General features: G+C 69.6%; 108 protein-coding genes, 1 tRNA gene and 1 pseudogene (2 of these 110 running past the window's edge). 27 read left to right on the top strand and 83 right to left on the bottom strand.

All coding sequences use genetic code 11. The features are described from left to right. A protein-coding gene (locus tag ACIA8E_RS07890) for an HpcH/HpaI aldolase/citrate lyase family protein (protein ID WP_399295650.1) crosses the window boundary here: on the bottom strand, positions 1-976 show its 5' portion. Its footprint begins 188 nt before the window's first position; 976 of the gene's 1,164 nt are visible here — the first part of the coding sequence; its start codon is at positions 974-976; the stop codon falls past the left edge of the window. Between the two features lie 220 nt (positions 977-1,196). Between ACIA8E_RS07890 and ACIA8E_RS07885 the strand changes: the two genes are divergently transcribed. Beyond that, positions 1,197-2,060, top strand: coding sequence for a TerD family protein (locus ACIA8E_RS07885; RefSeq protein WP_399295648.1), 864 nt, complete (start codon positions 1,197-1,199; stop codon positions 2,058-2,060). A gap of 109 nt (positions 2,061-2,169) precedes the next feature. On the opposite strand, the gene ACIA8E_RS07880 is transcribed toward ACIA8E_RS07885, so the two are convergent. The 6 genes from ACIA8E_RS07880 to ACIA8E_RS07855 form a co-directional block, all read right to left on the bottom strand. Continuing rightward, on the bottom strand, positions 2,170-2,904 hold the full coding sequence (locus ACIA8E_RS07880; RefSeq protein ID WP_030925925.1) for a Tellurium resistance: 735 nt from the start codon (positions 2,902-2,904) through the stop codon (positions 2,170-2,172). 140 nt (positions 2,905-3,044) lie between these two features. Beyond that, positions 3,045-4,190 carry a DUF475 domain-containing protein gene (locus ACIA8E_RS07875; RefSeq protein ID WP_399295646.1) on the bottom strand — a complete coding sequence of 382 codons (1,146 nt, stop codon included), beginning with the start codon at positions 4,188-4,190 and terminating at the stop codon, positions 3,045-3,047. A gap of 70 nt (positions 4,191-4,260) precedes the next feature. Beyond that, positions 4,261-4,836, bottom strand: coding sequence for a TerD family protein (locus ACIA8E_RS07870; RefSeq protein WP_399295644.1), 576 nt, complete (start codon positions 4,834-4,836; stop codon positions 4,261-4,263). 186 nt (positions 4,837-5,022) lie between these two features. Then, positions 5,023-5,598 carry a TerD family protein gene (locus tag ACIA8E_RS07865; RefSeq protein WP_030925919.1) on the bottom strand — a complete coding sequence of 192 codons (576 nt, stop codon included), beginning with the start codon at positions 5,596-5,598 and terminating at the stop codon, positions 5,023-5,025. A 170-nt stretch (positions 5,599-5,768) separates the two neighbouring features. Further along, complete coding sequence (locus tag ACIA8E_RS07860) at positions 5,769-6,227, bottom strand: peroxiredoxin (protein WP_277326039.1); 459 nt, start codon at positions 6,225-6,227, stop codon at positions 5,769-5,771. 189 nt (positions 6,228-6,416) lie between these two features. Next, a complete protein-coding gene (locus tag ACIA8E_RS07855; RefSeq protein ID WP_030925917.1) occupies positions 6,417-6,854 on the bottom strand; it encodes a DUF3052 domain-containing protein in 438 nt (145 codons plus the stop codon). Between the two features lie 499 nt (positions 6,855-7,353). On the opposite strand from ACIA8E_RS07855, the gene aceE reads away from it, so the two are divergent. Further along, the gene (aceE, locus tag ACIA8E_RS07850) at positions 7,354-10,086 is read left to right on the top strand and encodes a pyruvate dehydrogenase (acetyl-transferring), homodimeric type (RefSeq protein ID WP_399295641.1); all 2,733 of its coding nucleotides are present in this window, start codon (positions 7,354-7,356) and stop codon (positions 10,084-10,086) included. Between the two features lie 82 nt (positions 10,087-10,168). On the opposite strand, the gene ACIA8E_RS07845 is transcribed toward aceE, so the two are convergent. Then, positions 10,169-10,582, bottom strand: a complete 414-nt coding sequence (locus tag ACIA8E_RS07845) for a peptidase inhibitor family I36 protein (RefSeq protein WP_399295639.1) — start codon at positions 10,580-10,582, stop codon at positions 10,169-10,171. Positions 10,583-10,779: 197 nt separating this feature from the next. Beyond that, positions 10,780-12,390: an MFS transporter gene (locus ACIA8E_RS07840; protein WP_399295637.1), complete on the bottom strand. Its 1,611-nt coding sequence runs from the start codon at positions 12,388-12,390 to the stop codon at positions 10,780-10,782. A 118-nt stretch (positions 12,391-12,508) separates the two neighbouring features. Here ACIA8E_RS07840 and ACIA8E_RS07835 point away from each other — a divergent pair, with 118 nt between their 5' ends. The 3 genes from ACIA8E_RS07835 to ACIA8E_RS07825 all read left to right on the top strand — a co-directional run bounded on the left by ACIA8E_RS07835 (position 12,509) and on the right by ACIA8E_RS07825 (position 15,685). Next, complete coding sequence (locus ACIA8E_RS07835) at positions 12,509-13,204, top strand: TetR/AcrR family transcriptional regulator (RefSeq protein WP_399295635.1); 696 nt, start codon at positions 12,509-12,511, stop codon at positions 13,202-13,204. A gap of 224 nt (positions 13,205-13,428) precedes the next feature. Beyond that, a complete protein-coding gene (locus ACIA8E_RS07830; protein ID WP_399295633.1) occupies positions 13,429-14,649 on the top strand; it encodes an alpha/beta hydrolase in 1,221 nt (406 codons plus the stop codon). Positions 14,650-14,725: 76 nt separating this feature from the next. Continuing rightward, complete coding sequence (locus ACIA8E_RS07825) at positions 14,726-15,685, top strand: DUF4429 domain-containing protein (RefSeq protein WP_399295631.1); 960 nt, start codon at positions 14,726-14,728, stop codon at positions 15,683-15,685. Positions 15,686-15,765: 80 nt separating this feature from the next. Here ACIA8E_RS07825 and ACIA8E_RS07820 read toward each other — a convergent pair whose 3' ends face one another. Both ACIA8E_RS07820 and ACIA8E_RS07815 read right to left on the bottom strand, forming a co-directional pair. Further along, positions 15,766-16,782: an aldo/keto reductase gene (locus ACIA8E_RS07820; protein ID WP_399295629.1), complete on the bottom strand. Its 1,017-nt coding sequence runs from the start codon at positions 16,780-16,782 to the stop codon at positions 15,766-15,768. Between the two features lie 5 nt (positions 16,783-16,787). Continuing rightward, positions 16,788-17,243 carry a MerR family transcriptional regulator gene (locus tag ACIA8E_RS07815; RefSeq protein WP_376509094.1) on the bottom strand — a complete coding sequence of 152 codons (456 nt, stop codon included), beginning with the start codon at positions 17,241-17,243 and terminating at the stop codon, positions 16,788-16,790. 112 nt (positions 17,244-17,355) lie between these two features. Here ACIA8E_RS07815 and ACIA8E_RS07810 point away from each other — a divergent pair, with 112 nt between their 5' ends. Then, complete coding sequence (locus ACIA8E_RS07810) at positions 17,356-18,180, top strand: serine hydrolase domain-containing protein (protein WP_399295627.1); 825 nt, start codon at positions 17,356-17,358, stop codon at positions 18,178-18,180. Positions 18,181-18,215: 35 nt separating this feature from the next. On the opposite strand, the gene ACIA8E_RS07805 is transcribed toward ACIA8E_RS07810, so the two are convergent. Beyond that, positions 18,216-18,872 (bottom strand): pirin family protein, encoded by a 657-nt coding sequence (locus ACIA8E_RS07805; protein ID WP_399295625.1) that lies wholly within the window; start codon positions 18,870-18,872, stop codon positions 18,216-18,218. 171 nt (positions 18,873-19,043) lie between these two features. On the opposite strand from ACIA8E_RS07805, the gene ACIA8E_RS07800 reads away from it, so the two are divergent. The 5 genes from ACIA8E_RS07800 to fabF all read left to right on the top strand — a co-directional run bounded on the left by ACIA8E_RS07800 (position 19,044) and on the right by fabF (position 23,914). Then, positions 19,044-20,243: a CdaR family transcriptional regulator gene (locus ACIA8E_RS07800; RefSeq protein ID WP_267005324.1), complete on the top strand. Its 1,200-nt coding sequence runs from the start codon at positions 19,044-19,046 to the stop codon at positions 20,241-20,243. An 89-nt stretch (positions 20,244-20,332) separates the two neighbouring features. Continuing rightward, positions 20,333-21,247: an ACP S-malonyltransferase gene (locus ACIA8E_RS07795; protein ID WP_399295623.1), complete on the top strand. Its 915-nt coding sequence runs from the start codon at positions 20,333-20,335 to the stop codon at positions 21,245-21,247. A gap of 13 nt (positions 21,248-21,260) precedes the next feature. Continuing rightward, positions 21,261-22,262 carry a ketoacyl-ACP synthase III gene (locus ACIA8E_RS07790; protein WP_399295621.1) on the top strand — a complete coding sequence of 334 codons (1,002 nt, stop codon included), beginning with the start codon at positions 21,261-21,263 and terminating at the stop codon, positions 22,260-22,262. Between the two features lie 63 nt (positions 22,263-22,325). Beyond that, positions 22,326-22,574, top strand: coding sequence for an acyl carrier protein (locus ACIA8E_RS07785; RefSeq protein ID WP_030925892.1), 249 nt, complete (start codon positions 22,326-22,328; stop codon positions 22,572-22,574). A gap of 77 nt (positions 22,575-22,651) precedes the next feature. Further along, positions 22,652-23,914 (top strand): beta-ketoacyl-ACP synthase II, encoded by a 1,263-nt coding sequence (gene fabF / locus ACIA8E_RS07780; RefSeq protein ID WP_030925891.1) that lies wholly within the window; start codon positions 22,652-22,654, stop codon positions 23,912-23,914. 156 nt (positions 23,915-24,070) lie between these two features. Here the strand turns inward: fabF and ACIA8E_RS07775 are convergent, their stop codons facing one another. Beyond that, positions 24,071-24,565 carry a DUF3145 domain-containing protein gene (locus ACIA8E_RS07775; RefSeq protein WP_030970308.1) on the bottom strand — a complete coding sequence of 165 codons (495 nt, stop codon included), beginning with the start codon at positions 24,563-24,565 and terminating at the stop codon, positions 24,071-24,073. Between the two features lie 351 nt (positions 24,566-24,916). Here ACIA8E_RS07775 and ACIA8E_RS07770 point away from each other — a divergent pair, with 351 nt between their 5' ends. Continuing rightward, the gene (locus tag ACIA8E_RS07770) at positions 24,917-25,834 is read left to right on the top strand and encodes an SGNH/GDSL hydrolase family protein (protein WP_399295618.1); all 918 of its coding nucleotides are present in this window, start codon (positions 24,917-24,919) and stop codon (positions 25,832-25,834) included. A gap of 29 nt (positions 25,835-25,863) precedes the next feature. Further along, positions 25,864-26,862 (top strand): aldose epimerase family protein, encoded by a 999-nt coding sequence (locus tag ACIA8E_RS07765; RefSeq protein ID WP_399295616.1) that lies wholly within the window; start codon positions 25,864-25,866, stop codon positions 26,860-26,862. A 154-nt stretch (positions 26,863-27,016) separates the two neighbouring features. Here ACIA8E_RS07765 and ACIA8E_RS07760 read toward each other — a convergent pair whose 3' ends face one another. The 5 genes from ACIA8E_RS07760 to ACIA8E_RS07740 form a co-directional block, all read right to left on the bottom strand. Continuing rightward, positions 27,017-27,625 (bottom strand): LysE family translocator, encoded by a 609-nt coding sequence (locus tag ACIA8E_RS07760; protein ID WP_399295614.1) that lies wholly within the window; start codon positions 27,623-27,625, stop codon positions 27,017-27,019. Positions 27,626-27,646: 21 nt separating this feature from the next. Continuing rightward, positions 27,647-28,435 carry an EI24 domain-containing protein gene (locus ACIA8E_RS07755; protein WP_399295612.1) on the bottom strand — a complete coding sequence of 263 codons (789 nt, stop codon included), beginning with the start codon at positions 28,433-28,435 and terminating at the stop codon, positions 27,647-27,649. A 162-nt stretch (positions 28,436-28,597) separates the two neighbouring features. Then, complete coding sequence (locus ACIA8E_RS07750; RefSeq protein WP_399295610.1) at positions 28,598-30,115, bottom strand: alpha-N-arabinofuranosidase; 1,518 nt, start codon at positions 30,113-30,115, stop codon at positions 28,598-28,600. Between the two features lie 235 nt (positions 30,116-30,350). Continuing rightward, complete coding sequence (locus ACIA8E_RS07745; RefSeq protein ID WP_399295608.1) at positions 30,351-30,779, bottom strand: organic hydroperoxide resistance protein; 429 nt, start codon at positions 30,777-30,779, stop codon at positions 30,351-30,353. An 88-nt stretch (positions 30,780-30,867) separates the two neighbouring features. After that, entirely contained in the window at positions 30,868-31,887 is a 1,020-nt protein-coding gene (locus ACIA8E_RS07740; protein WP_399295606.1) for an NADP-dependent oxidoreductase, read from the bottom strand. Between the two features lie 160 nt (positions 31,888-32,047). On the opposite strand from ACIA8E_RS07740, the gene ACIA8E_RS07735 reads away from it, so the two are divergent. Further along, positions 32,048-32,485 carry a MarR family winged helix-turn-helix transcriptional regulator gene (locus tag ACIA8E_RS07735; RefSeq protein ID WP_399295604.1) on the top strand — a complete coding sequence of 146 codons (438 nt, stop codon included), beginning with the start codon at positions 32,048-32,050 and terminating at the stop codon, positions 32,483-32,485. Positions 32,486-32,680: 195 nt separating this feature from the next. On the opposite strand, the gene ACIA8E_RS07730 is transcribed toward ACIA8E_RS07735, so the two are convergent. Continuing rightward, a complete protein-coding gene (locus ACIA8E_RS07730; RefSeq protein ID WP_399295602.1) occupies positions 32,681-33,328 on the bottom strand; it encodes a hypothetical protein in 648 nt (215 codons plus the stop codon). Positions 33,329-33,706: 378 nt separating this feature from the next. On the opposite strand from ACIA8E_RS07730, the gene ACIA8E_RS07725 reads away from it, so the two are divergent. From ACIA8E_RS07725 to ACIA8E_RS07715, 3 genes are all read left to right on the top strand, one after another. Then, positions 33,707-34,282, top strand: a complete 576-nt coding sequence (locus tag ACIA8E_RS07725) for a hypothetical protein (RefSeq protein WP_399295600.1) — start codon at positions 33,707-33,709, stop codon at positions 34,280-34,282. A 130-nt stretch (positions 34,283-34,412) separates the two neighbouring features. Then, positions 34,413-35,450, top strand: a complete 1,038-nt coding sequence (locus tag ACIA8E_RS07720) for a rod shape-determining protein (protein ID WP_399295598.1) — start codon at positions 34,413-34,415, stop codon at positions 35,448-35,450. A gap of 18 nt (positions 35,451-35,468) precedes the next feature. Further along, on the top strand, positions 35,469-37,058 hold the full coding sequence (locus ACIA8E_RS07715; RefSeq protein WP_399295596.1) for a GAF domain-containing protein: 1,590 nt from the start codon (positions 35,469-35,471) through the stop codon (positions 37,056-37,058). Here the strand turns inward: ACIA8E_RS07715 and ACIA8E_RS07710 are convergent. Continuing rightward, complete coding sequence (locus ACIA8E_RS07710; RefSeq protein ID WP_030925866.1) at positions 37,036-37,467, bottom strand: Lrp/AsnC family transcriptional regulator; 432 nt, start codon at positions 37,465-37,467, stop codon at positions 37,036-37,038. The two genes, ACIA8E_RS07715 and ACIA8E_RS07710, sit on opposite strands and share 23 nt — an antisense overlap. A gap of 125 nt (positions 37,468-37,592) precedes the next feature. Between ACIA8E_RS07710 and ACIA8E_RS07705 the strand changes: the two are divergent. The 4 genes and pseudogenes from ACIA8E_RS07705 to ACIA8E_RS07690 form a co-directional block, all read left to right on the top strand. Beyond that, positions 37,593-37,746: pseudogene (locus tag ACIA8E_RS07705) on the top strand (MFS transporter); the annotation flags it as partial. 231 nt (positions 37,747-37,977) lie between these two features. Continuing rightward, positions 37,978-39,450, top strand: a complete 1,473-nt coding sequence (locus ACIA8E_RS07700) for an acyl-CoA synthetase (protein WP_399295593.1) — start codon at positions 37,978-37,980, stop codon at positions 39,448-39,450. Next, positions 39,443-40,801 carry a carboxyl transferase domain-containing protein gene (locus ACIA8E_RS07695; RefSeq protein ID WP_399295591.1) on the top strand — a complete coding sequence of 453 codons (1,359 nt, stop codon included), beginning with the start codon at positions 39,443-39,445 and terminating at the stop codon, positions 40,799-40,801. The genes ACIA8E_RS07700 and ACIA8E_RS07695 overlap by 8 nt, the downstream gene beginning before the upstream one ends. 242 nt (positions 40,802-41,043) lie before the next feature. Continuing rightward, positions 41,044-41,844 carry a VOC family protein gene (locus ACIA8E_RS07690; RefSeq protein ID WP_399295589.1) on the top strand — a complete coding sequence of 267 codons (801 nt, stop codon included), beginning with the start codon at positions 41,044-41,046 and terminating at the stop codon, positions 41,842-41,844. 91 nt (positions 41,845-41,935) lie between these two features. Here ACIA8E_RS07690 and ACIA8E_RS07685 read toward each other — a convergent pair whose 3' ends face one another. The 5 genes from ACIA8E_RS07685 to ACIA8E_RS07665 form a co-directional block, all read right to left on the bottom strand. Continuing rightward, positions 41,936-43,204 (bottom strand): MFS transporter, encoded by a 1,269-nt coding sequence (locus tag ACIA8E_RS07685; protein ID WP_399295587.1) that lies wholly within the window; start codon positions 43,202-43,204, stop codon positions 41,936-41,938. A gap of 44 nt (positions 43,205-43,248) precedes the next feature. Continuing rightward, a complete protein-coding gene (locus tag ACIA8E_RS07680) occupies positions 43,249-45,132 on the bottom strand; it encodes an ABC transporter ATP-binding protein (protein ID WP_399295585.1) in 1,884 nt (627 codons plus the stop codon). A gap of 243 nt (positions 45,133-45,375) precedes the next feature. Beyond that, on the bottom strand, positions 45,376-45,564 hold the full coding sequence (locus ACIA8E_RS07675; RefSeq protein WP_399295583.1) for a hypothetical protein: 189 nt from the start codon (positions 45,562-45,564) through the stop codon (positions 45,376-45,378). A 982-nt stretch (positions 45,565-46,546) separates the two neighbouring features. Continuing rightward, positions 46,547-48,124: a tyrosine recombinase XerC gene (xerC, locus tag ACIA8E_RS07670; RefSeq protein ID WP_399295581.1), complete on the bottom strand. Its 1,578-nt coding sequence runs from the start codon at positions 48,122-48,124 to the stop codon at positions 46,547-46,549. Between the two features lie 68 nt (positions 48,125-48,192). Next, positions 48,193-48,774, bottom strand: coding sequence for a helix-turn-helix domain-containing protein (locus ACIA8E_RS07665; RefSeq protein WP_399295579.1), 582 nt, complete (start codon positions 48,772-48,774; stop codon positions 48,193-48,195). Positions 48,775-48,876: 102 nt separating this feature from the next. Here ACIA8E_RS07665 and ACIA8E_RS07660 point away from each other — a divergent pair, with 102 nt between their 5' ends. Continuing rightward, positions 48,877-49,131: a DNA-binding protein gene (locus ACIA8E_RS07660; protein ID WP_399295577.1), complete on the top strand. Its 255-nt coding sequence runs from the start codon at positions 48,877-48,879 to the stop codon at positions 49,129-49,131. A gap of 290 nt (positions 49,132-49,421) precedes the next feature. On the opposite strand, the gene ACIA8E_RS07655 is transcribed toward ACIA8E_RS07660, so the two are convergent. Both ACIA8E_RS07655 and ACIA8E_RS07650 read right to left on the bottom strand, forming a co-directional pair. Continuing rightward, complete coding sequence (locus tag ACIA8E_RS07655) at positions 49,422-49,622, bottom strand: hypothetical protein (RefSeq protein WP_399295575.1); 201 nt, start codon at positions 49,620-49,622, stop codon at positions 49,422-49,424. Positions 49,623-49,769: 147 nt separating this feature from the next. Beyond that, positions 49,770-50,336, bottom strand: coding sequence for a hypothetical protein (locus tag ACIA8E_RS07650; protein WP_399295573.1), 567 nt, complete (start codon positions 50,334-50,336; stop codon positions 49,770-49,772). 257 nt (positions 50,337-50,593) lie between these two features. Here ACIA8E_RS07650 and ACIA8E_RS07645 point away from each other — a divergent pair, with 257 nt between their 5' ends. After that, entirely contained in the window at positions 50,594-51,904 is a 1,311-nt protein-coding gene (locus ACIA8E_RS07645) for a helix-turn-helix domain-containing protein (protein WP_399295571.1), read from the top strand. Here ACIA8E_RS07645 and cutA read toward each other — a convergent pair. Continuing rightward, positions 51,901-52,221 carry a divalent-cation tolerance protein CutA gene (cutA, locus tag ACIA8E_RS07640; RefSeq protein ID WP_399295569.1) on the bottom strand — a complete coding sequence of 107 codons (321 nt, stop codon included), beginning with the start codon at positions 52,219-52,221 and terminating at the stop codon, positions 51,901-51,903. The two genes, ACIA8E_RS07645 and cutA, sit on opposite strands and share 4 nt — an antisense overlap. 69 nt (positions 52,222-52,290) lie before the next feature. Here cutA and ACIA8E_RS07635 point away from each other — a divergent pair, with 69 nt between their 5' ends. Next, complete coding sequence (locus ACIA8E_RS07635; protein WP_399295567.1) at positions 52,291-52,494, top strand: hypothetical protein; 204 nt, start codon at positions 52,291-52,293, stop codon at positions 52,492-52,494. A 204-nt stretch (positions 52,495-52,698) separates the two neighbouring features. Here ACIA8E_RS07635 and ACIA8E_RS07630 read toward each other — a convergent pair whose 3' ends face one another. The 33 genes from ACIA8E_RS07630 to ACIA8E_RS07470 form a co-directional block, all read right to left on the bottom strand. After that, complete coding sequence (locus tag ACIA8E_RS07630) at positions 52,699-52,950, bottom strand: hypothetical protein (RefSeq protein WP_399295565.1); 252 nt, start codon at positions 52,948-52,950, stop codon at positions 52,699-52,701. Next, on the bottom strand, positions 52,947-53,177 hold the full coding sequence (locus ACIA8E_RS07625; protein WP_319327347.1) for a holin: 231 nt from the start codon (positions 53,175-53,177) through the stop codon (positions 52,947-52,949). Before ACIA8E_RS07625 ends, ACIA8E_RS07630 begins: the two co-directional genes overlap by 4 nt. Positions 53,178-53,189: 12 nt before the next feature. Continuing rightward, positions 53,190-54,047, bottom strand: a complete 858-nt coding sequence (locus ACIA8E_RS07620; RefSeq protein ID WP_399295563.1) for a peptidoglycan-binding protein — start codon at positions 54,045-54,047, stop codon at positions 53,190-53,192. After that, positions 54,047-54,394, bottom strand: coding sequence for a hypothetical protein (locus ACIA8E_RS07615; RefSeq protein ID WP_399295561.1), 348 nt, complete (start codon positions 54,392-54,394; stop codon positions 54,047-54,049). The genes ACIA8E_RS07620 and ACIA8E_RS07615 overlap by 1 nt, the downstream gene beginning before the upstream one ends. Before the next feature lie 11 nt (positions 54,395-54,405). After that, positions 54,406-55,287 (bottom strand): hypothetical protein, encoded by an 882-nt coding sequence (locus ACIA8E_RS07610; RefSeq protein ID WP_399295559.1) that lies wholly within the window; start codon positions 55,285-55,287, stop codon positions 54,406-54,408. Positions 55,288-55,590: 303 nt separating this feature from the next. After that, positions 55,591-56,277 (bottom strand): hypothetical protein, encoded by a 687-nt coding sequence (locus ACIA8E_RS07605; RefSeq protein WP_399295557.1) that lies wholly within the window; start codon positions 56,275-56,277, stop codon positions 55,591-55,593. Positions 56,278-56,846: 569 nt separating this feature from the next. Then, positions 56,847-57,854, bottom strand: a complete 1,008-nt coding sequence (locus tag ACIA8E_RS07600) for a hypothetical protein (protein WP_399295555.1) — start codon at positions 57,852-57,854, stop codon at positions 56,847-56,849. Between the two features lie 87 nt (positions 57,855-57,941). Then, complete coding sequence (locus ACIA8E_RS07595; protein ID WP_399295553.1) at positions 57,942-59,402, bottom strand: hypothetical protein; 1,461 nt, start codon at positions 59,400-59,402, stop codon at positions 57,942-57,944. Then, a complete protein-coding gene (locus ACIA8E_RS07590) occupies positions 59,402-62,650 on the bottom strand; it encodes a hypothetical protein (RefSeq protein WP_399295552.1) in 3,249 nt (1,082 codons plus the stop codon). Before ACIA8E_RS07590 ends, ACIA8E_RS07595 begins: the two co-directional genes overlap by 1 nt. Positions 62,651-62,736: 86 nt before the next feature. Continuing rightward, positions 62,737-62,961, bottom strand: coding sequence for a hypothetical protein (locus ACIA8E_RS07585; protein WP_399295550.1), 225 nt, complete (start codon positions 62,959-62,961; stop codon positions 62,737-62,739). A gap of 5 nt (positions 62,962-62,966) precedes the next feature. Further along, complete coding sequence (locus ACIA8E_RS07580; protein ID WP_399295548.1) at positions 62,967-63,509, bottom strand: hypothetical protein; 543 nt, start codon at positions 63,507-63,509, stop codon at positions 62,967-62,969. A gap of 237 nt (positions 63,510-63,746) precedes the next feature. Continuing rightward, on the bottom strand, positions 63,747-64,124 hold the full coding sequence (locus ACIA8E_RS07575) for a hypothetical protein (RefSeq protein WP_399295546.1): 378 nt from the start codon (positions 64,122-64,124) through the stop codon (positions 63,747-63,749). Further along, entirely contained in the window at positions 64,121-64,720 is a 600-nt protein-coding gene (locus ACIA8E_RS07570) for a hypothetical protein (RefSeq protein WP_399295544.1), read from the bottom strand. The genes ACIA8E_RS07575 and ACIA8E_RS07570 overlap by 4 nt, the downstream gene beginning before the upstream one ends. After that, positions 64,711-65,517, bottom strand: a complete 807-nt coding sequence (locus ACIA8E_RS07565; protein WP_399295542.1) for a hypothetical protein — start codon at positions 65,515-65,517, stop codon at positions 64,711-64,713. Before ACIA8E_RS07565 ends, ACIA8E_RS07570 begins: the two co-directional genes overlap by 10 nt. After that, positions 65,517-66,224, bottom strand: coding sequence for a hypothetical protein (locus ACIA8E_RS07560; protein WP_399295540.1), 708 nt, complete (start codon positions 66,222-66,224; stop codon positions 65,517-65,519). The genes ACIA8E_RS07565 and ACIA8E_RS07560 overlap by 1 nt, the downstream gene beginning before the upstream one ends. 2 nt (positions 66,225-66,226) lie before the next feature. After that, positions 66,227-66,811 carry a hypothetical protein gene (locus tag ACIA8E_RS07555; RefSeq protein WP_399295538.1) on the bottom strand — a complete coding sequence of 195 codons (585 nt, stop codon included), beginning with the start codon at positions 66,809-66,811 and terminating at the stop codon, positions 66,227-66,229. Positions 66,812-67,077: 266 nt separating this feature from the next. Continuing rightward, entirely contained in the window at positions 67,078-67,287 is a 210-nt protein-coding gene (locus ACIA8E_RS07550; protein WP_399295536.1) for a hypothetical protein, read from the bottom strand. A gap of 305 nt (positions 67,288-67,592) precedes the next feature. Continuing rightward, entirely contained in the window at positions 67,593-68,624 is a 1,032-nt protein-coding gene (locus ACIA8E_RS07545) for a hypothetical protein (protein WP_399295534.1), read from the bottom strand. Between the two features lie 34 nt (positions 68,625-68,658). Beyond that, the gene (locus ACIA8E_RS07540) at positions 68,659-69,192 is read right to left on the bottom strand and encodes a hypothetical protein (protein WP_399295532.1); all 534 of its coding nucleotides are present in this window, start codon (positions 69,190-69,192) and stop codon (positions 68,659-68,661) included. Between the two features lie 185 nt (positions 69,193-69,377). Beyond that, on the bottom strand, positions 69,378-69,551 hold the full coding sequence (locus ACIA8E_RS07535) for a hypothetical protein (RefSeq protein ID WP_399295530.1): 174 nt from the start codon (positions 69,549-69,551) through the stop codon (positions 69,378-69,380). 263 nt (positions 69,552-69,814) lie between these two features. After that, positions 69,815-77,776 (bottom strand): hypothetical protein, encoded by a 7,962-nt coding sequence (locus tag ACIA8E_RS07530; RefSeq protein WP_399295528.1) that lies wholly within the window; start codon positions 77,774-77,776, stop codon positions 69,815-69,817. A gap of 262 nt (positions 77,777-78,038) precedes the next feature. Then, entirely contained in the window at positions 78,039-78,494 is a 456-nt protein-coding gene (locus ACIA8E_RS07525) for a hypothetical protein (RefSeq protein ID WP_399295526.1), read from the bottom strand. Continuing rightward, positions 78,491-78,940, bottom strand: a complete 450-nt coding sequence (locus ACIA8E_RS07520; RefSeq protein ID WP_399295524.1) for a hypothetical protein — start codon at positions 78,938-78,940, stop codon at positions 78,491-78,493. The genes ACIA8E_RS07525 and ACIA8E_RS07520 overlap by 4 nt, the downstream gene beginning before the upstream one ends. A gap of 83 nt (positions 78,941-79,023) precedes the next feature. After that, positions 79,024-79,758 carry a hypothetical protein gene (locus tag ACIA8E_RS07515; RefSeq protein ID WP_399295522.1) on the bottom strand — a complete coding sequence of 245 codons (735 nt, stop codon included), beginning with the start codon at positions 79,756-79,758 and terminating at the stop codon, positions 79,024-79,026. Between the two features lie 74 nt (positions 79,759-79,832). Then, complete coding sequence (locus ACIA8E_RS07510) at positions 79,833-80,564, bottom strand: hypothetical protein (protein WP_399295520.1); 732 nt, start codon at positions 80,562-80,564, stop codon at positions 79,833-79,835. 2 nt (positions 80,565-80,566) lie between these two features. Beyond that, positions 80,567-80,977: a hypothetical protein gene (locus ACIA8E_RS07505; protein ID WP_399295518.1), complete on the bottom strand. Its 411-nt coding sequence runs from the start codon at positions 80,975-80,977 to the stop codon at positions 80,567-80,569. Beyond that, complete coding sequence (locus ACIA8E_RS07500; protein WP_399295516.1) at positions 80,974-81,819, bottom strand: cupin; 846 nt, start codon at positions 81,817-81,819, stop codon at positions 80,974-80,976. The genes ACIA8E_RS07505 and ACIA8E_RS07500 overlap by 4 nt, the downstream gene beginning before the upstream one ends. Before the next feature lie 79 nt (positions 81,820-81,898). Continuing rightward, positions 81,899-83,536: a major capsid protein gene (locus tag ACIA8E_RS07495; RefSeq protein WP_399295514.1), complete on the bottom strand. Its 1,638-nt coding sequence runs from the start codon at positions 83,534-83,536 to the stop codon at positions 81,899-81,901. A gap of 136 nt (positions 83,537-83,672) precedes the next feature. Continuing rightward, a complete protein-coding gene (locus ACIA8E_RS07490) occupies positions 83,673-83,843 on the bottom strand; it encodes a hypothetical protein (protein ID WP_399295512.1) in 171 nt (56 codons plus the stop codon). Then, positions 83,843-87,232: a phage minor head protein gene (locus tag ACIA8E_RS07485; RefSeq protein ID WP_399295510.1), complete on the bottom strand. Its 3,390-nt coding sequence runs from the start codon at positions 87,230-87,232 to the stop codon at positions 83,843-83,845. Before ACIA8E_RS07485 ends, ACIA8E_RS07490 begins: the two co-directional genes overlap by 1 nt. Positions 87,233-87,466: 234 nt before the next feature. Then, on the bottom strand, positions 87,467-89,206 hold the full coding sequence (locus ACIA8E_RS07480; protein ID WP_399295509.1) for a hypothetical protein: 1,740 nt from the start codon (positions 89,204-89,206) through the stop codon (positions 87,467-87,469). Continuing rightward, the gene (locus tag ACIA8E_RS07475; protein ID WP_399295507.1) at positions 89,206-89,544 is read right to left on the bottom strand and encodes a DUF1360 domain-containing protein; all 339 of its coding nucleotides are present in this window, start codon (positions 89,542-89,544) and stop codon (positions 89,206-89,208) included. Before ACIA8E_RS07475 ends, ACIA8E_RS07480 begins: the two co-directional genes overlap by 1 nt. Before the next feature lie 105 nt (positions 89,545-89,649). Beyond that, positions 89,650-89,892 (bottom strand): hypothetical protein, encoded by a 243-nt coding sequence (locus ACIA8E_RS07470; RefSeq protein WP_399295505.1) that lies wholly within the window; start codon positions 89,890-89,892, stop codon positions 89,650-89,652. A 383-nt stretch (positions 89,893-90,275) separates the two neighbouring features. Here ACIA8E_RS07470 and ACIA8E_RS07465 point away from each other — a divergent pair, with 383 nt between their 5' ends. Beyond that, on the top strand, positions 90,276-91,361 hold the full coding sequence (locus ACIA8E_RS07465; RefSeq protein ID WP_399295503.1) for a hypothetical protein: 1,086 nt from the start codon (positions 90,276-90,278) through the stop codon (positions 91,359-91,361). Between the two features lie 83 nt (positions 91,362-91,444). Here ACIA8E_RS07465 and ACIA8E_RS07460 read toward each other — a convergent pair whose 3' ends face one another. Genes ACIA8E_RS07460 through ACIA8E_RS07445 form a run of 4 tightly spaced genes read right to left on the bottom strand, consistent with a single transcriptional unit; the run spans position 91,445 to position 95,167 of the window. Further along, positions 91,445-93,028: a terminase large subunit domain-containing protein gene (locus ACIA8E_RS07460; RefSeq protein ID WP_399295501.1), complete on the bottom strand. Its 1,584-nt coding sequence runs from the start codon at positions 93,026-93,028 to the stop codon at positions 91,445-91,447. After that, positions 93,025-93,660 (bottom strand): hypothetical protein, encoded by a 636-nt coding sequence (locus ACIA8E_RS07455; protein ID WP_399295499.1) that lies wholly within the window; start codon positions 93,658-93,660, stop codon positions 93,025-93,027. Before ACIA8E_RS07455 ends, ACIA8E_RS07460 begins: the two co-directional genes overlap by 4 nt. After that, positions 93,657-94,598 (bottom strand): hypothetical protein, encoded by a 942-nt coding sequence (locus tag ACIA8E_RS07450; RefSeq protein WP_399295497.1) that lies wholly within the window; start codon positions 94,596-94,598, stop codon positions 93,657-93,659. The genes ACIA8E_RS07455 and ACIA8E_RS07450 overlap by 4 nt, the downstream gene beginning before the upstream one ends. Beyond that, the gene (locus ACIA8E_RS07445; protein ID WP_399296029.1) at positions 94,589-95,167 is read right to left on the bottom strand and encodes an HNH endonuclease; all 579 of its coding nucleotides are present in this window, start codon (positions 95,165-95,167) and stop codon (positions 94,589-94,591) included. The genes ACIA8E_RS07450 and ACIA8E_RS07445 overlap by 10 nt, the downstream gene beginning before the upstream one ends. Positions 95,168-95,233: 66 nt before the next feature. Between ACIA8E_RS07445 and ACIA8E_RS07440 the strand changes: the two genes are divergently transcribed. Beyond that, entirely contained in the window at positions 95,234-95,404 is a 171-nt protein-coding gene (locus ACIA8E_RS07440; RefSeq protein WP_399295495.1) for a type II toxin-antitoxin system Phd/YefM family antitoxin, read from the top strand. An 8-nt stretch (positions 95,405-95,412) separates the two neighbouring features. Here the strand turns inward: ACIA8E_RS07440 and ACIA8E_RS07435 are convergent, their stop codons facing one another. The 16 genes from ACIA8E_RS07435 to ACIA8E_RS07360 form a co-directional block, all read right to left on the bottom strand. Then, complete coding sequence (locus ACIA8E_RS07435) at positions 95,413-97,518, bottom strand: Hint domain-containing protein (RefSeq protein ID WP_399295493.1); 2,106 nt, start codon at positions 97,516-97,518, stop codon at positions 95,413-95,415. 137 nt (positions 97,519-97,655) lie between these two features. Further along, positions 97,656-97,729: transfer RNA gene (locus ACIA8E_RS07430), tRNA-Gly, on the bottom strand. Between the two features lie 242 nt (positions 97,730-97,971). After that, positions 97,972-98,748, bottom strand: a complete 777-nt coding sequence (locus tag ACIA8E_RS07425; protein ID WP_399295491.1) for a hypothetical protein — start codon at positions 98,746-98,748, stop codon at positions 97,972-97,974. A gap of 83 nt (positions 98,749-98,831) precedes the next feature. Beyond that, the gene (locus ACIA8E_RS07420) at positions 98,832-99,791 is read right to left on the bottom strand and encodes a magnesium chelatase domain-containing protein (protein ID WP_399295489.1); all 960 of its coding nucleotides are present in this window, start codon (positions 99,789-99,791) and stop codon (positions 98,832-98,834) included. A gap of 137 nt (positions 99,792-99,928) precedes the next feature. After that, entirely contained in the window at positions 99,929-100,243 is a 315-nt protein-coding gene (locus ACIA8E_RS07415; protein ID WP_399295487.1) for a hypothetical protein, read from the bottom strand. 109 nt (positions 100,244-100,352) lie between these two features. Further along, entirely contained in the window at positions 100,353-102,101 is a 1,749-nt protein-coding gene (locus tag ACIA8E_RS07410) for a DNA cytosine methyltransferase (RefSeq protein WP_399295485.1), read from the bottom strand. Positions 102,102-102,189: 88 nt separating this feature from the next. Beyond that, on the bottom strand, positions 102,190-102,753 hold the full coding sequence (locus tag ACIA8E_RS07405; protein WP_399295483.1) for an HNH endonuclease signature motif containing protein: 564 nt from the start codon (positions 102,751-102,753) through the stop codon (positions 102,190-102,192). A gap of 104 nt (positions 102,754-102,857) precedes the next feature. Next, on the bottom strand, positions 102,858-103,280 hold the full coding sequence (locus ACIA8E_RS07400) for a hypothetical protein (RefSeq protein ID WP_399295481.1): 423 nt from the start codon (positions 103,278-103,280) through the stop codon (positions 102,858-102,860). A gap of 102 nt (positions 103,281-103,382) precedes the next feature. After that, on the bottom strand, positions 103,383-103,844 hold the full coding sequence (locus ACIA8E_RS07395; protein ID WP_399295479.1) for a hypothetical protein: 462 nt from the start codon (positions 103,842-103,844) through the stop codon (positions 103,383-103,385). Positions 103,845-103,929: 85 nt separating this feature from the next. Continuing rightward, positions 103,930-104,883 (bottom strand): hypothetical protein, encoded by a 954-nt coding sequence (locus ACIA8E_RS07390; protein ID WP_399295477.1) that lies wholly within the window; start codon positions 104,881-104,883, stop codon positions 103,930-103,932. An 86-nt stretch (positions 104,884-104,969) separates the two neighbouring features. Further along, entirely contained in the window at positions 104,970-105,410 is a 441-nt protein-coding gene (locus ACIA8E_RS07385; protein ID WP_399295475.1) for a hypothetical protein, read from the bottom strand. A gap of 104 nt (positions 105,411-105,514) precedes the next feature. Next, positions 105,515-106,339, bottom strand: coding sequence for a class I SAM-dependent methyltransferase (locus tag ACIA8E_RS07380; protein ID WP_399295473.1), 825 nt, complete (start codon positions 106,337-106,339; stop codon positions 105,515-105,517). Positions 106,340-106,429: 90 nt separating this feature from the next. After that, entirely contained in the window at positions 106,430-109,261 is a 2,832-nt protein-coding gene (locus ACIA8E_RS07375) for a ParB/RepB/Spo0J family partition protein (RefSeq protein ID WP_399295471.1), read from the bottom strand. A 26-nt stretch (positions 109,262-109,287) separates the two neighbouring features. Continuing rightward, a complete protein-coding gene (locus tag ACIA8E_RS07370; protein ID WP_399295469.1) occupies positions 109,288-109,674 on the bottom strand; it encodes a hypothetical protein in 387 nt (128 codons plus the stop codon). 33 nt (positions 109,675-109,707) lie between these two features. Further along, entirely contained in the window at positions 109,708-110,028 is a 321-nt protein-coding gene (locus ACIA8E_RS07365; RefSeq protein WP_399295468.1) for a hypothetical protein, read from the bottom strand. A gap of 182 nt (positions 110,029-110,210) precedes the next feature. After that, the gene (locus ACIA8E_RS07360) at positions 110,211-110,861 is read right to left on the bottom strand and encodes a hypothetical protein (RefSeq protein WP_399295466.1); all 651 of its coding nucleotides are present in this window, start codon (positions 110,859-110,861) and stop codon (positions 110,211-110,213) included. A 180-nt stretch (positions 110,862-111,041) separates the two neighbouring features. On the opposite strand from ACIA8E_RS07360, the gene ACIA8E_RS07355 reads away from it, so the two are divergent. Then, on the top strand, positions 111,042-111,323 hold the full coding sequence (locus ACIA8E_RS07355; protein ID WP_326814026.1) for a sigma-70 family RNA polymerase sigma factor: 282 nt from the start codon (positions 111,042-111,044) through the stop codon (positions 111,321-111,323). A 16-nt stretch (positions 111,324-111,339) separates the two neighbouring features. On the opposite strand, the gene ACIA8E_RS07350 is transcribed toward ACIA8E_RS07355, so the two are convergent. Both ACIA8E_RS07350 and ACIA8E_RS07345 read right to left on the bottom strand, forming a co-directional pair. Beyond that, entirely contained in the window at positions 111,340-111,819 is a 480-nt protein-coding gene (locus ACIA8E_RS07350; RefSeq protein ID WP_399295464.1) for a hypothetical protein, read from the bottom strand. Between the two features lie 116 nt (positions 111,820-111,935). After that, positions 111,936-112,022, bottom strand: partial view of a hypothetical protein gene (locus ACIA8E_RS07345; RefSeq protein WP_399295462.1) — the end only. Its footprint extends 612 nt past the window's final position; the window shows 87 of its 699 coding nt (coding positions 613-699); the start codon falls outside the window, past its right edge; the stop codon is at positions 111,936-111,938.

The following is a 112,022-nucleotide window of genomic DNA, read 5'->3' as shown; positions in this document are numbered from 1 at the left end:
CATCGCTGAACTCCTCATGGCTGACCACGGACAGTGCGTGGACGGGCGCGACGTGTGACGGGTGGATGCAGGTCTTGCCGAGCAGCCCGTTGGCCCGGTCGAGCTCGATCTCCCGCAGCAGCCCGTCCAGGTCATGCTCGATCAGCTCCGTGCGCAGCTCCTCGGCCCGGCCCTCCAGGAAGGGGCTGCGACGCAGCTGCGGCTTGAACATGCGCTCCTGAAGTCGGAAGTACTCCCACACCGGGCCGGTGATGGTGAAGCCGGTGCCGTCCGCCCGGCCCAGCACATTGACCACGTCGGCGATGACCGCGGCGACGAGCTGCACGTCGTACGCCGTCATGTCCGGCGCCCTGCGCAGTCCGTACGCCGAGCAGAAGTCGGTGACCCCGAGCCGCAGCGCGAGCACCCGGTCCCGGTACCTGTCCACGGTACGGGCGATTCCCTGCAGCGTCTCGCCGCGGGACTCCAGATGCAGCAGTTCCGGGGATTCGAGGACGGGCATCGCGAAGAGCCGCCGGCTCGTAGCCGTCTCGGCCTTGGTGAGTGCCTCCATGAACGGCACACCACGCTCTTCCGTGAACTTCGGAAGTACAAAACCGGACAACAATCGGGCGGAGCTGCCGAGCCGGTTCACCAGGTCCGTTATCTGCTCCGGCTCGCGGACCCGGATGAAGAGCAGCGGCACCTCGGTGCCGCGCGCCGCGAGGGCGGTGAACTGCCTGACCAGGTTCTCCTCGGCCTCCGCCACCTCGGAGTCGTCGATCGAGTCCTCCAGGCACAGCACCATCGAGACGACACCGCGCCCGGCCTGTTTGATGATGTCGTCCGCGAGCCGCGGCCGGGTGGCCGGGGAGTAGAGGGTGGCGCCCAGGGCGGCCGAAAGCATGCGGGCGGGTGAGCCCGCACCGAATTCGCCCGGCTCCCGATGGAACAGGCCCTTCCGCGCAGCGGGCGAGATGTGCCCGAAATGCCGCATATATTTCCCCCGTACTGCCTGGCCGGCCGGACAACGCATGGCCGGTAATAGTACGTAAAGACTGGTGTCGACAGTTCCCTGCGTGCATGAATTTCGGGTAACTCGTCCATTTCCCGACGGTTCCGCAAGGCGCGGGGGGCGTGGTTCCGACGCGATGCCGAGACATGGGTTGCGACCCCCGCGTTGTCTGCGCGGGCAGGCAGCAGGCAGGATGACCGCCATGACGCACGCGATGCTGAAGGGCTCGAACGTCCCCCTCGATGCCACGGCCGTACGGGCCGTGCTGCGCTGGACCCCGGGCGCCGGGGTCCCCGACGTGGACGCTTCGGCCCTGCTTCTCGGCACCGGTGGCCATGTGCGCTCAGACGAGGACTTCGTCTTCTACAACCAGCCCAGGCACCCTTCCGGCCTGGTACGACGGCTGCCGAAACGCAGTGTCGCCGAGGGGCTGACCGACACCATCGAGGCCGACCTGGGCGCACTCGACCCCTCGGTCGAGCAGGTGGTCATCGCCGCGTCCTCGGACGGCGCCGCCTTCCAGCAGGTCCGCGATCTGCGCATCCTGCTGTACGACGCGGGCTCGGCGGGCGGGGATCCGCTCGCCGTGTTCGATGTGCGGCCGGAGACCGGCGAGGAGACCGCGATCATCTGCGGTGAGCTCTACCGGCGCGGCGATGGCTGGAAATTCAGGGCGGTCGGCCAGGGCTACCCGACGGGTCTGGTGGGCCTCGCGACCGCGTTCGGCATCTCGGTCGACGAGGCGGAGGCCGCGGCCGAGCCCGATGCGGTCGGTTCGCCCAGCCCTTCGCCAGCCTCGGCTGCCGCACCGCCCGCCCCCGCGTTTCCCCCCGCGCCCGGCCCCGACCCGCAGGCCACGGTCCAGCACCAGCAGCCCGCGTACGGCTACCCGCAGCGGACAGCGGTTCCAGCGCCCGCCCCGGCTCCCCAGCCGGCCTATGGCTACCCGCAGCCGGCCGCCGCACAGCCCGCGTACGGGTATCCACAGCCCGCGGCGGCTGCGCAGCCCGCCCCGGACCCGAATTTCGTCCTGCCGCCGCAGGGCCCGCAGTTCGTCCGGGCCTGACCGGCCCGGCGCCGAGGCCGGATCCCCGTCCGAGGACCGGCAATCGGTCTCGGCCGGGACCCAGGACCGGCACTCAGGTCTCAGACCCGGCTGTCAAGGACAGGCGGCCTCAGGCGCGTGACTTGTAGCCTCGGCCCCACTGCATCCCCCAGCCGTACAGCCGGTCCAGCTCCGACTGGAAGCCGTAGACGAATTTCACCTCGCGCCGCACGATCAGCTCGTCCTTGACGTTCTCGACGGTGAACACGGCGCACGAGCGGGCCTGCGGGGCTCTCTCGTCGAGCTCGATCTCGATCCTCGGCCCGTTGCCCGGGTAGAGCGTCACCTTGGCGTGCGTACGGTCGAAGGCCGGCGTCTGGTCGTAGATGTAGACGAAGAACAGCAGCCGCTTGATCTGGTCCCGCTGGTCGAGGTTGACGTACACGGTCTCCCCCGACGGCGCCCCGAAGCGGTCGTCCCCGCTGAGCCTGATGTACGGCGGCCCGTTCAGGTCGCCGATCAGGTTGCCCAGCGGCTGCACGACGCCCTTCGTGCCGTCCTTCAGCTCGTACATGCAGCCCAGGTCCAGGTCGACGTTGACCACGCCCTGGGTGTGGGCCTGGACCACATCGGGCTGGAAGAGCTTGAACGGCCGCAGCAGCCGGCCGCTCTGCCGCGATCGGCCCTCGATGTCGGACGTACGCATCCGCCAGGAGAGATTGACCCGGAGGTTGCCGGTCAGCGCGCCCTGCTTGGTCAGCGAGACCGTGGCGTGCCGCTTGGAGAGCACGATGGAGTTGGTCGCCGCGTTGCCCGACTCGAACTGCGCTTCGCGCCTCGGCCACAGGCCGTCCCAGAACGCCATCCCCAACCCCCACACGTCTCGGTACTGCCCGGCCCCGCGCGCATCACTGCGGGGCGGCCCCCGGGCCGGCTCCGGGTGTCCCCGGAGAACCGTCGCCGTACGGACCGCCCCGCTGAGAGCGTTCCTCAATCCCTACCGGGTCACACCCCTGACGGGACTTCCGCCTTGGAGCCCGAGTTGTCGTCGCCGCCTCCGGCCTCCAGCGCCTTGTTGCGCCGGACCGAGGACCAGAAGGACCAGGCGATCAGCACGACGCCGACGAGGCCGGTGATGATCTCGTTGATCTGGTACTGGATGGTGACGAGCAGGATGACGGACAGCGCGCCGATCGCGTAGTGCGCGCCGTGCTCCAGGTAGACGTAGTCGTCGAGGGTGCCCTGACGGACCAGGTAGACCGTGAGCGACCGGACGTACATGGCGCCGATACCGAGGCCGAGGGCCATCAGCACGATGTTGTTGGTGATGGCGAAAGCGCCGATGACGCCGTCGAACGAGAAGGACGCGTCGAGCACCTCGAGGTAGAGGAACATGAAGAACGCGGCCTTGCCGGAGAGGACGACCGCGGAGAGCTTCTTGCCGCTCTTCCTGGCCTCTTCCTCGGCCTCGTGCTCGCGCTCCTCCTCTTCCTCGAGCTTGTTCTCGAAGTAGCTGGAGAGACCGCCGACGATGAGGTACGTGATCAGACCCGCGACACCCGCGAGCAGAACGGTCTCCGCCTTGTCCGCATGACCGCCGCCGTGCTGGTGCGCCTGGGTCGCGAAGGTCATGGCCGAGATCAGCAGCACGATGAGCGCGATGCAGACCGACAGCATGTCGACCTTGCCGAGCTTGGCGAGCGGACGCTCGATCCAGCGCAGCCACTGGATGTCACGCTCCTCGAAGATGAAGTCGAGGAAGATCATCAGCAGGAACATGCCACCGAAGGAGGCAATCGCCGGGTGGGCGTCCGTGACCAGTTCCTGATAGCGGTCGGGCTGGTTGAACGAGAGATCGACCGCCTCGATGGGACCCAACTTGGCGGTGATGGCCACGATCACGACGGGGAAGACCAGCCGCATACCGAAGACCGCGATGAGGACACCGATCGTGAGGAAGATCTTCTGCCAGAAGGCATTCATCTTCTTCAGGATTCCGGCGTTGACCACCGCGTTGTCGAAGGACAGCGAAATCTCGAGGACGGAGAGGATCGCGACCACCCCGAGGGCCTCCCACCCCCCGTAGAACACCGCTGCGACCAGGCCGAGCGCGGTAATCGCGAACGACCAGCCGAAGGTTTTCAGAAGCACTGGCTACCCCATCGTGTAAGTACGGGTCTCCCCCGGGTGTGTGCGGGGCTCCCCCGCGCCGTGCGCGGCTTTACGAAACGTTGACCCCGAAGTCTAGAGCGATGCCGCGCAGCCCCGACGCGTACCCCTGTCCCACCGCACGGAACTTCCATTCGCCGCTGTACCGGTAAAGCTCACCGAAGATCATCGCGGTCTCTGTCGAGGCGTCCTCGCTGAGGTCGTAGCGCGCGAGTTCCTGGCCGTCCGCCTGGTTCACCACACGGATGAACGCATTGCTGACCTGGCCGAACGTCTGCCCGCGGTTGTCGGCCTCATGGATCGAGACCGGAAAAACGATCTTGTCGCAGTGGGCGGGCACCTGCGTGAGGTTCACGATGACCGACTCGTCGTCGCCCTCGCCCTCACCGGTGAGGTTGTCGCCAGTGTGCTCCACGGAGCCGTCGGGGCTCGTGAGGTTGTTGTAGAAGACGAACCACTCGTCGCCCAGCACCCGGCCCGACTGGCACAGCAGCGCGCTGGCGTCGAGGTCGAAGTCGGCTCCGGTGGTGGATCGCGCGTCCCAGCCGAGGCCGACGAGCACCTGGGTGAGGTTGGGTGCGGCCTTGGAGAGGGAGACATTGCCTCCCTTGGCGAGCGTGACGCCCATGGTGTGTGTCCTCCCCGAGTCGATGAACCGTCTGTCAGTGACCGTCTATCGATGAACCGTCCGTCGACGGACCGTCTGTTGTGCGCGTCCGGCGCCGCACTGGGTGCGGCGCCGGACGGGGACGTGCCGGGCGTGGCCCGGCAGTGCCTTCGCAGGCGCCGCCCGGTCACGCCTTCTGGGCCGTGCTCAGACGTTGACGCCGAAGTCCTGCGCGATGCCGCGCAGGCCCGATGCGTAACCCTGACCGATGGCACGGAACTTCCACTCCGCACCGTTGCGGTACAGCTCGCCGAAGACCATGGCGGTCTCCGTCGACGCGTCCTCGCTCAGGTCGTACCGCGCGAGCTCGCTGTTGTCGGCCTGGTTGACCACGCGGATGTACGCGTTGCGCACCTGGCCGAAGCTCTGCTGGCGGGACTCGGCCTCATAGATCGAGACCGGGAAGACGATCTTGTCGACATCGGCCGGAACGCCGGCCAGGTTCACCTTGATGACCTCGTCGTCGCCCTCGCCCTCACCGGTGAGGTTGTCACCGGTGTGCTCGACGGAGCCGTCGGGGCTCTTGAGGTTGTTGAAGAAGACGAAATTCCCGTCGTTGCCGACCTTGCCCGCCGCGTTCGTCAGCAGGGCGCTGGCGTCGAGGTCGAAGTCTCCGCCGGTGGTGGTACGGGCATCCCAGCCGAGACCGACGATGACCGCGGTCAGGTTGGGCGCGGCCTTGGTCAGCGAGACGTTGCCGCCTTTGCTGAGGCTGACTCCCACGAGTCCTCCCATTGGTTTCATTAGAGGCCGACAGGCGCCGGCGCCTCCATCGTGCGTTGGCATCGGATCAACGAGTGGATCCTAGTGACCGGTTCCCGGCCAAAACAGGCTTTTGGCCGGGAGGCCGGGAGATCGCCCGGATCGTCGACGGAAGATCCGCCGAACCCGGCTCAGATCGCGTCGAGGGCCTTGATGTAGTCGTTGAGGTCGCGCGCGTCGGGCAGGCCGTTGACGACGGTCCAGCGCACCACGCCCTCCTTGTCGATGATGAAGGTGCCGCGCACCGCACAGCCCTTCTCCTCGTCGAAGACGCCGTAGGCCCGCGAGGTCTCGCCGTGCGGCCAGAAGTCCGAGACCAGCGGGTACTCGAGGCCCTCCTGCTCGGCGAAGACACGAAGGGTGTGGATGGAGTCGTTGGAGACGGCGAGGAGCTGTGTGTCGTCGTTCTCGAACTTCGGCAGTTCGTCGCGGAGGGCGCAGAGCTCACCCGTGCACACGCCGGTGAAGGCGAACGGGTAGAACAGCAGGACCACGTTCTTCTCGCCGCGGAAGTCGGAGAGCTTCACGGTCCGGCCGTGGTTGTCCTTGAGCTCGAAATCCGGGGCCTTGGTGCCGACCTCGATCGCCATGGATACGCGTCCCTTCACTGCTTCACCGGGCTGGGCTGTCCGGGTGGACTCCCACCCTACGCAGAGCCCTCCCGCAGGGCCCTCGGCGGGCCACGCGCCGCCCGCGTACCGACGCCGGCGGGCCTGCTCCCGGGCATACGAAGACCCCCGCCGGTGCACGACCGGCGGGGGCCTCGTGGTGAGTGCGGTTCAGCGCTTGGCTTTGGCCGACTTCGGGGTGACAAGACGGCTGCCCGTCCAGTCCTTGCCCGCATTGATGCTCTTGGTCTGGGAAAGACCGGCTGTCTGTGCAGCCTCGTTGATGTCGCTCGGTTCGACGTATCCCTCGCGGCCGGTCTTCGGCGTCATCAGCCAGACCGCACCGCCGTCCTCGATCAGACCAATGGCATCCACCAGCGCGTCCGTAAGGTCGCCGTCCTCGTCGCGGAACCAGAGCAGAACGACGTCAGCGACGTCGTCGTAGTCCTCATCGACGAGTTCCTGGCCGGTAGTGGCCTCAATGCCCTCACGGAGCTCCTGCTCGACGTCGTCGTCGTAGCCGATCTCCTGGACCACCTGTCCGGGCTCGAACCCCAGCCGTGCAGCCGAGTTGGTCCGTTCCTCCGCGTGGTCCGCGGTCGCGCTCACGGGTTGCCTCCTGATCATGTTTCGGAAAATGCTTCAGCCACGCGCGTGCGCGGGGCGTTGGCCGTAGTCCACACGGGCGCGGCGGATCGCGCAAGTACCCAGCGTGCGAGACCGCCTAAACGGTGACGTTCCCTGCCACGTCGCCGCACGATCGGCATGTCCCTTGCGGGGCCCGACGCTGCCGTCCACACCCTTTACGTGCTTGAACAGCATTACGTCCTTGAACAGCTTATGCCGTTTCGGTCCGCCAATCGGAGCTGAACAGCGTTTGGGAACGCTTGGACGGGTTGGGCGTATGGTTGCGGTTTGGTCCCACCCGTCCGCCGGACCGTCCTCGCGCACCGGACGTGATGTCCCACAACCTGACGGTTACCCCTGGGTAGAGATGACGTTTGCGTCCTCGCGGTACACGATGGTGATGACGTACATGCATACATCCCGGGGGGCATGCCCCCGTTGTCAGGCCCCGTAGAGCACCACCGAACAGCGAAGGAACAGCGTGGCTTCCGGATCCGATCGCAACCCGATCATCATTGGCGGCCTTCCGAGCCAGGTCCCGGATTTCGATCCCGAAGAAACCCAGGAATGGCTCGACTCCCTCGACGCCGCCGTCGACGAGCGCGGGCGCGAGCGGGCCCGCTACCTGATGCTCCGGCTCATCGAGCGCGCGCGCGAGAAGCGTGTCGCCGTGCCGGAGATGCGCAGCACGGACTACGTGAACACGATCGCCACGAAGGACGAGCCGTTCTTCCCCGGCGACGAGGAGATCGAGCGCAAGGTCCTCAACGCGACGCGCTGGAACGCGGCCGTGATGGTGTCGCGCGCCCAGCGTCCGGGGATCGGCGTCGGCGGCCACATCGCCACGTTCGCCTCCTCCGCCTCGCTGTACGACGTGGGCTTCAACCACTTCTTCCGGGGCAAGGACGACGGCCTCGGCGGCGACCAGATCTTCTTCCAGGGGCATGCCTCCCCCGGTATCTACGCCCGCGCGTTCCTCCTCGACCGGCTGAGCGAGGCGCAGCTCGACGCCTTCCGCCAAGAGAAGTCGAAGGCGCCGAACGGCCTGTCCAGCTACCCGCACCCGCGGCTGATGCCGGACTTCTGGGAGTTCCCGACCGTCTCGATGGGCCTCGGTCCGCTGGGCGCGATCTACCAGGCCCGGATGAACCGGTACATGGAGGCGCGCGGCATCGCCGACACCTCCCAGTCGCACGTCTGGGCGTACCTCGGTGACGGCGAGATGGACGAGCCCGAGTCACTCGGCCAGCTCTCCATCGCCGCCCGTGAGGGCCTGGACAACCTGACCTTCGTGGTCAACTGCAACCTGCAGCGCCTCGACGGCCCGGTGCGCGGCAACGGCAAGATCATCCAGGAGCTGGAGTCGCAGTTCCGCGGTGCCGGCTGGAATGTCATCAAGCTGGTCTGGGACCGGTCCTGGGACCCGCTGCTGGCGCAGGACCGCACGGGCATCCTGGTCAACAAGCTGAACACCACGCCGGACGGCCAGTTCCAGACGTACGCCACCGAGTCCGGCGCGTACATCCGTGAGCACTTCTTCGGGGACGACCCGCGGCTGCGCGACATGGTCAAGGACATGACCGACGACCAGGTCCTGCACCTGGGCCGCGGCGGTCACGACCACAAGAAGGTCTACGCGGCGTACGCGGCTGCCAAGGCCCACAAGGGCCAGCCGACGGTGATCCTCGCGCAGACGGTCAAGGGCTGGACGCTCGGACCGAACTTCGAGGGCCGCAACGCGACCCACCAGATGAAGAAGCTCACGGTCGAGGACCTCAAGCGGTTCCGCGACCGGCTGCACATCCCGATCACGGACAAGCAGCTGGACGAGGGCTACCCGCCGTACTACCACCCGGGTCGCGACTCGGAAGAGATCCAGTACATGCACGACCGCCGCAAGGGTCTGGGCGGCTACGTCCCGACCCGCGTGGTGCGCGCGAAGCCACTGGTCCTCCCCGAGGACAAGACGTACGCGACCGCGAAGAAGGGTTCGGGCCAGCAGTCGATCGCCACGACCATGGCGTTCGTCCGCATCCTGAAGGACCTCATGCGGGACAAGGAGATCGGCAAGCGTTTCGTGCTGATCGCGCCCGACGAGTACCGCACCTTCGGAATGGACGCGTTCTTCCCGAGCGCGAAGATCTACAACCCGCTGGGCCAGCAGTACGAGGCGGTGGACCGTGATCTGCTGCTCGCCTACAAGGAGTCGCCGACCGGTCAGATGCTGCACGACGGCATCTCCGAGGCCGGCTGCACGGCGTCGCTGATCGCCGCGGGTTCGGCGTACGCCACGCACGGCGAGCCGCTGATCCCGGTGTACGTCTTCTACTCGATGTTCGGTTTCCAGCGCACCGGTGACCAGTTCTGGCAGATGGCCGACCAGCTCGCACGCGGCTTCGTACTGGGTGCGACCGCCGGCCGCACGACGCTGACCGGTGAGGGACTGCAGCACGCGGACGGCCACTCGCAGCTGCTCGCCTCGACGAACCCGGGCTGTGTCGCCTACGACCCGGCCTTCGGGTACGAGATCGCGCACATCGTCAAGGACGGTCTGCGCCGGATGTACGGCGAGAACAGCGAGGACGTCTTCTACTACCTCACCGTCTACAACGAGCCGATCCAGCACCCGGCCGAGCCGGAGAACGTGGACGTCGAGGGCATCCTCAAGGGTGTGTACCGCTTCAAGAGCGGCGAGCGGGGCATGATCCCGGCCCAGATCATGGCGTCCGGTGTGGCGGTCCCGTGGGCGGTCGAGGCGCAGCAGATCCTCGCCGACGAGTGGAACGTCAAGGCGGACGTCTGGTCGGCGACCTCCTGGAACGAGCTGCGCCGCGAGGCCGTGGAGGTGGAGCAGTACAACCTGCTGCACCCGGAGGAGGAGCTGCGCGTCCCGTACGTCACGCAGAAGCTCTCCGGCTCCGAGGGCCCGTTCGTGGCGGTCTCGGACTGGATGCGTTCCGTGCCGGACCAGATCGCACGCTGGGTCCCCGGCGCGTACCAGTCGCTGGGTGCGGACGGCTTCGGCTTCGCCGACACACGTGGCGCGGCCCGCCGGTTCTTCCACATCGACGCGCAGTCGATCGTCCTCGCGGTGCTCACCGAGCTCGCGAAGGAGGGCCGGATCGACCGTTCGGTGCTGAAGACGGCGATCGACCGGTACGAGCTCCTGGATGTGGCAGCGGCCGAACCCGGCGCGGCCGGCGGCGACGCGTAGGCACGACCGGCGGACAAGCCAGTCGAAGGGCGGCGGACCTCCTGGTCCGCCGCCCTTCGGCGTTCCCCGTTCGGCCCTGCGGTCAGTTCTCCCAGATCTTGAATGCCCTGACCTGGTACGGGGACTGCGGCACCCAGGTCCCGCAGCCCGGATACGTCTCGAACTCGCCGGTCTCGGCGCACTCCGCGGACTGATAGGTGGTGACGGGACGGCCGGTGCGGTTGGCGAGTGCCTGGACCTTGCTGCCCGTCGGCAGCGGGACACAGCTCTCGATGGCAGTGCCGGACAGTTCATGGATCTGCCGGGCGCCGGTGAAGTCCGGCTTCGCCCAGAAGCAGAGCTGACCGCTCCCGCATGCCCCGAGGCGGAGCGGTGTCGCGTGCGCGGCCGGAGCTGGCTGTGGCGTCGAAGCGGCCCGTGCGGTCTGCGACGCCGAAGCGGCCGCCGGGATCAGTGCGCTGGCGGCCAGTACGGCGGCAAGGACGGTCGTACGCATATCAATCAACCCCCGTGGTGGTGTGGATCAGTTGCACGCACCCTGACCTGCGGGACAGCGCCACCGGAAGGGGCTCCGGGCCACACCACCCGGATAGGCGACAGCCCCGCCGGAGAGGTCCGGCGGGGCTGTCGTATGCGCTGTGTTGACGCACGGGCGTCATCGGCGCGAGAGGCCGGCGAGGACCGGCGTCGGGGTCAGATGTGGCCTGCGCCCGCGCCTGCCTCGGCGTTCTCACCGCGCTTGGTGAGCGTGGCGACCAGCGCCGCGACCACTGCGACGATGCCGGCGACCATGAACGCGGTGCTCATGCCGGACACGAACGTGTCATGCGCGACGCTCGTGATCTTCTCCACGACCGGCGCGGGCAGGTCGGATCCCACCGGCGGAATGCCGACCTCGACGGCCGAGGACGCCTGGTCCAGCTGCTGGGGCGAGAGCGGCGGAAGCTTCGCGTCCGCCCAGTTGCCGGCCAGGTGGGAGTCGACCTGGGAGGCCATGACCGCGCCCAGCACCGCCGTACCGAGGCTGCCGCCGACCTGCATGGAGGCCTGCTGCAGACCGCCCGCGACACCGGAGAGCTCCATCGGGGCGTTGCCCACGATGACCTCGGTGGCGCCGACCATCACCGGGGCCAGGCCGAGCCCGAGCAGACCGAACCAGACGGACATCGTCGCCGTGCCGGTGCCGGTGTCCAGCTGCGACATCCCGAACATGGCGACCGCGGTGCACACCATGCCGCCGACGAGCGGGACGCGCGGCCCGAGCTTGGTGATCAGCACGCCCGCGAGCGGGGAACCGACGATCATCATGCCGGTCAGCGGCAGCAGGTGCAGACCCGCGTCGACGGCCTTCATGCCGTGCACGTTCTGCAGGTAGAAGGTGACGAAGAACAGTCCGCCCATGAAGGCGAATGCCATCAGCACCATCAGGACCACGCCCGCGGACAGCGGCACCGAGCGGAACATCGCCAGCGGGATCAGCGGTTCCCTGACGTTCTTCTGCGAGAAGGCGAACACCGCGAACAGGCCCACGGCGGCCACCAGGAAGGCGACCGTCTTGAAGTCGCCCCAGCCCCACTCGGCACCCTTGATGAGCGCCCAGATCAGGCAGAACATCGCCTGCGACAGCAGCACGATGCCGCCGATGTCGAAGGAGCGCGGGGCGTTCTGGGCCCGGTGGTCCTTGAGGATCACCACGCCGAGCAGGAGTGCGATCACACCGACCGGCACGTTGACGAAGAAGACGGACTGCCAGCTGACGTGCTCGACGAGCACACCGCCGAGGATCGGGCCGCCCGCGGTCGAGGCGCCGATGACCATGCCCCAGATACCGATCGCCATGTTCAGCTTCTCGGCCGGGAAGGTGGCGCGCAGCAGGCCGAGCGCGGCCGGCATCAGCAAGGCGCCGAAGAGACCCTGCAGTACCCGGAACGTGATCACCAGGGCCACGCTGCTGGAGAGGCCGATGGCTCCGGAGGCCGCGGCGAAGCCCACGACCCCGATCAGGAAGGTCTGGCGGTGGCCGAACCGGTCACCGAGCTTGCCCGCGGTGATCAGGGAGACCGCGAGTGCGAGCATGTAGCCATTGGTGATCCACTGGACCTGGGCGAGCGAGGCGCCCAGGTCCTGCTGGATGGCGGGGTTGGCGATCGCGACGATCGTGCCGTCGAGCGCGACCATCATCACGCCGATGGCCACGGAGAAGAGCGTCAGCCAGGGGTGGCCGCGCAACCCCTTGGCCGGGGCGGGAGCGAGGGTGTCCTGCGGCTCCCGCGACGCCTTTTCTACGGTGGTCTGACTAGTCATGCCCGGGAGATTAGTGTCAGTGACTGACAGTTGACAAACCATTTCACAAGCCGGTAACTGTCTCGTAGCTCACAGGTTCGCCAAGTCGGACAAAATATCAGAAAGAGGGCCAGTTCTAGTGACCGACGGGCAGCGAGCCGTGGAGCACCTGACCGGGCTGCGCGAGCGCAAGAAGCGACGCACCCGGGACGCCTTGCTGCACGCCGCTCTCGAGCTCTTCACCACCCAGGGGTACGAGGAGACCACCGTCGACGAGATCGTCGACGCCGTCGACGTCTCCCAGCGCACCTTCTTCCGCCACTTCGCCAGCAAGGAGGAGACCACCTTCGCCATCCAGGAGATGGTGGAGTCGCGCTTCCTCTCGGAGCTGCGCCAACGACCCGCCGCGGAAAGCCCGTTCGAAGCCATGCGCAGCGCGGTGCTGTGCGCCTGGAACAGCATCGGCGAAGCGATCGAGGAACTCGTCACGGTCGAACTCCACATGCGTACATACCGGATGATCGAGTCGACCCCCTCCCTGCTCGCGGCCCATCTGCGGCGCAGCATCGATCTGGAGAACCAGATCGCCGAGGTGATCGCCGCGCGCGAGGGTCTCGACATCGAGACCGACCCGCGGCCGCGGGTCGCCGTCGCCGCATTCTCCGGGGTGATGCGGGTCACCGGGCAGCTGTGGGGGCAGGGGCGGGACACCAGCGTCGACTCGCTGCGGACGCTGACCGAGATCTACCTGGACCACCTCGGAGCCGCGCTCGTGGGGAACTGGCACACACCGGTCGAACGGACTGCCGAGACACCCCGCACCTCCGCCGGGTAGATCCGCACCTCGATGTGCCGAACACCTCAAAGAGGAACATGACGGACTTCACAACAGCCGTGCCACGACCGCCACATGCGGCGTCCGCGAGGCATGGGAGTTCGCCGGAGCGTGCGCGGTGCGCGCACGCAGCGTAAGGAAGCACCCCTTCAATTCCCCATGGGCAGGTGATGTGTGTCACCCGCTTCACAGCTGCCGTCGCGCGTCTCCTAATGTGGGCGGCAGTGACTTCCTTCGACTCCTCCCCCACGCTGACCGCATGGCGCGCACTTCTCGCCGTCGCGGTCGTGTTCGTGATGCTGGCGACCACAGGCTGGACCGCCGTACGTCACCAACGCTCCGACGAGCCACGCGACATCGCACTCAGCTCCTGGGCGCGGGGCCGGATAGCGGGTCACCCCCTGCCGGACGCCGATGCATCCCCGTACCGGCTGGCCCAGTTCTTCGCCTCGCTCACCGCCGCGCAGCGCACCGCTCTCGCCGACAAGTACCCCTTGGTCGTCGGCAATCTGAACGGCGCCCCGGTCACCCTGCGCTACCACGCCAACCGGCGGGCCCTGGTGCAGGCGCGGGCGGTCGAGCAGCAGCGGATGCACGACGTCCGGCTCTCCCCCGACGGCCGCAGCGATGCGCTCCGCCGGATGGATCGCTTCCGGTCGATGCTCGCCCACGGCCGGCACTTCCTGGCCTTCGACCCGTCCGGGAAGGGCCACGCCGCCGAGGTGTTCGGCGATCTCGACAAGGCCGAGCGGGTCTCGCTGGTCGTGCCCGGTGTCGACACCAGCCTGCTGACGCTGGAGCGGACCGGGCTCAAGGTCAACGCCGCGCCCGTCGGCATGGCGAAGTCGCTGTACGCGGCGGAGCGCGCCGCGAGCCCCGGCACCCGGACCGCGGTCATCGCCTGGGCCGACTACACCGCGCCCGTCGGCATCGGGATGGACGCGGCCCTGGGGAACCTCGCCGAGCGCGGGGCCGTCCGGCTCACCGCGCTGGTCGACGCCCTGCCCGGCACGTCGAAGATCTCGCTGTTCTGCCACAGCTACGGCTCCGTGCTGTGCGGTGTCGCCGCGAACGAACTGCCGTCCAGGGTCGCCGACATCGCGGTCGCGGGCAGCCCCGGCATGCGGGTGAAGAACGCCGCGCAGCTGCACACCACGGCCGATGTCTGGGCGATGCGGGACCGCGACGACTGGATCCAGGACGTACCGAACATGGAGGTCGGCGGGCTCGGCCACGGCGCCGATCCGGTGGACCGCGGCTTCGGTGCGCGCATCGTCTCGGCGGGCGACGCGATCGGGCACAGCGGCTATTTCGAGCCGGGCACCGAGAGTCTCAGCAACTTCGCCGCCATCGGCGTCGGTGCCTACGATTCGGTGACCTGTGCGAGCGCCGACAGCGTCTGCCGCGACGGAATTTCCGGTGCCGAGGTCGTCCGACGCGCGTAGATCACCGCAACCGTCGGTGAATTGCGGTCCGCTCGGAGGGGGGACGTGCGGACGAGTGCCGCATACGATGAGGCACATGGGTGATGTGCTGGCCGGAATTCATGCCACCTGGGAGTTCGACACCGACTCCGTGCTCATCCGCTTCGAACGGGGAATCCGCACGCCGAAGCTCTTCCAGAGCCTGCGTGAACGCCGCATTCCGCACGCGGCGTTGTCGTCGGTGACACTGACCCCGGGCAAGCGAGGCACGGTGGTTCTGCATGCGGTGCCGAGACCCGGTGCCGATCCACTTCTGGAAGCCGCGGCCGGGCAGCTGAAGGACGGCAGCGATCCTTACCGACTCGTGCTGCCCGCGGAACGCGAGACGCTCGCCGAGTACTACGCGGACGAGCTGCGCGCGCTGCTCGGCCCGGACGCGGCGGAGCCCGCCGAAAGATTCCTGGTCGCGGCCCCCGAGGCGCCGATGCACTTCAAGGCGTACGACGGCAGGGCCAGCTTCGACGGGGACCGGATCTCCTTCCGGTGGTTCTGGACGGGTGCCTCCACGGCGAAGTGGAAGGCAGGCGACCAGACGTTCCCGGTCAGCGAGCTGAGCGGGGTCGAGTGGCGCTCGCCGGAGGCCTTCGACGGCTATCTGCGACTGGTTCCACGCGGCGCTCGGAGCACGGACGCCGGGGCGGGCACGGGCACGCCTCCCGTGACGGGCAAGGGTGCGGCGGCGCTCCGTACGGACACCGCGCCGCCCGGTCCGCATGCGCCGGCTCCACGGCCCACCCAGGCCGATCAGGACCCGGCCGCGGTGATCTTCGGGCTCGGCTACGGCCCGGTGCACGAGTCGCTGCCGTTCGCCGCCGCCGTGCTGGAGTGCGTGCGCAGGAGACAGTCCACGCCCGTCGCCGTGCCGGCGAGTGCTGTGCGGCGCGATCCGGCGGACATCGCCGAGCGGATCCGGCACCTCGGGGAGCTGCACCAGGCGGGACTGGTGACGGACGACGAGTTCAGCGCCAAGAAGGCCCAGCTGCTCGCGGAGCTGTAGCCGGCCGGACGGGAGAGAACCAGCCCGTCCGGCCCTTGCGGAGAGCACGGGTCCGGGGCGCCCCGGAACTCCGGAAACGGCTACTCGCGCGCCGCCGACGTCGAGCTCATGTCCGGGTAGCGGTCGCCCGCCACCTGGCCGGCGATCGGCTCCAGCACGGCCAGCTCCTCCGGCGTGAGGGTGAGCCGGGTCGCCCCGACGTTCTCCACCAGCCGGCTGCGCTTGCGGGTGCCGGGGATCGGGACCACGGTCAGACCGTGCACCTCGGCACGCTGCTGCACCCAGGCGAGCGCCACTTGCGCGGCCGTCGCCCCGTGCGCCGCCGCGATCTTGTGGACGGGTTCCAGAAGGGCGGCGTTCGTCTTCGCGTTGTCGCCGGTGAAGCGGGGCTGGTACTGGCGGAAGTCGGTCTTGGACAGGTCCTTGGCGGCGTCGGCGAACGCCCCGGTCAGGAAGCCGCGGCCGAGCGGCGAGTAGGGCACGACGGTCACCCCGAGTTCGACCGCCGCAGGCACGGCGCTGCGCTCGACGTCCCGGCTGAAGAGCGACCACTCCGACTGCAGGGCGGCGATCGGGTGCACGGCGTACGCCTCGCGCAGCTCCGCACCGGTCACCTCGCTCAGCCCGAGCTGCTTGACCTTGCCCTGCTGCACGAGCTCGGCCATTGCGCCGACGGACTCGGCCAGCGGCACGGAGGGGTCGCGGCGGTGCATGTAGTACAGGTCGATGACGTCGGTGTTCAGTCGGCGCAGGCTGTCCTCGACGGCCTGGCGGATGTACGCCGGTTCGTTGCGCACCGCCCGGTATTGCGGGTCGTCGTCCTTGCGCTCGATGGCGAACTTCGTGGCGAGCGTGATCTCGTCCCGGTGCGCCCCGACGAACGGGGCGAGGAACGTCTCGTTGGCACCGCTGCCGTAGATGTCCGCGGTGTCGAAGAGTGTGACGCCCGCCTCCAGTGCGGCCTCCAGGGTGTCCCGGGCAGCGGCTTCGTCGGTGTCCCCGTAGAACTCGCTCATGCCCATGCAGCCGAGCCCCTGCACGCCCACCTGCGGGCCGCCGTTGCCGAGCTCCACAGTTGCGATCTTGTTGTCGGTCATCAGAATCAAGGCCTTTCCGACGCCCGCCGGGCGCCCGCATAAAAGTCGATCTTGTAATCGAGGACGGCGAGGGTGTCCTGGAGCTCCGCGATCCGCGTCCTCACATCGCGGCGGGTCGCCTCCAGCAGCTCCTGCCGCTCCTCGAAGGTGTGCTCGCCCTCGCGCAGCAGCTCCGCGTACCTGACCATGTGGGCGACCGGCATCCCGGTCAGCCGCAGCTTGCCCACGAAGGCCAGCCAGTCCAGGTCGCGATTGGTGAACCGGCGCTGGCCGGTGTGCGACCGGTCGACGTGCGGCATCAGGCCGATCCGCTCGTACCAGCGCAGGGTGTGCGCGGTGAGCCCGGTGAAGGCTGCGACCTCGCTGATGGTGTAGCGGTCCTGGCCCTCGGGGCGTGGATGCGCCCGTGGAGCCGATGCACAGGCGTCGGTCGTCGCGGTAGTGCTCTCCATCACCGTCATGACCTCCACGCTAGAACCTTGGAGTGCACTCGAAGCAAGCGCCATCGGCGACAGGTTTTCCGGCCACCGGCCGGATGACGAGCGTTCGGCGGCAGGTCTTAGTCTCGTAGTCATGCAGAGCCTGGCGATGATCGAGAACTGGCCCGTCCCCACCGCGGCGGCCGCCGTCGTACGAGCGGACGGCACTGTCGTCGGCAGTCACGGGCCGACCGCACACCGATTCCCGCTGGCCTCCGTCACCAAGCCGATCGCCGCCTATGCCGCGCTCGTGGCGTTCGAGGAAGGCGCGGTGGAGCTCGACGAACCGGCCGGACCCGAGGGTTCCACCGTCCGGCATCTGCTCGCGCACACCAGCGGGCTCGCCTTCGACGAACACCGGGTGACGGCCGCTCCCGGCACCCGGCGGCTCTACTCCAACGCGGGCTTCGAAGTACTCGGCGACCACATCGCCAAGGCCACCGACATCCCGTTCCCCGAGTATGTGCGCCAGGCGGTCCTCGAGCCGCTGGGCATGGCATCGACGACGATGGACGGCTCGCCCGCCCGGGACGGCGTCTCGACCGTCGACGACCTGGTGCGGTTCGCGGCGGAGGTGCAGGCCCCACGGCTGCTCGATCCGCGTACGGTGCTGGCCGCGCAGACCGTCGTACACCCCGGCCTGAAGGGCGTCCTGCCGGGTTACGGCCGCCAGAACCCCAACGACTGGGGGCTCGGCTTCGAGATCCGGGACCACAAGTCGCCGCACTGGACGGGCAGTTCCTCGTCACCCGCGACCTTCGGGCACTTCGGGCAGTCGGGAACGTTCCTGTGGATCGACCCGGCCGCGGGTGCGGCGTGCATCGCCCTGACCGACCGGGCCTTCGGCCCGTGGACGGCCGACGTCTGGCCGCCGTTCACGGACGCGGTGCTGGCGGAGCTCGTGCGTTCAGCGGGGTAGTGCTCTCAGCCGGCTCCGGCCGAGGCAGGCCTCGCTCAGGCCGACAGCTCCCACACCAGTACCTGCGCCGGCACCTCGGCCACCAGCTCCAGCCCCTCCGCCCCGCTGATCCGCGCCGCGTCCCCCGGACCGAGCGTCTCGCCGTCGAGCCGCACCTCGCCGTCGATCACGTGCACATACGCCCGCGCCGCGTCCGGCACCGCCGTGCGCTCCCCGGCGGCCAGCCTGCGCACATGCAGCATCGCTCCGGCTTCCGGGAGGGCGTACGGGGTGGAGTCGGCGATGCCGGGGACGGTCGTGTACGAGGGTTCGCCGCCCGGTTCGAGCGGCGCCAGCCACATCTGAAGGAACGTCAGCGGTAGGTGCCCGTCGTTGCGCTCGACGTGGCGTACCCCGGCCGCCGAGCTGAGGTGCTGGACGTCCCCGGCCCGTACGACCGTGGCGTGACCGGCCGAGTCGCGGTGGGTGAGCTCGCCCTCGACGACCCAGGTGACGATCTCCGTGTGGCTGTGCGGGTGTTCGTCGAAGCCCGCACCGGGCGCCAGCCGTTCCTCGTTGCAGGCCAGGATCGCGCCGAAGCGCAGGTTGTCCGGGTCGTAGAAGGAGCCGAAGGAGAAGGCATGCCGGGACAGGATGCCCGCGGTCTCGTCGCCGCCCGTATACCGGTCGTCCGCGCGCTGTACGGAAATCACGGGTCCACGGTAGCCCGGCCGGGCGTCCCTGTGTCCCGGTCCGGGACGGCCGGATCCTGGTCGGGGACCAGCCGTGTCCCGGTCGGAAACCGGCCACCCACTACTCGACAGTACGACCCGCGGCCGCCCCGGCCCTCCGCGCCCGTGGTCCGATAAGGCAGTCTTGTGTCCGTGCCCCGATCCGATCCTGAGCAGCCCGCTGCGAATGACGCCCACCTGCATGCCGCGACCCTGAAGCGACTGGAGCAGTCCTCCGGCCGGCTGGCCGCGAATGCGATCGCCCGCATGGACGAGTCGCTGCCGTGGTACCGGGCGATGCCACCGGAGAACCGGTCCTGGATCGGCCTGGTGGCCCAGGCCGGAATCGCCGCCTTCACCGAGTGGTTCCGCCACCCGGAGACCCCGCAGGCCATCTCCACCGATGTGTTCGGTACGGCCCCGCGCGAGCTGACCCGGGCGATCACGCTGCGCCAGACCGTCGAGATGGTGCGGACGACGATCGAGGTGATGGAGGCCGCCATCGAGGAGGTCGCCGCGCCCGGCGACGAGTCGGTGCTGCGCGAGGCGCTGCTCGTCTACGCGCGGGAGATCGCCTTCGCGACCGCGCAGGTGTACGCGCAGGCCGCCGAGGCGCGCGGCGCCTGGGATGCCCGGCTCGAATCACTCGTGGTGAACGCGGTGCTGTCCGGCGAGGCCGACGAGGGCGCCGTGTCCCGCGCCGCCGCACTCGGCTGGAACTCCCCCGAACATGTCTGCGTGGTCCTCGGTACGGCCCCCGACGGCGACAGCGAACTGACCGTCGAGGCGATCCGGCGGGCCGCCCGGCACGCCAAGCTCCAGGTGCTGACCGGGGTGCTCGGCAACCGGCTGGTCGTGATCGCGGGTGGCAGCGACAACCCGCTGCATGTCGCGAAGGCCCTGATCGGCCCGTACGCGGCCGGTCCCGTCGTGGCCGGACCGGTGGTGTCGGACCTGCTGGCGGCCACCCGGTCCGCGCAGGCCGCCGCCGCCGGGCTCAAGGCGTGCAGCGCCTGGCAGGACGCCCCGCGGCCGGTCCTGGCCGACGATCTGCTGCCGGAGCGCGCCATGGCGGGCGACCCTGCCGCGCGTGACCAACTGGTGGAGGAGATCTACAGACCGCTCGAAGAGGCGGGCTCCGCGCTGTTGGAAACGCTGAGCGTGTATCTGGAACAGGCGAGCAGCCTGGAGGGCGCCGCCCGGATGTTGTTCGTCCACCCCAACACCGTGCGCTACCGGCTCCGACGTGTGACGGACGTCACCGGATGGTCGCCTTCTGATGTCCGCTCCGCGTTCACTCTGCGCATCGCCCTGATTCTGGGGCGTCTGGCCGACAGAGATCCCCAGTCCTAGACTTTTGTCGGACATCAACAATTCCCCCTACGGTTCTTCGTCCCTGTCCCCACGGGTGTTCCGGACCGTTCACAAGAGAGAGTGTGAGGGTGCTCGTACTCGTCGCTCCCGGCCAAGGCGCTCAGACGCCCGGCTTCCTGACTCCCTGGCTCGACCTCCCCGGTGCCTCCGACCGCATCGCGGCCTGGTCCGACGCCATCGGGCTCGACCTTGCCCACTACGGCACGAAGGCCGATGCGGACGAGATCCGCGACACCGCGGTGGCGCAGCCGCTGCTGGTCGCCGCGGGTCTGCTGTCCGCCTCCGCACTGGCCGTTTCGCCTGCTGTCGTCGCAGGTCACAGCGTCGGTGAGATCACCGCAGCAGCTCTCGCGGGCGTTCTCGACGACGAGGCCGCGCTCCGTCTCGTACGCACCCGTGGGCTCGCCATGGCCGACGCCGCAGCGGTCACCGAGACCGGTATGGCGGCGCTGCTCGGCGGCGACCCCGACGTGACGGTCCCGCACCTGGAGATGCTCGGGCTGACCCCGGCGAACGTCAACGGGGGCGGCCAGATCGTCGCCGCCGGCACCGCCGCGCAGATTGCCGCGCTGACCAAGGACATGCCCGAGGGCGTGCGCCGCGTGGTGCCCCTCAAGGTCGCCGGTGCCTTCCACACGCACCACATGGCCCCCGCGGTCGACCGGCTCCGCGAGGCCGCCGCGTCACTGACGGTCGCCGATCCGACCGTGACATATGTCTCGAACGCCGATGGAAAGACGGTCGCCACGGGCGACGAGGTCATCTCGCGGCTGGTAGGCCAGGTCGCCAACCCGGTCCGCTGGGACCTGTGCATGGAGACCTTCAAGGCGCTGGGCGTCACCGCGCTCATCGAGGCCTGCCCGGGCGGGACCCTCACCGGTCTCGCCAAGCGCGCACTGCCCGGGGTACAGACCCTCGCGCTGAAGACCCCCGACGACCTCGACGCGGCCCGCGCGCTCATTTCCGAGCACGCAGACGCCTAAGGAGCCCGAGAGCATGTCGAAGATCAAGCCCAGCCAGGGCGCCGCGTACGCACGGATCATGGGTGTCGGCGGCTACCGCCCGACCCGTGTCGTGCCCAACGAGGTGATTCTCGAGAAGATCGACTCGTCCGACGAGTGGATCCGCTCCCGGTCCGGCATCGCCACCCGCCACTGGGCCTCCGAGGAGGAGACCGTGGCCGCGATGTCCGTCGAGGCGGCCGGGAAGGCGATCGCCGACGCCGGGATCACGCCCGAGCAGATCGGCGCGGTCGTCGTCTCCACCGTCTCGCACTTCAAGCAGACCCCGGCCGTCGCGACCGAGATCGCCCACAAGGTCGGCGCGGGCAGGCCCGCCGCCTTCGACATCTCCGCCGGCTGCGCGGGCTTCGGCTACGGCCTGACCCTCGCCAAGGGCATGATCGTCGAGGGCTCGGCCGAGTACGTGCTGGTCATCGGCGTGGAGCGGCTCAGCGACCTGACCGACCTGGAGGACCGGGCAACGGCCTTCCTGTTCGGCGACGGCGCAGGCGCGGTCATCGTCGGCCCCTCCAATGTGCCCGCCATAGGCCCGACGGTCTGGGGCTCCGAGGGCGACAAGTCCGAGACGATCAAGCAGACCGTGGCGTGGGACGAGTTCCACGCCGAGCGTCCCGAGAAGTTCCCGGCCATCACGCAGGAGGGTCAGGCGGTCTTCCGCTGGGCCGTCTTCGAGATGGCGAAGGTCGCCCAGCAGGCGCTGGACGCGGCCGGGATCGCCCCGGAAGACCTGGACGTCTTCATCCCGCACCAGGCCAACATGCGGATCATCGATTCGATGGTGAAGACCCTGAAGCTGCCGGAACACGTCACGGTCGCCCGCGACGTGGAGACCACCGGCAACACCTCCGCCGCCTCGATTCCGCTCGCTATGGAGCGGCTTCTGGCGACCGGTCAGGCGAAGAGCGGCGACACCGCGCTCGTCATCGGCTTCGGGGCGGGTCTCGTCTACGCCGCGACGGTCGTTACTCTCCCCTAGGCACACCGGACCTTCCGGTCCGGACGTCCGAACCCTGCTGAAATACATCGAAGGAGCGCCAACATGGCCGCCACCCAGGAAGAGATCGTCAACGGTCTCGCCGAGATCGTCAACGAGATCGCCGGTATCCCGGTCGAGGACGTCCAGCTGGACAAGTCCTTCACCGACGACCTGGACGTCGACTCGCTGTCCATGGTCGAGGTCGTCGTCGCCGCCGAAGAGCGCTTCGACGTGAAGATCCCCGACGAGGACGTCAAGAACCTCAAGACGGTCGGCGACGCTGCCGACTACATCCTGAAGCACCAGGCCTGATCCAGCCGGCTCGTGTGTCGCCACCCGGCGGTGGCGCCGCTGATTCACGACCCTCTACACGTGGAGAAGATTTTCCAGTGAACTCGACCAATCGCACCGTGGTCGTCACCGGTATCGGCGCAACCACTCCGCTGGGTGGCGACTCCGCGTCGACCTGGGAAGGTCTGATGGCCGGTCGTTCCGGCGTCAAACCTCTCGAGGGCGAACGTTTCGCCGAACTGCCCGTCCGGATCGCTGCCCTCGCGGCCGTCGACCCGGGCGACGTACTGCCCCGCCCGCTCGCCCGCAAGCTGGACCGGTCGGCGCAGTTCGCGCTGATCGCGGCCCGCGAGGCATGGGCGGACGCCGGCTTCACCGGCAAGGCCGGTGAGGACGACGCGATCCAGCCCGAGCGGCTCGGCTCTGTCATCGCCTCCGGCATCGGTGGCGTGATCACCCTGCTCGACCAGTACGACGTGCTGAAGGAGAAGGGCGTACGCCGCGTCTCCCCGCACACCGTGCCCATGCTCATGCCCAACGGCCCGGCCGCCAACGTCGGCCTGGAGGTCAACGCGCAGGCCGGTGTCCACACCCCGGTCTCCGCCTGTGCGTCGGGTGCCGAGGCCATCGGGTACGCCGTCGAGATGATCCGCACCGGCCGTGCCGATGTGGTCCTCGCCGGTGGCACCGAGGCGGCCATCCACCCGCTGCCGATCGCGGCGTTCGCCAACATGATGGCGATGTCCAAGAACAACGACGAGCCCCAGAAGGCGTCGCGTCCGTACGACACGGGCCGTGACGGCTTCGTGCTCGGCGAGGGTGCCGGTGTCGTCGTCCTGGAGTCCGCGGAGCACGCGGCCGCGCGTGGCGCCAAGGTCTACTGCGAGGTGCTGGGCCAGGGCCTGTCCGCGGACGCCCACCACATCGCCCAGCCCGAGCCGACCGGTCGCGGGATCGCAGCCGCCATGCAGAATCTGCTGGACCAGACAGATCTCAAGCCGTCGGAGGTCGTGCACCTCAACGCGCACGCCACGTCGACGCCGCAGGGCGATGTCGCGGAGCTGAAGGCTCTGCGCAAGGTTCTGGGCGACGACCTCGACCATGTCGCGATCTCCGCGACGAAGTCGATGACCGGTCACCTGCTCGGTGGCGCGGGCGGCATCGAGACCGTCGCGACGGTTCTGGCGCTGCACCACCGGATGGCTCCGCCGACGATCAACGTGGAGAACCTCGACGAGGCGGTGGAGGCGGACATCGTGCGCGATGAGCCGCGACCGCTGCCGGAGGGGTCGATCGCCGCGATCAACAACTCGTTCGGGTTCGGGGGACACAACGTGGTGCTGGCGTTCCGCAGCGTCTGATCCCCACCACCCAAGCTGTACGACGAAGCCCGCCTCCCCGTTCGACCGGGGAGGCGAGCTTCGTCCGCTCGGTTCTCGGCCTCGCCGGCGTTCGCGGCGCGGGGTCCCGGTCCGGGAAGGGGCGGCCGGGGGAACAGGCCCGCCGCAGGCGCCCCCTCACACCACCTGGTGGAGCCAGCGGACCGGGGCGCCCTCTCCTGCGTGGCGGAAGGACTCCAACTCGTCGTCCCACGGCTTGCCGAGGAGTTTGGCGATCTCCGCCTCCAGATCCGTCTCCCCGCGCACCGACCGCGCCAGCGCAGCCCGCAGCCGGTCCTCCGGCACCAGGATGTCGCCGTGCATGCCGGTGACCGCGTGGAAGATGCCCAATTCGGGCGTGGAGCTGTAGCGCTCGCCCTCTGCCGTGGCGCACGGCTCCGCCGTCACTTCGAAGCGCAGCAGATCCCAGCCGCGCAGCGCGGAGGCAAGCTTCGACGCGGTTCCCGCGGCGCCCTTCCAGGAGAACTCGGACCGCCAGGTGCCGGGCGCGGCCGGCTGTCTGATCCAGTCGAGCTGGACCCGCGCACCGAGGACACCCGCCACCGCCCATTCGACATGTGGGCAGAGCGCGCGCGGTGCGGAGTGAACGTACAGAACTCCACGTGTCGTCACCGGGACCTCCAGTGTGGGACGAGGTTCGCCTTCCCCAGCGGCCTCGCGCCCGTACCGCCTCTTCCTGGCCGGCTCCCGAGGTTGTCATCAGTAAACAGCATCGGGAGTGAATCTCCTGAAAAGGGACAGTATGTGACGTGATGTGATTTTCCGATACCACCCAATCGGAGCCGGGTGGCGGAACGTGGCACTGGTTCGACGGGGAAAAGCTACCGTGCGGCGGCGCCCGAGGTATGACGTACCGTCGGTCCTGGGCCCATGATTCGCTCAGCATTCACCCGGCAGGGCGCCCGGGCCTGCTGCCTGGGGCTATAAGGGGTTGCCGGGGGCATAAACGGGAGGGCACGAGGGATGCAGAATCGTTTCGCAAGTCACCGCTCGCGCACCGCTGCCACCGTGCTGACGGTGCTTCCGGTCATCGCCGCGGCCGCGCTGACCGGCTGTGACGCCGGGCAGGACGCGACGACGAAGGGGGCGGCCGCCGCGAAGCACCGCCCCTCCGCTGCGCATGCCCCCGTCTGGGACCGCAGTCCCGAGTCGGTCGCCGCCGTCGGGGACTCCATCACACGGGGGTTCGACGCCTGTTCGGTGCTGACCGACTGCCCGGAGGTGTCCTGGGCGACCGGCACGGACAGTGGGGTCCGGAGCCTCGCGGTGCGGCTGCTCGGCACATCGCGCGCGGCCGCGCACAGCTGGAACCACGCCGAGACAGGCGCCCGGATCGCCCAGCTGCCGGAGCAGATGGCCCTCGCTGCGGAGCAGAAGCCGGATCTGGTGACGGTGATGATCGGCGCCAATGACGCCTGCCGGGACTCGGCGGAGATGATGACGCCGGTGGCGGACTTCCTGGCGTCGTTCAAGGCGTCGATGCGTCAGCTGCGCAGCAGGGCGCCGAAGACGCAGGTCTACGTGTCGAGCGTGCCGGATCTCAAGCGCCTCTGGTCGACGGGGCGCGGCAACGCACTGGGCAAGCAGATCTGGAAGCTGGGGATCTGCAGGTCGATGCTGGGCGAGGCGGACGACATGAGTGCCGCGGCCGTGGCACGCCGCGCCTCGGTGCAGAAGCGGGTCGTGGCCTACAACAAGGTGCTGCAGGACGTGTGCGCAAGGGATCTGCGCTGCCGGTACGACGGCGGTGCGGTCTTCGGATACCGGTTCACCGGCAAGCAGCTCAGCCAGTGGGACTGGTTCCATCCGGGGCGCAACGGACAGGCCCGGCTGGCGGAGATCGCGTACCGCAATGTCACGGCGCGGAAGCCCCCGGCGTAGCACAGCCACGTGGTCTAAGGTCCGTGATCATGGACACGGGTTTGAGCACGGCGATACGCACGGAAGTCTTCGGCACCCTCGCGGACGGTACCGCCGTCCACCGCTGGACGCTGGAACGGGCCGGCACGCGCGTACGCGTCCTGACGTACGGCGGCGTCGTGCAGTCGGTCGAGGTGCCCGGGCGGGACGGCGTACGGTCCCCGGTGGCGCTCGGGCTGCCGGATCTCGCGGCGTACGAGAGGCCCTCCGGTCCGTATTTCGGGGCGCTGGTCGGGCGGTACGCGAACCGGATCGCGCGCGGCTCCTTCGTACTCGACGGGCAGACCCACCGGGTGACCCGGAACGAGGGTCGCAACCATGTGCACGGCGGGGCCCGTGGCTTCGACAGGCGTGTGTGGGAGGCGCGGGAGCTCACCGACGGTGTGGAGCTCTCCCTGGTCGCGGAGGACGGCGAGGAGGGCTTCCCGGGACGGCTGGCGGTCTCGGCCGCGTACACCCTGGACGAGGACGGGGCACTGCGCATCGCGTACCGGGCGACGACGGACGCGCCGACCGTGCTGAACCTGACCAATCACACGTACTGGAACCTGGCCGGCGCCGACAGCGGCAGCGCGGTCGGCCACACGCTGCGGATCGCGGCAGGGCGGATCACGCCGACGGACGCCGAGTCGCTGCCGACGGGTGAGTTCCTGCCGGTGGACGGGACCCGGTTCGACTTCCGGGAGACGAAGACCGTCGGTGGCGGGTACGACCACAACTTCGTTCTGGACGCCGCCGCCGACGGTCCGGTGGCCGAGCTGTGCGACCCCGTGTCGGGGCGTGTCCTGACCGTCACGACGACCGAGCCGGGGCTGCAGCTGTACACCGCCGACCACTTCGACGGGCAGCCGTACGGGCCCTGTCACGGGATCGCACTGGAGACGCAGCACTTCCCGGACTCGCCGAACCGGCCGGAGTTCCCGAGCACGGTGCTGCGACCGGGCGAGGAGTACGTGTCGACGACGGTGTACGGGTTCTCGGTGCGCTGACGCGGCGGACGACGGGCAGGGGAAGAGCCCCGGAGCGGGGTCGGGTACCGCTCCGGGGCTCTTGGACTTTCTGCGACTGTTGCGGCCGGAGCCCTCGGACGCCGCGGACGGACCCGACGTGCACAGCGGCTGACCGGTGTGCGGAGGGCGTCGCTCAGCGGGCGAGGCCCAGCGTGACGCCCAGCCCGATGAGCACCGAACCGATGCCGCGGTTGAGGACCTTCTGCCACCGCAGCATCGCGGTGCGCAGCTGCTCGTGCGAGAAGAACAGCGCGACCAGTGCGAACCAGCCGAGGTGGGCGGCGGACATGAAGAGCCCGTAGCCGGCCTGCTGCCACAGGCCGGTGTCCTCTCCGACGACCTGAGTGAAGGTCGACACGACGAAGAGTGTGGTCTTGGGGTTCAGCGCGTTGGTCAGGAAGCCGGTGCGCAGAGCCCCGAGCCGGGTCAGGGCCGGCTTCGACTCCAGGTCGACGACGAGATCGTTGCGGGCGAAGAACGTCCGTACGCCGATGTAGACGAGATACGCCGCGCCGGCCAGCTTGATCGCGGTGAACAGGGCGGTCGAGGACGCGATCAGCAGCCCGACGCCGAGCATCGTGTACGTGACATGGACGAGGACGCCCGCGGCGACCCCGGTGGCCGCGAGGAGTCCGGTCGTACGGCCGTAGAGGTAGCTGTTGCGCACGACCATCGCGAAGTCGGCGCCCGGGCTGATGACGGCGAGGACGGTGATGACGGCGACGGCGACGATCTCGGTCATGGCTCGGGGTCTCCTCGGTCCTCAGCCCTTGTTGAGGGTGTACGGGGAAGGGGCCACGTCCTCGCCGTCGGCGGGCGGCGCCGTCAGGTCCCGCGCGAGCAGGGTGGCTCCGGCGACGGCGCCCGGCATCAGGAACACCGCGACGAACGGGACCAGGAAAGCGAGTCCCAGCGGTACTCCGAAGCCGAGGGTCAGCATGCGGCGGCCGCGGAGCAGGACGAGCCGGTCCGCCAGGACCAGGCCGCGGCGCTGGAGCGCGACCGCGGTGAGCTCCTCGGCGAGGAAGTAGCCGGTGACGCAGAAACCGATCGCCGGGACCACGGTCTGGCCGACGACCGGGACGAACCCGAGGGCGAAGAGCAGTACGGCGTACAGCGAGACGCGCAGGAGAATGCGGAGGCTGTCACGGGCGGAGATCCACAGTTCGCGCCAGAGCGGCAGGCCTGACTCGGGGACGTCGCCGCCCTCCGACCGGTCCACCTGCTCGGAGAGCGACTCGTAGAACGGCTGGCCGACCAGCAGCGTCACGGCGGTGAACGTGATCACGGCGAGGAACAGTCCGAGGGCGAAGACCAGCGCGGTGAGCGTGACCCGGAGCAGGCCGAGCCAGGGCGAGGACCAGCCGTCGGCGAACGGGGTCGCCCAGGCCACGAAGTCGTCGGCGCCGTAGCCGAGGCCGACGAGCGCTGCCGCGTAGACGACGAGCGTGATGAGGCCGGGGATCAGGCCGAAGCCGAACCAGCGTCCGTGCCGGCCGACCCAGCGTTGCCCCTTGATCAAATAGCTGAAACCCACCCCGAGATCGCGCATGGCGTCAGCGTAACGGGGGTGGCAGGGGTCGTGTCGGCCGGGGAGTTGGGGGCGGGCCGGACTTCCCGGGATGTTCCGTTCTCGATCTCCGGGCGGTCGGATCCGTCCGCGGTCAGGTCAGGTCAGGTCAGGTCAGGTCAGGTCAGGTCAGGTCAGGTCAGGTCAGGTCAGGCGGATCATGTTCCAGGACATGGGTTCCAGTGTCGCCCTCAGCACCGCACCATCGAGCGTCGTGTCCTGCGCCGGATGCGGGGTGACGCGGTCCGGATCGGTGAGGGTGTTGCGGGCGTCCGGGTCGCTGTCCGCGAGAACCTGGTGTTCGGCGATCTTCGCCAGGTCGAAGCCGTGCAGGGCGACTTCGAGCGGAAGCTCCTCGTCCTGGCTGCGGTTGACCGCGAAGACCGTGACCGCACCGGTCTCCGGATCACGGACCGCCGTGGCGTGCAGCAGCTCCGTCTCGCCGTACTTCGCCGTCCGGTACGTGGGTGAGTCGACCCGTACGTCGAGGACCCGGCCCCGCCCGTGCTGCGCGGCCTGGGCGAAGGGGAAGAACGTGGTCTGTTTCCAGGCCGGTCCGCCGGGCTCCGTCATGATCGGGGCGATCACATTGACCAGTTGGGCGAGGCAGGCGACGGTCACCCGGTCCGCGTGGCGGAGCAGCGCGATGAGCAGGGTGCCGAGGACGACGGCGTCCGTGACCGTGTAGTTGTCCTCCAGCAGGCGCGGTGCCTCGGGCCAGTCGAGCGGGTTCTCCTCGGCCGCCTTCTGGCTGCGGCTCATGTACCAGACGTTCCATTCGTCGAAGGAGAGATTGATCCTCCTGGACGATTTGAGCCGGGCCCCGATGTGGTCGCAGGTGGCGACGACGCTCTCGATGAAGGACTCCATGTCCACGGCGGAGGCGAGGAACGAGTCGCGGTCGCCGTCGGTTTCCTCGTAGTAGGCGTGGAGGGAGACGTAGTCGACGAGGTCGTACGTCTCGGCCAGCACGGTCGCCTCCCAGGCGGCGAAGGTCGGCATGGACCGGCTCGACGAGCCGCAGGCGACGAGTTCGACGGACAGGTCGATCTGCCGCATCGCCCGCGCCGTCTCGGCGGCGAGCCGCCCGTACTCCTCGGCGGTCTTGTGGCCGGTCTGCCAGGGGCCGTCCATCTCATTGCCCAGGCACCACAGTCCGATGCCGAAGGGGTCCTTGTCGCCGTGCGCGATGCGGCGGTCGGAGAGTTCGGTGCCGGCCGGGTGGTTGGCGTACTCCTGGAGCTCGATGGCTTCCCGGACGCCGCGGGTGCCGAGGTTGACGGCCATCATGGGCTCGGCCTGCGGGCCGATCTTCTTCAGGAACGCGATGTACTCGGAGAGCCCGAAACGGTTCGTCTCGGTGGAGCGCCAGGCCAGGTCGAGGCGGCGCGGCCGCTCGTCGACGGGACCGACGCCGTCCTCCCAGCGGTAGCCGGAGACGAAGTTGCCGCCGGGGTAGCGGATGGCGGTGACGCCGAGCTCCCGGATCAGTTCGAGGACGTCCGTACGCAGACCTGCCTCGTCGGCGGCCGGATGACCCGGCTCGTGGATGCCGTCGTAGACGCAGCGGCCGAGGTGCTCGACGAAGGAGCCGAAGAGGCGGGGGGAGACGTCGCCGACGGTGAACGCCGGGTCGAGGGTGAAGCGCGCGGTGCGGGTCATGACGTCCTCGCTGTGTTCGGTATTCCGGGCATGGGCCGAAGAGCCGGGCAGGGTCCGCACCGCTTGCTCCCGCGGCTTCGAACGGACCGTAGGATCGAAGCGCTTGCGCGTCAATGGCGCGCACGAGAATTCCGAACAACGTCCGGCATACCGAACATGGTTGAGGGCGGCACGCAGGTGAGGGCCGCACCCCGGCGGGGCGCGACCCTCACTTACGTATAGGCGGTGCGAACGGTCAGACGACCGACAGCTCGACCTTGATGTTGCCGCGCGTGGCGTTCGAGTACGGGCACACCTGGTGCGCCTTCTCGATGAGCGACTGCGCAGTGGCGGTGTCGACGTTCGGGATGGTCGCGGAGATCGCGACCTCCAGGCCGAAGCCGCCCTCGGCGGTCTTGCCGATGGAGACCGCAGCGGTCACGGTGGAGCCGGAGATGTCGGCCTTCTCCTGCCGGGCCACCACACCGAGAGCGCCCTGGAAGCAGGCGCTGTAGCCGGCCGCGAAGAGCTGCTCCGGGTTGGTGCCCGCACCGTTGCCGCCCAGCGCCTTCGGCGGGTTGACGACGACATCGAGCTTGCCGTCGTCGGAGGAGACGCGGCCGTCACGGCCGTTCTCCGCGGTGGCGACGGCGGTGTACGCGACGGTTATGTCCTGTATGGCCATGCTGAGGTTTCCTCTGCTGTAGCGCCGCAACTCGCGCCCACGATCGCGACGGCCTGCGGATGAGACTAACCGTGACGGCGAACGGATGTCAGCCGACGGAAACGATCATCTTTCCGGTGTTCTCGCCGCGCATCAGGCCGAGGAACGCATCGAAGCCGTTCTCGATGCCCTCGACGACGGTCTCGCGGTACTTCAGCTCACCGGAGGCCAGCCAGCCGGCGACCTCCTGGACGAACTGCGGCTGGAGCGCGGCGTGGTCGCCGACGAGCATGCCCTGCAGACGCAGCCGCTTGCCGATGACGAGCGCGAGGTTGCGCGGGCCGGGGGTGGGCTCGGTCGCGTTGTACTGGGCGATCATTCCGCAGATGGTGGCGCGGCCGTGCACATGGAGCGAGGAGATCGCCGCTTCGAGGTGCTCGCCGCCGACGTTGTCGAAGTAGACGTCGATGCCGTCGGGGGCGGCCTGGCGCAGCTGCTCGGCAACCGGGCCGTTCTTGTAGTTGAAGGCGGCGTCGAAGCCGTACTCCTCGACGAGGAGCTTGACCTTCTCGTCGGATCCGGCCGAGCCGATGACCCGCGAGGCGCCCCTGAGTTTCGCCATCTGGCCGACCTGACTGCCGACGGCACCGGCGGCACCGGAGACGAAGACGGCGTCGCCCTCCTTGAAGGACGCGACCTCGAAGAGGCCCGCGTAGGCGGTGAGCCCGGTCATGCCGAGCACGCCGAGGTAGGCGGAGAGCGGGGCGAGGTCCGGGTCGACCTTGACGGCGTGCTGGGCCGGGACGTCGGCGTACTCGCGCCAGCCCAGACCGTGCAGGACGTGGTCACCGACCGCGATCCCCTCGGCGTCGGAGGCGATGACCTCGCCGACCGCGCCACCTTCCATGGGGTGATCCAGCTTGAAGGGCGGGGAGTACGACTTCACGTCGTTCATCCGGCCCCGCATGTACGGGTCGACCGAGAAGTGCAGGTTGCGGACGAGGACACGGCCCTCGGCGGGAGCGGTGACCGGGGCCTCACGCAGCGCGAAATCCTCGGCCTTCGGCCAGCCGTGGGGGCGGGCGACAAGGTGCCATTCACGGCTCGACGTGGGAAGTGCTGCAGACATGGGCTCGGGTTCTCCTCGATGTCCTACGGGTGGGGGAAGCGTTCCGCCGGGTCCCGCCGGGTCCGGTCCGCCGGGTTGCGTCGCAGAAAAGCTTCATGACGTGAAACAACCATGCTCCTGAATATTTCATATTGTCAAGTAACTGGGTATCCTGGGTGTCATGGCCACCACGCGAACAGACCCACTGACCCTCGAAGTCGTCGAGCTCATCGGCACGGTCGTGGCGCGCTACTACGAGGAGTACGACCGGGCCGCGGCCGCGCACTCGCTCACCGGCGCGCAGGCCCGGGTCCTCGGGCTGCTCTCCCTGGAGCCGACGCCGATGCGCAAGATCGCGCAGAAGCTGAAGTGCGAGCCGTCGAACGTCACGGGGATCGTCGACCGGCTGGAGACGCGTGGCCTGGTGGAGCGTCGGCCCGACCCGGCCGACCGGCGGGTGAAGCTGGCCGCCGCGACGGAGAAGGGTGCCCGGACCGCGCTGGAGCTCCGCGAGTCGCTCGGCTTCGCGCGCGAGCCGCTCGCCGAGCTGTCGCACGCGGAGCGTGCGGTGCTGCGGGACCTGCTGCGACGGATGCTGGGCGTGGACGCGGAGTCCTAGAGCTGCAGGCCCAAGGGCTGTCCGGTGATCCCTGGCGGGCGCACGACCACAGCTGGCGGGCGCACGACCACAGCTACGGCGCGTCGCCGCCTTGTCGAAACGCCCGAATACGCCCAGCGTGAGGATGCCCCTCCGCCTTGCGATGCACCGCATCCGACGCAGCGCCCTGATCCACCGGGGATCACGGGGCAGCCCTCAGGAGCAGAAGATAATGAGCCAGCACGACTCGCTCTTGGTCGGGCTGGGCGTGGGCGTGGGCGGGTTCGGGGGGTGTGACGGGTGGCCGGTCGGGGTGCCCGACGGGTCGCGAGGCGATCCCGAGGGACTCGGTCCGGACGACGGATCCGTGGAGGACGTGGCGCCGCCGGAGGGCGTGGTGGTGGCCGCGGGCGGGGCGGTGCCCGCACCTCCGGGGGCACCGCCGCCGGTGCCGGTGGCGGTGCCCGGAGGGCCGGTGCCGGAGGTGTGCGCGTCGGTGACGGGGACGGTGGAGGGGCTGTCCACCGGTGCGGGGCGGTCGATGTCGTGGCTCGACGAGGGTTTCGGCGCCGGCGCGGTCGTGACGTCGGTGGCCTCGCGTACGTAGTCCGAGGCTCCGTCGTCGCCGTTCGGTTCGATGGCCAGCTCGGCGAGGCTCAGCGCCCCGGCGGCGAGCACGACACCGAGGAAGGCGAGCAGGGCGGTACGGCCACGGCGGCGGTGCGAACGGCGGCCGCGACCTCCCCGGCCGCCACGTTGCCCCCTGGCGCCTCGTTGTTCCCGGCCGCCACGCGCATCCCTCGCGACGAGCTCGTCCCTGGCGACAAGCTCATCAAGCTCGTCCCCGGCGGCACGCTCGTCCATGCCGCCCCGCTCATCGCGGCGCGCCCGACGCGATCCGCCCGACGCGCGCGCATCCGCGGACCCACGCCTGCTCCCGGAGCCGCGCGCACCACGCCCGCCCGCGGCAGGCTCGGCAGCGCCGCGGGACCGGCGGCGGCGTCCGCCCGGCGCTGACGGCAGGGCTTTCACACGCTCCGCGTCCGGTTCGTGGCCGGAGAGGGCGGGCGTGGCGTAGTGGCTCAGCGCCTCGACGGGGGTTCCGCACCCGGCACAGGCGAGGGCGCCGTTGAGATGCCGCTGACACGGGTGGCAGTAATCCATGGCGCCCGCAGATTAAGTGCCGATAGGACAACAGAGAAAGCCGCTCACGTGAGGATCCTGTGTGGAAACGTTTATTCCATGACCGCCGCCCCTTTTGGCCCACTCGAGTTCCAGCTCGTCCTGCTCCGCCGGATGGCAGACCACCAGCCCGGCCTCGTCGAGGACGCCCGGCACGAACTCAGCGCCTCGCTCGCCGAGATGCGAGAGGCCAACCGCCGCTGGCAGGCGATGGTGCGGGCGCCCCGCGGCCGCGGCTCGTTGCGCCGCTACCGCTCGGTGCTGGGCGAACCCGAGTCCTCCGTGCACCGCCGGATCGGCGATCTGGAGTGCGACGCCCTGCTCTGGCCGGTGCCGCTCTGGCCGGAGCTGCGGTTCGAGGTGATGGTCGCACCGGGCGGGGCCGTTTGGAACGAGTGGCTGGTCAGAGCCCCGGGGGCGAGTGGCCCCGAGCTGCGTACGATCGACGATCTGCACCCCTGGTCGTGCACCGTCGACGAGGTCGCCCGGGCCTTCCCGCAGGCCCGCCCGATGGAGGGCAGTGCACCGACCCGGTGGGCGCTCGCCATCACCGACCCCGGGACGGGTGCGCCGTACGTCGCCGAGTTCACCTGGGGGCTGTTTCAGCGACTGCTCCAGGGCACACCGCAGCCCTGACCTGGCAGTCCGTCAGCTCCGCACCCCCTGATGGCCCATCCCAGCGGGCGGCGGGACCGCGCGCGCCGCACGATGCGAAGAGGACCGGCCGCCGCCGGCACCGTCCACCAGCGCTCCCGGGAGACCTGCCGTGACCGTCAGTCTTGAGCAGTTGCGCCGCTGCCACGTCGCCGTCGACCTCGGGGCCGCCCGGACCCGCGTGTACATCAAGGGGCTCGGGCTCGTCGTCGACGAGCCGAGTGCCGCCGCCATCAACACCCGTAGCGGTTCGCTCATCGCCGTCGGTGAGCTCGCCGAGAAGATGACGGGCCGCACCCCCGACTACATCCGGGTGGTCCGCCCGGTGTCCGGCGGGTCTGTCATCGACATCGAAATGGCCCAGCGCATGCTCCGCCATCTGCTCGGCGAGAAGCTCCGCCGTCAGCTGCGCCGCAAGCCGCGGCTGCGCGCCGCCGCCTGCACCCCGCACGACAGCGATCCGCTCGCCCAGCGCGCCACCATCGAGACCCTGGTCGGGCTCGGCGCCCGGCGGGTCGAGCTGGTCGACACCCTGCTTGCGGCTGCGGTCGGCTGCGATCTCCCGGTCGAGCAACCGGTCGGGAGCATGATCATGGTGTGCGGAGCGGCGACCACGCAGATCGCCGTGCTCTCGCTCGGTTCGATCGTGACCGCGGTACGGATCCCGATCGGCGGCGACGCCATCGACCACGCGGTGATCCAGCATCTGCGCCAGCAGCACGAGTTGATGCTGCCGAGCCAGTCGGTACGCCCGTTGCAGCTGGCCCTCAGCGGCAACGGCCTGACCTCGCACGGGCCGGCCGTGACCGAGATCCACGGCCGTGATGTCGTGACCGGTCTGGCCCGCTCGGTGCAGGTCGACACCGCCGCCGTCCGGCGCGCCATCCACACCCCGCTGACCGCGGTCCTCGACGGTCTCGGCAAGGTGCTGCGCGACTGCCCGCCCGATCTGGTGGCCGACCTCGCGGACTGCGGGATCATGATGGTCGGCGGCAGTGCGCTGCTGCCCGGGCTCGACCAGATGCTGCGCGATGCGACGGGCATGCCGGTGCACATCGCGGACCGCCCCGATGTGTGCGCCGTCCTGGGGCTCGGCGCCATGCTGGACGGCAAGGTCGAGCCGATGGTCCTCAACCCGCTGGCCGCCTGACGGCCGTCGGGGCGGCGGATGACTTACGAGAGCGAAGGCCGGGGTGCGACAGGCGGGCCCCCGAGCAGCAGTCCCCGCAAACTGCCGATACTTCTGGAAGCGGTGCTCAGCGTCGGCACCGATCTCGAGCTGCGGGCCACCCTCCAGCAGATCGTGGACACCGCCACCGCGCTCACCGAGGCCCGGTACGGCGCGCTCGGCGTCCTCGACCCACACCGCAGCACCATCACCGAACTGTTCACCTCCGGTCTCACCGATGCCGAACGGCAGCGCATCGGTCGCTTCCCGGACGGGCACTCGGGACTGCTCGGTGTGCTCGTCGAGGAACCCGAACCGTTGCGCTCCGACGATCTGACCGCCGACCCACGCTCCAGCGGCGTGCCGCCCGGCCATCCACGGATGCGTTCCTTCCTCGGGGCGCCCATCCGGGTGCACAGCGAGGTGTTCGGCAATCTCTATCTCACCGGGAAACGCACCGGACACTTCACCGATACGGACATGGCGCTGCTGCAGGTCCTCGCCGCTCAGGCCGGGATCGCGATCGGCAACGCCCGGCTGTACGAGACGGTCTGCCAACGGGAGCGCTGGATCGAGGGCGCGGCGGCCGTCACCACGGCCCTGCTGGGCGGCACGAATGCGACGGACGCGTTGATGACCGTTGCCGAGCGGGCCCGCGTTCTCGCCGATGCCTCGGCCGGAGTGATCCTCCAGCCGACCGAGAACGGTGGGATGGAGATCGTCACCGCGTCCACGCTCGACGACCCGGCCGGCATCGTCGGCACCACCATCGAACCAGGCTCCCCCGTGCTGGTGCAGTTGCTGGGCGGTGAGCCGGTCTTCATCGACGACTCGGCGACCGATCCACGGATGACGACGCATGTGAGGACCCGGTTCGGCCCCAGCATGATGCTGCCGTTGCAGAGCGGTGGCAGGCTCATCGGCACCCTCGCGCTGCCCCGGCGGCGTGGCGGACGCCCGTACACGGCCGTGGACCGGCTGCTGGCCTCCCAGTTCGCCTCTCAGGCCGCGCTCGCCCTGGTGATGGCGGACGCCCAGCACAACAGGGAACAGCTCGCGGTGTACGAGGACCGTGACCGGATCGCCCGCGATCTGCACGATCTCGTCGTCCAGCGGCTCTTCGCGACCGAGATGATGCTGGAGTCGACCCGCCGCCGGGCGGCCGCCCCGGAGACGGACGAGCTGCTCACCCGGGCCGTCGACGAGCTGAACTCCACCATTCAGGAAGTACGGACCGCGATCTTCGCCCTCCAGCAGCCGCCCACCGATGCGCCCAGCACCTTCCGCGGCCGGGTGCTCCGGGAGACCGGGGGCGCGGCCTCCGTTCTCGGCTTCCAGCCGTCGGTGCAGTTCACCGGGGCGGTGGACTCACTCGTGCGGCAGCCGGCGGACCGAAAGCTCCTCGCGGCACTGCGCGGCGCGCTCGCGGCGGCGCACCGGCGGACCGGGGTGTCGGCCATCGAGGTGGAGGTGGACGCGACGACGCGGCTGCCCGACGGGCGGGCCGCAGTCCGGCTGGTGGTCGCCGACGACGGGCGGGGCGACGACGGCTCGCGCTCCACGACGTTCACCTGGCAGGCGCCGCTCTGAGCGCGACCCGGGTGCTGGAGTGGGCGACGCCCGCCTCCCGCTTGAGCCGGCGCAGCAGTCCGTCCAGGGCGGCGGTGTCGGCGACCGTGGCCCGTACGAGGTAGTCGTGCCCGCCCGTCACGTGCACCACTTCGGTGATGCCGGGCAGGGCGAGAACCGCCCTTTCGAACACCTCGTTGGTCGTGTCGATACGTAGCGTGACATCGATGAAGACGACCAGACCCGTTCGGGTGTCGGCGGCCGGGTCGATGATCACGGTGAAGCCGCGGATGACGCCGTCGCGGCGCAGCCGCCGCACCCGGTCGGCCGCGGCATTGGCACTGAGGCCGACCCGTACCCCCAGATCGCGGTACGAGATCCGCGCGTCCTCCTGGAGGACGCTGAGGATTTCCCTGTCCAGACGGTCCATACCGCGATTGTCGCAGCTTGTGCCGGATTGCGACTGCGGAGACCACGTCAGCCCGGTCCGTAGCCGGTGACCCGCGTGGCGTAGGCCGACGGGCCCACCTGCACCACCGGGCCTTGACTTGCGGGGTGGAAGCCGTCAAGCGGTCCCCCGCTCCGGCAGTCCGGCCGTCCGCGGCCGCATACCGCAACCTTGTGGTGGCCACGATCGGCTTCTTTACTCACGTTCTGGGCTTGGAACCTGATCGCGCCGCTCTCGGGGGACTGCAAGGAGCGGCTCGGGCCGAGGGGCGGATGCGGAACATTCAGCGGGACCAGAGGATGCGCGAGCCGGCTGCCTGAGGGCTGTCCCGCAATCCCGGTGGATCAGCGCGCGGCGTCGGACGCGGCGCATCGCGGGGCGGAGTGGCGTCCTCGTACGGTGCGCGTATCCGGGCGCTCAGACGACGCGACGAGGTGCCCGGCCGTCGTCGCGCGCCCGCCGGGGATTACGGAGAGCCCTTAGGGTCGGAGGGTGACTTCTCTTCTGCCTGCGCTGCATGACGGATCCGGCCCCGCGGCCGCCCGGGAAGCCGTCCGGTTCGGTGAACACACCCTGACGTACGCACAGTTGGCCGCGGCCTCCGACGCGCTCGCCGCGCGGCTCGCGGACGCGGGAAGGGTCGCCGTCTGGGCCACGCCGACCGCCGAGACCGTCGTCGCGGTGGTGGCGGCGCTGCGGGCCGGGGTGCCCGCCGTCCCCCTCAACCCGAAGAGCGGCACACGCGAACTGGCGCACATCGTGGCCGACAGCGCCCCCTCGGCGGTGCTGGCCGGGGCGGGTGACGTGCTCCCGCCGGTGCTCGCCGCGCTGGACCGTATGGATGTCGACACGGCAGCGACGGCGGCCGACGGCGTCGTCTTCCCCGAACCCTCCCCCGAGTCCCCCGCCCTGATCGTCTACACCTCCGGCACCACGGGCCCGCCCAAGGGGGCGATCCTGCCCCGCCGCGCGATCGCCGCCTCGCTGGACGCGCTGGCGGACGCCTGGCAGTGGACGGGCGACGACGTCCTTGTGCACGCCCTGCCGCTGTTCCATGTGCACGGCCTGATCCTGGGCGTGCTCGGGCCGCTGCGCCTGGGCGGATCGGTGCGGCATCTGGGGCGGTTCTCCACCGAGGGTGTGACCCGGGAACTGTCGTCCGGCGCCACGATGCTGTTCGGCGTACCGACGATGTACCACCGGATCGCCGAGGCACTCGGCACGGCGGCACCGGCCGCGGCCGAGCTGGCGGAGGCGCTCGCCGGGGCCCGGCTGCTGGTATCGGGGTCGGCCGCGCTTCCGGTCCATGACCACGAACGCATCGCGGCGGCGACCGGCCGACGGGTCATCGAGCGGTACGGCATGACGGAGACCCTGATGAACACGAGCGTCCGGGCGGACGGCGAGCCTCGCCCCGGGACGGTCGGCGTACCGCTGCGGGGCGTCGAACTCCGGCTCGTCGAGGAGGGCGGCACCCCGCTCGACGATCCGAAGGCCGAGGGCGCGGTGGGCGAGATCCAGGTGCGCGGCCCGAACCTCTTCGCCGGCTATCTGAACCGCCCCGACGCGACGGCGGCCGCCTTCGCCGAGGACGGCTGGTTCCGTACCGGCGACATGGCCGCCCTCGACGCCGACGGCTATGTACGGATCGTCGGCCGCAAGGCCACCGACCTGATCAAGAGCGGCGGCTACAAGATCGGCGCGGGCGAGATCGAGAACGCGCTGCTGGACCACCCGGGCGTCCGCGAGGCCGCCGTCACCGGGGAGCCGGACCCGGATCTGGGCGAGCGGATCGTCGCCTGGGTGGTGCCGGCCGACCCGGCCGCACCGCCCACGGAGGCCGAGCTCGCGGACCATGTGGCGACCCAGCTGGCCCCGCACAAGCGCCCCCGCACAGTCCGTTATCTGGAAGCGCTGCCCCGCAACGACATGGGCAAGATCATGAAGCGGTCGCTCGGTGCGTAGGCGGCTGACGGCGCGGCAGGCGATCACGGCGGTCGCCGACGACTTCACCGAGTCCGGCACCCCGCCCGGCGCGGAGATACCGGCGGACGGTCCGCTCTCCTGGTCCGGTTACGCGGACGCCCGGGCCCGCGCCACGGCACGTACCGGCGAGGAGGAGTCCGTCGTCCACGGCCTTGCCACGGTCGGCGGCCTGCCGTGTGTGCTGGTCTCGTTCGAGTTCGGCTTCCTGGGCGGATCGCTGGGGCAGCGCACCGGGGACCTGCTGGAAGCCGCGTACGGGACCGCGCTCACCCGGCGGCTGCCGCTCGTCTCGATCGTCGCGACGGGCGGCAGCCGGATGCAGGAGGGCATGATCGCGCTCACCCAGCTCCAGCGGGTGGCACGCGCCTCGGCACGGCTGCGGGCCGCGGGTCTGCCACAGCTCGCGATCGTGCGCGATCCGACGACGGGCGGCGGCTGGGCCACGCTGGGGGCGGGCGCCGATGTGATCCTGGCGCTTCCGGGGGCCCAGATCGGGTTCGCCGGATCGCGGGTGCGGCCGGTGGACGCGGACCCGTCGGCGTACGCCGCGGAGGGCCAGCTGGCGGCGGGCCAGATCGACGCGGTCGTCCACGCGGACGAGCTGCCACGGACGCTGAGGCGGTGGCTGGGCGCGCTGGGGGCGGCAGGCGTCGACGAGTCCCGCGCACCGGTCCCGGGCGCTCTCGCGGCCACCGGGCTGCCGGCGACCGGCTGGGACGCGGTGCAGCAGGCCCGTTCCTCGGCCCGGCCGCGTGCCGGGGCGTATCTCGACGCGTACTTCGACCACCTGCTGCCGCTCAGCGGCGACCGGTGCGGCGGTACGGATCCGGGGCTGCTCTGCGGGTTCGGGGTGCGCGGCGGCCGGCCGATCGCGTACGTCGCCCAGTGCGGCACCGCGACCCGCCCGGCCGGCTACCGCACCGCGGCCCGGGTGATCCGGCTCGCGGACCGGCTCGGCGTGCCCGTCCTGACTCTGATCGACACCCCCGGGGCGGCCAACGACGCCGAGGCGGAACGGGCGGGCGCGGGGGCCGCCATCGCCGATGCGTTCGCGGCGATCGCCGAGGCCCGGGTCCCGGTGACGACCCTGGTGATCGGCGAGGGCGGGTCGGGCGGAGCACTCGCCCTGGCTGCGCCGGAGAACACATATGTCACCCCGGACAGCTACTTCTCCGTCATCGCCCCGGAGCTCGCGGCAGCCATCCTGAAGCGCTCCCCCGACGCTGTGCACGCCACGGCCGACCAGTTGCGCCTGCGCCCCCAGGACCTGGTGGAGCTGGGGGTCGCCCGCGGCATCGCGGCCCCGGAGGCCAAGGCCGCCGGCGGGTAGCCCGGCGCGCGGCGTGCGAGATGACCGGCCAACGGCCGTCCCGTGATCCCTGGCAGCCGCACGACGACAGCTACGGCATCTCGCCGCGTTGCCGGAACGCCCGGATACGCGCCCCGTATGGGGACGACCCTCCGCCTTGCGATGCACCGCATCCGACGTCGCGCGCCGATCCATCAGGGACTTCACGACAGCCCGTAGCGTGAAAACCCGGAGCGGATTCACCGAGTCAGGAGCGCAGAACCATGGCTGTGGAACCAGAGGGCACCCCGTGCTGGGCGGACGCGATGTTCACCGATGTCGAGGGGGCGAAGAGCTTCTACGGTGACGTGCTGGGGTGGACGTTCGGTGAGTCGTCGTCGGAGTTCGGCAACTACACGCAGGCGTACGCGAACGGCAAGGCGGTCGCCGCCGTCGTACCCCCGATGCCCGGCCAGGAAGGCCAGTCGGCATGGTGCCTGTACCTCGCGTCGCCGGACGCCGCAGCCACCGCCGCAAAGATCCGTGACAACGGTGGCGAGGTGCTGATGGAGCCGATGCAGGTCGGTGACTTCGGCTCGATGGCGCTGGCCCGCGACCCGGGCGGGGTGGTCTTCGGTGTGTGGCAGGCGGGGCAGCACGAAGGGTTCGAGGCCCGGGCCACACCGGGCGCGTACTGCTGGGCCGAGGTGTTCACCCGGGACCCGGCGAAGTCGGACGCATTCTTCCCCGGCGTCTTCCCGTACCGCGTGAAGCAGATGCAGGACGACGCGATCGACTTCGCGCTCTACGACCTGGGCGCCGACCCGGTCCTGGGTCGGATGAAGATGACGGACGACTTCCCGCCCGAGGTACCGCCGTACCTCAATGTGTACTTCACCGTCGAGGACTGCGACGCGGCGGTCGCGAAGGCGACGGAGCGCGGGGCGATCCTCCGGTTCGGTCCGATGACCAGCCCGTTCGGCCGGTTCGCGGCGCTGAGCGATCCGCAGGGCGCGGCGTTCTCCGTGATCGACGTCAAGACGACCGAGGGCGAGATGCCGAAGCTCTCCGACGCGACCGCCTGAGTGGGGGAGGCGCGCCGCCGGGGGCCGGTCGGCCCGCGCGCGTGACCGGCCCCAGGCGGCCGGTCGGCCCGGGGTGACCGGCCCCGGCCTGTCAGGGCTGCGGATCCCGGGCGTCGTACCGGGCGAATCCCCGCCACTTCAGCGCGAGCAGCGACACCGCGACCACGCATGCGATGCCGCCCCCGGTGGCCGCAACCGTCGGGGACGCCAGATCGGCGACCGAACCCGCCAGGAAGTCCCCGAGCCGCGGCCCACCGGCCACCACCACGATGAACACGCCCTGCAGCCGCCCCCGCATCTCGTCCGGCACCGCCGCCTGGAGCATGGTGTTCCGGAAGACCATCGAGACGGTGTCCGCGCAGCCGGCGAGCGCCAGCAGGACCAGCCCGAGCCAGAGCTGGCGGGTCAGCCCGAAGACGGCGATGGCGCTGCCCCAGCAGGCCACGGCGGTGATCACCGCGAGCCCGTGCCGTCTGATCCGGCTCAGCCAGCCGGAGAACACCCCGCCCAGCAGTGCCCCCAGTGCCGGAGCCGCGACCAGCAGCCCGGTGGTCTTCGCGTCACCGCCGTACCAGACCACGGCGACGACCGGGAAGAGCGCCCGCGGGTGGGCGAGGACCATGGCGCACAGATCGGTGAAGAAGGTCATCCGCAGAATGGGCCGCGCCGCCAGGAACCGCAGCCCGTCCACCACGGACGCCCGCTTCTCGCTCCCCGCGTCGTCCCCGCGCTCGGGAAGCATCGAGGGCAGCCGCCACATCGCGTACAGCGCGGCGGTGAAGGTGACGGCGTCGACGGTGTACGCGGCCCGGTACCCCCACCAGCCGACCATGAGTCCGCCCAGCATCGGCCCGACCAGTGCACCGGTGGTGCTGGTGATGGAGCTGAGCGCGTTTGCGGCGGGCAGCTGCTCGGCCGGCAGGAGTCGCGCGACCATCGAGCTGCGGGCCGGTGAGTTGAGCGCGAAGCAGACCGCCTGCAGGGCGACGACCGCGTACAGCAGCCCCAACTGCTCGACTCCGGCGACACTCGCGGCGACCAGTGCGACGGCGAGCACGAACGAACCGGAGGAGCTGGCCAGCCCCAGTTTGCGCCGGTCGACGGTGTCCGCGACGGCTCCGCCGTACAGCCCGAAGACGACCAGCGGCAGAAACGAACAGAACCCGATGAGCCCGACCGAGAAGGCGGACCCGGTGATGTCGTACACCTGGAGCGACACGGCGAGCGCCGTCATCCCCTGCCCGATCCAGGAGACCGTGTTCCCGAACCAGAGCCGCCGGTAGTCGGGCGAGGTCCGCAGCGGAGTCAGGTCCGCGAGTATGCGTGTGCGATGTACAGGTTCTTCGGTCGTTTCGGTCACAGCGGATGGTAACGACCGGTCCGGAGCCGGCTGACCCTAGGGCCCTACCGCCAGTGGATACCCGATGGGCGCGCATGCTTGGCGTGTGCGTTCACGGTGCCGTTGCGACGCGAGGGCTTGGCGTCGAACAGCGTGGCGTACAGGCCGCTCCGGTCGAGCAGTTGGGTGTGCGTGCCCGACTCCACCAGACACCCCTCGTCCAGCACCAGGATGCGGTCGGCGTCGGCGGCAAGGGCCAGGTCGTGCGTGATGACGATGGTGGTGCGTCCCTCGGCGAGGCGCCGCAGCGGGCCGAGGATGCGCTGTGCGGCCAGTGCGTCCAGGCCGGTGGTGGGCTCGTCGAGAAGGAGGACGGGCGCGTCGCGGACCATGGCACGAGCGATCGCGATGCGCTGCAACTGGCCTCCGGAGAGCCGGGACGTGCCGGGTGAGACAACGGTGTTGTAGCCGTCGGGAAGCGCACGGATGAAATCGTGCGCGTCGGCTGCCCGCGCGGCCTCCTCGACGTCACGGAGGGTTGTGTCGGTGCGCCCGCACGCGATGTTCTGCTCGATGGTGTCGTGCAGGACGAGGGTGTCCTGCGGCAGCAGCGTGATGTTCCGGCGGAGGTAGGTCAGCGGCAGCTGGTCCACGGATGTGCCGTCCAGCCGGATGCTGCCGGAGTCCGGGTCGTAGAACCTCAGCAGCAGAGCGGCCAGGGTCGACTTGCCGGCTCCGCTGGGGCCGGTGATGACCAGCAGTTCGCCGGGGCCCGCGGTGAACGAGAGACCGCGGAGAACCGGCTCCGGGTTGCCCGGGTAGTGGAAGTCGACCTGTCGCGCCTCCACCTCGCCGACAGCGCGCCGCCGGGCCGGGGCCGCGACGGATACACCCGGGTCGGTGACGGTGGGTTCGGTGTCGAGGATCTCCAGAAGCCGCTCGGCTCCGGCGGTCGCGGCGGTGGCCGTCAGACCGAGCTGGCCCAGGGAGCGGATCGGCGGGTAGAGGGAACCGATGAAGGCGGCGAACGCGAGGAGCTGCCCGAGTGTGATCCCGCCCGTGGAGATCTGCCACGCCCCCAGACCGATGATCGCCAGGACACACACCGTTTCGAGGACCTCCACGAGTTGCTCGTAGAGCTCGGCGAGCCGGGTGCCTCTCACCGCCGCCTTGAATCGGGCACGCGCCTTGCCGAGGAGTCGTTCCTCCTCGTCGTGCTGCCTGTTGTACGCCTGGGTCATGACGACGTTGACCAGCGTCTCCTCGACCACGGCGGTGATGGCACCGTCCGCCGCACGTCCGCGCCGGGACACCGCGCGCAGAGGCCCCGTGAACACGCGGGTGACGAGGTAGAAGAGCGGGATCATGGCAAAAGTGGCGAGGGCCAGTTTCCAGCTCAGCCACACAGCGGCGGCAGCGTAGAAGAAGGTGTTGAAGAGAGCGGTCGCAGCCCCGACGATGCCGGAGACCACGAGGGCCTCGATGGCTTCCACATCACCGGTGAGCCGCTCGACCAGGTCACCGCGGCGATTGCGCTGGTAGAAGTGGGGCGGCAGCGTCTGCAGATGGCTGAAGACCTTGGCCCGCAGCCGCATCACGAAGCGTTCGGCGGTCCAGACCGCGAGCGAGCTGCACAGATACCCCACGATCGCACCGATGACGGCCACGGTGAGCCACTGACCAGCAGGTTTCCAGAAGGCACTGACGGATCCCTGTTGCAGAGCGTTGTCGGTCAGATCCGCGAAGAGAAGGATGGTGATGGTCTCCGCGATCGCGGACACGGCGGCAAGGGCGCAGATGAGCACGAGCCAGCGCCGGTCGCCGTAGGTAAGCGGCCAGAACCGTCGGAACGACCGCACCACGCTGATGGGGTCGGTACGGATCGGAACGTCCGTCACCGATTCCGGGGGCGGCTCGTCGGGGCGCGCGAGGGGGCCGAGAAGGCGCATGGGCCTCACATCACTGAGGGGTGCGGAATGCGGACCGCCGCCAGAGCCTGTTCCCGGATCGGGGCCGGATCACGGCGCAATCTGCGATGCCGTCGCGATTCAAGCCTTGAAAAGCGCCTGCCAGGGGCCGCAGGGCAGGATCCGAACGGGAGGCCCCTGGGGCGCGGGCCCCAGAACCACGAGGCGTGACCCGCGCGGTTGCGCGGGCCAGCCTCGTGTAAGGGGTTTGGGGATTCTGGGTGGTCAGTAGCCGTAGCCGCCGTAGCCGCCGTAGCCGCCGTAACCGCCGCGGCCTCGACGTCCGAAGCCGCCGCGTCCACGCCGGCCGAAGCCGTAGCCGTAGCCGCCGTAACCGCCGTAGCCGCCGTAGCCGCCCCAGCCGCCCCAACGACCCCTGCCACCCCCATGGCGGAAGATGTCACGAACGTTCATCTTCGCCTCCTTTGGGAAGTAGTTCGGTGTGCCGCTCCCTGTTTCTGCCGCGGCACTACCGACACTACGACGCCTCAACCGGACCAACAAGTCGTACACGTACGAATTCGGGCAAAAGCCGCATTTCCCGGCAAATATTTGTGATTCGCCCTGCGCGACGCGCGGACACGAAGCGGCCCACAGGGCGCCTCACCAGCACACCGGAACCCGCCCGCAGCATCCCTGACGGAATGGGCCGCAGCGGCCCACACCCCCTCTAGATCCGGGGCGACAGCCGGCAGGCGCCACAGGTGTGGGCAAGGTGCGACGGAACAGCCTCGGAGCGTGACGGTGCGCCACTACCGCTCGAGGGTCCGTCCCGAATCGCAATGGGCGAACCGCGTTGCTGAAGCAAAGAACATTGCCCGTACTGAGCGTCAGGGCACAGACGCGGGGCGCCACACTCCCGCACGTCCCCTCAACGCCGGTGACAGCCGGTCCACTTGACGCATGCCCGGAGAAAACCGGTCGGTGGGTGCGGGGTTCGGGCTCCGCAGGGGGCCTCGCACAGAGCCCCGGCCACATGTGCGGTCGGGGCTCCGCCCTGCTCTGATCCGTCAGCCTCTGAGCCGACAGGGGGCCCGTGTGCGGCCTTCAGCGTGTCTTGCGCGTTCGAAGCCGCCGCGCGTGCATCCTTGTTTCCAGGAGGCTGGAACGTTCCTGCGCTGCGGCCGCCATGGTGGGGCGGGTGGGACTCGAACCCACGGCCGACGGATTATGAGTCCCCTGTCAGGGGCCTCCCCCTCGTGTCGCCTCGTGACACCCCGTGTTGTGCAGTGCAAGACGTGCTGGTCAGTGCACCGTTCCGATCTGAGCACGCTTCCCCTCGTGTCAGCTCGTGTCGCCCCGTGATATCTCGTTACGAGCCGTTCGGCCGAGCAATGGCCGAGCAGAACCCCGCCGCGACCTGCGCAAACGCACCGCCCTCGCGACACCTTCGAAGCTACTCGGCCACTGGCTCAACGTCGCCTCTCCGGGCCCTCGGAACCATCCCGGCCGCCCGCTCCGCGATCTCCTGATCGACCTCTTTCAGCAGCGACGTGTAGGTGTCCGACGCGAGCTGAATCGTTGAATGCCGCAACGTCTCCTTCACCGCGTGCATGTCGCCACCACCACCGTGGATGAGGGTGGCCGCGCAGTGCCGCAGGTCCCGCAGGTTGATCGGCGGCAGACCGGCCCGCCGGTAAATCCGCCGGAACTCCTCGGACACCTTTTCCGGGTGCAGCCACGACCCGTCGATGTCCACGAACTCCTTCCCGGTCTCCACCCAGTCCGGAGTGTCCAGGCCCTGCGCCCGCTCCAGTACGGCCCCCTCGTTCCACTCCTCCCGCTCTCGGGCCTTACGGACGCGGTGCTCCCGCAGCACGGCCACGTTCAGCGAGTCCAGCGCGATCGTCGCCGCCGACCCATCCGTCTTCGGCGTGTCCTCGAACACCTCCCAGTTGTCGACCACCAGCTCCGCCGCAATGGTGATCGCCCCGTTCTCCAGGTCCGTGTTCACCGAGTCATGCCCCACCCCCTCACCACGGCGCAGCCCCCGGAAAGCGATCAGGTGGTAGAACGCGTAAAGCCTCGACTCCTCGGCGACGTCCAGGAACCGCCCGATCTGGGTCGGCGTCCACACCATGACCGCGCTCGGCCGCTCGCCGGTCTTCTCCCAGTGCTCAACATGCCGATCCACCCACAGGACAGCCTTCGGCCGCTTGCCACTCGCCAGCTCCACCCACTGAGCGGCGTTGAACGTGATGTGCTGCCGCCGGATCGCCGCGTTGAGCGCCATGCGCAGCGTCGCCCTGATGCGCTGCTTCGTCGCCGGCCCTGTGATGAGCCGATAGGGCGGCATCGCTGCCAGCTTCTCCCGTTCGATGGCGAGGCGCGCGGACTCTGCGGCCGGGGGCCTCGACGACTTCCCCCACTTCGCTTGTCGCTCCTGCTCTCGCCTTGCCGTGTTCTCGGCCGCGATGGCCTCGTTCCGCTCGTCGATCGAGTCGAAGAACGCCTGGCAGTGGGCGACGTTGAGCCGGTCCAGCCGGTAATGGCCCACCCCCGGCAGCAGATGGACCCGGATGTGGGAGCGGTACCCGGAGGTCGTCGTTCTCTTGGTCTTCTTCGAGTCGACCCAGGTCTGGAGCCACTCCCCCACGGTCATGGACTGGTCCATCGGCACACCGCCGGCGAGGCGCCGTTTCACGTCCTCCGTGCTCGGGATGGGCTCCCGGTCCCGCATAACCGCCATCAGCAGGTCACTGACTCTGCGGGCGGCGTCCTCGTCGTCGCCCGCCAGATCCAGGATGGCGCGCACGCGGCCCAGGTCGGTTTCCGCATCCCCCACCGTGGCGTACCCGGTGCGCCGGAACCGGCGACGAGCCGCCTTGTCGCCGGGCGGCAACTCCTGGTGCAGCTCGTGGTTCCCGTGGTTCCGCTTGGACAGCTTCGGGCACTTCGAGCCGAGCCGTTTCCCGTCCTCTCCTCGGCACTCACATCTCTTGTTGATACCGCCAGCACGCCGTGCTCCGGGCATGACGAATTCCCCTCCGTCGTGACAGGGCGCAGCGCGCCCGCGGGTAACGGGCAGTCCCGGCCTGGGCTCTAGGCCTGCCGGTCCAGTCCGGTGAGCGGCGGGAGGGTCAGGCCCCGCCGGGCAATCTCGTCGCGGAGCTCGTGGAGCTCCTGGGTCAGTTCCTCGGCGACCTCGCGGGCCGCCCCAGCCTCCGGCCCGCCGGGCTCTCCCTGCCACCGGTAGTCCGAGATCGCCTGTTCCCAGATCCCCTTATAAAGGCGGCGGATCTGGGTCTCCAGGCTCCGGTGCTTCCGCAGGAGGGTCAGCGCCCACTCGCTGGAGGCGGGCTCGCCGTTCCACCAGTCCGCAGCTTCCAGAGGCGAGACCGTGCGGCCGGGAAGGTGCTCGGCCTCATCGGTGTAGCCGACGGGGAACACGATTGCCGTCGGCGCCACTTGCAGCGCCTCCGCGAGGACGCTGACCTCGGCAACGGTGACGTTGCCGCGCCTGCCGTTCTCGATGTTGGAGATCACCGTCCGGGGCAGGTTCGCGCCCAGCCGGTCACAGGCGTCCGCGAGCTGCTGCGCGCTCATGCCCTGGGCCTGGCGGTGACGGCGCACCTCCTGCGCAATGGTCCTGCTGACACGCGCCGACCAATCCGGTTGCTCCATGCTGACCCAAAGTACAGACGATGTTGTGCAGTAACAACCCATGTCGTACAGTGCGCGAAGACGACCCACATACGCGCCACATAGGCAAGGAGCTGCGCCAAAATGACCCAAGCGGCTGTTGCTGAACGCCCGGAAATGACGACGAGGGAACTCCTCGACCTCCCTCCGACGACCGACCTCGAAACGGCCGGGCGCGCCTTCGGGATCGGACGCACGACCGCCTACCAGCTGGCCCGCGCCGGCGACTTCCCGTGCCGGGTCGTCCGCGCCGGGCGCCTCTTCCGCGTCGTGACCGCCGACATGCTCCGCGTGCTCCAGGTCCCCGGCGCCAAGGACGCTGCACCCGCCTCGAACTGATCCCGCCGCCAGCCTCAAGTACGGCCCGGAGTCCCATGCATCGGTCCTGTCAGATCGGGCGGTGCATGGCAGCGAACACAACCGACACGTAGACGAGCACGAGCACGATTGCTGCGGTGATGAGCGCTCGACGGCGTGCCCGCTCGGCCCTGACTCCATCTCGGCCTCGGTCCGTCTTCTCCATGCCAGTCATCGCTTCCGTGTGAAATCCGCCCGCACCCGGGCCACCGCCAGCCTCGGGTACGGGCGTGCCCCGCCCGCAGCTGATCGGCGCAGCCACGGACGGGAGATCAGTAGTGCAACGGCACTTCGCAGCGTGGATCGTCCAGCAGGCGCCGCAGCCGGGCCTTACCAGGAGACCGCGGTCGGCAGTCCGGTGAGCACGGCGGATGCGCGTAGCTGTCGGGCCGCGCACCGGACATCGAGTCGCCGTGTGTGGCGACGACGTACGCACCCACGATGGTGCGGTCGCAGTCGACACAGATCCTCATCGCCGGGCCCCCCGCCAGGCCCGCGCGAGCCGGACCGCCGTGGGACAGGACGCCTTCACACGACACAACGCACATCCGACGGTATGGCCGATGAGGACGAGGTACGCCTCATCCCCGCGCTGGGACCAGCTGCGGACCACGCGGGCCTCACTCACCGGCCTCCCTCTCTGCCGCCGCCCGCTGGTACCGGCCGGTCATCACTAACTGAGTGACCGCCTGCGGGACGCAGAGCTCGCCGGGACTGTCCATCGGCACGCACCAGTACGAGCGGGCGTCGGACGGGGCGGTCGCATTCGGTGACGGCACGCCGAGGAAACAGCCGGACCCAAGACACTCCGCTTCCGGCACCAGCCTGGATTTCCACACGTCTTGGTGTGCGGCGCTCGCCGGTACGAGGACGTAGTACCGCCTCGACGCAACGTCGACGAACACCGGGCCGCCCATCAACGCCGTCGAGAGATAGGCGTTGACCTGGTGCAGTTCCTCCGTTCCGGCGGCAGCGTGCACCACTTCGGCCGGGACGCGGATCGCGGAGAAGATGCCTCCGCATCGCAGGAGCGCGATCCCGGCCACCGCCCACTCCTTGCGGGCCTCTTTCATGTCCTGGGCGGCCGCAAGGAGCCAGTGGCTGACCGCGAGTTCCCGCTCGGCCCGGCTCGTCACGAATACTTGCGGTCCTGCCAGGACGAGGCGAGCGGCCTCGTCCTCTCTCATTGCGCTACCCCCGTGGAGGCGCAATGGGTGCCCACCCTGAACTTCCTCGCACGGCGGGCGAGATGGGTACGCTCAAGCACGGCGACTCCTAACCAGTCGTCCACGCCCCGGGCCGGCGGACGTCACCGCCCCCGGGGCTTTGGCGTACAGGGTGGTATTCGTGCGAAACCTCTGCCTCCTGCCGCCGGGTATACCCATGATGGGTACACACTCGGGACGACCACCGCGCAGACTCAGGCGAGCAGGAAGAGTGCCGCATGATCTACCAGCCCCCCACGGCCCTGCCGCGAGATCTCCTCAACGACGACGACATGCAACGCGCGCTGATCGGCCATGACTTCGGGACGGCCTTCCGGCTCGCACGCGAACGGGCGGGGATCAGCTACTCGAAGATCGCCGCCGAGTGCGACATCAAGCCCGACCGGGTGGGAACACTCGCGCGGGGCCAAGGCCGGATCACGAGCTTCGAGAAGATCGTGCAGATCGCGGACGCTTTACGCGTCCCCGGGCACTTGCTCGGCCTCGCTCCCCGCCCGTGGGAGACGGACGCAGCTCCTGCTGGAACGTCCCGCACAGAGAACGGACCGCACGTGAGTCGCCGCACCATCCTCCAGGCAGCAACGAGTACCGGCCTCGCCGCCACCCTGCCCGCCCTCCACCGGCCCGACCCGCCGCGCCGCATCACCGACGCCTACGTCGACCGGCTCCGCGAACGCACCGCCCGCCTACGGCGCCTGGACGACGTCCTTGGCGGTGGCGACACCTACCGCGTGTACCTCGGCGAGGTCCAGTACACAAAGGGCCTCCTACGGCGTGGGTCCTTCACCGACCACTCCCGCTGTCGGCTCACCGCGCTTCTCGCCGAGCAGGCTCAGCAAGCAGGATGGGCCGCGTTCGACGGCGGGCGCACACGCGACGCCGAATCCCTCTACGAGGAGAGCCGAGACTGCGCGCGCGACGCGCAGGACACCGACCTCTACGGCAACAGCCTGGCCTTCCTCGCCTACAACACCATCGCGGACGACCGGCGCGCGGCCGTTGCGTTCGCTGAGGACTCCTGCGCCACGATCACCGACCGGACGCCGTCCTCCGTCCGCGCTCTCCTCTACGAGCGGCTCGCCTGGGCCTGCGCCGTCGACAACCAGCCGACCGGCACGGACGTGGCCCTCACCGCCGCACGCAAGGCCCTTGCCGACGCGCAGGACGACGAACCTCAGCCCGACTGGTCCGCCTGGGTCGACGACACCGAGCTCGACATCATGACGGGCCGCTGCTGGACCGAGCTCCGTCGTCCTCTCCGCGCTGTGCCCGTCCTCACCGACGCCCTGAACCGGTACTCCGACGACCACGCACGCGACAAGGCGCTCTACCTCTCCTGGCTCGCCAGCGCCTACCTCACGGCCGGCGAGGTCGAGCAGGCGGCCGTGACGACCGGCCGCGCGCTCGAACTCTCAACAGGCGTCGCCTCCATCCGACCCCGGCAGCGGATCGCTCCGCTGCTCGACCAGCTACGCCCTCACGCAGATCTCTCCGTCGTCCGGGACCTCCTGGAGCACGCGGCCGGTTAGGGAGCTACAGCTCCAGCAATCCACTTCTTGCACCCCTCGGATCCCAAGGTGATCGGTACGGCACACAGCTCCGGGTTGTCCCACGGGTGATGCTCCAGGAGGTGCGCCTCCAGCTCCGGGTAACGGTCCGTCGTCGTCTTGAGGAGGAGCTGCCACTCCTCGCCCGTGCCGTACTCGCCCAGGTGCCAGAACACGCTGGTGACCGGCCCAACGATCTGGGCACCGGCTGCGAGCCGCTTTTCGACTGCCGCACCCGCGAGGTCAATTGCCTGCTGCTTCGTCTCCGTGGCCGTGGATACCTGCACGTATTCAGTCATGCGGCCGAGTGTAGGAACTCGCGAGTCCCGTGTGCCGTGAACCGGCCACCGCCAGTACGATCGCGCCCCGTGGCAATCGAACTGAGCAACGAACTGATCGAGCTGGAAAAGGCCGCATGGGCCGAGCAGCAGGAGAACGGGCTGACGGTGGAGACCGCAGCCCGCGTGCAGGAGGCGATCACCGCCCACGCCGAAGCGACGGAACAAAGCCGCTACGACGTCGAGATGGAACTGAAGCGGGTCGTGAGGCACCCCGAGCCTGACACCGACTGACCTGCGCAGGGAGCCCCACTTGTGCGCCTCGCCCGGCGCTGCTCGGGCGAGGCGAGTCCAAGTCGCGGCAAGCAGCCAGCTAGCTGGATAAGGACCCCGCCAACGTATCGGCAGGGTCCGACAACGCCCTCAACCCAGCCTGGCAGGGCAACGGAAGGCCCCCTCGCCGCCGCACTCGGGAGGGGGCCGGTATCCGGTGGTGGATCAGCGCAGCAGCGCGACGATGCCCGTCGCCGCCCCGGCCACGCCGGTCACTGCTGCGATCGCCGGGAGCGGCCAACGGCCACGCTCCAGTGCGGCAACGCGGTCTTGGAGCTCGTCGATGTCCGACTCGGCGCTCTCCGTCCGCTGCAACGTCAGGTCGAGCCGGCCGTTGAGCTCGGCGAACCCGGTTCGGATCTCGCCGCGCATCTCCGCCAGTTCGACCGCGACCCGGTCGCCGCTCGACGGAGTCACGTGCGGGTCCGGACAGTCTCCGTGACCCCCGGTCCCTCACCGCCCCCGGACGTGGCGAGACCGGTGAGGACCGCCAGGAGCGCGGCGCTCCCGGCGAGCGAGAAACCCTGGCTCCAGTCGACGTCGAGGACACCGACGCTGTCGAGGCCGAGGCCCGCGACGAGGGTCTGCGCAGCCGTACGTACAGCGCGCTCCGCAGTGGCGCGCCAGAAGGCAAGAGTGAGCATTGTTCGGGCCTTTCAGGAGAACAGGATGTGCCAGGTGAGGGGGCCGGGGTAGCCGTCGGCGTCGCCGCTCAGCTGCTTGTTGGAGCGCTGGAAGTCGGCGACGTTCAGCCGGTCGGCCTCGCCCCAAGACTTCGACGGCCCCACCCGGTAGTGCTTGCCGAAGCCGCGGCGGACCAGCTGCTGGCCGAGCAGCAGAATCGATCCGTTCGACTGGCCGGGGGCAAACGCTCCCCGCCCAGGGAAGGCCGGCCGCGCGGGCGGCTTCGGCTGTACCGGCTTGGTCCCGAGGCGGCCGTCGATGCCGTCGCGCATCTCGTCCATGTCGAAGCCGCGGGGGTCGACCTTGCCTGGCTGCCACTCCTTGTGGCCGATGACCGAAGCGGCCTTCCACTCGTGGTGGCGGCAGATCGCGGTAGCGGCCTTCTCGATCGCTTCGAGCTGGGCAGCGGGCCAGGGGTCCTTGCCGTCGCCGAGGTTCTCGCATTCGAAGCCGTAGAAGTGCCGGTTCCCGTCGGTGTTCGCCTCGTTGTCCGCCGGCAGGCCCTTTTCCGCGACGACCGCCTGGAGCACGTCGTCATCGCCGAGGCCCGCGTGGTTGGTCCGGCCGTAGCCGATCAGGTGGATCCGGCCGTCCTTCGCGATCATGCCGTGGCACAGGGGCCCCGGCAGGTCTGCGTACCCGTTGCGGACGATCCCGACCGTGGCCGCGGTGCCTTTGGTCACGGTGTGATGGATCATCACCCCGTTCACAGGGCCCCACGCACCCTTGCTGTTCCTGTTGTGCGTACGCCAGTTGCCCTCTTCGACAACGGTGAGACCTTCGGCGCGCAGTGCGGCGAGCAGGTCGCTTGCGCTCATCGGGTTCGCCATCAGTGCTCCTCCTCCGGGGGCTCTTCCACCTGCGGGACCTCGTAGCCCGAGAGTCGGGCGGCGGTCTCTGCGGGCAGACCGGCCGCGACCAGGGCCTCGTAGTCCTGACGCTGGCGTTCCTTGTCCGCAGCCTCGATCTCAGCGACGTGCGCTTCGTTCGCGGCCGTGAGCTCGTCGACCCGGGCCTGGTACTCCGCCTCAGTGACGAGGCGGCCCGGACTCGTCAGGGTCGGCTCGCCGGTCGTCGACTCGATCCGGCCGCTGGATCCGTCGTCGTACAGCACCCAGTACGTCACCGGTTCCGCAAGCGGCTGGACCCCGGGCACAGCAAACTCAGTTCCTGTCATGAGGGGTCTCCTTAGAGGCTGATCATCAGCACGCGGATGTTGATCTGGATGCGGTTGTAGGTGGCACCGCCCGTACCCCGGTCGAACGTCACATCGAGGGGGATGTTCACCGTGGCGCCTGGACCCAGAAGGTTCGCGTTGTGGAACGTCTTCGTGGTCTGCACGTGGACGTCCGTGTTGAGCGAGGACCCGGCGTTCCGGGTGTAATACATCTCGTCGGTGTCCTGGCCGTACCCCGCTCCGGCGCCCGCCGGGAGGTTGAAGTCGACGTCGACTTCACGCCACACAATGAGCAGCGCATCGCGACACGGGTCCGGGTTCGTGACGTCGGTTGAGAACGAGGCGCCCGGCTGGTCGAACCCGTTGGGCACCGTCAGGTTGGGGTACATCCGCTCTTCGAAGTACGACACGAACGACGCTTTGCCGCGCGGCTCGCTCCGCAGCACTCCGTCGCTGCCGCACACGACCACGCCACCGCTGGTATCAGCACTGCACGCGTAGGGCCACGTTCCCGTTGCCACGGTCAGCGGGGCGCCGGCTGAGCCGTCGCCGCCCAGACCGCAGCCGGTGGTGACAGTCGCGTCCGCAGCCGCGGGTACGAACAGCCCGTCATCGCCACCGACAACGAGGGTGTTGCCCGCGTCGGTCGACAGATGCGCGCTGATGACACCGGTCGCAGGGTCGTACGCCGCGCCCGGTCCCGCCGAGATACACGGCCGAACGTCGTCACACGACACACCGGCAGCCACAGGTACGAACAGCCCGTCATCGCCACCGACGACGAGGGTGTTGCCCGCGTCGGTCGACAGGTGCGCGCTGATGACGCCGGTCGCGGGGTCGTACGCTGCGCCCGGGCCGGCCGAGATGCACGGCCGAACGTCGTCACACGACACATCGGCGGCGTCTGCGTTGATGACGTAGGGGGTGGCTGTGCTGCCGTCTCCTTCGACGGTGACGCCAGCACCAGCCGTGACGGCGCAGGTGCATCGGGAGCCGCCGCATCCACATCGGGCCAAGAGAATCATCTCCGCATGTCGGAGTTCCTCGCCCGGCCCAAAACCAGCAACTACCGGGAGTCTAGAGCAGGGGGCCCGTGTCCGGACGTGTCCGGACAAGCAGCGGACATCCGCCGGACACCCACGAACGGTGGGCACGGACGACCGGACTGACCTGCTTGGACACTGTCCGGACAGGTGTCAGCCGTAGAGCTCGACAATGACGATCCCGCCGCCGCCGTCCGATCCGGCCTGGGTCGATCCGTTGACGGACACGCTGCCGCCTGCCCCGCCGCCCCAGCCACGCGCCGATGTTCCCGGGCCGTTGGTTGCGCGTCCGTACCCGCCATGGCCGAGGTGGGACGCGCCGCCCATTCCAGCGAGACCGGACGTACCGCTCAGGCGGATCGCACCCTCTCCTGCCCCGCCGCCCTGGGCGAGTTGCCCGGACCCGCCGAACGGTCCGGGGATACCGCTGGCGGTCGTCATACCGGTGCCTGTCGTCATGCTCGCGGTCCCGCCGTCACCACCGGGGGCCACCACCAGGCCGCCGAAGGAGGAGTTGCCCCCCGTGACACCGGGCTGGTTCGCGGTCCCGCCAGCGCCGCCCGCGCCGACCACGATGGTCTCCACGGCGCCCAGCAGTGCGACGTCGATCAGTGAACTCGACCAGCCGCCGCCCGCGCCGCCGGGGCGGAAGATCGCTTCCCCCGGATCGGAGTCGGCGCCTCCCGATCCACCACCGGCCCCCTGCGCCTCGACCCGTACCCGGGCCAGCCACGGGTAGTCGGCCTTCTCGAACTGATGGGTGCCCGGCGAGCTGAACGTGATGACGTCACGCAGCCCCATGGTGCCCGGGACCAGGCACAATTCGCCCTCGTCGTTCACGACGAAGTACTCCCCGCACGCGCATACTGCGGCCGTCGGACTCACCCCACAACTGCGTAGTGTGCCCGGCCCAGAACCAGCGGCTTTACGAGGTTAGCTGCTGCGTCGGCTGCGGTGTTGCGGTCAGGTGGACGGCGATGCCTGCCCCGGCCGGCACAGCAGGCAGAAGGCCGAGGCCGAGGATGGCCCGGGTCCGCCACACTCGCACCGTCGCCTGCGTCGGCGTCGCCCGCTCCAGTACGACGGTGAGCGTCGACACGCCATCCGGAGCCGCGTCGACCGGGAGCGCGCCGACGACCGGTGCCGCAGTGAGCGGCGTCTCGTATGTCCATGTCGCCCGTCCGTCCTGCCCTGTCGTGACAACCGCAGCAACCGGAGCCCGGCCTGGCGGGCCCGGCGGACCCGGCGGTCCCGGGCGCCCCTCCTGCCCCTCATTCCCTTGGGGCCCTGCGGGGCCGGGGCGCGGCCTCTGGTTCTCCACCGACCGGGTGCGCCGGTCCAGGTCACGCAGCACACCGGTCAGAGGGCTTTCGACCGACCGCCTCGCCGAGGATCCACGGAGCGCCATGTCAGACCCCTGCCGGTGTGAGCTGCACGGTGACGCGTTCGCCGTCGGCGTCTTCCACGACCTTCATCCCGACGATCTTCAGACTCTGGGAGATGTTCCGGCACGTCGCCGTGGTGGTGACGTCCACGCACCAGCCAGGCACCAGGGAAGGGATATCGATCGCTGCTTCCGGCGAAAGGGTCGTCTGCTGCGAGTCGATGAACACCGGGGCCGGTGAGCTCGCCCGCCACCGGGACCGGGCCGCCAGCGTCGCGGACGCCTCGTCCAGCACCGACGTCTCCTCAACGGAGCGCTCCAGCAGCCCGTAGTACGGGTGGATGCCGCCCGCCTCACCCTTCACGTCGTCCTTGCCGTGGATCACCCAGCGGGTAGCCAGCGCAAGGCCGTCCTCGACGATGACCAGGCCATCAGGGAAGTCCGCGTCAGTCAGGGACCCGACGCGGCCGCAATGCTCCTCGGGCATCAGCAGGACCTTCGAGCCGACCGCGGTGTAGTCGAGTCCTGTCTCGGCCAAGTCCCGCAAGTGGTCGCCGGTCTGGCCGACATCCATCTCGTACTCGCGATCACCACGAATACGGGTCGGAGCAATGACTTCAACGCTGTGCCCGGGGTCGTCCGGGGCGAACCCGTCCTCGATCAGCCACAGTGCGATCTTCGCCAGCTCCTCGCCGGTGAACCGGATGCTGGCGTGCGGAACCCGCCTGTCGAGCCACGCCAGGATGTCCGCGGCCTGGATCTCCACCGTGCCGTCAGCGTTCCACTCGGGCGTGAGGATCGGCCCCTCCCAACAGGGATGACCGTCGCGGTAGATGGCGAGCTTGTGCCGCCATGAGCGGACTCGTGCGAGCTGAGCGCAGCAGTCCCCGTCCGGCTGCACCAGGATTTTGGCGGTCGAAATGTCGTCCAGCACTCGGGCCCACTCCACGGAGAGCAGGACGTCAGCGTTGGCGACGACAGCGCCGTCGCGGTCGATGATGCGGGCGGTGTGTGATCCGCAGCCAACTGGCATAGGGCGCACTCCTCGTGTCGAGGGGCGCCCGGCCCAGAACCAGCGGCGTCGTCAGCGTAGCCCGCGCGGCCGGTCTGGGCCGGGCGGTCAGTACTCGCGGCCGGACAGGGCAATCGAGATCGTGGCGTCGTCGGCCGGCGTGGCAATCGCGTCGGCCTCGATCAGGACGCAGTAGTTCGGGCAGTCGAGCAGCGGGAACTGGAGCGGTCCCCCGTTGCGGCCGTAGGCGTCGGAAGAGCTCTCCCACGTTCCGGCGCACGCCACCGACGCGCGCCCCACCTCCCCGTCCAGGACCACGGAGCCGCCCACGGGTACATACGCGATCTCGAAGACGCTGTGCGGATTGCACCGCTCTGCTTCAGCGACCTCCTCGCAAGACATGCCTGCGTGTTCCTCACGGCGCTCGAAGAACGTCACCGTGACGTGCCGCAGGGCCTTGCTGCCCGCATCCAACGTGATGAGCGGAGCGGCACCGAACCACCCGGGCCGGGAGCTCACGTCCAGCTCGTACACCGCGGTGTTGACGGCGAGCGCACTGCAGAAACACGTCTCGGGCGGAGGCGCCACCGGCGGGGCCGGGGTACGGCATGTCGGGTCGCCACACAGGGCGTCCATGTCGGGGCAGGCTGCCAGGCGACACGTGGTGTCACAGGGCAGGTCAAGCGTCTCGCGGTCCGGCCACGGCAGAGCACACGCGGCGTCCGTGAGCTCCACCGACACGGAGCCGGGCGGGCACGTGTCGCCCAGCTCGATACACACCGGGTCGTACGGATCGTCGATGCTGCGGTGCACGCACCAGGTGATGCACTCGGTCCCGTCGTCTGTCGGGATCTGGACGTCGAGCACGGGCACCGGGTCGCCCCACGCCCACGGTGTGGCCGCGGTGAGCACGAACTCCACGGTGAGGATGTCCGCGCCGGTCGAGCAGCCACCGGAGCCGGTACAACCGTTGCCGGTGCGGGCGACGACGCGAGGTCCTTCGACCAGGGCGACACGGCGCAAGGTCCTGCGGTGCTGGGCGGCGAACACGTCCGGCTCCTCGAACTCGGCCGGGCAGCAGTTGAACAGCGACAGGTCGCCCCCTGCGCAGCCTGCGCCTGTGCACCCTCCGCAGCCTGCACCTGTGCACCCTTCGAGGGCCTGCGCGAGCCACCGCAGACCGTAGTTGACGGCGCAGCAGGTCGCACCCAGGAGTACCGCGGTGACCGTGATGGTGCGCGGCAGGATGCGGGCCGGCCCCAGGGCGGCACTGCCCGCCGCCGACCGCGTCACGGTCCGTTGAACCGGGTGATCATCGAGACCGTCGACGGAGAGGACCAGGAGGCCCGCAAAGTCGGCGGACTCGGCCACGTCCGGGTCGTACCACGGGGCGCCGTCCGCCTCGGGGGTGGTGTACGGCTCGTCGCCCACCAGGACGGCGTCGAACGTCTCACAGCCGCACGCCGTGACGCTGTCGAGCGGGCTCCCGACCGACTGGAGGTAAGCGGCCAGGCGGGCGGAATTTGCGATCTCCGTCGCCCCGAACTGGAGCCACCACTCAAGCGCCATCAGATCCCCGCCGCCAATGCCATTCGGTTGATCACCCGGTGAGCTGTCGCATGCGCGTCGCCGACCTCGGTGATGTGGAAGGTGTTCGTGATCGATGTCGTGCCTGCACTGCTCGCCCTGTCGGCGGAGGCCTTACCGGCTCCGAGGATGTCGAGGAGCCCCGACTGTTCCGCAAGCTGCCGTGCCCGCTGGGGGCGCGTGAGCGGAATGATCACCTCGGGTCCGGCCTCGCCGACCAACGCAGGTGTGGCCGAGGTGACGATCCCGCCGTTGGCGAATGGGAGCAGCGACCTCACGGAACTGGGAAGGCCGCCCTTGATCTTGCCGATGATCTGCGCGCCGATGTTGCCGAGTGACGCCACGATCCTCCCCGGCAGGGACGAGAACAGGCTGACGATGCTGGAGATCAGCGAACTCACCGCGGACCGCGCCGACCCCAGCGCACTACGGAAAGCGCCCGCGATGCGCGACCCCAGCGACGACAGCGCCGAACCGATGCGCCCTGGCAGCCCAGCGAAGAACGTCACGACTGAGGCGCCCAACGACCGGGCCGTGGACAGCGCTGAAGTCCCGGCGCTCTGGAACAGCGCTACGACCCGGCCGGGCAGCGCCGCCAGTGCTGCGCCGATCCGTCCGGGCAGCGCGGAGAAGAACGCGACCGCCGAGGCCACGAAGCTGGCGACGGCTGTCGTCGCCGACGTGAACGCGGACTGCAGCGCGCCCATGATCGACGCGCCGAGGGAGGCGAGCGCGGAAACCACCTTGCCGGGGAGCTCGGTGAAAACGAAGACCAGCGCAGCAATGCCCGTGAGGACCGCGATGACCAGCGCGGCGATCGCCGATGTGAACAGGTTGATCAGCATCCCTCGCAGTGCCGCGAGGAACGCCATGATCTGTCCGGGCAGGGCGGTGAAGAACCCGACCACTGCGGCAAGGCCAGTCTGGACACCGGTCACGATGCTCTGCCACAGGCCGGTGAAGAACGTCACCAGGGTCGTCCCGAGGGACGTCAGCGCGCCGAGGATCTGGCCCGGCAAGTTGGTGATGAACGTGATTGCCGAGGCAAGCCCGCTGATCAGGCCGGCGAGCACAGTCACCACACCCTGGATGATCGGGACAACGGCGTTGATGATCGTCCACGACGCGAACCCCACACCGACCTGAAGGATCGAGCCGATCAGCTGGATCGCGAGGGCGTTCAGCGGGGCGAGGGCCTCGGCGAGCTGGGCGATCGGCGGCAGGATCGGGATAATCGCCTGCACGACCGCGTCGAACGCCGCGACGATCGGCGGGAGGACCGGGAGCAGCCCGTCGACCAGGGCAGTGAGCACGGGCACGACCGCAGCCGCTACCCGCCCGAGGACGTCCCCCAGCGTCGACAGCACCGGCGCCAGGCTCGCGACGAGTTGCGCGACCGCCTGGCCGACGCCCGCGTACAGGGGCTGCATGGCGGTCACGAGCATCGTGAACGCCTGGGCGACCTGTGGAAGGACCGGCATCAAGGCGCCGACGAGAGCCTGGATGATCGGTGCGAACAGTGCCACCAGGTTCTGCAAGACCGGGGCGAGCATCTGCGCGATGACGGCGACGAGTTCGCCGACGAGCGGCAGGAGCGGGGCAAGTGCGGTGATCACGGCCCCGATCGCGGCTCCGAGGGGACCAAGCGATGGGCCGATGGCGGCGAATGCCTGGGCGAGCGCGGTAGCAACACCTTGCAGCGACGGGGCGATCGCTGCGAGCGCCGGACCGAGCGAATTGATCAACCCGGTGAGTGCCGGGCCGAGGGCAGAGAACACGGGGGCGAGAGCGGGCGCAATCGCACCGATCTGTGTGACGAGGGCCGCCAGGATCGGGCCGAGCTGCGCCGCGATCGTGCCGACCGTCCGGAAGATGTTCCCGATGGCCTCCTGGCCCTGGGCGCTGCTCGCGAACGCGGCGAACGACCCGGTGATCTTCTGGATGTTCGCCAGCAACCCGGCACCCGACACGTTCGCCGCGTTGAAGACGCTCGAGATGATCGACCCGACGTTCTGGAGGATGCCGCCGAGCTGGGCGAAGACCGTGAGCGCCTGGTCGACCCAGCGCACCGCGTCCCCGCCCGAGGCGATCCGCTGGAGGAACTCTCCGAACCGCTCGCCGACGTTCGAGATCCCCGACGCCAGCTCGGCACCGAACCGGTCGGAGATGACGGCCGCGACCTGAAGAAAGCCAGCCGTGAGCTTGTTCGTGGTGGTGGCGAGGCCTCCGACCGCCGCCTCCGCGCCGCCGAGGATGCTCTTGACGTTCGAGACGCCCTTCGCGCTCTGGAGGTAGCCGGCAACCCCGCGCGCGGCACGCCCCCACTGGGCGGCGATGTTCGTCAACCCTTGGCGCAGCGGCCCGTTCAGCGCCTTCCCGACCGCGGTGAGCTGCCCCTCGAACTGGGAGAAGAACGCATCCTGGACGCTGTTCCGCAGCTGGTCGAACGCGGGCTTCATCGCCCGGACTTCCCTCGCCGCAGCGCGCGCCGCCGGGGAGAGGTCCTCCAGTGCCTTCGTGAACTCCTCGCCGGTACCGGTCAGCGCCGCCCCGAACGCCTCGCTGACACCAGTGAGCGCCAGACGCAACGCGCCAAGGGCCGCCTGGAACCCGAGGATCAACGCCGGAAACGCGGCGATGATCCCGGCCGCCGGAGCGAGAGCAGCACCGAGCACGAGAACGCCCTGTGCGGCCCCGGCCGCGGCAATGCCGATAGCGCCGAACTTCAACAGACCCGTCAGCGCCGACCCGACCCTGCCCGCGATCCCGGCAAGGCCCGACAGGGCACGACTGAACCGGTCGCTGTCGACGTTCGTGTTGACGTTGACCGTGATGTCGGGCGGGTTGTGCGCCCGGATACGGGCATCGAAGTCGTCGAGGTCGGGGACCACACGGATCGAGACCTCTTGGCCCGCGAGCAGCGCGCGAATGCGCTCAAGGAACCCGGTCAGATCCGGTGCGACCGGAAGGTTGATGCTCTGCAGGCTGCTCAGGCCGCGCAGGAGCGCCGCGTCGAAGCGGCTCAGGTCCGGGTCGACCCGGACAGAGACCGAGGTGGCGTCAAGACCCCGCTGGATGTTCCTGCGGATTTGGGCGCCCGTGTTTCGCGTCGCCCGGTCCAAAGCTCGCTGGATACGCAGACCGAGATCGCGGGCATCAGCAACAGCGTCCGCCGGATCAAGGACGATCGTGATCCGCGCCGAGCCGTAATCTTCGTCCTCGCCGGCCACCAGGCAACCTCACGCAAGTGCAGAGGATTGCCTGGCCCAAAACCAACGGCGTACGGCAGGCGTGCAGCCCGGCCGTGATCTCCAGACTAGCCGGTGCGGCCACCCGTGAGATTGGCGTCTTCAGCCGCGAGCTGTGCGGCAAGCGACTGCGCCCGGGCCATGTCGAGACCCGCTCCGGTCGGACTGGCCTGCCTCCCCGCCGGGGTGCGGCGCCGGCCTCCGGGCGGCGCGTACAGCTTGGCCCGGTTCCGCTGCCTCTCGGCGTCGTCCTCGGCTGCCGCCTCCATGGCCGCCTCAGCGGCGTTCAGCATCCGCTTCAGCGGCCACGTGTGCGGGTCGACGCCTTGGAGGGCGAGACTCCCATCCCACGCCTCCCAGGCGGCGGCGATGATGCCGCAGAGCCGCCAGACGACGTAGGAGGGCGCTGGCCATTGCCACCGCCGAACAGCTCGACGACCCACTCCAGGAGCTCGACCAGGACGCGGTCCGGGAGGCGCAGCCCGTCGACGATCCGGGCGTTCGCGAGCTCCGCCGCGTACTCCTCTGCCTCGGCTGCGTCCGCGAACGACTCCACGAGTTTCCCGTCCACGACGACGTCGACGCGGGTGAACAGCTCGGCGGACTCCGGCAGCATGAGGCGAGCGAGGAAGTCACGCAGCGCACGGGACACGTTGCGAAGCTGGGCGGGGTCGACGCCCGCCAGGTCGTCGAGGCTCACGCCGCTCGACTTCTGGGCATCAATGAGCGACTGGTACGCATCCATAAAGTCATCGCCCATGACCTCAGGTTGGAACAGCAGCTCGACGCCGCCGACATCGGCGACGTGGGGTTCAGTGTTCAGCGCGAACGTCTTCTTCACGGGTGTGCCCTTGTCTCCCGCGCGGTCGCCCGGCCCAAAACCAGCGGCGTACGGGGAAGGGTAGAGCAGCTCCAGCTCATCGAGCTGCGGAAGCGGCCTGACCCACTGTTGCCGCTCGACTACTGTGAGTCCCGGGTACGCCAGTCCTGACTGGTAGTTCAGCTGAGCCCCCTGCCGAACAGCATCAGCAGGGGGCTCAGTCGATTCCCGGATCAACTCCGCACAGCCGGGGCTCGGTCAGCGGCCCTCGCGAAGAGCGCGCTTCAAGAAGTTGTTGGGCTTCGTGCCAGGGTGCCGGACGTACGCGGCGTACACCACGCGACCGCCGACCTCGAACCGCAATGCCTTGGCGCGGCGCGGGCGGATGATGTGCGGCCTGGTTCCGTCGAGGACGAACCTCACTTTGGGGTGATCACACACGATGACGCCCTGGAGGCCCTTCGGCCCGTCCGTGACCTTCCAGGTGATGTAGCTGCCCATGGAGCCCGGCGCCTCGCGTTCCGCGATTCGGGCGACCCTCTCTGTCCGCTCGGCCAGCTTCCGCGCCGTTCGGCCACCGCGCAGCCGCAGCAGCCGGGAGATCTTGCCGGAGTCGATCCGCACCTCAACGCTCACGGCGACTCCTCGTCATCGGGGCACTGCCCGCAGCCCGGCAACGCCACGGTGACGCGCTGCTCCAGGCCGACGCACCCTCCTTCCGGCCCGACGGTCCGCTGAACGCCCATCACGAACCTCCGCCCGCGCGGCCGCTGTTCGGTGCCGGGCAGGCAGCACAGGAGGGCATTGAAGACCGTCGTCATGTCGACGTGGAGGACCTGCGCCGCCGCCGACAACTCGTCACAGGTGGGCGGACAGCCGGTCTCGGTGAACGTCGGGGCGCAGCGCAGCAGCGTGACGACCAACTCCAGGCCGGTGACCGTCGGCGGGGCACAGCCACGCACTCCCTGCACGACGCGGGCCTCGGCAGGGAAGTCGGCATCCGTGGACGGGAAGATCCGCGCCACCGAAACGGTGAGCTGCCCACCGGCGGACTCCGCGCCGCACGGGTCGTCGCAGGAGTCCCACGCCACGCTGCCAGGCACCACACAGGCCCGGCAGGAAGGACAGCCCGGCTGCCCGCCGATCTGGGACGCGGTGCGGTCGAGAGCGACGCACACGCAGCCGAGGACGGCTTCCGTCAGGTCGTGGATCGCCAGGGGGGTCAGGGCCATGTCGTCACTCGCGGGCGCTTGAAGTCCGGCGAGTAGACACGGGACGGCGACGTCATCCGGTATGGGTTCACCATGCTCAACCACAGGTCTGCGAGCGGTAGACCGGTCCGGCCCTCGCTGTAGAGCAGCGTGGGGTCGGGCATCTCCATCTCGACGCCTTGACGCACCATGCGCGTCAGATTCCGGTTCGACTTGCAGCCGCAGGAGCCTGCACCGCCGCAGCCCTTCAGCAAATGGCACGTCAGGTCGGACACGGCGGCGATCGCCGCGTCATCGAGCGGAAGGCCCCACCGGTACGTCACCGCGAACGTCCCCGGCTCGCTGGTCGGCGCGGACATGTCTTGGCAGTCCATCCAGCACTCGCCGTCGGTGCGCACAAGCTTGCCGGCCGAGTCGACCCGGTACGCCTCGGGGACCAGGGCCTCGCCGTCAACGAGCACCTCGACGACGTCGTACACCGGGCCGGGCAGGTAGACCTCGCAGAGCTCACCGCATGAGCAGTCCGACTTGCAGCCGCACGTCGAGGCGTTGCGCCAGATGCCGTCGGAGCCGATGTACGGGATCCACGGGCCGGTGCCTGTGCCCGTCTGGAAGCTGAAGAAGTCGTCTCCGGCGCAGGATCGCCTGCAAGGTCTCACGGTGACGGGGCACGGGCCCCAGCGTCGGCCGGACAGTCCCCAAAGGATCTGCGAGGCAACGCGGGCCCAGCGGTCCACCTCAGCTTGCTCCATCCCTTCCGGGACGTCGCAGCACAGCGAGACGGGCCAGGCGTCGCAGGGGCCGATCTGGAGCGGCATCAGCGCCTCCTCGTCTCGTACCGGCTCGGCTCGGGGAAGGCGCGGCGGATGAACTGGCCGACGTGCCCGCGCGCGAAAGAGTCGGGCATCGTCGACAGGAACGGGCTGTCCGGCCCGTAGCCGCGCGGTGCCCGGTGCAGGATCTTCACGTCCCGGATCTCCGTGCCGCCGAGCTGTGCAAGGTTGCCGTACAGGGATCGCTTGTGGAGGACGTCCAAGTCGCGTCCCACTTCAAGCACGTTGAGCATGCCGGCCCGTTCGACAGGAAGCGGGACGTGCAACTCGTAGGACAGCGGCTCGGGGTGCCCCAGGCTCTCCAGGAGCTCTCTGGTCTCCCGCATGCCGCGCAGGTACTTCCCCGAGGCGCGGGCGGCGTAGTACGCCTCCACCCTCCGCACCGGCCCGCGGTGGAAGACGGGCATCTCCGCCACGGGGTGCATGGCGAAGAAGTCGTCGTTGCACAGCAAGAAGTGCTCGGAGACGTCGGGGTGCTCACACGCCGCACGCACCGCCACGGTGGTGTTCTGGTACTTGGTGCCCGCTTGCCGGGTCGGGATGTGCCCGACACCGGCCGCCCATTGCGGCCGGTGCCCCACAAGCCACACCCGGCCGTGCGGAAGGTGGGCCGCCCACGAGCGCAGCGCGTAGCGCAGTTGCTCGTTGACGGCCCCTTCCCTCACCGGTACCACGATGTCGGGTACACCCATGGTCAGGAAGCCAGGCAGAGGCCGCCGGTGACCGGGGTGTAGTCGCACACGGGCTCCGGCGGGGCGACGGTCGTGATGAACGTCCTGCGGTGGCAGGTCGCGCCGAGCGGGGTGAGGAGCGGCCCGGCGGTGCCGGCCGCATCGAGCGGCATGACGTCGTACGGGCCGGTGCCCCAACCGCCGCCCGCACGGGTCGCACCGGTCAGCGTGAGCGACGCGGCTTCGCTGCCGACCTCCAGGTCCCCGAGCATGCCGTTGGTGACCCACGGGAGGAGGAAGTAGATCCACGCGCCCTCGCCCGCGCCGGTGGCCTCACAGGCCTCCGCGCCAAGGACCTCAGCCCACAGCTCCAAAGCGAACCCGGAGTTGCACTGAATCGAGCAGTCGTCGTAGCCGATCGGCTTCCCGTCGTACCCGTAGACCACCGGGTTGCCCGTGGTGATCTCAATGAACTCGGGGCTGACGCTGAAGAAGTTGAGCTCGGTGTCGAAGCCCTTGAAGCTCGGGCAGCCGCGCTTGAAGCCGCACACGCGGCCGTTCGCCGCCTTGTACTCGACGTCCTCGCCGTCCTCGACATTCGGGTTCATCTGGAGTGAAGCAAAGCAGTCGAAGACGAATCCGTTGTCTTCGCCACAGACCGGGCGACCACAGCCGTCAACCCGGGTAACGCGGATCGTGTCCGCGTTCGCGATCAGGGGGCAGGACATCTAGGGCCTCCAACAGACTTGCGTTGGCAGCCCGGCCCAAAACCAGCAGCGCTACCACCCAGCATAGCCAGGCGATAGCGCCGCTCTCTGTGGCTTCTACGACGGGTCAAGCTCCACGCGGCTCCAGCGTGAGGTCGCCGCGGTGCTCAGCCTGGAACGCCGCGAAGACGCCGCAGTTGCAGCTGAGCCGCACCATGGCCCACCGCACCCCGGCCCCGCTGCGCGCCATCGGCGTCCTGCTGCGGGCCCTGCTCGGCCTGGCCCGCCTGGTGGCCCTGGTCGGTGGCGTCCCGTACCTGCTCCTCAAGGTGGGCCACCTGCCGACCGAACTCGCCGGCGGGTTCGACCTGATGCAACAGGACGACGGTTCCCTGTTCCTGGTCGTCCTCAGCTGCATCGGCTGGGCGGCCTGGGCCGCGTTCACGTTCTCCGTCCTGGTCGAGATCGTGGCCGTGCTCCGCCGACGGTCCGCCCCTGTATCAAGGGCCTTGGCGGTCTGCAGTCCTTCGCCGGCTTCCTCGTCGGCGCGGAAGCTGCCCGGAACAACGGCATCCTCGCTCGTCTTCGGGCTCGGGCTGAAGGGCAACGACATTCACGGTGGTCTGACCCGGCGCGTTCAAACGGCGCCCCCAGGCCGGCTCCAGGCTGGCCCGGGAGGTTGTTACGCGGCGGCCGTTCCTCTGTCGTGCCGGCGGCGGATGCGATTGGTGACGATCAGAACGGCGGTGCCCACCAGGAGGATTCCCGCGACCAGCGTCTTGAGCGAGCCGCCGCCGGACGCTTCGGCGTCCACCGCGGCTGCCGGGGCCATGCCGTGGGTGTGCGGGAATCTGATCTTCGCGTGGAACTTCTTGACGAGCAGCCCGCTTCTCAGTTCAAGGGTGGCGCGCCAGGGGCCGTCGGCCACTTCGTCGGTTACGGAAATCATCACCGGCTCGGACTGATGGGGTGCGAGGCTCGTACCAAGCTGTACCTGGTAGGGCCCTGCGCTCAGGCTTCCCGACACCGAGGCGAGCTTCAGGGTGCCGGACAAGTCCAGAGCGCGGCCCCCGGTGTTGATGATCTGGGCGCGCACGATCGCACGCCCGTCCCGGCCACGTGCAGCCGTCATGGTGCGCGCGCTGAAGTTCGGGGCCGGGGGGTTGTGGCCGCCGACCGAGAGATACATCCGGATCCCGGTGCGGCTCACCAGGGCGATACCACCACCTCGATCGCCCCTGACCTGCGCCCAGATCACGGCATAGCGCTCGCCGGGCGCCGCGTCCCTGGGCACCCTGATTGTCACCGTGTCGCGCAGGGTGCCGTGGGCGGGCACATCGAGCGTCCTGCGTCGCAGCTTTGTCCAGGACGAGAGTTCATTCCGCTTCCTGCCGGCTGCCCCCACGAACGCGCCGTGGGTGATCCTGGCGGCGGCCGGATACACCTCGACGTGCAGGGTGGAATCAGTGGTGTTCAGTACTTCGATGCGGCGGTGCACGGTCGTGCCCGGTCTCAGGTTGTCGACGATGTAGTGCCGTGCTCGTGGATCGTCGGCCAGGTCGGCCGGGATGTCGACGAGACGTACGCCGACGCTTCCCTGGCCGGAGTCCGACGAACGTGGCGGCGCCGCTGCATTGGTCGCAGGTGAGGCAGCACCGGTGGCCGCGATGAGTGCCGCGGCCACCAGAGCCAAAACGGGAACGAAACTGCGCAAGGTGGAGATCCCCCCAGTGATTTCGGTGTGCTGGTCAGGCCACGGAGTGGGTGATCGTCGAGCTGTAGGTGCCGGCCAGAGCGTCCGCCGGGACCGTGACGGAGATGGTCGGGTTCCACACGGCGGTGTTGATCCCCGACACGCTGGTGGCGGTCTGGACAGGACCCGGCGGGTACAGGGGGTCCAGGTTGCTTGCGGTGACGATGGCGTTGCCGGTGACCGTGGCGGACGGCGTGCTGTAGCTACTGGAACCAGGGGCGGAGACCGAAATGTTCTGCGGCCCGGTGAAGTCGGTTCCGTTCGCGGTGACGACCCAGCCGGTCGTACCACCCCGGTTGTCCGCCACGGTGACGTTCCCCAGCTGCGCGCTGACCGTCTGGGGGCTGCTGCTGGCGGCCACGGTGCCCAGGCTCACCGGCCCCGTCGGCACAGTGATGTCGATAGTGCCTGTGGTAATCGAGAGCGTCACCGGCGTGGTCCCACTCTGATCAGCCGAGGCCGGCAGGGGGCAGGCCAGAGCCGCCACCAGGCCGACAACGAGCGAAGCGGCCGCGATACTTCTGCGCATCTTGATCCTCAAATCGGGGGTCACAGCTGCAGGTGTAAGTCACCTCCCGCCTGCTATCGGCAGAAGACCGCATTCAAGATCGCCTTTTTGACCGTTTTCACCAGATCGGCGCTATTTCTTCTTTGGAATGGTTTTCCTATATTTCCGAGGCACTCGGCGGATCGCGGCGATCGCGCGTTAGGCCTCTACGGCATCGCGTGGACCGTCACCCCGGATGCCGGTGTTGGCGCCGCGAGGAGACTGACAGCGAGCAGCGTGACCGGCAGAGCGGCGTCGACGTGGGCGGTGGACGACCCGGTCGCGTTCGCGGCGAGACGGACCGACCGGAACCCCGCCCCGGCCTCGACCGTGAGCGTCACGATCGGTGGCGTAGAGAATGCGGGTGTCCACGTGAAGACGACGTCCCCGCCGCTGTTGGTGACGCTTTTCGCGCGGGCGATCCGGGGGCCCGCGGGAGCGGGGTTGCCGGGCGGCCCGTGTGGCCCCTGAACACCCGGAAGCCCCTGGGGGCCTTAGGTGCCCGCCGGGCCCTCAGGCCCCGGGGCGCCAGCCGGTCTCGCCAGTCCCTGAGGACCAGCGGGACCGACCGGCCCCTGAGTACCGATACTGCCGTCGGTACCGCTCACAGGGTCACCGCGGTGGTGAACGCGATCGTCACCGTGCCCGTTCCTGCGGTGATCGTCAGAGGTCCGGTCAGGGCCGCATCCGTGTCCCTGGCCACAGACCAGGTGACGCTTTCACCGTCGTGCAGGGTGCTGTCCCCGTCCATGGTGGTGACTGTGCCGCTGCCGGCGTGGCTGACAGCGGTAACCGACTGGAGCAGCGTCACCCCGGCCGCTGACCACGAGCCGCCTGGGGCGAGTTCGACCCTGCGGGCCTGGACTCCCATAGCCGGGGGCGCTCCCTCGACCGGGCAGTCCACCGGGGAGACCGGCGTGTAGGGCGCGAAGTCCTCGTCGTATGTGCCGATCGTGGTCAGGGTGCCGTCTTCGGCGACCGCGATCAGCTCGACGTATTCGACGACCCCGCCTGGCGTCTGGTCACACCTGCATTGCTCCACGACCTTGATCGGCCCGTCAGGCGCCCCGGGGCACACTCCGACCGTTCCGGCCACCGTGTACGGCGTGACGCCGTCCAGGGCCGTGTCAGCGGCCGTGACCGTGCCGTCTGCGGTGACCGTGAGGAGCCGCAGGAACGGCACCGGGTCGGCGTCCGGGTCGGCGGGCAGGTCGCACAAGACCACAGCCTCGGTGTCCGGTCCGGGTGCGGTCGTAGTAGCTCCGTCGCCTCCGGCCGCGCACGTCGCGACCTCACCCGCGACCGTGTACGGCGTGACGCCGTCGAGCGCGAGGTCGTGAGTCGACGTCGCCGACCCGTCGCAACCGAAAGTGATCGCCCGCAGGAACGCCGTCGAACCAACGGCCAGTGCCCCGGAACGCACATCAGTAGGGATGACGATCAGGTCCCGGTCGGCGCCGTTGCCCGTGCTTACGTCCGAGATCCGCAGCGTCACCGCGCCCGATGCCGGAGCGGTGAACGACAGCGGGGTCTCGTCCACGTATCCCGTGGCGGCGCCTGTCCCGTTACTGATGTTGCGCTGCTGGGAGGCGAGGACGGTCGTGCCGTCAAGGATCTCCACGAGGTAGATCGCGTCCGACGCGGCCGGGTTCGGCACGCCGCTTCCCGCCCAACTGGTCAAGAACCGGAACGCGTACCCGGTGTCGCCGGTGAGGCCGGTGACGGGGAGGGTGGCGACGCCGTTCGGGGCGGCGTTGCCGCCCGAGTAGTACAGGCCGGCCCCGACCACCTTGACGTTGCCGGTCCGGGCGAACGCGCTCATCGGAGTGGGGAAGGGCGGCTCGGGCGAGTACACCAGGTCGCACAGCTCGACGAGTTCGGTGTCCCCGCAGGGATCGCCCGGAGACTCGTCGCTGGTGTCGGCGCTGCACACGCCGACCGTGCCCGCCACGGTGTACGGCGTCGCCCCGTCAAGGCCCGTGTCGAATACGGCCGGGGTGACGCTGTCCTGCGTGTACGTCAGGCGCCGCAGGAACGCCGTGGTGGTGCCGTCGTCGGCGACGTCGCACAGGGCCAGAGTCTCGCCCGTCGGGCAGCACGCCGCCGGAGTGTCGGCCGGGATGCACTGGCCGACCTCGCCGGTCACCGTGTACGGCGTCCCGTCGAGGGTCGTATCCGACGTGGAGACGACCTCCCCCGTCTCGCAGTCCGTGACCACCGTCCGGAGGATCTGCGTCGCCGTGGTGGCCTCGCAGCCCTCCAGCTCGACCACCGCGGAAAACTCCTCCGCGGTCCAGCCCTTGGCGCCGAGGTGGTAGGTCTCGAACCCCATGAGCACGTACAGCTCACCGGACGCCAGGTCAGCGAGCGTGACCGGCACGGACACCGTCCGCACGAACGTCTGCCCCACCGCCGCGCTGAGCGGGAACGGAGCGTCCGCGAGGATCACCCCGCTCTTCTTGAGTTGCAGCGTGCCGTCCCACACCTGCCCAGCGGCTGGGCCATCGTTCGTGACCTTCACCGACACCGTCAGCGTGCCCGTCGCCGCGTCGCACCCGCCCGGGACATCCGCAGTCAGCACACCGGCCACCGCGGTCGTCTGCGCGGTCGGGCCGGCCGTCGCCGGGATCGTCAGCGTCCCGCCCGACCACAGCGCCGTGTACGGACCCGTCAGGTCGGGGCCACCCCACCCGGCCGGAGCGCCGGCCGCTGCGCCGGTCGAGTCCGTAAGGTCCGCGTCCACCTCGGTCGTGGTCGACGCGGGGATGTCGCACACCAGCATCGTGGTCGAGTCCCGGCACGGCGCCTCCTCGCTGGCGTCGCACACCTTCACGAGCAGCGCCCGGCTGCCGTCCTCGCAGTCCACGACGTCGCCGGTCGGAGCGGTCACCGAGCTGCCGTCGCCGGACGAGGCGCACGAGCCGACCTCGCCCTGCACGACATACGGTGTGGCGCCGTCCAGGCCGAAATCCTGGGTCGAGGTGAGGCCGCCGTCGCAGTCGAAGGTGAAGCGCCGCAGGAACGGTGTGGAGGTGACCGTCAGCACCGCCGTCCGCACCTCGATCGGCATCAGGAACAGGTCACGGTCGTTGATCGCACCGCCTGTCGTCTGGTCCGTGAACCTGATGGTGACCGCGCCAGTAGCGGGGGCGATGAACGCCAGCGGCGGCAGGTCCTCGGACAGCACACCGCCCGGAAACACGTTCGACCCGTTGGAGGTGTTCCGGGTCCTCGTGGCGAGCACCGTGGTGCCGTCGAGGACTTCCAGCAGATAGATCGCGTTGTTGTTGGCCGGGTCGGGGGCTCCCGCACCGATCCACGCGGATGCGAACCGGAACTCATACATCACGGCCGGGAGCAGCCCGCCAACGGTCAGCTCAGCTACGCCGTTGGCCACCTGGTTGGCCTGGGCGAACCACAGGGTCGTGCCGCCGTTGGCTGCTACCACGTTCCCGGTCAGCGTGAAGTCGCCCGCCGGGGTCGGAATTGGGGCCTGCGGGTCGTAGGTCAGGTCGCAAAGCTGTACGCCCTCAGTGTCCCCGCACGGCTTCGCCGGGCACGCGCCTAGCACCGCGGCCGGATCCAGCGTCACCAAGGCGCCGCTGGTCGGGTCCTTGTAGCGGGTCTCGATCAAGTCGCCGGACTGGTCGTCGTACACGAACTCGGCGATGACTTGCCCGGTCGACTGCCCGTCCGCGTCGAGAATGCACAGGAGCTGCGTCTCCAGGTCCACGCGCGCCTCGGGCGCCGGGGGCGGGCAGCACGTCTGTACCTGCTCGCACTGGCCGACCGTGCCGGTGACCGTGTACGGCTGCCCGTCGAGCGTCGTGTCCACCGTGGACACAACGGCGCCCGTCTCGCAGTCCGTGACCTGCTTGCGGAAGAACTGGTTCGTCTGCGTCATCGTGACGTCGAGACGGCCCTGCACGGTGTTCGGGCCCCCGGTGTCGCGGACCTCGATCTCGATCACGTTCGGCCCGGCCGTCACCGGCACCTGCGAGCTGCCGCCCACGGCCGGCTGGTTCCACTGCCCGTACAGGCCGACGTCCTGCCCGTTGATCCGGACCCGGGCGCCACCGTCACCACGGAACCCGGTCGCCTCCACGACCGCCATCCCGTCCTCGGGCGCCGTGAACTGCTTGGTCAGCACCCACCGCACGGGCGCCGCGTCGTAGTCCGTCCACAGCACCGTGGCCGTCCCGGAAGACAGGTCGTCCCGAGCGCCCATGTAGGCCGGGTACCCGGCCGGGTGCGCGGCGTCGTACGGCATGGCCGCCTGGGGCGGCGCGTCCGCGTTGAACCCGGTAAAGCTGGTCACCTGCCAGCCGTCCGCCCCTGGGACGTTCAGCGGGTCGAACACCGTGATCGTGGACTGCGACGCGACGTCACACAGCAGCGACGTCGACACGTCCCGGCACGGCTCTGCGCCCGGGGACTCGTCCCCGGCGCCGTCGCTCTGGTCGCACACGACGACCGTGCCCACGGTCGTGTACGCGGTGACGCCGTCCAGTTCGGTATCAGCGACCGTGACGGTGCCGTCCTCGGCGATCGTCAGGAACCGCAGGAACGCAACGCTCGTGCCGTCCGTGTCGACGTCACACAGCGCCAGAACCTCGGTGTCCACCGACACACCGGAACCGCCCGGGCACGGCACGCGCGCCGCCCCGTCCGGCAGCGCGTCCTGCCGCTGTCCGGCATCGTCCACGTAATAGGCAGTGCCGTCGGAGCAGGCGATGTGCGTCCACTGGATGTAGGCGGTCGCGTCCACGTCGTACGTGACGACGAGATGCATGATCACGCCTGCCCCGCCGCTACCGAACACGCTCTCGTTGACGTGGAGCAGGACCTCGTTCACGCCCGCCTGCGCGCCCGGTACGGCGGTCGCCGGGAACGTGTAGGGCGGATCGACGTGAGACTTGTTCACCGGCTGCCACGCGCCCGCGTTCAGCCGCCACTCCACCGCGAGCTGGTCCGCGTTGAGGACGGTCGCCGCGATGCGGATGGTCGCCGGGTCAGCGAACGACGGAAGCGCAAACGACGCCCTCGCGTACCAGTCCGGGACGGCAGCCGAGATGGTGGGCCCCTCGCCCGGTTCGCCGGTGTTCGCGACCCCGGCGTCCGGGTGCGGCGCCACCCAGTGCGCTGTCCCTACGCTGGTGCCGGGATCGGCAGTGTTCCACCCGGGGAAGATGCCGACCTCGTACATCGGGAACCACGGCCCGGTGAGGCTCTGCCCCCACGTCCAATCCGCATCGGTGCCGGTGGTGACCCCGGTCGGATTGGAGATGAACTCGATCTGCCCCGACGGGCGCAGGCATACCGGCGTCACGTCACAGCTGACGGGCTGGCACTGGCCGACCGTTCCAATCACCGTGTACGGGGTGACCCCGTCGAGACCGGTGTCCGAGACTCCCGAGAGGGCGCCGGAACAGTCGTACGTGAGCCCCCGCAGGAACTCGGTGACGGTGCCGTCAGCAGCGGTGTCGCACAGGGCGAGCAGCTCGGTGTCGCCGCAGGGCTGTTCGCTACCGCCCCCGGTGGGCTGGCACTGGCCGACCTCACCCGTCGGCTCGTATGCCTGGCCGTCCAGCGCGGTGTACGAGATGCCGATGACCTGGCCGGTCTCACAGTCGGCCACCACGTTCGCGAGGATCTGGTGCGCGCACGTGTCCTGGTCGTACACGGTGCTGGCCGTGAACTGGGACAGGTTCCAGCCGGTGGTGCGCGGGTCAGGGGTGCAGGAGCCGGAGTCGTAGGCGTCAAGCGCCATCACCACGGCGACGTTCCCGGCCGCGACGTCCGCCGCGGGGACGGTAGCGGTGGCGGTGAGCGTCGCAGACCAGCCCACCGGGGCGTTGTTCGGGACGACCTCCAGGGCGACCTGCTGGGTGCCGTTGAACAGGCGCAGGTGCCCGGCGGCCCCGCACGCGTCGTCCGGGCCGGTCTGGGCGACCAGGACCGACACGGTGACCGTGGCGGTCCCATCGTCACAGGCCGGGCGCGCTGCGGTCAGCTTGGCGGCGAGAGTATTGACCGTGCCGAGCGTCCCAGGCTGCGGCGCCGTCCCCGGCGGCAGGTCCAGCGTTCCGCCAGCCCACAAGGCCTGAGCCCCGGTCACGGGCGCAGCCACCGGGTCCGAGTAGTACGGCGTGGGGTCCGTGTCCGTCACCGTCAGCGCGGGCTCCCCGTCCTGCGGGAGGTCACACAGCAGCAGCGTGGACGCGTTCCGGCACGGCTCATCCCCAGTGCCGCACCCGCAGCAGCCGTCCGGGACGAGAGTCATGCCCTGGAAGCGAACGGAGGTGCAGGCGAGGCCGCCGCCGGTGTTGCCGTACCGGTACGCGATCTGCGCGGGCGGGCTGTCGAAGTAGACGTAGGCCGTGCTGTTGCTCTGGTTCGCCGTGATCGTCGACCCGTTCCAGGTGACGTCTCCTTCGACGCGGGACGGGAGCGGGCTGAGGCCGGTGACGCCCTCGAAGGTGTCGAAGTCGAGCAAGTCCAGGCGGAACGTGCTCATCTCCTGGGCGGCAGCGTCCAGGGTGAGCGTGTAGACCGTCGGGTTGTTGAAGACGGGGTTCGCCGGGTCGTACGCGCCGCACCCGCCGGGCGAGGCGCTGCTCGCGTGCAGTTTGACCTGGGCGACCTCACCGGTCTCCGGGTTGGTGACGGTGTAGACAAAGTCCTGCCGCGCCACCCCGGCGGGGTCCTCGGCGATGCCGGTCTGCGGCCACAGGAGTTCAGAGAGGGCGGGGACGCCGCCACTTCCGCAGTCGACGACCTTGACCGGGGTGTACGCCGTGGTGCCGTCCATCTCCGTGTCGCGGGTCTCGGCCAGGGCGCCGTCGCAGGAGTGGATCAGGTGCCGCAGGAACGGGACCGCGCACCGCTTGCCGTCGTCTCCCGGCTCGACGGCCGGGTTCAGGTCGCACAGGCGCAGGATCTGCACCGTGGACGCGCAGGGTTCGGCCTCCGGCGGGTGGCAGAGCCCTACGGTGCCGGTCGGGGTGTAGGGGCTGGTCCCGTCCAGGGTGGTGTCGGTGACGTCGAGGACTTCGCCCTGGCAGTCCCGGCACGTGGTGCGCAGGAACTGCCCGCCCAGGGACACGTCAACAGCGCCGAAGGCCCAGTTCCCGAACACCTGGCATTCCGGGACGAGGGCCCGCACGCCCAGGTACTGAAGAGCGAACGACGTCACTCCGGTGAGGCGGAAGCGGGCGGAAGTCTCGCGGCTGGGGGTCCGGATCTGGGGACAGCCCGTGACCGTGGCATCGGCAGACAGAACGCCGGTGGCCCGGTCGAAGGTGTAGCCGGGCGGCAGGCTGAGCGGCTGCGCCCCGGCCGGGAGTTGGACCGTGTTGCCGCCCGCTGCCGCGCCGGCCAGGTGCGACATCGCGACGCTGAATTCGGCCGTGACGGGCTGGTTGAACGTCCACGTAGTGACGGGCACGGTCGTGTTCGGGAACAGGCCCAGCCCCCACCATGCGGCGCCGTCGCTCTGCCTGGACGGGGCGAACGGTGCGGGGCCCGTCGCGGTCCAGCCGACGCCGTTGGACAGCGTCCCGGACGCGGCGGTCCCGGCGATCGTGGACGGGGACGTCGGGTCGACGTCGCACAGAAGCAGCGTCTCGCAGTTCGAGCACGCTCCCGTCTGCGGGCACACCCCCAGGTGCGTGCCGCCCGGCAGCGCGACGGGGGCGCCGGTGACGTGGTCCACGTACCGCACGCCGGTCCGGTCGCCGGTGGTCTGGTCGTACACGACCTCGGCGAGCACGTTCTGCAGGACATTGCCGGACGCGTCGTCGATGACGCACAGCGGGACCGGCGCCACCTCGAACCCGGCCGCGAGCTCGCCCGGCGACTCGTCTCCACCGATGCAGTCGACCGGCGCGACCGGCGTGTACGGCTGGTCGAAGTCCCCGTCCACCCAGGCGCCGAGCAGGGCGGGCGCGTCTCCGCCGCATGGGTCGATCGCCCACAGCTCCGTGTACCGGACGTCGCCGATACCGTCGCCGTCACTGTCGTCACAGCCGCAGCGCTCCACGATCTGCGGAGCGCATGTCTGGGTGGGCTCGCCCGGCGACTCATCGCCGCCCGCGTCCTGGCAGTCGACGGGGTTCGCCGGGATGTACGGCTGGTCGAAGTCCCCGTCGATGTAGGTGCCAATGAGGAACGCCGGGCTCCCACCGGTCGTGTCGACGGACCACAGCTCAACGTACCGGATGTCGCCGATCCCGTCGCCGTCGCTGTCGTCGCAGCCGCACCGCTCGACTACCTGACGGACCGCCGGCGCCTCACCCGGAGACTCGTCGTCGTCTCCGCCCGAGGGGCAGACGGTCAGCTGCCCTTGCAGCGTGTAGGTGGTTCCGGTGGCGGCGTCGACCAGGCGCACCGAATCGATCGATCCGTCGTCGGCGTAGTGGTACTCCACGAGTACCAGGCCGTGCACGGTGCCGTCGTCGGCGACGTCGCAGAACACGCCGCTGACAGTGATGCTGCGGGAGTCGCCGCAGGCAGCCGTGCCGGCCGGGGGCACGCCCGTGGTGTAGGAACCGGTGGTCAGGTTCAACCACCCGGTCTGGGCCACGTTCCCGGAGCAGTCCCGCTCCATTACGACGGCCAGGGGCGTGCCGTCAGGCAGGCACAGCCCCGTGGATGCGATCGGCGTGGTCAGTGACGGGCAGTCCGAGCCGCCGCCACACCCGCACGCGGAAAAGTTGCCTCCGACGGCCATAGTCAAACCCTCACATTTTCAGAATGGTTGCTGGTCAAGCCGCTCATGCGATCCGCTCCCATGTGCGGCACCGTGTAGCCGCCGGAGGTGCCTGCCATCAGCCCGCCACCCTCACGAACCCCAGGCGGGGCGCGGCCACGTGTGCCTGGCGGGAGTCGTTGAAGCCGACGTGCTGCCGCATGCCCTCCACGCGGACCGTGGTCGGCGCGATGACGGTCAGGAAGGTGCTGAAGGCCGCAGCGTTCTGGAGCGCCATCACCGTGCCGCCGCCGGGGTCGTTGATGTTCACGTACTGGAGGCGGTGAGCGGCGCCCACCGGCACGCCGTCGGTGACGTTGAACAGGCGGGCGTTGACCGCGACGGCCCACGGCGTGGTCCCGGTCTGCTCCGAGAAGCAGTCCACGGACAGGGTGTACGTGCCCGCCTCCGGCAGGACGACCTGCGCGGTGGTCGCCGCCCACGTGCCCGACGCGACGGCCTGAAGGTCCAGATCCGCCCCCAGTGTCTCGCCGTGGGGCTGCGACGCCGTGATGGAGCCCGCGGTGCCGCTCACCCGATCTGCTCCCAGCCCATCCAGGTCTGCCCGGCCGCGCCGGACGTGATCGTCGCTGCTGTCTGGCTACCGGTGGCGTCGCCGCGCATGGCCTCCACCCGGATCACCGTCGGCTCGCTGACCGTCACGAACGCTGTGATGGGCGCTGTGTTGTTCGCGCCCGTGCTGGGCGATACGCCGTTCAGCTGGTTCACGAGGCGCAGCGCCTGCGGGACGGCCGCCGAGGCGGTCGTGTTGAAAAACCGGGCGGTCACGAAACCGCCACCCACGACCGCGGCCCTCACCTCTGCCTCTACGCGGTACTTGCCCGCCCTGGGCAGCGTGACGTTGATGCCGACACCAGTCCAGTCATTGACGGCCGTCGGCATCAGGTCGAAGTCGGCCGCGAGAACGACCCCGTCATGGTCGTGGGAGACAGGACTGTAGCTACCGCTGGTTCCGCTCACGTGTGTCCCTTTCTAGGGGGGATAACGGCCTCCGGGCCCGCCGTGTGGCGGGGCGCCGGGGGCCGCAAGGGGGCAAAGGACGGTCAGACGTAGGTCCACGCCACCAGGGCGGAGGCAACGGGCCCAGTGGTGACCGAGGTGACGGTGAGGGCCTGGTCCTGGTCGCGGGTGACCGACCACGTGAGCGAGGCACCCGCCGGGATGGTGACCGACCCGGAGTCCGTGACGACCACCGTGTTCCCGGTCAGCGTGGTCACGGTCACGGACTGAAGCCCTGAGGCCGGCAGGGCCGCCGCGGTGGAGGGGGCGAGGCTCGCGCCGCCAGAGTGCACGGTGACCGGTGTGGTCGGCGTGGACACGTCGCCGTCGGTGGTGCAGTCGACTGGCGCGACCGGGGTGTAAGGCTGCGTCAGGTCCCCGTCCTGGTAGGTGCCGAGGAGCGCGGGGGCGTCCACGCCGTCCGGGTCGATCGCCCAGATTTCCGTGTACTGGACGTCGCCGACGCCGTCGCCGTCCGTGTCATCGCAGCCGCAGCGCTCGATGATCTGCTTTCCGGAGGGAACCGCGCCGGGCGACTCCTCCTCTGCCGCGCCGCCGCACGTGGTGACCGTGCCCGTGGACGCGTAGGCGGTGGTGCCGTCGAGGGCCGTGTCCGTCGCCGTGACCGTGCCGTCCGAAGCGACCGAGTAGCGGCGCAGGAAGGGCGTCACTGTGCCGTCCGTGGCCTGGTCGCACAGCACGACCACTTCGTTGTCTGCGGGCATCGTCACGTTGACCGTGGACGCGCCACCGCCGCCGCAGCAGCTCTTACCAGCCATGGGGGTGTCTCCCTTGTCAGATCAGGTCAAACCGGGTCGGGAATGGGGGAAGATGCGGGGCGGCCAGGCGGCGATCACGACTCGTCTCCCTGTCCGCAAGGGCTGATCCACTGGACGTAGACGGTCGCGCCGTCAGCGACGTCGACCGTGACCGGACCGCACAGCTCACCGGGTTCGCACCGGGTGCCGGTGGCCGCCCAGTTGAAGGACGTCCCGCACTCGTTGACGACGGTTGCGTTGCCCGAGCAGTCGGTGATGGTGACCGGCCCGCACGTCACCGACACGGCCAGCGACTCCGTTCCGGCCGGGACCGTCCATGTGTCCGGGCCGGCGATTCCAAGGAGCTGCGGGCACATCGGGACCGGCTCGCACTCGGTGCACTCGCCGACCTCGCCCGTCGGGGTGTAGGTGGTCGTCCCGTCGGTGGCGGTGTCCGTGGTGCCGGTGACCGTGCCGTCGCAGTCGTGGACCAGGTGCCGAAGGAACCGGACCTGCGTCCCGTCGGGCTGGACGTCGCACAGCTCGACCACGGCGACGCTGCCGCACCCGCCGGCCTGGGTGCACGGCCCCGATCCGGCGGGGGCCGGGCCCGCGGTGAACGCACCGGTCGTGGGGTCGATCCACCCGACGACTTCGGGGTCTCCGGGCGGGGTGGTGCCGCACACGCAGGGCGAGCGCACCAGGAGCAGGACCGGACTGCCGTCGGCCTGGCACAGCGAGGTCGAGGTGATAGCCGGGGAGCAGCAGGATTCGCCCGGTGACGGGTTGCCGCCGCCCGGCGCACACGGCAGGTACTGAACCGGCATGGCTACTCCCCCTGCGTGCCGTGGACCTGGCGGCGGTGGGTGTCCCGGCCGCGGGCCTTGGTGAACTCACGCCCGCAGACGTCGCACGTGAACGGACCGCTTTCGTCCGGTACTTCCGCACCTGAGTCACTTGGGTCGCTTTCGTCCTCGTCGGTCGGGGCGTCCTCCAGCGGCGTGAACTCCGGCAGCGGCTCCGCACCTGGCCCCTGCGCGTCCTCGTCCGGGGCGACGTACCGGTGGCCGTCGACGATGGAGCCGACGAGGACGCTCTCCGGGGCTTCGACGAACAGGGCGGCAGGGACGGCGAACACGTTGGTGCCGACGGTGCGGACCTTCGGCACCTGGGCGACCGCCCACTGCGCGAACGCCCGCCGCTGCTCCCGGGTCGGCTGGATAAGGATCATGTCGCTCATGGGCACACCGACACCTGAATTGCGCAGACGGTGCACGTCGTAGCGACGACGTACGTCCGCTCGACGAGGACCCTGCGGTCGTTATTGCGGATGTTGACCGACGCACCGGGCTGGTCGGGCACGGTCTCGGTAGGGCCACGGCGGACGACGACCGGGCCGGTGACGTAGAGCCAGGCGGTGCCCGGTTCGGCGGGCAGGTTGCCCGGGCCGGTGTTCATGGCGCTGTATCCGGCGCCGATGATCACGCAGTTACCGGCCAGGGTCCGCAAGCTGCCGGTGGCCGGGTCCGGCTGGACGAGGTTGCAGCAGCCGAGGAGAGCGGCGGCGCCGGCCGGGACGTGGAGAACACCGACCCCGCCGTACTGCTCGGCCAGGCACCCTTCCAGGGCTGCGACACCCTGGGCGATGGATACCGGGCCTTCCGCCGGGGTGAGGTCGGTCGCGGTCATCGCGAGCTTCGCGGACCAGAACCCGGCCTCGACAGCCTGCTGTTCACCGAGTTCGAGCGAGGCCTCGGCGTGCTCGCGAGCCTCCGTGTACGTCCAGCCCATCGTGGAGCACTCAGAGCCCGCGTACACCGTGATGGGCTCGGCGTGCTCCACGGACGGCCTGCAGAACTCTTTCTGCACCGGCGCGCCCGGGCTCTCGTCGCCGAGACTCTCGTCGTTCAGGCACGGGTCCCGCCACACCTGCACCGGGCAGCAGCCGAGGGCCATCCACTCGACACCCAGCAGCTCGTGGACGTCATCGACGTCGCGGACGTCGGTGCAGGCGTTGAGGATGCCGTGCGGTAGCGGGGTGCCTGGAATGGCCTCGACGTACTTCCGCAGCCCTGCGGCCATCGCTCGCCTCCGTTCTCAATCGGGGTGTGCCGGGCCCGTGTTCAGGTCACGGGCCCGGCACAGTGGGGGGCGGGAGGGGTCAGGCTGCGGGGCAGGTCATGAGCGTCTGCGCACCGGTCTCACCCGTGGGGCAGACCGGGACGGTGACGGCGCGGGTGTCGACCGACCTGTCGACGAGGGCGACGCACTCCTCAGCGAACAGCGCGGTGTAGTCGTTCGTGCTGAACTTCGTCGAGTCGTGAATTACGCCGAGGTTGACCTCTTCGCCACGGCCGATCTGGAGCTGGCCGGCCGGGTAGATGAGGAACGTGATCTCGTCCGGCCAGGCCGTCGCCGGCGTCGCAGCACCGATGTCGGTCGGGACGGCCGGGGACAGGCCGCGCGCCCACTGGATGCGCACCCCGAGCGGGGTGAACAGGGCCTGCACCTGGGCCTCGGTCACCTCGTCGATGGAGACTCCGTTACGGCGGGCCAGGTCGGCGAGGAACAGGTTCCGCGACCACCACGGGAACACGACCTCAAGCGAGATCGAGTCACAGAAGCTGTGGCGCTCGATCATGTCGGCGGCCTGGAGGGCGACGGCCGCGAACACCGGGGAGAGCGCGCCAAACGTCGCGGGCAGGGTGACCGGGGTGGCCGATGCAAGGGCCTGGGCGAACAGGACCTGCCGGAGGCGGATCTCGTGGGCGACCATCGAGTTGCGGAGGTACCAGGAGACGAGCTCGGGGAAGTGCCGCTGGGTCAGGATGCCCGCCTCGAGGCAGACGCCGACCGCGTCACAGCGGACCTCGACCGGGTCGGGGCAGGGGATCCGGAAGCACGGCTTCGTGGCACCGGAGATGTCGTCGGCCTCGGTGTGGACCCACGTCATCGCCGCGACGTCCAGGGACGGCGTCTTGTAGTAGCGCAGCCCGCCGCGCGCGAGCTGGATCTCGGGGGCGTCCCACAGCATGTCCGGGCAGGACACGGACGTGAGCTCGTAGACCGTCTCGGAGGGGGCGCACCAGCCGCCGGAGGCAACGAGGTTGCCCTGCGGCAGGCGGCTCTGGTCCGACGCCCGCAGCGCAACGTTCGTGCCCTCGGGTGCGCTGGAGGAGTCCGTGACGATGAGCTCCTCGGGGTACGGGTGCCGGTAGCTGATCACCTGGCCGACACCGCCACCGGCCGTCTTGAGGGCGTTGGCGCGGCTGATGATGCCCGCGGTGATCTCGCTGAAGCCGAGCGGGCTGCCGGGGGTGTAGCCGGGGACATCGACCGCCGCGGTGATCGACGTGGTCGGCGCGGGCGGCTCGGGCAGCACGCGCGGCTGGTTCCGCCGCACGTTCGACAGGTTCAGGGCCGGGCGGACGACCAGGGACGCGGTGGCGGTCGCCGGCTGCACCGGCGCCTCGACCACAGGCTCGGGCTCCGGGTCGGCAGCCGCGGTGGTCTCTGCCGGGGTCTCCTCGACCGGCTCGGCAGTCGGGTCGTCACCACGCACCTGCGCGGCGAGCTGCTCGATCTCGGTGGCGGCCTGCTGCGCGGCCTGGAGCCGGTTGGCCTGCTCCTGACGGATGTCCTGGACACCGGTGGCGAGGGCGCGCATCCGCGTCATGCCCTGGTCGTCGATGGTGTTCTCTGCGGAGAGGGCGGCGAATGCGGCGCGAGCCTCGTCGAGGGTCGCGGCCAGCTCATCGTCGTTGAGGGAACGGATGTCCTCGGGAAGCTCAAAGGCCATGGGACGGATCTCCAGTGATTGCGAAGATCGCCCGGCCCAAAACCAGCAACGTGCCGCCTAGCATAGCCAGGCGGCACGTGTGACGCTGCGAACAGTGCTCCAGCAGGTGACGACAGGTCTGCCCCTGCGGTTGCGCCTACTTGGTGGCCTGTGCCCCCGCCTTCGGCTTCGTCCGGACCTCACTGTTCGGGTACCGCTTGCTCACCGCGTCGGCGGTCGGCTTCGAGGACGAGGTAAAGACCACCTTCCCGGCCTCGGTCACGACCTCGTGCGTCTCACGGTTCTTGTTCTGGCAGGAGCAAGCCATCAGTTGGCTCCCTTCGGGTTGGCGCTTGCGGTGATCTCTTCAGGGGTGAGGGCGATGGAGGCGGCGAGCTGGTCGATCTCCGCGCGGCGTTGGATTTCCCGCTGGCTCATGGCGTCGAGGAGGACGTCGATGAACCGCCCTTCGGTGAGGGCGGCGACCAGGTGCTCGATGTCGGTGGTCGGCTGTCCGGGCGCACTGTCCGGGAGCTGTCCGGGCGCGGTGTCCGGATGCTGTCCGGGCAGGTCAGAGGCAGCGACTGTCGAGGGTTCGGCCGGGTTGTCCGGGAGTTGTCCGGACACCGTGACCGGGGCGGTCAGGGCTTCCGCCGCTGATGCCGCGAGGGCGAGGTTAGACCGCTCTGCGATCGTCGATGCCAGGAGCGGCGAGGAGTGCCCGGGCACCGGTACGGACAGCACGGCACGCAGCTGCCAACGCCCGTCGCCGCCCTGCTTCATGTGGTAGCTGGGCTGGCAGGCCTGGAAGACCTGCCGGTCCCACTCGGACAGCCACGGGGCGGCTGCACCGGAGAACCAGAGACCACGCTCGTTCATGCCGACCGTGACGATCCCGGCGACAGTCCTGGTGTCGTCGAACTGGCAGCTGGACGTCTCGCACTCGGCGCCGTCGCGGTGGTGTCCGGCGTTCATCGTGAACGCCCCGGCGCGCACGGTGGATTCGTCGTCGAGGCGGAAGTGCGCCCGCAGGAAGTGCGACAGGTCGAGCTGGCCGAGGGACTCGATCGTGAGGTTCCTGCCGGGGTATCCGGCGTGCGGCTCTCCGGCCTGGGCGACCCACCCGTAGACGCGGCCACCGGAGTAGTGCACGCCGCCGGAGCCGGGCGGCAGCTCCTCCTCCGTAGGTTCCTGGAACCAGGCGGCCGGCATCGGGTCGGTGTCACGCATCGCGGTCCACGCCGAGGCCACCAGCTCGTCGCTGTCGTCGTCCTCGGTGCCAGCGGACGCGACCGCTTCCCCCTCGGGAAGAGTCGACGATCCGACGTACAGGCCGGGAGCGAGGCGCATCAGGCGTCCGGCCTTCGTGGCGCGGACGAGGTGGCCGCGCGCTGTCGACATGCTGATCTCCACGGCTGTGGCGACCTCGCGGGCACCGACCGCGACCGGCGAGGAGGACACGTACGTCACAACCCGCTGGTGGGTGTCGCTCGTTGCAGCGGCGACCGGGGAGGCGGCAGCCACGGCAAGGGGCCCCTGGCTCTCTTCGACCGGGTCGAGGACGATGCGCGCCCGGTCGTAAGCGGGCATCGCAACAAGAGTGGCGCCACGGAGACGGGCGCGGGTGATGCGGACCAGGAAGTCACCGCTGCTCTCGGAGTGAACGACGAGACCGGCGTCGTCGTCCGCGTCACCAGCCGCCGCGGTGAGCACACTGGTGCCGGCGAACGCTGCACGGAGCCCTTCACCTGTGACCTGCCCGCCGGGGCCGGTGATGAGCTGCACGTCGAACCGGTTCCGGGAAGGGATGCCACCCGAGGCGGTCCACTCAGCGCCGGTGGACGCGGACAGCACGAACGCCCCGTCGTCCATGGGCAGCAGGCTCACGGACGACAGGGTCGCGGAGGCGAACAGCCACCCGGCGTCTTCCTCGGTGAGCGTCCTATCAACGAACTCCATATCGACGTCGTCGAGGTCCACGCTGATCCCGAGCGGCGCCTCCTCTTCCAGGAGGGTGATGGCGTCCTGCCCGGCGTACCGGGTGGAGTACAGGACCCCGCTGGAGGTGATGCGGTCGCCGTTGCGGCCGATCTCCTGGATCGCACCGGCGAGCTCGGCGCCCTGGTGGCCCATCAGCATCTCGTCGGCGTACTGGAGCGGCCACGGGCCCGGGCCACTCCAGTACAGGGCACCGGCGGAGAAGATCCGGCCGTCGCCGGTCTGCTGGTTCTCGAACGCGATCGCACAGTCGTCGGGTGTGGACCAGGGGCGGGCCGGCAGCCCGGCCGCGGTTGTCTCGGGCATGGGTTCCTCCTGGGTGCCGAGAGGGATGTCGGTGTGCTCGCCTGCGAAGGCGACGCGGATGCGGTCGAACGTGAGGGGGCCGAGGCGTTCCACGAGCACGTCCAGCGGCCACGACTCCTCGCTGTAGACGGCGCAAACATGGGGCTGCCAAGGCGAGTGCTGGGCCGGTAGGTCGGGCCGCTCGTGGGTGTCTTCCACGGCGTACGTGACGGCGTGGTGCACGGCGTCCAGCGTCGGGGCGTCGAGTTCCCGGTCGCGGTCGTCGCCGATGGCCCACACCCACGACGGGCTGTCGCTGTCGGGGTTCCAGTGGTTCGCGCCGAACGCGCGGGCCGTGAGCGGGCCGTCGATGCCTTCGGCGGCGGCGCGGACGTTGCTGATCAGCTCGTCGCGCTGGTCGTCGGTCCAGTCGTCGCCGTTGTCGCCGAGGAAGAACAGCGTCAGGTGCAGTTCCTCAGCACTCTCGCCGCCCTCGATGGCGAGGCGGGCCGCCTCCCCCTGGGCAGGGAGGAGCGCGATCATCGCGCCTTTGAGGTGGCTCCCGTCAGCGGCAGCGGTCACAGGCTGTGCAACTTCCACACGATCCTCCCTTCGGTCTGAAAGTTCCGCCGTCGGGCCAACCTGAGATTCCATGGCAGCGGCCTGGAGTTCGGGGGCCACACCAAGTCGGCAACGGCAGTTGATGACCAGGCTGGCCGGGGCGGTCGGGTCGCCGGGGGTCTGCATCTCGATTCCGGCGACGGTGAACGGCTCGGCCAGCAGGCGGAGCTGGCCGTCGACCTGGTCGTGGCTGCTGCGAACCCGCGCATCGTGACGGCTGATCCACTGCTTCACCACGGGCCGGTCTGGGCCGGTCGCAGCCTGGGCGGCGGCGAGGGTGGCCATGTTCCAGGCGCGTGCGGACTCGGTGCGGGCGATGCGCTCCTCCCGCACCTCCCCGAGCTCCGCACCTTCCCGGGTGAAGGCCTCCCGGAGTCGGGCACGAAGCTGGTCGATGTCCTCGCCCGCGTCGACGCCGGCCGCGAGCTCGGCGCGGGCAGCTTCGGCGAGCCGGTCACCAACTGCGCGGAGCAGGTGCTCCGTCGTGGTGACGTACTGGCCGATGCCCTCGGGCAGGGTGTCGTCGTCGTACCGGCCGGGCAGGTCGTCCCAGCCGTCGGGGAGCTCGGCGTCGACGTCCTCGGCCGCAGCCAGCGCGGCGGTCTCGGCAGTCCCCAGGAGGCGTCGCACCAAGCCCCTGGTGCGGTTGCCCCACATGCGGGCGATCCGGCCGACGGAGAACCGGGCGGCTACGAGCTCGGTCGCGTCCTGGACGGCGTCGGCGAACTCGTCGGCGGTCTCGGTGAGCGCCAGGGCGACCGCTTCGGCGAAGTCCGCCTCAGCCTGGTCGAGCTGGCGGTTACGGTCAGCCACGGTCGATCCGCCTTACCGGGAGGGGTGAGTCTGGGTCCTCGCAGATCTCGCACCACGCCCAGGTGCCGACGGTCGACAGGCCGCCGGGGGCGAGGAGCAGCAGGTCCACGCTGATGTGAGTCCACGCGCGACAGGTAGCGCACCAGCCGGGCCGAGGCGTCCCCGTGTGGAGCACGAGGCCGATCGGGTCGGGTCTCCGTACCGTCGCGCGAGCCTGCCGTGTGGGCCGGGACATCATGCGGTGGTCCCGACGCAGGTCGTGAGGACGGTCGGCACGATGCGGTACTCGTGCTCGACACCGGCGGCGATCAGCTCGCGGGCGTAGCCGTCGAGAGACGCCGCCAGGCACTCCGGGTCGAGGCCGTACCGTTCGGCGATCTCGGGGGCGCGGGTCCAGGCGCCATCGAGGAGCCGCCACTGATCGACCTGTGTGGCTTCGACCGGCAGGAGAGTGTGCAGGCGGGCCGACTCGATGTCACGGGCCTTGCCGCGTTCGCTGCGGGGGCAGGCGGGGGTCTTTCGCAACTTCTCCCCGGCGGCGCTCAGTGCACCCCAGATCAGGCCGTCAGCTGCGGCAAGCAGCCCCTCGGTGGGGCGCGGGCCGGCTGCTGAGGCGGGCAGGGTTTCCGGATCGGCTTCGGACTCGTCGACAGGGAGGCTGGGCGGCGTCGGCAGGGGTTCCTCCGTCTCGTCGGTCTGGTCCTGCTCGTCGGCGCGTTCCTGCTCTTCTGCGGCGTCGGGGGCGTCGGACTCGTCGAATCCTGTCTCTCGGCGCAGGGCCTGGGCGCTGATGACACCCCGGTCGTACGCCTGTAGTGCCGTCTCGCTGCGGTTGGTGCGCACGCGGAGGGGGCTGGTGTCGTACCAGACGAGCCAGCGGTGCCAGTCCTCGACGTTCTCGGCTTCGAGGATCGGGCGTAGCCACTGCTGTGTGAGGGCGTACGACACGGTGGCGAGCTTCGGTTCGATCCCGAGACGGATCGCCTCGGACGTGAGGGCCCAGGCTCCCCAGTGGTTGACGTCACCGAGGCCGAGGAGGATCTCGGCGGGGATCTCCAGCCCGGTCGCGAAGCGGCGCACTGCCTCTTCGCGGAGTCTCAGCGCTAGCTCGTCGAACTCGGACTCAAACTTGATGTGCTTGAACTCGGCGATCGCTTCAGCCGGGAGTTCCAGCACGATCGGTACGGTTGCGGCGGCTGACTCGGGGTCACGGATCGCGGTCTCCGCGATCGTCATGAAGATCTCGATCAGGTCGTCCTCGGCGTCGCCGTTCGCACCGGAGGACGGGAAGCGGGTGCCCTTCGGGATGAGGAGCAGACCGCGGCCGGTGATGCGGGAGCGGGCGATCGCCTTCACCGCGGCGTTCAGCAGGAGGAGTTCCTCCAGCAGTTCCATGCTGGAGCGCACGGGGCTGTCGGCCTCGATGGCGCGCTCGGGGTCCGGCTCCCACACGCGGAGCGCCACCGGGCTGTCGGGGTCCATGGTGTCGGGGTCGCCCGCGGGGATCGCGACGTCTTCGTCGTCGATCTCGGCGGTGAGCTTCCCGGACTGCTGTTTGACTTCCTTGACGGACAGGACACGCCAGTCGTGGCCGTCTTCGGGGCTGTACGGACTCAGCACCTCGGAGTTGGGGCGGACGACGATCCATCCCTCGCCGGGGACGGTGAGGTGCTTCCCGAACGCGCCGAGCATCTTCGACTGGCCGTCGGGACCTCCGGCGATCTGGGCGACGATCTGCGCGGCGCGGTGGTCGTCGGGTGCGGGTTCGATCGTGCCGTCGTCGGCGCGGCGCCCGGCGAACAGGCGCGATCCCGACATGGCGTTGCCGATCCACGAGGCGGCGAACCGCACTTCGGGGACCTGGTGGTACATGTCGTAGGCGCGGCCCTGCCACGACTGGCTACCCGCGCCCTGGCCCCGGATCTTGCGGGATGTGTACCGGGAGGCGGAGGCCGTCAGTTCCTTACGTGCCATCAGGCTCCGTCCTTACGCGAGTCGTCCCAGCGGTTCAGCAGGACGGCCGCGCCGGCGACCGCCAGCCACTCGATGCCGTGGACGAGCAGCGGCGCCTGATGCCATTGGCCGGTGACGAGGAGGTACGTCAGCAGCAGCGCGCCGGACACCCACCACCCGGTGCAGTAGACGCAGGAGATCAGCGTCACCACGAACGTGCGGACAGTGGAGTCCAGGCGCGCCTGGTGCCAGTCGTGGACCCGGTCGCGCGCCGGGTCGAGGATCAGGTCATGGACGGCTAGCTGGGTCCCTCTGTAACCAGCGAGACCAAGGAGGGCGAGTTCTACGGGACCGATCATTTCCGTCCCCTGACGTGGAGATCATCCGGCTGAGTTCAGCGGGGGATGATAGGCCATCTCAGGAGATCAGATCCGGGCCGAATCGTCGCAGGTCAGAGCCCATATTCAGATCATGAACAGGGCGGGTGCGATCTCGTCGGCCTCGGGCTGCGGTTCGTCGACGTCGAACTCCAGCTGCTGATCGGGCATCGGGAGGTCGACGATCTCCAGCGACCCCCGGCACGAGATGAGCGAGCCGTCAGAGTCGCGGCGCGCACCCGGGGCGTCGTGGCGGCAGAGGCGGCCCTTGCTGAGGCTCCCGGCGACGGGGCCGGCGCAGATGGGCCGCTCGCACGTGGTGCAGGGCACGCGAGGGAGTTTCACCCCACCAGTGTGCCGGGCCGGCCGCCGCCCGGACAGCGGACCAGTCAATTCACCGCGAACAGTGATCAGTTCTTGAGAGGGTGGAGCCCACGAATCAGCTCGGCACGAGACGGAGCATCCACCTTGATCATTCTCGACTCGAGGATACTCAAGGGCATCTCCCTGGACGAAGGCCCTACCACTGGGCCAAGATCGAGTTGAGGGGGACCGAAAATTTGAACGAGCAGACTTTCACCGAGATGGCGAGCCGGTTTCTGCGCGCGTCCCTTGACTCATGGCGCCAAGGGAACCACGCCTTCGCTGTCCTACATGCTGGTGTCGGATGCGAACACATCCTCAAGGCATTGTTGTGCCGTCATAACCCCTTGTTGATTGCCGAGAAGGGTGACCAGTCCTTCCGTTTCCACTCTCTTGGGCACGGGGACGCGAGCGGCGTCAAGCCTCTCTCTGAGGCAAGGACCATCGGCATACTCGAAGCCTTCAAGACTGCAGCCGTCTTCATGCACGGCCGTATGCCAGTGGACGAACGGACTTTTCGACCGTTCGCCGACTCCCGCAACAGCGTCGCGCACTCTGCCTACCTCGATGACCTGGCCGTCAGGAAGGTCGTCGAAACGGGTGTCCAGGTCGTTGAGTCTGTCCGCGCTGAGCTAGGCCTGGACCCCGCTGACTTCTGGGGCGAATACACGAGTGTCTTCGCAGATCTGAGCCAGGTTGCCTCCATGCCCGCCCCCGCAGGACCGGCCAAACGGCCTCTTCTGGAACCCTTCGCCGAACAACTTGCGCTCGCCGCGCGCGAGCGTGCCCGCTCAGCGATCTCGGTAGCCCTCAGCACAGGTCATGAGGCCGCCTCCTGGGACGCGGCCTGGCCCACAATGTCCAAGGAGCTCAAAGGGGACATCACCCGCACTGCGCTGGACGCCGCAGTGGTCACCGCACTACGGATCGAGGGAGCCCAAGCCGGGCAAGCCGCCGAGAGGCTGCTCGTAGAGTACGGAGTGCTCCCACTCCCTGAGCCGCTGGCCTCCGACGAGGACCCTGGCGTCAAGCAGCGGTCCCATACTGCTGTAACGGTCAAGGTCATGATCGCTTCAGGTGTCATCGCGGGCCTCATCGACGTGCAGGATCGCGACCGCGATATGCCCCTGGTTGACATGCTGATCCACCTCGACCGAACAGGCTGCCTGATAGGCAGTCGGGCAAGCGGTGACCACCTGTGGTGGCGCGAGTGCCCGGCCTGCGGTTACGCCGGTAACGTGTACGGGGACCTCATCCCCGTACCCTGCCGCTGCGATGAGTGGGACCAGTCGTGCATACACCCTGGCGGGGTTGTCGACGTTGGAACGGTCGATTCCTTCTCCTGCCCCTTCTGCGGCCTCTCCCTGAGCAACCGCGCGGAAGTCGCCACAGCGGGCATCGAATCGCGTACTGAAGCCCCGGAAGAAGATTGGTGAGCAAGCGAGACGGCTGCACCACGAATACGTGATAGTCCCGCCTGTCGACCGATCTTGCGCCGCCACCGCCACCGGCCCTCGGATCACTTTGCGATCCTCCGCCCGTATGCGCCGGCCGCCTGCGAGGGCTGTCGGCCGCCGCCCGCCTGCGGGGCCTGCGGTAGCGGTGCGTGGACGATGGCGCCCTTGTTCGCCTCGGGGATCAGGCCGTACACGAGGATGCACGACGCGTCGATACGGCCGGGGCTGTTCGGATCGGTTGGCATCCAGTGAGACCACTCGTGTTCCAGGTCGGTGAACACGCCGCGCAGCCGGACCCGGTCCTGGACCATCTGCTGCGCCACGGGTTCCGCGCGCAGCAACTTGCCTTGCTTCGCCTGCACCAGGTCAATGGCGGGCATCAGGACCTTCGCCGGGATCTCTCCGTCCCGCTGCAACGTCTCCCACGAGGTGCGGATCGCCAGCTCGCACATGTCGCGGCCGTAGTTCTGCTCGACGTAGATGATCGCCGCGTTCGTCTCGTACGCGAGACGACAGGCCGCGGTGGACCAGTCCGTCGACGACATCGCCTTCGACAGGTCGTGCGTGATCCACACCCGGTCGTCGTCGCCGAGGAATCCGCCGATGACACCGGCGGTGTCGCGGCCTCCGCCGGATGGGTCGACCGCCACAGCGATCTTCTGCGGCTCGACACCGTCGCCCGGGTCTCGGATGAGCCTCAGCAGCTCCTCGGACACGAGCGCACCCTCAGCAGGCTGCGGGTCGCCCTGGGCGAGGCTGTGCCAGTCCCGCACGATCGACGTGCGTTTCATGTCCGCCCACCACGCCAGGAGCGCCCGCCGGTCCCGGGTGGGGATCTTCGGGTGCGGGAGCGGGTCGCCGTACTCGCGGCCGAGCGGGTCCGGCCCGAACTTCACCGGGTCAGCGATCGCCGGGAGATGCACGACCTTCCACCGGCCGCCGTCCTCAAGGCGCCCCTCCTCGGACAGGCGTCGGCCGGCGAAGTCATCGGGGTGCCAGCGGGTCATGATCGCCACGACCGCGTTCCGGTCTGGCTGGAGACGCTTGAGGGCCGTGGACGAGTACCAGTCGTGCAGGGCCCGGCGGGACGCCTCCGACTCCGCGTCGGCCCGGTCCTTATGAGGGTCGTCAACACAAAGCAGATTGACGGAGTGGCCGGTGAGCCCTTTGCCGACGCTGACTGATCGCACACCGCCGCCACTCGTCACCTCCCAGTCCTGCATGGCCCCCGACCCGGCCCGCATGAACAGCTCGTACTCGTCGCCGTACTCCTCGACGTACGACCGGATCACCTTGCCGCGCTTGAGCGCCAGGTCATCCGAGTACGACGTCACCGCGACCCTGTCCTCCGGGTGGACACACAGCCACCAGTACGGAAACCACTCGGCGACACAGGTCGATTTCCCGACCTGCGGCGGTGTCACGATGAGAAGCCGGTCATAGTCGCCACGCTCGACCCCGACCAGGGCCTGACCGATGACGGCCAGGTGCGGGCGCATGCGGAACGTCGGATCGAGCCCGCGAGCGAGCGTGACCGGGTTCCGCAGCAGGTCTCGGCTCATCGCCTTCTTCGCGGCCTCCAACTGCTCGTAGACCGCCGCGTCGTCGAGGTGGCCCAGCTCGTCGCCAGACTGGTACTCGCTCACTCCTCGCCGCTACTCCCGTCCCCAACAGGCGCGGGGTCGGGGCCTTCCTCCTCGTCGTCGCCGCCGTCGACCGCGCGCAGTCGCCTGTTCACCGCCGCGGTGAGGTCCGCGAGACGTACGCGTCGCTGGTCGGCGGGCATCTGCGCGAACTCGGCGAGCTGCACCGCAAGCGGGTTCCCGCCCTGGCCGGTGACAGCGATCGTCTCCGTGGGGTCCCCGAACAGGACACGCCGGTGCCGCATGGCCACATCCATCAGCCGGATGAAATCCCCCGGCGACAGCTCGGCGGCGTTCAACGTCCCCAGGCGCTGCGCCAGTTTCCCGATCGCTGCGCCCAGGATCTTCGAGTCCGTCTCGGCTGCCTTGCGGCGCTCTTCGAGCCACGTCGCCTCGTACAGGCGGTCCAGATGCCGGTCGTACGCCTCGACGCGCTCCCGCCACCGGAACTCGGCGGCGACGTTCCTCACGTGCCCGTGCGCGAGTGTCAGGCTCTGTGCAGCCTTCGACAAGGTTCTGGCGCGCCCGAGGTCCCGGTACGTGGCGAATTGGCCGTGTTTGCGGGCTGACTCCTTGGGCTGGCGCTCCCAGGGGTCGAGTGCGGGGTCGAGTGTGATCGGGGCGTTGGTGGTCACGGCTGACCGTCCGTACCGCTGCTGACGTAGTTCTCGCCGGACAGGTACTCCCCTGCCAACCGCTCAAGGAGGCGCCATCCCTGCCCCTGCTCGATCTCCCCACGGCCCTCTGCTGCAGCAATGGCTTTGTTGATCGTGACGGCTGCTGGTGCTGGGAGTGAGCGTGCGCCAAGGACGGTCTCAAGCCCGACGGTGCCGGAGTGCAGGGGTGTGCCGTCTGGGGACTGGTAGCCGGCCTGGAGGTCGGTGAGGTGGTTCTCGACGATGGTGAGGATGGCGTGGAGCGCGGTCGCGACGTTGCCGACCTTGTGGGCTGCGTGCGTGGAGGCGAGGGTGTCGAGGGTCTGTTCGTAGTCGGCGCGTGCGGCGAGCCATGAGGCGTCCTGGCCGAGCCGGGCCTGGTCGAAGGCTTCGCGGGCCGCTTCGAGCTCCAGGGGCAGGAACACGAGGCTGACGGTCGCGAAGTCGAGGTTCGCCTCGGACAGGCCCTCGGGGCTGACTTCGGCGAGGAGCTGAAGCTGGTCGTCGTCGAGGCCGGAGTAGGCCCGCCAGTCGACGTCGTCGAGCTGCTCGTACAGCTGCTTGAGCGTGGCCGGGTCGTCCTCGCCCGCAATGCTGTTGTGGGACAGCTGGATCGCGATGAGCTGCCGCTCGTCGAGGTGCTCCTCGATGAGCATGACGTCGATGGCGTCGACCCCGGCATCCACGGCCGCCATAGTGCGGTGGTTCCCGGACAGGACGAGCTCGCGGCCCTCTTCGTACTCGCCGCCGCCGTAGACGAGGGGCACGCTGGTCAGGCAGCCGTCGCGGCGGACGTTCTCCACCAGCCGGTCGTACTCCTCCTTCCGGAAGAAGCGAGCGTTCACCGGAAGGAGTTGGAGGTCCGCGGGGTTCCGCCGGACGAGGCGGGGACGCAGGGCGGGGGTTTCTACGGGCACGGCTGTGCCTCCTCGTGCTGGGGCCGGTAGTCGATGTGGCGGTCGCCCTTGCGTCGGTTGCACGTTCCGCACAGGGGCTGGATGTTGTCGATGGCGTTGCTGGCGTCCGGCCAGGACAGCGGGACGACGTGGTCGGGCTGGAGTTTGAGGCCGGTCTCCAAGCAGGCGAGGCAGCGGTGCCCGTAGAGGTCGAGGAGCTGTTGCCACTCCTCCGCCGTCCAGTCCGGGTTGAAGCGGCCTTGGGCGCGCTGGCGGGCGTTGGCGGCGGCTACCTTCTCGGGGTTCCGTCGTCGCCACTCGCGGTTGAAGTCGATCTCTCGCCGCACGTACTCGGGGTCCTGGCGGCGCAGCCGCTTGTCCTCGACGGAGCGCTGCCGGATGACGTCGCCGTGCTGCTCGTAGTACGCGCGCATCTGCGCGCGCACCCTGTCGCGGTTCTTCGCGTAGTGGTCGCGCCGCTCGGCCTTGCGGCACACCTTGCAGCTCGGGTGACGCCTCGTCTTCGTGTCCCGGTGGCGGTGGAACTCATCCTCGGGCTTCTCGACCTGGCAGGTCTTACACACAATCATGATCACGGTACACAAGGTACCGTGTGTACCATCGGGGCCGTGAGTACTTTGTGTACCCTCCACTCCATGGAGCGAATCGGAGTCCGGGAGCTGCGCGAGCAGCTTGGTCGGCGAGTGGACAGCGCCCACTTCAAGGGCGAACAGACGGTCATCGAGAAGAACGGCGAGCCCCGCGCGGTGCTGGTGTCGTACGAGTGGTGGATCGCCAATGGGGGCCAGGCGCCCGAGGCGGACTGACCGGCCCTTCATCGCATGTCCTTACCGTGCTTGGTCTTCCACAGGTCCAGGGCTTCGGCGAGGTCGTAGCCGCCGAGAGGGCCGCCGTACTGGAGCTGGTAGCGGTGGATGCCGTCGCCGGCGTCGCCGGGCTCGGAGCGTTTCTGGAGCTTCACGCCGGGGATGCCCCGCCCGTACTTCGCTGAGTTGGGCCGGTCGGTGAACGCGGTGGTCGCCCAGCCGGTGATCCGTTTCGACAGGGACCGCTGGATGAGGAGCTGTGCCTCCTTCGTGGAGGCCGCCATCACGATCAGCTTGGCGAGGCGCCGGTACCTGGTCCACGACACGGGGAAGTCCGACATCAGGTAGGCGGTGTTCGGGTCGAACTTCGGCGGCAGGTAGGCGAAGGCGCCAATCAGCTTCCCGTCGACGGCGACACCGCAAGCGATGAGCGGCGACCCGGGCAGGATCGTCTTCGACATGAACTGCGACCGGACGGCGGCGAACTGGCCACCGGTCAGGATGTGCAGGCTCATCCGGTCGCCGAGTTCCTCGTCCTTGCCGATCTTCGGCATGGGGATCGTCTCGATGGGCTGCCGGGGTCGGACGATGCGCCGGGGGCCGTCCGCCGCGTACACGTAGATCGGCAGGCCGCGGTTCGCGGTCTGGACGACACCGGCCAACTGGTCGCGGAGCTCGGGGCGCTCGATGTGCAGGCCGAGGACCCAGTTCGGCCGGTCCTGCACCTGCTCGATGATGCGTTCCTTGCCGGTCTCGTCGAGCTCGCCGAACTCCGGCTCCGGCCAGGCGAACGCCGAGTCGATCGGCGCGAACTGGCTGGTGTAGTCGCCGCTGTTGTGCATGGCGAAGCCCTCGCCGATGTACGTCCCGGTTGTCGTCATGATCGACTGAATCGGGCGGGGTCCGACGGGCTCGACGGCGACGACCTTGACGCGCGGGTTGCCGCGCGACCGGATACTGAGCCGGTCCACGTCGAGCTGCTGGAGCCGGTTGATCAGCCGTTCCGGGCGCAGGGTGCCGAGGGCGCGCAGCATCTCGGGCCAGCCGCCCGCAACCTCGTAGCCAGTCACGCCGCTGGGGCGCGGGCACTCGCTGGTGTCGAAGCCAGCTTCTTTCATCCACGCCGTGAAGCGATAGGCAACCGGTCCGGAGACTTGGGCGATCCCGGCCTTGGACGACGACTTGCCCATGTAGATGCTGCCCTCGCCGTCGAACATCCCGGCGAGCCACCCGGCCTCGTAGCTGCGGGCCTCGGTCCAGGTGTCGAGGAGACGGATCACGTACGGCGCCTCATCCATGAGCCGATCGGCACGCACCCAGCGCTTCGGGTTGCTGCTCGGCCGGTCGAGGCGCTGCGCGAGCCACGGGTGATCCGTGGTGCACACGACGTCCGTGCCATCCTCCAGGACGACGCGCACGCACTCCTTCACGGCGGGCTCGGAGCGAACGATCTCCGACCAGCGCAGCCGCCGGTGCGTACAGCCTTCGGGCGTCTCCTCGTCGAAGGCGAGGAGCTTGTCCCCGGCCCTCAGGTCGCCACACGGCACCCACCGCAGATCCGCGGTGAGCAACCGGTGCTCTGGCCACAGGCAGTAGAACGGCGGGAACATGACGACGGGTGCCTCGGGCGGGACCTGGTCGAGGTAGTCACGGACGTCGCCGGCGAAGAACGAGCCGAGCGTCGTCTCCAGGCCCCGGAGCTTCGTGGCGGTCTTCTCGTGCATGCGGGGCCACTGGTCCTGGGTGGCGTCCATCATCCGCCGGTAGTACGGGCCTTCCTTCCCGACGTACTGGAGGAACCGGGTGCCGAGCATCAGGGTGGCGAGGAGGTCCGTGCGGTCCTCCAGGTACGGGTGCAGCCAGCCGAGGGAGTCTTCGTACTCCTCGCGCAGGTTGTACTCCAGCGGTTCCCCGGCCAGGTACCAGCCGAGAGCGCACGAGTACGCGGTGATGTCGTTGCCGTGGACACGGCGCTCCGCACCGAAGCGGGAGCTGAGAACCCGCTCGATCGTGAAGTTGCCGGAGCACCCGACGTAGATGTCTTTGCCGGGCCAAGTCCCGGCGTGCTCGTAGATGATCGACCGAAGGGGCGCGGGGATCGAGCCGTGGAACATGGGCCGCTCCTGTGACGGTTCCGCTGAGGCGAGCGGCGATGGTAGCCGACCTGAGGGGACCGCTTCGGGGGCATCAATGCAGGCCAGGGTGCACAGCGAAGCCCCCGACCGGCCGGGGCCGTTCGGGGGCTTCGTGGTGGAGCGCCAGCCTGGATTTGCACCAGGACCTCCCGCCCGGAAGGCGGGTGTGCTGCTGTTGCACTACTGACGCATGTGGTCGGCTGCACCGCTGCTCAGGACAGCCGCTCACGGAACGGAACGATACACCCACACAGAGCGACCCAACTGAGGGTGGAGACGGCCCGAATTCCGATCACGGGGGCCCGTGGCCGGGGCTGTGCGCGCCTCGTTGCTGCCACTTGGGGGGTGGTGAGCTGGGGGCGGTGGGCGGCTTGGACACGCGTGTGGGGCCGTGACCGGGTGCTGGTCACGGCCCCACGGGCGGACGGGCCGCTATCGCTGCGGCAGTTCCAGGTCGTACGTGTCGTCGTGCGAGCCCGGGTTGTGCCACCCGGCCTGTTCGAGTGACTTCTCGTCCGCACCGAATTCGAGGGCGTCGCGCATGAGGCCCTCGACTTCCTCCACGATGGCGTCGCCGAGGCCGACCGGGCAAGCGGGCGCGTACCAGAGGGCCTTGCGGTCGCTGTCGAGGACGGCGCGGAGCCCGCCGTTGGTGACGTCCACGGTGAGGGCCGCCGCGGTGGGCAGGTGGGGCCGGATCAGGTGGGCGGCGTAGGCGGCAGCGGCGGCCAGGGCTGCCTGTCGGGTCCGCTTCGCTTCCCCGTAGGCGTCTTCGAACATGGCGGAGAACGCGGCGGTCATCGGGTCGGTGGCCAGGCTGGTGCTCTCGTCGCTGTCCTCCGGGGGTGTGTCGGCGACCGGGGCCAGGCCGAGGATGTTCACACGCCGTTCGGCGGTCTCGGCCGCGCGTTCGCGGCGGACCCGGGCGATCTCGTTGAACGCGAGGCCGACCGCTTCCCGCCGGGTTTCGGCCTCGGCCCACACCTTGCGGTGGCCGTAGACGTCCCGGACCTCCCAGCACTCGGCGGCGCTGGCGCGGGTGCGGTAGACGGCCATCTCCCAGTCAGTGACGTCCAGGCTCGCGGGGACGTCGGCGGGGAAGTCGCCGGGGACGGTGAACAGGTATCCGACTCGGCCAAAGGGCTGGTGCTCCGCGAACCGGTCGGGGCCGTACGCGTCGAGCTGGATCTGATCAGTGGTGACGCTCATGGTGGTGCTGTCCTTCTATCGCGTGCGGGTGGTGGAGGGCAGGCGCCGGGCGGGGTATGCGCGTCCCCCGCCTGGCGCGGCGGTCAGAACGGGGCCGGGCTGCTGCTCTGGCAGGTCGGGCACAGGCCGGCCGGGGTGCACGGCTGGTGGGGGGCCACCGGGCCGTCCGCGCAGTGGGCGCAGCCCTGGGGGTGGTGCCAGTGACCGGCGAGCACGGCCAAGGCCTCGTCGAGCGAGCCGACACCGATCGCCCGGACGCCCGCGGTGGCCGCGTCCTCCACAGCACCGTTGGGGACGAGGACCGTCGTTGTGCCGCCTGCGGCGATCGCACGGATCGCGCCGGGCTGGCCATACGGGAGGCGCACCCCGCCGTCGAGGCCGAGTTCGCCGACCATGGCCACTCCGGCCAGGCAGTCACCGGGGAGCTGTCCGGCTGCGGCGAGGACGGCGCACGCGATGGCGAGGTCCAGGCCGCTGGTCCCGACGCTGGTGGCTTCGTCACCACCGGTCCCGATCGGGACGACCTTGACGAGCACGTTGGACATCGGCCAGTCCAGGCCGCTGTTGATGACACCCGCACGCACGCGGTCGCGGGTCGACGTGGTGCTCCTGACCGGCAGGCCGTCCACGGCGAAGGTCGCGGTGCCGGGGACACTGCTGCCCTTGACCAGGTATCCGGCGTCCCGGGTGGCCGACAGCGCGTACGCCGTGCCGTACGGCTCGGGCGCGGTGGCCGGCTGGGGCTCGGGGTCCGCCTGGTAGGCCTCCAGCCGACTGTCCGGGCTCAGCGGGTACTCGTCGAGGCCGGACCGCCTGAGCAGTTCGGCGAGCAGCTGGTCAACGGCCGCGCGGGCGCTGGTGGCGTGCTCGGTGTGGACCGAGCCGAACGCGTCGAACGCGTCGATCTCGATTTCCTCGAGGGCCGTGGCCCGCTTCGTGGCGTCGGTCGGGGCGGGGGCGACGTCCCACAGGGTGTAGCTGGCGCCTTGGTCCTGGCCGACGATGATGAACTCGCGGGTCTCGGTGGTCGTTTCGGTGCTCACGCGTTCCTCCGGTGATCTGAGTGAGGGGTACGGTGGGCCTCACGCGCCTGGTCGGGTTGTGAGGCCCTTCGGTGCCGGGCTGCGTCTGGCGGCCGGTGGGATTCCCATCGCTTACGCGCCCCACCGGCCGCCGCTAGCTAGCAGACCTTCGAGTACGTGCAGCTCTGCGTGCGGTAGTTGTTCCGCTTGCTCTTGCGCGTCCAGCGGAGCGTGATCTCGTCCCGGTCGGTCTGCTCGACCTCGTGCATGGCGACCTGGAGCTGGGTGCGGATCAGCTCGCGGACCGCGCTCCCGGGCATGACGTCCTCGCCGATCGAGTCGGGCTCGCCGGGCTGGGCGATGACGAGCAGCTGGTAGTACATGGCGTGGTCCTCGATCTCCAGCTGCGGCATCGCCGCGTCCACGTCTCCGTGGAGGGCGTCCAGGTTGGTTCGCCGGATGGTGGCGCGCATGGTGACTCCCTTGGGGGGCTGGATGGTGAGTGGTTCTACAACCATTCTTTCCCAAGACGACTTGGGGTAATCCATTTGGGAAAAAGGATTCGGGTGAAGTTCCCGCAGATCAGGCGGCCATGGCCAGGGAGAGCGGGCCGCACCCCTCGGCGAACCGTGAGAGCTCCTCGCCGGTGATCGCCTCGACCAGCGCGCAGTACAGGTTCTCGGCGACGCCCGGGGTGACAGCGTTGCCAAGTTGTCGGACCTGGTGCCGCTTGGAGCCCATGATCTTGTAGCCCGTTCGGAAGGCCATCGCCCGCGCGATCTCGTGGGGCTGCAGCATCCGGAACAGGACGTCGTCGATGTTGAAGTCGCCCTTGACCAGGGCGTACCGGTCGCGGGTCGGCAGGGCGCCGATCGGCTCGCTGAGTTCCCTCGCCCGGCCGTTGCCGTAGTACGGGACGAGCAGGTGGTCGGGGGCGGTCACCAGGCCGTGGTGGTTGCCGCCGGCCGACACGGTGTGGAGCGGGGCGCTGATGTGCCGGGCCTTCTCCTTGTCACCGCCGCCCCGCATCGGAATCACGAAGGGCGGCAGGTAGGCGAGGGCGGTCTCCAGGCGGGCCGTCTGGGTGCGGAGCGGGTCGTCCAGGCTCATCGGCTTCTTGCCGTCGCGGCCCTCGCAGGGGACGAGGATGGGCGGGATCACGATGCCGTCGGTCTCGACGGTCGTGCGGGTCGACATCGGCCGGTCGAGGGTGACGGCCTTGTCCCGCCAGGTCCCGCCGGTCGGGACGAGGAGCGGGCCGGGGGTGGTCTGCGGGGCGTCGCCGAGCCCGCCGAACAGTGAGTCCTGGCCGTCGTCGTCCGCCTGGGCTCCCCATCCCCAGTACTGGGCGAATCCGGCGCGGGTCCGGGCGATCGTGGCCGGGGCCAGGCCCTCGGGGCAGTCCTCGGTCTTCGGGCGGTCGCCGATCGGCGTCCCGGGCAGCGACCAGTCGATCGCGGCAGCCGCGGGGAGCACCATGGGCTCGACAATCGCGCGGCAGCTCTTGCGCGGGCACCTGTAGTCGTAGCTCTGGCGGTACCGGCCCATGTCCTTGCCCGCCTTGCGGAAGACCTGGACGGCCTCCACCCTTTCGTCGCAGTCGAAGCAGAACGCTTCGGGGCGCAGGATCCACTTGTCCCACTGGGGGGTGCGGCCCAGGCTCCTGTGCCAGTAGGCGACGTACAGCCGGTCCCGGCTCTGCGGGATGTGGTCGAGGCTGCGCGGGTCGACGTGCATGCTGTTGATCGCGCAGACCTTGGTCTCGTAGCCCATCTTGTCGAACTCGGCAATCCACCGGTCCCAGTCGTCCCAGTCGCGGCAGTCGATGACGTTCTCGACCACGCCCGCCTTGACCAGGCCGCCCCTGGCGATCACGCCGCGCAGGTACATGGGGACTTCTTCCATCAGGGCACGCGAGCGCTCCTCGGCTGCCCGCCGCTCCTTGTCGCTCTTGAACTCCGGTTCCTCGAAGTCGATCTGGCCCTGGAGCGTCTTGTCGAAGTCACGCTTCACACCCCGGGCCGAGCTCCATTTCGGACATTCCGGACTCGCCCAAAAGATGTCGCAGACTGGCCATTTCTCGACCGGGGCCCGGCGGATGTCGCCCTTCCAGACCTCGCAGCTCGGGTTGTTCCAGGCGTGTGTGGCCAACGCGATGTCCCAGTGATTCGCGGCCCTGGTGACTCTCACATTGGGGACCGCGTCCGCGCCCTGCGTGTCACCGCCCGCACCGCAGAACCACGACATCACGGTCAACTCGGACCCATCATGCTTGTACGCGGACGCCGAGCCGGCTGCCCACGCTTGGGTGGTGGAGTCGATGTAGGGCATGGGGCGCTCCCTCTGGGGTGGTGGGCCGTCCGGGCGGGCATGGGTCCGGCCGGGACCCCGTGGGGTCCCGGCCGGTGGGCACTGCTGGTCAGGTCTTCTTCTGGGCGCGGCGGTCGCTGTCGCGCTGCCGCTTGCAGGCTCGGCACGCCCTGCGGCCGCAGCTCCGAATGAGCGTGTTTTCCTCGTCGTACGCGTGGCCCTGCGGGCAGTGCATGCGATCCCGCGTGGCCCCCTTGAAGGGGACGCCGGTCTCCTGCGCGCGACGGCGCCTTTGCGCCTCCCGGTGACACTCGGCGCAGTAACGGCTGCCGTTGGAACGGACCCTGACGTTCTTCAGGTCGGTCCAGTCGTGGCCGGCTCGTCGGCAGGCGGTCTGCCGCTCGGCGGCTCGCCGCTGGTTCTCGGCGTGCGTGACCGGTTCGAGGTGGGCCGGGTTGATGCACGGCGGGTTCACGCACAGGTGGTCGATCTCCAGGCCATCAGGAATCGGCCCGACCACCGCTTCGTACGACGCGCGGTGGGCGTAATGACGCTTGCCGCTCACCCGGTAGTAGCCGTAGCCCTGCTTGTTCCGCTCGCCCCGCCACTCCCAGCAACCGGCCTCGGTGGCGGTGGCGCTGAGCGGGGCGGGCAGGTCCTCGATTCTGAGCACGTGTTCTCCTCGCTGTGTGGTGCTTAGTGGGTAGACACTATGACTAACGCGTGACTCTCCGTGAGGTACCGGGGTGAACTGAGGTTTTCAGAGAAAACCGCAGGTCAGATGGCGCGCTGCTCCGGGAGGGGCGGCAGCGGGGTCCGCTTCAACTGGAAGGGGATCAGCGGCGAAAGGTCGGCCGAGAGCACGTACCAGCACCACTCGTGGCCGCCGATGGCGTACCGGCCGTCGTCGTTGGGCTGGGCGATCTCGGCCGCCTCCTGGTGACGCTCGCCACCGAGGTACATCCAGCAGATGCTGAGCACGACCGCGTGGCTGTCGCCGTCGACCGTGCCGTCCATGACGTGCACGGTGTCGGCCGAGCCGTGTCCGAGGCGGGCGGCTTCGGCCTGGGTGTCGTCCGCGATCCGGCGGACGGTGTCGAGGTCGAACCACGGCTTCACGAAGCCGTCGCGCTGGTCGTCGGGGTCGATCCAAGCTGGGTAGCGGTCGCGGTCGTTGCAGGAGACGAGTACTTCGATCATGGGGCTCTCCGTGAGGTCGTTTCGGTCGGTGCGCATGGGGCGACCCCGGGACGGGCGGGGATTCCCGCCCTCGCCCGTCCCGGGACCAGGGGTGACGCGTGGTCAGTCGAGGGGTAGGCCGGCTGCCTTGGCGAGGTCGATGCGGTAGACCGCGCGGCCGTCGCGCTCGGGCAGTTTGGTGACGAGGGGCTTCCAGACGCGCTCGTTGTCGTAGTTCAGGTAGGGCACCCACTCGTTCATCTCGAAGACTTCGTCTCCGGTGTACGTGCCGAGCGTGGCGGTGAACGAGGTCTCGGTGCCGTCCGCCGTCCAGTACCGGCCGGTGGCGTGCAGCGAGCCGTCGGCCGCTTCCATGAGTTCCGCGTGCGTGGCGTCGAAGGGGTCATCCCCACTGTCGTTGCCGGTCAGGATGTCCCGCACGGCCGCCGCGGTGACGACGGCCATCACGCGGCCGAGCCGTTCGGCCGCCGCGTGGTACGCGTTCATTGCCTCGTGCGCTGCGGTGGACAGGGCGCGACTGTCGGGGAGCTGGTAGGCCGGGGCCTGGGGGGTGTTGCCGGGCATGTGACGTCCTCGTTCGCTCTGGGTGGGGTGGAGGAGGGGGCCCGGGGCTGGCGCTTGGAGCGCCGCACCCCGGGCCGGGGGCTGGCTACAGGGCGGGGAAGGTGACGCGGTAGAGCTGGGTGGTCCGCTCGTCGGGCACGTGCTCCCAGTCGGCGATCAGGTCGTGGAGCCTGCTGGCCCGGTCGTGGGCCTGGCGGAGGAGCGTGTCGGCCTCGCCGAGGGTTTCGGTGTCGAAGGGGCCGGTGTCGTCGGCCGTGTCGATCTCGGTGTCGCCGGCGAATACTGCGATGAGGCGGGCAGGGCCGTTGAAGTCGACCAGGGCCGAGGTCGCCTCGGGGGCGAGGGTTCGCAGGATGGTGCCGACCTTCTCGGCAACCACCGGGCCCGTCAGGGCGGGGGGCTGGCTGTCACGGTGAAGGTCGCAGTTGTCGCACCTGAGCTCGTGCCAGTCCATGCACTCGCCGCACACGCACCACCACGAGGAAAAATGCCAAGTCCACTCCCAGCCGCCGACTCCGTAGAGGCCGTCGCGGCTGAGCGGTGAGACGTCGGCGGCCGCGTCGCTGCCTTCGATGAGCCACTGCCAGCGGGCGTGGACGACGACCGAGCGCTGGGCGCCGCGACCGGTGACCTTGCGCCGACGGGCCGCCTTGCGGTCGCCGGGTGTGGCGTGCGTGATCGTGGTGGCCGCAACCGCGTCCCGGCCGACGTTGCGCCACCGGATGCGGACGGCGATCGCTACCCGCTCGTCTTCCCGCTCGTCCTCGCTGTTGTACCGGCAGGTGCCGCCTTCGATGATGTGGACGGTGTCCTGGCTGTCCTCGCGGCCGTCGATCACGTGGATGGTGTCGACGCAGTCGTAGCCGTACTCGTCGGCCATGCGGAGCGTCTGGGCGGACAGCTCGCGGGTGGTGTCGAGGGTGAAGTAGGGGCTCAGCCACCCGTTCCAGCGGTTGGCGGGGTTGAGCTTGCAGTCGAACGGGCCGAGCATGTCGTCGATGCAGACGCGGGTCTGGATCATCTTGCTGTCGCGGGACATGGTGGCGCTCCTTGCGTGCTGTGAGGTGAGTTCGGTTGGCGCCCGGGCGGGCGGGGATTCCCGCCCCCGCCCGCCCGGGCTGGGGTCTAGACGTCGAAGAGGGTGGGCGGCGGCGTCTGGGCCGACATCGGCTTGGCACCGAGCTCGGGCACTTCCTCGCCGGTCTGCTCGGTGAACCACTTCGCGAACTGGATCCGGTGGCACCAGTCGTTCGGGGGGCGCAGCTTGTCGAAGCGGTCGAAGCAGAGCAGGACGAGCGGGCCGTCCGAGCCGCTGGCGGCTGCGATGGTGGCCAGCTCGCGGCGGATGTTCTCGAGTCCGTTGCCGTTGAGCAGTCGCCGGTAGCTGAACTCGTAGGCGTCCCGGGCGTTGATCTTCAGCAGCTCCCGTGTGGGCGTCACGAGGCGCGCGTGACCGGCGAGCTGGTAGGGGAGGGAGAACCGCGGGTGACCGGCCGTGGTCCGGACCGGGGTGCCCATGTGCGGGGCGAACTCCTGGTAGGTGCAGGTCGCGAGGCGGAGACTCATGCCTTGCCTTTCGTGTGCGTTGGTGGGTACAAGATCAACTTTAGTGGCTACCCACTATGGCGGCCAGTTGAACAACCATAGATTCAGGGTGTGTTGCGGGGGGTCTACGCGGCGAACAGGTCGAGCTGGCACGGCTGGCGGCTCAGCCAGTCGTGGGTCCGCAGCGGGCCACCGGCGTAGCCGGGGAGGAACACCAGGCACGTCCGGATCGACGTCCCGCACACGGCGAACGAGTCGTCGGGCAGGACCTCGATCTCTCCTCCCACCTCTTCGACCACCTCGCGGAACTCGGTGCTGGCCTTGTCCGACCACCACATGAGGCCCTGGGACATGATCGAGACGAGGATCCCGTCGTCTTTCATGAACCCGATCGCGTGCTTGATGTGGTCGAGCCCGTTCGAGAACGGCGGGTTCATCACCACCCGGTCGAACCCTTCCGCGTAGTCGAGCGGGTCGAGGTCGAGGAAGTCGCGCTCCACGACCCGGCGGCTGTCGCCCTGTTCGCGCAACAGCCCGGCCCGGTGGGAGTCGAGCTCGACGGCGTCGACGACTCCGCCGCGCTTGGCGATCTCGGCCGTCATGGCTCCTGAGCCGGCCGAGGGTTCCAGCACGGACATCCCGGCGCAGACGCCCGCGAGGTCCACGACTTGCGTGACCAGGCTGGGCGGGGTCGGGAACCAGCCCTGCTCGTTCTTCGTCGGGTACTCACCGGCCGCGAGGCAGTGGCGCATGAACTCCTCGATCCGGTACGGGAAGACGTGGCCCCGGACCGCTTTGCGGCCGTCCCACTTCCCGCTCATCGCCTTGAGCACCGAGTTCACTTGCTCGTAGACCACACGGTCGATCTCGAACGGGATCCGCACCAGGTCGCCGCTGATGACGGTGCGCGGGTCGGTCAGGACGCGGAGGACGTCGGTCGGGAATCGCATGAGGCTCCTTCGGTTCACGGTCGGGTGCGGGGCGGGCACCCACTGGCCTTAGTGGGTGCCCACTAAAGTCCGGGCCTGGAAGCAGGCAGGTCAGGCGGCGTCGACCTCGGCCGGGGCCACCGGGGCGACCGCGTCGGGGTTGATCTCGATCGCACCGGCCCGCACCGCCGCGATGGCCTGGGCATCGCGCAGGTTCTTGATCACCTTGGTCGTCAGACTCCGCAGGTGCTCAATGCGGTGCTGGTGGGCGCCGACCCCTCCGGCAACTCCGGCGAGGAGCAGGGCCAGCTCCTCGGGGTCGGCGGTGGCCAGCTCGGACAGGATCTCTCCGGCGGTCGAGAGCTTGTCGATCTTCTTCGTGAGCTTCGTGCGGTCGGCGATGATCCGCTCGCGCTCCTCCTCGGGGACGTCGTGCGCACCGGGGAGCGGTTCCTGAACGTCGCCCGGCTTGGCCGGGGTCTCGTCGGCCAGGACGAAGAACGAGCCCTGGGACTCGCGGCGCTCCTCCTCGATGCGGGCGGCCTTCACGAACGCCTCGGCGTCGCGGTCGCTGTTGAAGGCGCCGCGCGCGTACTTGGCCAGGAACCGCAGCTGGTTGTCACAGCTCAACTGGGAGGCGTACCAGGCCAGGTTCAGCGACAGGTGCCCCTTGGCGACCGCTTCCTGTGCGGGCTCGCACAGCCTGAGCAGGTCCATCCGCCATCCGACGTATGCCGGGGACTTGCCGCAGACTCCGCCGATCTCGTCGATCGTGTAGCCGCCCTTTTCCAGCCGCTTGAACGCCTTGGCCTCTTCCATGGGCGTCATGTCCGCGCGGCCGACGTTCTCAGCGACGGCCATGGCCAGGATCTCGCGGGAGTCGGCTTCGACGCCGCGCAGGACAAGGGCGGTCATCTCGGTGAGACCGGCCATGCCCGCCGCCCGCCACCGGCGTTCGCCCATGATGATGGTGTACCTGCGGGTTCCGGCGTCGTACCGGACGGTGATCGGCTGGAGCTGTCCGAGCTCGCGCATGGAGCCGGCGAGTTCCTCCAGCTTGGCCTGGTCGAAGATCTCGCGGGGCTGGTTCGGGTCGCGGTCGATCCGGTCGATCGGGATCGTCTTCTGGACCGACTTCGGCTCGGCCTTGGTCTCGGCAGTCTTCTTGGCGGCCGGGGCCTTCTTCACTACCGCCTTCACGGGTGCCTTCTTCGCGGGGGCCTTCTTGGCGGCCGGGGTCTTCTTCGCGGGGGCCGTCTCGGTGACCTCGGTGACCTGGGCGGTGTCGGTGGTGTCGGTCATGATGTCCGGCCTCTCACTGTGCGGTGTGGGGTTTAGTGGGTCGACACTATGACTAACGCGTGACTCTCCGTGAGGTACCGGGCGATTCGGAAGAAATCGCAGGTCAGAGGCAGTTTGCTCACCTCCGGCCGCGTCCTCGACGGGCACCTCCGAGGGGACGTCGGCCGGGGCCTGGCCGTCGTCGACCACCGCGGCGACGTCGGCCGCCGGGAGCTCCTCGGCCGGGGGCTCCGGAGCCGGCTGCTCGTCGACCGCGGGGGCCTCCGGCTCCACCTCCGGGACCGGCTCGATGGCGCGGACGATGCCGCGCCCCGGGCCGCCGGTCCAGGCCCCCGCCCCGTAGGTCAGCCCGGCCCCGGTCAGGAGGGCGGTCACCTGGGACAGGAGCGACTCCGACCACACGGACTCGGTGAACTTCACCCCGTCCGGCGCGGTGATCGTCACGGGCGGGTGACCCTTGTGCGGCTGGTTGTTGCCGTTGAGCCACGTGAGCGTCGCCTCGGTGGCGTCCCACCGGCACTCGACCTTGACCCGCTTCGGGATCTTCGGGTCGGTGCGCTTCTTCGGCTTCTGCGCCTTGGCCTTGGTCTGTGCCTCGTGGATAGCGTCGGCCGGTGCCGCCTCCGAGGCTTCGCGGGCCGACTTCTTGCCGGGGACCTTCCCGTCGGCGAGGAAGGCGTTCATCGCCTCTCCGGGGCATCGGCCCTGCACCTGGGTGTAGTCGGCCGGGTGCGTCGAGACCCGGCCGTTGAGCGTGGCGTCTTCCAGGCTCATGACCTGCTTGGGGGCCAGCCGCAGATTCCAGGCGATGGACAGCGTCTTGGGGTTGACCCGGGCCACTCCGTACCAGGAGCCCGCGTACAGCGCGTAGTCGCCGGGCGCGAAGTCGTCCGGGCCCCACACCTTGACCCCGTCGGCCTTGGCCTTCTCGACGAGCTGCTCCCAGTGGGCGATCTCCTCGGTCAGGTCCTGGATGAGGCGGGCGTGCCGACCGACCGAGACCCAGCCCTTCTCGACCGCGTTGGCATGGGCCCGTTCCTGCTTCCTCAGGTCGGCCTTCAGCCGGTCCAGCCGCCGCAGGGTGCGCTGCGGATCGATCCGGTGCGCCTTGTAGTTCTCGGCCGCCCGGGTCCGGTCCGACCAGTACCCGGCGCGCTCACTCTCGGCGATCATGGCCCGCATGTTCGTGTCGATCCGCTGCTGGTCCCGGCGGGCGCGGCCTTCGCTGTGGTGCCCGACGAGGATCGGCTGGCCGAACTCGAACCGCCGACTGATGTTGTCGGCCGCCGCGCGCCGCGCGTCGGAGGAGGAGGCGGCGCGGTCCGCGCGGTCGCTGAACCGCTCGGCCCGGTCCTCGGCGCGCTGCTCGCGGTCGGCCTCGGCCTCCGCGAACGACCTCCGGGTGTCCTCGTCGATCGTGACCGTCACCTCGTGACCGGCCGCGCGGAGGGCGGCAGTTGCGCCGTCGATCCGCCACATCTGGGCTTCCTTGTCCTGCGACCGCCGGATGTAGAGGCCGGTCACGTTTCGCGAGAACCAGAAGCCGTGATCCCTGACGATCTCGAAGACGCCGTCTCCCTTCCGGGAGCCTTCGAGGAGCGTGCCTTCCGCTCGCGTGTGGGTGATCGTGATGTCTGCCATCTGGCGTGACTCCTTCGTCTGGGTGGTCAGGCGTGGTCGGGGCGGGGGGCGGCGTCGTCCAGGCGCTCGCCGAGCCAGGCGAGGACCTTGGTGGCGCACAGCTCCGCGTCGGCCGCCGCGTCGAGCGGGGCGGGTGAGCCGTCGAAGACGGCGTCCACGTAGTCGCCGTGGGCGTCGTGCAGGTGGGCCGACCAGGGTTCGCGGTGCTTGGCCGCCGGTCGGTCGGCCTGCTCACCGGCGTACATGAGGAGGTGCGGGCCGCCGTAGGCGCGCTGCTCGCTGTCCTGGCCGGCTGGGGCGACGGCCAGGATCAGGTAGCTCATGCCGCCCTCTCCGCCGAGGAAGGCTTGCCGTCCGGCCTTCGCGAGTGCGGCGCGCAACAGGTCGCCTTCGGTGATCGTGACGTCCGCCATCTGGCGAACCTCCTTCTGATTCGGGTCGGGTGGTCAGGCGGTGCGCGCGATCTGGCCGATCGCGGTCGTCAACTGGGCGGGCAGGTTGAGGGTGCGGGCCTCGCGGGCGAGCGAGCTCCACTCGGCCTGCACCCACCGCTGGTGCTTCACGGCGTCCTCGGCGACGGTCACGGCGAGCTTGCGGAGGGCGGCCCGGTCGAGCGCGCCGCGCACGACCGTGCGCCGGACGTCGATCGCACGCTTGGTGTTGCCCTTGCGGATGAGCTGCCGCGAGAGGTCGAGGGCGTCCTCGGCGTCTCCGGCTTCGGCTTCGGCGACCAGGGTGATGTCCTCGATCAGAGTCTCGATGCGCATGGCGCTCTCCCATGGGGGTGGTTTAGTGGGTCGACACTATGACTAACGCTGATCTCTCCTGGGGGTACCGGGGTGACGGGGGGAGATCGGGAAAGTTTGCAGGTCAGGGCCCTGTCGCCCGGCCTCCGCTACTCGCACGGTCGACCGGTGGGCGGGGCCGGTTGGCCCCGCCCTGCTGCCCGTCAGGCGGCCAGGATGTGGCGGCCGGTCGCGGTCAGGGTCACCGGCTGGCCCTCGGTGAGCGTGGCCTCGGTGTCGACCTCCGCCCATCCGTGGCCGATCAGGAAGTCGCCCAGCTCCGTGTCCAGTCGGCCGTCGTCCACGCTGGTGACGTACTTCCAGCCCTCGCGTGCCGTGAAGCCCTGGCGCTTCACGAAGGTGTCCCGGATGAGGTACAGGCCGTGCTTCTGCTCGGCGGTCACCTGCGGGACGGTCACCACGGTCGGCGCCGGAGTCTCCTCGGCCGGGGCGTCTTCGATCTCCATGGTGTCCGTGGCGTCCAGGAAGCGGCGCAGGCCGTCCTGCTCGGCGAACCGGGCCGCGTTGGTGACCAGGCTCGTGCTCATCGAGAACCCGTACATGAGCAGGGCCTCCATGCACTCTTCGCGCTGCTTGGCCAGGCCCTCGCGGACGCCGTGGCGGTCGATGCGCTTCATGAGGTGCATCCAGGGCTTGGCCTTGCCGTCGGCGACCAGGACAGCGTCCATGAGGTGATCAAACTGGGCGCCCTCGATCGCGAGCGCGTCGGTCAGGCTCGCGCGGGTCGCGGCGGCCTCTTCGAAGACGCGGTCCGCGCGGGTGATGAGGTGCTTGTGGGCGGTGCTGGCGTCCATGGCTGGCTCCTTGTGGAGTGATGTGTTTAGTGGGTAGACACTATGACTAACGCCGGACACTCCTCGGGGTACCGGGGTAGCGGGAAGAAATCGAGAAAGATTGCAGGTCAGGGCCCTGCGGGGTCAACAGGCGTACGAGGCGGCACGCGCTCCGTAGTGGGTACCCCCTACACTGCGCGGATGGATCGCCTCGAACTCCCCGCGCCCTTCGCCGACCTCGCCGACCTGGCGGGCGAGCCCACCATCGAGCGGGCGCAGGCCCTCGGCCGCGCGCTCAAGGCCGTGCCCGATCTGCAGGCCTGGCTCCGTGAGCAGAGGCAGCTCACCGTCCGCGCTCTCCTTGACGGCCCACTCACCAAGGAGGACCTGGCCCCGCGCCTGGAGATCAGCCCGCAGCGGGTCGCCGACATTGCCAGCGGTCACGGCCGTTCCAAGGTCAAGCGCACCAAGCCGGCCGCCTGACCAGGCTGTCTGGGGGTCAGTCCCGGCCGTCGTTCTCGGCGAGCTGGAGCACGAGCGGCCAGGCCGAGAACGCCGCGTCGCCGATCGCCCTCTCGTGCTCTGTGGGCCTGTCGGCCAGGTCTCGGGTCCCCTCGTGGAAACCTGCGACCATCTCGGCCGCCTGGTCCGCGAGGTCGTCGAGCACTTCCTGCCGGGCGTACTCCGGGCGCAGGTCGTGCCAGTAGGGGCCCACCTTGGGCGGGGCCCCCTCGAAGGACTCGCCCGCGACCACGAGCGCGTCGACCGTCTCGTGCTCGACCATGTACCAGGCCAGCACCTTGGCCCACGCGCTCTCGGTGCTGTAGCTCTCGACTACGAACAGGTGGGGCAGCTCCCCGAGGTGCCGTCCGGGCCCGGCGACGGCCACGGTGAAGGCGCGCACCGTCTGCGGCAGGTCGTACAGCCGCGCTCCGGTGAACTCGGCCTCGACCGGCTGGGGGGTGGCGGTGGTGCTCATCGTCTTGGTCCTCTCTGTCCGGACACCGACCGGACCGTTGTCCGGACGGTGTCCGCGTGCTGGCGTTCTTGCAGGTCGACGCACGTCCGGACGTGTCCGGACACGCTGTCCGGGGATCAGGCGGCTGCGAGCTCGGCACTGAGGCCGTCGGTGAACGCGGCGGCCGTGTCGCGGGTGGGTTGGGCGGTCTTGATGAGCTGCCA

It is taken from the genome of Streptomyces sp. NPDC051664, from assembly GCF_044453545.1.
In the GTDB taxonomy this organism is placed as follows: Bacteria; Actinomycetota; Actinomycetes; order Streptomycetales; family Streptomycetaceae; genus Streptomyces.
Note: the sequence above shows the minus strand (reverse complement) of the source record. Positions and strands in the feature narration are given on the sequence as shown.

What these genes read in the sequence shown, in the direction of transcription:
- ACIA8E_RS07885 (WP_399295648.1), top strand. Translation starts at nt 1,197, where the DNA reads ATGACGCACGCGATGCTGAAGGGCTCGAACGTCCCCCTCGATGCCACG.
- ACIA8E_RS07880 (WP_030925925.1), bottom strand. Translation starts at nt 2,904, where the DNA reads ATGGCGTTCTGGGACGGCCTGTGGCCGAGGCGCGAAGCGCAGTTCGAG.
- ACIA8E_RS07870 (WP_399295644.1), bottom strand. Translation starts at nt 4,836, where the DNA reads ATGGGCGTCACGCTCGCCAAGGGAGGCAATGTCTCCCTCTCCAAGGCC.
- ACIA8E_RS07860 (WP_277326039.1), bottom strand. Translation starts at nt 6,227, where the DNA reads ATGGCGATCGAGGTCGGCACCAAGGCCCCGGATTTCGAGCTCAAGGAC.
- ACIA8E_RS07845 (WP_399295639.1), bottom strand. Translation starts at nt 10,582, where the DNA reads ATGCGTACGACCGTCCTTGCCGCCGTACTGGCCGCCAGCGCACTGATC.
- ACIA8E_RS07840 (WP_399295637.1), bottom strand. Translation starts at nt 12,390, where the DNA reads ATGACTAGTCAGACCACCGTAGAAAAGGCGTCGCGGGAGCCGCAGGAC.
- ACIA8E_RS07825 (WP_399295631.1), top strand. Translation starts at nt 14,726, where the DNA reads ATGGGTGATGTGCTGGCCGGAATTCATGCCACCTGGGAGTTCGACACC.
- ACIA8E_RS07820 (WP_399295629.1), bottom strand. Translation starts at nt 16,782, where the DNA reads ATGACCGACAACAAGATCGCAACTGTGGAGCTCGGCAACGGCGGCCCG.
- ACIA8E_RS07815 (WP_376509094.1), bottom strand. Translation starts at nt 17,243, where the DNA reads ATGACGGTGATGGAGAGCACTACCGCGACGACCGACGCCTGTGCATCG.
- ACIA8E_RS07810 (WP_399295627.1), top strand. Translation starts at nt 17,356, where the DNA reads ATGCAGAGCCTGGCGATGATCGAGAACTGGCCCGTCCCCACCGCGGCG.
- ACIA8E_RS07790 (WP_399295621.1), top strand. Translation starts at nt 21,261, where the DNA reads ATGTCGAAGATCAAGCCCAGCCAGGGCGCCGCGTACGCACGGATCATG.
- ACIA8E_RS07785 (WP_030925892.1), top strand. Translation starts at nt 22,326, where the DNA reads ATGGCCGCCACCCAGGAAGAGATCGTCAACGGTCTCGCCGAGATCGTC.
- ACIA8E_RS07770 (WP_399295618.1), top strand. Translation starts at nt 24,917, where the DNA reads ATGCAGAATCGTTTCGCAAGTCACCGCTCGCGCACCGCTGCCACCGTG.
- ACIA8E_RS07765 (WP_399295616.1), top strand. Translation starts at nt 25,864, where the DNA reads ATGGACACGGGTTTGAGCACGGCGATACGCACGGAAGTCTTCGGCACC.
- ACIA8E_RS07760 (WP_399295614.1), bottom strand. Translation starts at nt 27,625, where the DNA reads ATGACCGAGATCGTCGCCGTCGCCGTCATCACCGTCCTCGCCGTCATC.
- ACIA8E_RS07755 (WP_399295612.1), bottom strand. Translation starts at nt 28,435, where the DNA reads ATGCGCGATCTCGGGGTGGGTTTCAGCTATTTGATCAAGGGGCAACGC.
- ACIA8E_RS07750 (WP_399295610.1), bottom strand. Translation starts at nt 30,115, where the DNA reads ATGACCCGCACCGCGCGCTTCACCCTCGACCCGGCGTTCACCGTCGGC.
- ACIA8E_RS07745 (WP_399295608.1), bottom strand. Translation starts at nt 30,779, where the DNA reads ATGGCCATACAGGACATAACCGTCGCGTACACCGCCGTCGCCACCGCG.
- ACIA8E_RS07740 (WP_399295606.1), bottom strand. Translation starts at nt 31,887, where the DNA reads ATGTCTGCAGCACTTCCCACGTCGAGCCGTGAATGGCACCTTGTCGCC.
- ACIA8E_RS07735 (WP_399295604.1), top strand. Translation starts at nt 32,048, where the DNA reads ATGGCCACCACGCGAACAGACCCACTGACCCTCGAAGTCGTCGAGCTC.
- ACIA8E_RS07730 (WP_399295602.1), bottom strand. Translation starts at nt 33,328, where the DNA reads ATGGACGAGCGTGCCGCCGGGGACGAGCTTGATGAGCTTGTCGCCAGG.
- ACIA8E_RS07725 (WP_399295600.1), top strand. Translation starts at nt 33,707, where the DNA reads ATGACCGCCGCCCCTTTTGGCCCACTCGAGTTCCAGCTCGTCCTGCTC.
- ACIA8E_RS07715 (WP_399295596.1), top strand. Translation starts at nt 35,469, where the DNA reads ATGACTTACGAGAGCGAAGGCCGGGGTGCGACAGGCGGGCCCCCGAGC.
- ACIA8E_RS07710 (WP_030925866.1), bottom strand. Translation starts at nt 37,467, where the DNA reads ATGGACCGTCTGGACAGGGAAATCCTCAGCGTCCTCCAGGAGGACGCG.
- ACIA8E_RS07690 (WP_399295589.1), top strand. Translation starts at nt 41,044, where the DNA reads ATGGCTGTGGAACCAGAGGGCACCCCGTGCTGGGCGGACGCGATGTTC.
- ACIA8E_RS07680 (WP_399295585.1), bottom strand. Translation starts at nt 45,132, where the DNA reads ATGCGCCTTCTCGGCCCCCTCGCGCGCCCCGACGAGCCGCCCCCGGAA.
- ACIA8E_RS07675 (WP_399295583.1), bottom strand. Translation starts at nt 45,564, where the DNA reads ATGAACGTTCGTGACATCTTCCGCCATGGGGGTGGCAGGGGTCGTTGG.
- xerC (WP_399295581.1), bottom strand. Translation starts at nt 48,124, where the DNA reads ATGCCCGGAGCACGGCGTGCTGGCGGTATCAACAAGAGATGTGAGTGC.
- ACIA8E_RS07665 (WP_399295579.1), bottom strand. Translation starts at nt 48,774, where the DNA reads ATGGAGCAACCGGATTGGTCGGCGCGTGTCAGCAGGACCATTGCGCAG.
- ACIA8E_RS07660 (WP_399295577.1), top strand. Translation starts at nt 48,877, where the DNA reads ATGACCCAAGCGGCTGTTGCTGAACGCCCGGAAATGACGACGAGGGAA.
- ACIA8E_RS07655 (WP_399295575.1), bottom strand. Translation starts at nt 49,622, where the DNA reads ATGAGGATCTGTGTCGACTGCGACCGCACCATCGTGGGTGCGTACGTC.
- ACIA8E_RS07650 (WP_399295573.1), bottom strand. Translation starts at nt 50,336, where the DNA reads ATGAGAGAGGACGAGGCCGCTCGCCTCGTCCTGGCAGGACCGCAAGTA.
- ACIA8E_RS07645 (WP_399295571.1), top strand. Translation starts at nt 50,594, where the DNA reads ATGATCTACCAGCCCCCCACGGCCCTGCCGCGAGATCTCCTCAACGAC.
- cutA (WP_399295569.1), bottom strand. Translation starts at nt 52,221, where the DNA reads ATGACTGAATACGTGCAGGTATCCACGGCCACGGAGACGAAGCAGCAG.
- ACIA8E_RS07625 (WP_319327347.1), bottom strand. Translation starts at nt 53,177, where the DNA reads ATGCTCACTCTTGCCTTCTGGCGCGCCACTGCGGAGCGCGCTGTACGT.
- ACIA8E_RS07620 (WP_399295563.1), bottom strand. Translation starts at nt 54,047, where the DNA reads ATGGCGAACCCGATGAGCGCAAGCGACCTGCTCGCCGCACTGCGCGCC.
- ACIA8E_RS07615 (WP_399295561.1), bottom strand. Translation starts at nt 54,394, where the DNA reads ATGACAGGAACTGAGTTTGCTGTGCCCGGGGTCCAGCCGCTTGCGGAA.
- ACIA8E_RS07600 (WP_399295555.1), bottom strand. Translation starts at nt 57,854, where the DNA reads ATGCCAGTTGGCTGCGGATCACACACCGCCCGCATCATCGACCGCGAC.
- ACIA8E_RS07595 (WP_399295553.1), bottom strand. Translation starts at nt 59,402, where the DNA reads ATGGCGCTTGAGTGGTGGCTCCAGTTCGGGGCGACGGAGATCGCAAAT.
- ACIA8E_RS07585 (WP_399295550.1), bottom strand. Translation starts at nt 62,961, where the DNA reads ATGCTGAACGCCGCTGAGGCGGCCATGGAGGCGGCAGCCGAGGACGAC.
- ACIA8E_RS07570 (WP_399295544.1), bottom strand. Translation starts at nt 64,720, where the DNA reads ATGGCCCTGACCCCCCTGGCGATCCACGACCTGACGGAAGCCGTCCTC.
- ACIA8E_RS07565 (WP_399295542.1), bottom strand. Translation starts at nt 65,517, where the DNA reads ATGCCGCTCCAGATCGGCCCCTGCGACGCCTGGCCCGTCTCGCTGTGC.
- ACIA8E_RS07560 (WP_399295540.1), bottom strand. Translation starts at nt 66,224, where the DNA reads ATGGGTGTACCCGACATCGTGGTACCGGTGAGGGAAGGGGCCGTCAAC.
- ACIA8E_RS07555 (WP_399295538.1), bottom strand. Translation starts at nt 66,811, where the DNA reads ATGAACCCGAATGTCGAGGACGGCGAGGACGTCGAGTACAAGGCGGCG.
- ACIA8E_RS07540 (WP_399295532.1), bottom strand. Translation starts at nt 69,192, where the DNA reads ATGCGCAGAAGTATCGCGGCCGCTTCGCTCGTTGTCGGCCTGGTGGCG.
- ACIA8E_RS07515 (WP_399295522.1), bottom strand. Translation starts at nt 79,758, where the DNA reads ATGGCTGGTAAGAGCTGCTGCGGCGGCGGTGGCGCGTCCACGGTCAAC.
- ACIA8E_RS07510 (WP_399295520.1), bottom strand. Translation starts at nt 80,564, where the DNA reads ATGCCGGTTCAGTACCTGCCGTGTGCGCCGGGCGGCGGCAACCCGTCA.
- ACIA8E_RS07505 (WP_399295518.1), bottom strand. Translation starts at nt 80,977, where the DNA reads ATGAGCGACATGATCCTTATCCAGCCGACCCGGGAGCAGCGGCGGGCG.
- ACIA8E_RS07500 (WP_399295516.1), bottom strand. Translation starts at nt 81,819, where the DNA reads ATGGCCGCAGGGCTGCGGAAGTACGTCGAGGCCATTCCAGGCACCCCG.
- ACIA8E_RS07495 (WP_399295514.1), bottom strand. Translation starts at nt 83,536, where the DNA reads ATGGCCTTTGAGCTTCCCGAGGACATCCGTTCCCTCAACGACGATGAG.
- ACIA8E_RS07490 (WP_399295512.1), bottom strand. Translation starts at nt 83,843, where the DNA reads ATGGCTTGCTCCTGCCAGAACAAGAACCGTGAGACGCACGAGGTCGTG.
- ACIA8E_RS07480 (WP_399295509.1), bottom strand. Translation starts at nt 89,206, where the DNA reads ATGGCACGTAAGGAACTGACGGCCTCCGCCTCCCGGTACACATCCCGC.
- ACIA8E_RS07475 (WP_399295507.1), bottom strand. Translation starts at nt 89,544, where the DNA reads ATGATCGGTCCCGTAGAACTCGCCCTCCTTGGTCTCGCTGGTTACAGA.
- ACIA8E_RS07445 (WP_399296029.1), bottom strand. Translation starts at nt 95,167, where the DNA reads ATGATTGTGTGTAAGACCTGCCAGGTCGAGAAGCCCGAGGATGAGTTC.
- ACIA8E_RS07440 (WP_399295495.1), top strand. Translation starts at nt 95,234, where the DNA reads ATGGAGCGAATCGGAGTCCGGGAGCTGCGCGAGCAGCTTGGTCGGCGA.
- ACIA8E_RS07435 (WP_399295493.1), bottom strand. Translation starts at nt 97,518, where the DNA reads ATGTTCCACGGCTCGATCCCCGCGCCCCTTCGGTCGATCATCTACGAG.
- ACIA8E_RS07425 (WP_399295491.1), bottom strand. Translation starts at nt 98,748, where the DNA reads ATGAGCGTCACCACTGATCAGATCCAGCTCGACGCGTACGGCCCCGAC.
- ACIA8E_RS07415 (WP_399295487.1), bottom strand. Translation starts at nt 100,243, where the DNA reads ATGCGCGCCACCATCCGGCGAACCAACCTGGACGCCCTCCACGGAGAC.
- ACIA8E_RS07410 (WP_399295485.1), bottom strand. Translation starts at nt 102,101, where the DNA reads ATGCCCTACATCGACTCCACCACCCAAGCGTGGGCAGCCGGCTCGGCG.
- ACIA8E_RS07400 (WP_399295481.1), bottom strand. Translation starts at nt 103,280, where the DNA reads ATGATCGAAGTACTCGTCTCCTGCAACGACCGCGACCGCTACCCAGCT.
- ACIA8E_RS07395 (WP_399295479.1), bottom strand. Translation starts at nt 103,844, where the DNA reads ATGCCCGGCAACACCCCCCAGGCCCCGGCCTACCAGCTCCCCGACAGT.
- ACIA8E_RS07390 (WP_399295477.1), bottom strand. Translation starts at nt 104,883, where the DNA reads ATGTCCCGCGACAGCAAGATGATCCAGACCCGCGTCTGCATCGACGAC.
- ACIA8E_RS07385 (WP_399295475.1), bottom strand. Translation starts at nt 105,410, where the DNA reads ATGAGTCTCCGCCTCGCGACCTGCACCTACCAGGAGTTCGCCCCGCAC.
- ACIA8E_RS07380 (WP_399295473.1), bottom strand. Translation starts at nt 106,339, where the DNA reads ATGCGATTCCCGACCGACGTCCTCCGCGTCCTGACCGACCCGCGCACC.
- ACIA8E_RS07375 (WP_399295471.1), bottom strand. Translation starts at nt 109,261, where the DNA reads ATGGCAGACATCACGATCACCCACACGCGAGCGGAAGGCACGCTCCTC.
- ACIA8E_RS07370 (WP_399295469.1), bottom strand. Translation starts at nt 109,674, where the DNA reads ATGGCGGACGTCACGATCACCGAAGGCGACCTGTTGCGCGCCGCACTC.
- ACIA8E_RS07365 (WP_399295468.1), bottom strand. Translation starts at nt 110,028, where the DNA reads ATGCGCATCGAGACTCTGATCGAGGACATCACCCTGGTCGCCGAAGCC.
- ACIA8E_RS07360 (WP_399295466.1), bottom strand. Translation starts at nt 110,861, where the DNA reads ATGGACGCCAGCACCGCCCACAAGCACCTCATCACCCGCGCGGACCGC.
- ACIA8E_RS07355 (WP_326814026.1), top strand. Translation starts at nt 111,042, where the DNA reads ATGGATCGCCTCGAACTCCCCGCGCCCTTCGCCGACCTCGCCGACCTG.
- ACIA8E_RS07350 (WP_399295464.1), bottom strand. Translation starts at nt 111,819, where the DNA reads ATGAGCACCACCGCCACCCCCCAGCCGGTCGAGGCCGAGTTCACCGGA.